At 70.4% G+C, this 115,343-nt stretch carries 94 protein-coding genes and 1 pseudogene (1 of these 95 cut by a window edge); 63 read left to right on the top strand and 32 right to left on the bottom strand.

Translation table 11 applies throughout. The annotated features are described in order from the left end of the window. On the top strand, positions 1 to 814 hold the 3' portion of the coding sequence (gene ppgK / locus GR130_RS34020; protein ID WP_159508264.1) for a polyphosphate--glucose phosphotransferase. Its footprint begins 71 nt before the window's first position; only the last 814 of its 885 coding nucleotides appear in the window; its start codon lies off the left edge, out of view; the stop codon is at positions 812 to 814. 61 nt (positions 815 to 875) lie between these two features. Here ppgK and GR130_RS41710 read toward each other — a convergent pair. After that, positions 876 to 1,166 (bottom strand): annotated as a pseudogene (locus GR130_RS41710) (DUF6542 domain-containing protein); the annotation flags it as partial. A 591-nt stretch (positions 1,167 to 1,757) separates the two neighbouring features. Between GR130_RS41710 and ychF the strand changes: the two are divergent. The 3 genes from ychF to GR130_RS34000 all read left to right on the top strand — a co-directional run bounded on the left by ychF (position 1,758) and on the right by GR130_RS34000 (position 5,144). Then, positions 1,758 to 2,846, top strand: coding sequence for a redox-regulated ATPase YchF (gene ychF / locus GR130_RS34010; protein ID WP_159508263.1), 1,089 nt, complete (start codon positions 1,758 to 1,760; stop codon positions 2,844 to 2,846). Positions 2,847 to 3,739: 893 nt separating this feature from the next. Further along, on the top strand, positions 3,740 to 3,922 hold the full coding sequence (locus GR130_RS34005) for a helix-turn-helix domain-containing protein (RefSeq protein ID WP_038521543.1): 183 nt from the start codon (positions 3,740 to 3,742) through the stop codon (positions 3,920 to 3,922). A gap of 40 nt (positions 3,923 to 3,962) precedes the next feature. Then, on the top strand, positions 3,963 to 5,144 hold the full coding sequence (locus GR130_RS34000) for a tyrosine-type recombinase/integrase (protein WP_159508262.1): 1,182 nt from the start codon (positions 3,963 to 3,965) through the stop codon (positions 5,142 to 5,144). Positions 5,145 to 6,928: 1,784 nt separating this feature from the next. Here GR130_RS34000 and GR130_RS33995 read toward each other — a convergent pair. Further along, the gene (locus GR130_RS33995) at positions 6,929 to 7,588 is read right to left on the bottom strand and encodes a DUF6308 family protein (RefSeq protein ID WP_159508261.1); all 660 of its coding nucleotides are present in this window, start codon (positions 7,586 to 7,588) and stop codon (positions 6,929 to 6,931) included. A 988-nt stretch (positions 7,589 to 8,576) separates the two neighbouring features. Next, positions 8,577 to 9,149, bottom strand: coding sequence for a hypothetical protein (locus tag GR130_RS33990; protein ID WP_159508260.1), 573 nt, complete (start codon positions 9,147 to 9,149; stop codon positions 8,577 to 8,579). A gap of 165 nt (positions 9,150 to 9,314) precedes the next feature. Between GR130_RS33990 and GR130_RS33985 the strand changes: the two genes are divergently transcribed. The 9 genes from GR130_RS33985 (at position 9,315) to GR130_RS33940 (ending at position 23,870) form a co-directional block, all read left to right on the top strand. After that, positions 9,315 to 11,048, top strand: a complete 1,734-nt coding sequence (locus tag GR130_RS33985; RefSeq protein WP_236573781.1) for an N-6 DNA methylase — start codon at positions 9,315 to 9,317, stop codon at positions 11,046 to 11,048. Then, positions 11,045 to 13,075, top strand: a complete 2,031-nt coding sequence (locus GR130_RS33980; RefSeq protein WP_159508259.1) for a type I restriction-modification system subunit M — start codon at positions 11,045 to 11,047, stop codon at positions 13,073 to 13,075. Before GR130_RS33985 ends, GR130_RS33980 begins: the two co-directional genes overlap by 4 nt. A gap of 5 nt (positions 13,076 to 13,080) precedes the next feature. Continuing rightward, on the top strand, positions 13,081 to 14,349 hold the full coding sequence (locus GR130_RS33975; protein WP_328707602.1) for a restriction endonuclease subunit S: 1,269 nt from the start codon (positions 13,081 to 13,083) through the stop codon (positions 14,347 to 14,349). Positions 14,350 to 14,360: 11 nt separating this feature from the next. Then, positions 14,361 to 17,582 carry a type I restriction endonuclease subunit R gene (locus GR130_RS33970; RefSeq protein WP_159508257.1) on the top strand — a complete coding sequence of 1,074 codons (3,222 nt, stop codon included), beginning with the start codon at positions 14,361 to 14,363 and terminating at the stop codon, positions 17,580 to 17,582. Between the two features lie 75 nt (positions 17,583 to 17,657). Beyond that, positions 17,658 to 19,301 (top strand): protein kinase domain-containing protein, encoded by a 1,644-nt coding sequence (locus GR130_RS33965; RefSeq protein ID WP_159508256.1) that lies wholly within the window; start codon positions 17,658 to 17,660, stop codon positions 19,299 to 19,301. Positions 19,302 to 20,402: 1,101 nt separating this feature from the next. Then, positions 20,403 to 20,672: a hypothetical protein gene (locus tag GR130_RS33955; protein ID WP_159508254.1), complete on the top strand. Its 270-nt coding sequence runs from the start codon at positions 20,403 to 20,405 to the stop codon at positions 20,670 to 20,672. Then, on the top strand, positions 20,665 to 21,273 hold the full coding sequence (locus GR130_RS33950; protein WP_159508253.1) for a DUF6879 family protein: 609 nt from the start codon (positions 20,665 to 20,667) through the stop codon (positions 21,271 to 21,273). Before GR130_RS33955 ends, GR130_RS33950 begins: the two co-directional genes overlap by 8 nt. 39 nt (positions 21,274 to 21,312) lie before the next feature. Further along, on the top strand, positions 21,313 to 21,708 hold the full coding sequence (locus GR130_RS33945; RefSeq protein ID WP_159508252.1) for a hypothetical protein: 396 nt from the start codon (positions 21,313 to 21,315) through the stop codon (positions 21,706 to 21,708). After that, positions 21,705 to 23,870, top strand: a complete 2,166-nt coding sequence (locus GR130_RS33940; protein ID WP_159508251.1) for a tetratricopeptide repeat protein — start codon at positions 21,705 to 21,707, stop codon at positions 23,868 to 23,870. The genes GR130_RS33945 and GR130_RS33940 overlap by 4 nt, the downstream gene beginning before the upstream one ends. Positions 23,871 to 24,082: 212 nt before the next feature. On the opposite strand, the gene GR130_RS33935 is transcribed toward GR130_RS33940, so the two are convergent. Further along, positions 24,083 to 24,301: a hypothetical protein gene (locus GR130_RS33935; RefSeq protein ID WP_159508250.1), complete on the bottom strand. Its 219-nt coding sequence runs from the start codon at positions 24,299 to 24,301 to the stop codon at positions 24,083 to 24,085. Then, positions 24,298 to 24,555, bottom strand: coding sequence for a hypothetical protein (locus GR130_RS33930; RefSeq protein ID WP_159508249.1), 258 nt, complete (start codon positions 24,553 to 24,555; stop codon positions 24,298 to 24,300). The genes GR130_RS33935 and GR130_RS33930 overlap by 4 nt, the downstream gene beginning before the upstream one ends. 225 nt (positions 24,556 to 24,780) lie before the next feature. Between GR130_RS33930 and GR130_RS33925 the strand changes: the two genes are divergently transcribed. Together GR130_RS33925 and GR130_RS33920 are read left to right on the top strand one after the other, a co-directional pair. Beyond that, positions 24,781 to 26,046, top strand: coding sequence for an XRE family transcriptional regulator (locus tag GR130_RS33925; protein ID WP_159508248.1), 1,266 nt, complete (start codon positions 24,781 to 24,783; stop codon positions 26,044 to 26,046). Next, positions 26,013 to 26,567, top strand: a complete 555-nt coding sequence (locus GR130_RS33920; protein WP_159508247.1) for a GNAT family N-acetyltransferase — start codon at positions 26,013 to 26,015, stop codon at positions 26,565 to 26,567. The genes GR130_RS33925 and GR130_RS33920 overlap by 34 nt, the downstream gene beginning before the upstream one ends. 432 nt (positions 26,568 to 26,999) lie before the next feature. Here the strand turns inward: GR130_RS33920 and GR130_RS33915 are convergent, their stop codons facing one another. Both GR130_RS33915 and GR130_RS33910 read right to left on the bottom strand, forming a co-directional pair. Continuing rightward, complete coding sequence (locus GR130_RS33915) at positions 27,000 to 27,365, bottom strand: hypothetical protein (protein WP_159508246.1); 366 nt, start codon at positions 27,363 to 27,365, stop codon at positions 27,000 to 27,002. 635 nt (positions 27,366 to 28,000) lie between these two features. Next, a complete protein-coding gene (locus GR130_RS33910) occupies positions 28,001 to 29,647 on the bottom strand; it encodes a sigma-70 family RNA polymerase sigma factor (protein ID WP_159508245.1) in 1,647 nt (548 codons plus the stop codon). Positions 29,648 to 30,434: 787 nt separating this feature from the next. On the opposite strand from GR130_RS33910, the gene GR130_RS33905 reads away from it, so the two are divergent. Then, positions 30,435 to 31,418, top strand: coding sequence for a C1 family peptidase (locus tag GR130_RS33905; protein WP_159508244.1), 984 nt, complete (start codon positions 30,435 to 30,437; stop codon positions 31,416 to 31,418). Between the two features lie 209 nt (positions 31,419 to 31,627). Here GR130_RS33905 and GR130_RS33900 read toward each other — a convergent pair whose 3' ends face one another. Both GR130_RS33900 and GR130_RS33895 read right to left on the bottom strand, forming a co-directional pair. Continuing rightward, positions 31,628 to 32,302, bottom strand: a complete 675-nt coding sequence (locus GR130_RS33900; protein WP_159508243.1) for a response regulator — start codon at positions 32,300 to 32,302, stop codon at positions 31,628 to 31,630. After that, positions 32,299 to 33,567 carry a sensor histidine kinase gene (locus tag GR130_RS33895; RefSeq protein ID WP_159508242.1) on the bottom strand — a complete coding sequence of 423 codons (1,269 nt, stop codon included), beginning with the start codon at positions 33,565 to 33,567 and terminating at the stop codon, positions 32,299 to 32,301. Before GR130_RS33895 ends, GR130_RS33900 begins: the two co-directional genes overlap by 4 nt. A gap of 194 nt (positions 33,568 to 33,761) precedes the next feature. Here GR130_RS33895 and GR130_RS33890 point away from each other — a divergent pair, with 194 nt between their 5' ends. The 15 genes from GR130_RS33890 to GR130_RS33820 all read left to right on the top strand — a co-directional run bounded on the left by GR130_RS33890 (position 33,762) and on the right by GR130_RS33820 (position 53,463). After that, on the top strand, positions 33,762 to 34,322 hold the full coding sequence (locus GR130_RS33890; RefSeq protein WP_159508241.1) for a hypothetical protein: 561 nt from the start codon (positions 33,762 to 33,764) through the stop codon (positions 34,320 to 34,322). A 423-nt stretch (positions 34,323 to 34,745) separates the two neighbouring features. Next, positions 34,746 to 36,422, top strand: coding sequence for an SWIM zinc finger family protein (locus tag GR130_RS33885; protein WP_159508240.1), 1,677 nt, complete (start codon positions 34,746 to 34,748; stop codon positions 36,420 to 36,422). A 596-nt stretch (positions 36,423 to 37,018) separates the two neighbouring features. Next, positions 37,019 to 39,298: an AfsR/SARP family transcriptional regulator gene (locus GR130_RS33880; protein ID WP_159508239.1), complete on the top strand. Its 2,280-nt coding sequence runs from the start codon at positions 37,019 to 37,021 to the stop codon at positions 39,296 to 39,298. Positions 39,299 to 39,470: 172 nt separating this feature from the next. After that, positions 39,471 to 40,190, top strand: a complete 720-nt coding sequence (locus GR130_RS33875) for a TenA family transcriptional regulator (RefSeq protein ID WP_159508238.1) — start codon at positions 39,471 to 39,473, stop codon at positions 40,188 to 40,190. Between the two features lie 285 nt (positions 40,191 to 40,475). Beyond that, positions 40,476 to 41,675, top strand: a complete 1,200-nt coding sequence (locus GR130_RS33870; RefSeq protein WP_159508237.1) for an O-succinylhomoserine sulfhydrylase — start codon at positions 40,476 to 40,478, stop codon at positions 41,673 to 41,675. A gap of 11 nt (positions 41,676 to 41,686) precedes the next feature. Beyond that, positions 41,687 to 42,613 (top strand): homoserine O-acetyltransferase/O-succinyltransferase family protein, encoded by a 927-nt coding sequence (locus GR130_RS33865; protein ID WP_159508236.1) that lies wholly within the window; start codon positions 41,687 to 41,689, stop codon positions 42,611 to 42,613. Positions 42,614 to 42,712: 99 nt separating this feature from the next. Then, positions 42,713 to 43,300: an N-acetyltransferase gene (locus GR130_RS33860; RefSeq protein WP_159508235.1), complete on the top strand. Its 588-nt coding sequence runs from the start codon at positions 42,713 to 42,715 to the stop codon at positions 43,298 to 43,300. A 183-nt stretch (positions 43,301 to 43,483) separates the two neighbouring features. Further along, on the top strand, positions 43,484 to 44,725 hold the full coding sequence (locus GR130_RS33855) for an MFS transporter (RefSeq protein ID WP_159508234.1): 1,242 nt from the start codon (positions 43,484 to 43,486) through the stop codon (positions 44,723 to 44,725). Continuing rightward, on the top strand, positions 44,718 to 45,923 hold the full coding sequence (locus tag GR130_RS33850; protein ID WP_159508233.1) for a M20 metallopeptidase family protein: 1,206 nt from the start codon (positions 44,718 to 44,720) through the stop codon (positions 45,921 to 45,923). Before GR130_RS33855 ends, GR130_RS33850 begins: the two co-directional genes overlap by 8 nt. Before the next feature lie 298 nt (positions 45,924 to 46,221). Further along, positions 46,222 to 46,971, top strand: a complete 750-nt coding sequence (locus GR130_RS33845; RefSeq protein ID WP_159508232.1) for a GntR family transcriptional regulator — start codon at positions 46,222 to 46,224, stop codon at positions 46,969 to 46,971. A gap of 357 nt (positions 46,972 to 47,328) precedes the next feature. Beyond that, the gene (locus tag GR130_RS33840) at positions 47,329 to 49,008 is read left to right on the top strand and encodes an APC family permease (RefSeq protein WP_159508231.1); all 1,680 of its coding nucleotides are present in this window, start codon (positions 47,329 to 47,331) and stop codon (positions 49,006 to 49,008) included. Between the two features lie 219 nt (positions 49,009 to 49,227). After that, the gene (locus tag GR130_RS33835; protein WP_159508230.1) at positions 49,228 to 49,407 is read left to right on the top strand and encodes an SPOR domain-containing protein; all 180 of its coding nucleotides are present in this window, start codon (positions 49,228 to 49,230) and stop codon (positions 49,405 to 49,407) included. Between the two features lie 51 nt (positions 49,408 to 49,458). After that, on the top strand, positions 49,459 to 49,887 hold the full coding sequence (locus tag GR130_RS33830; protein WP_201305073.1) for a (deoxy)nucleoside triphosphate pyrophosphohydrolase: 429 nt from the start codon (positions 49,459 to 49,461) through the stop codon (positions 49,885 to 49,887). Between the two features lie 255 nt (positions 49,888 to 50,142). Continuing rightward, a complete protein-coding gene (locus GR130_RS33825; protein ID WP_159508229.1) occupies positions 50,143 to 50,604 on the top strand; it encodes an ATP-binding protein in 462 nt (153 codons plus the stop codon). Between the two features lie 279 nt (positions 50,605 to 50,883). Then, on the top strand, positions 50,884 to 53,463 hold the full coding sequence (locus tag GR130_RS33820) for a SpoIIE family protein phosphatase (protein ID WP_159508228.1): 2,580 nt from the start codon (positions 50,884 to 50,886) through the stop codon (positions 53,461 to 53,463). A 74-nt stretch (positions 53,464 to 53,537) separates the two neighbouring features. On the opposite strand, the gene GR130_RS33815 is transcribed toward GR130_RS33820, so the two are convergent. The 5 genes from GR130_RS33815 to GR130_RS33795 form a co-directional block, all read right to left on the bottom strand. Further along, positions 53,538 to 54,950 (bottom strand): amidohydrolase family protein, encoded by a 1,413-nt coding sequence (locus GR130_RS33815; protein ID WP_159508227.1) that lies wholly within the window; start codon positions 54,948 to 54,950, stop codon positions 53,538 to 53,540. 104 nt (positions 54,951 to 55,054) lie between these two features. Further along, positions 55,055 to 55,852, bottom strand: a complete 798-nt coding sequence (locus GR130_RS33810) for a succinate dehydrogenase/fumarate reductase iron-sulfur subunit (protein WP_159508226.1) — start codon at positions 55,850 to 55,852, stop codon at positions 55,055 to 55,057. Further along, on the bottom strand, positions 55,849 to 57,786 hold the full coding sequence (locus GR130_RS33805) for a fumarate reductase/succinate dehydrogenase flavoprotein subunit (RefSeq protein ID WP_159508225.1): 1,938 nt from the start codon (positions 57,784 to 57,786) through the stop codon (positions 55,849 to 55,851). Before GR130_RS33805 ends, GR130_RS33810 begins: the two co-directional genes overlap by 4 nt. Positions 57,787 to 57,847: 61 nt before the next feature. Then, complete coding sequence (locus GR130_RS33800) at positions 57,848 to 58,675, bottom strand: hypothetical protein (RefSeq protein WP_159508224.1); 828 nt, start codon at positions 58,673 to 58,675, stop codon at positions 57,848 to 57,850. Between the two features lie 15 nt (positions 58,676 to 58,690). After that, positions 58,691 to 58,990 carry a hypothetical protein gene (locus tag GR130_RS33795; RefSeq protein WP_159508223.1) on the bottom strand — a complete coding sequence of 100 codons (300 nt, stop codon included), beginning with the start codon at positions 58,988 to 58,990 and terminating at the stop codon, positions 58,691 to 58,693. 388 nt (positions 58,991 to 59,378) lie between these two features. Between GR130_RS33795 and GR130_RS33790 the strand changes: the two genes are divergently transcribed. From GR130_RS33790 to GR130_RS33760, 7 genes are all read left to right on the top strand, one after another. After that, positions 59,379 to 61,727 (top strand): ABC transporter family substrate-binding protein, encoded by a 2,349-nt coding sequence (locus GR130_RS33790; RefSeq protein WP_159508222.1) that lies wholly within the window; start codon positions 59,379 to 59,381, stop codon positions 61,725 to 61,727. 183 nt (positions 61,728 to 61,910) lie between these two features. Further along, a complete protein-coding gene (gene typA, locus GR130_RS33785) occupies positions 61,911 to 63,824 on the top strand; it encodes a translational GTPase TypA (protein WP_159508221.1) in 1,914 nt (637 codons plus the stop codon). Positions 63,825 to 64,021: 197 nt separating this feature from the next. Continuing rightward, on the top strand, positions 64,022 to 65,644 hold the full coding sequence (locus GR130_RS33780; protein ID WP_159508220.1) for a peptide ABC transporter substrate-binding protein: 1,623 nt from the start codon (positions 64,022 to 64,024) through the stop codon (positions 65,642 to 65,644). 28 nt (positions 65,645 to 65,672) lie between these two features. Next, on the top strand, positions 65,673 to 66,596 hold the full coding sequence (locus tag GR130_RS33775) for an ABC transporter permease (RefSeq protein WP_159508219.1): 924 nt from the start codon (positions 65,673 to 65,675) through the stop codon (positions 66,594 to 66,596). After that, a complete protein-coding gene (locus tag GR130_RS33770; RefSeq protein WP_159508218.1) occupies positions 66,589 to 67,569 on the top strand; it encodes an ABC transporter permease in 981 nt (326 codons plus the stop codon). The genes GR130_RS33775 and GR130_RS33770 overlap by 8 nt, the downstream gene beginning before the upstream one ends. Before the next feature lie 11 nt (positions 67,570 to 67,580). Continuing rightward, on the top strand, positions 67,581 to 68,612 hold the full coding sequence (locus GR130_RS33765) for an ABC transporter ATP-binding protein (RefSeq protein ID WP_159508217.1): 1,032 nt from the start codon (positions 67,581 to 67,583) through the stop codon (positions 68,610 to 68,612). Beyond that, positions 68,599 to 69,657, top strand: coding sequence for an ABC transporter ATP-binding protein (locus GR130_RS33760; protein WP_159508216.1), 1,059 nt, complete (start codon positions 68,599 to 68,601; stop codon positions 69,655 to 69,657). Before GR130_RS33765 ends, GR130_RS33760 begins: the two co-directional genes overlap by 14 nt. Positions 69,658 to 69,729: 72 nt before the next feature. Here the strand turns inward: GR130_RS33760 and GR130_RS33755 are convergent, their stop codons facing one another. From GR130_RS33755 to GR130_RS33735, 5 genes are all read right to left on the bottom strand, one after another. Next, positions 69,730 to 70,872 carry an ABC transporter ATP-binding protein gene (locus GR130_RS33755; protein ID WP_159508215.1) on the bottom strand — a complete coding sequence of 381 codons (1,143 nt, stop codon included), beginning with the start codon at positions 70,870 to 70,872 and terminating at the stop codon, positions 69,730 to 69,732. A gap of 12 nt (positions 70,873 to 70,884) precedes the next feature. Further along, the gene (locus tag GR130_RS33750) at positions 70,885 to 71,952 is read right to left on the bottom strand and encodes an ABC transporter ATP-binding protein (protein ID WP_159508214.1); all 1,068 of its coding nucleotides are present in this window, start codon (positions 71,950 to 71,952) and stop codon (positions 70,885 to 70,887) included. Between the two features lie 11 nt (positions 71,953 to 71,963). Then, on the bottom strand, positions 71,964 to 72,935 hold the full coding sequence (locus GR130_RS33745; protein WP_159508213.1) for an ABC transporter permease: 972 nt from the start codon (positions 72,933 to 72,935) through the stop codon (positions 71,964 to 71,966). A 120-nt stretch (positions 72,936 to 73,055) separates the two neighbouring features. Next, a complete protein-coding gene (locus GR130_RS33740; protein WP_201305072.1) occupies positions 73,056 to 74,855 on the bottom strand; it encodes an ABC transporter substrate-binding protein in 1,800 nt (599 codons plus the stop codon). Positions 74,856 to 74,962: 107 nt separating this feature from the next. Further along, entirely contained in the window at positions 74,963 to 75,997 is a 1,035-nt protein-coding gene (locus tag GR130_RS33735) for an ABC transporter permease (protein WP_159508212.1), read from the bottom strand. Positions 75,998 to 76,486: 489 nt separating this feature from the next. On the opposite strand from GR130_RS33735, the gene GR130_RS41455 reads away from it, so the two are divergent. Continuing rightward, positions 76,487 to 77,563: a hypothetical protein gene (locus tag GR130_RS41455; protein WP_268977945.1), complete on the top strand. Its 1,077-nt coding sequence runs from the start codon at positions 76,487 to 76,489 to the stop codon at positions 77,561 to 77,563. Positions 77,564 to 77,577: 14 nt separating this feature from the next. Here GR130_RS41455 and GR130_RS33725 read toward each other — a convergent pair whose 3' ends face one another. Continuing rightward, positions 77,578 to 79,737 carry a S9 family peptidase gene (locus GR130_RS33725; RefSeq protein ID WP_159508211.1) on the bottom strand — a complete coding sequence of 720 codons (2,160 nt, stop codon included), beginning with the start codon at positions 79,735 to 79,737 and terminating at the stop codon, positions 77,578 to 77,580. Positions 79,738 to 79,969: 232 nt separating this feature from the next. On the opposite strand from GR130_RS33725, the gene GR130_RS33720 reads away from it, so the two are divergent. From GR130_RS33720 to GR130_RS33680, 9 genes are all read left to right on the top strand, one after another. Further along, entirely contained in the window at positions 79,970 to 80,164 is a 195-nt protein-coding gene (locus GR130_RS33720) for a hypothetical protein (RefSeq protein WP_159508210.1), read from the top strand. A 110-nt stretch (positions 80,165 to 80,274) separates the two neighbouring features. Beyond that, the gene (gene mshB / locus GR130_RS33715) at positions 80,275 to 81,264 is read left to right on the top strand and encodes an N-acetyl-1-D-myo-inositol-2-amino-2-deoxy-alpha-D-glucopyranoside deacetylase (RefSeq protein WP_159508209.1); all 990 of its coding nucleotides are present in this window, start codon (positions 80,275 to 80,277) and stop codon (positions 81,262 to 81,264) included. Then, positions 81,261 to 81,890 carry a DUF6113 family protein gene (locus tag GR130_RS33710; RefSeq protein ID WP_159508208.1) on the top strand — a complete coding sequence of 210 codons (630 nt, stop codon included), beginning with the start codon at positions 81,261 to 81,263 and terminating at the stop codon, positions 81,888 to 81,890. The genes mshB and GR130_RS33710 overlap by 4 nt, the downstream gene beginning before the upstream one ends. A 215-nt stretch (positions 81,891 to 82,105) precedes the next feature. After that, positions 82,106 to 84,364, top strand: a complete 2,259-nt coding sequence (locus GR130_RS33705; RefSeq protein ID WP_159508207.1) for a hypothetical protein — start codon at positions 82,106 to 82,108, stop codon at positions 84,362 to 84,364. A 220-nt stretch (positions 84,365 to 84,584) separates the two neighbouring features. Further along, positions 84,585 to 85,556: an ABC transporter ATP-binding protein gene (locus tag GR130_RS33700; RefSeq protein WP_201305071.1), complete on the top strand. Its 972-nt coding sequence runs from the start codon at positions 84,585 to 84,587 to the stop codon at positions 85,554 to 85,556. Then, positions 85,553 to 86,290: an ABC transporter permease gene (locus tag GR130_RS33695; RefSeq protein WP_159508206.1), complete on the top strand. Its 738-nt coding sequence runs from the start codon at positions 85,553 to 85,555 to the stop codon at positions 86,288 to 86,290. Before GR130_RS33700 ends, GR130_RS33695 begins: the two co-directional genes overlap by 4 nt. Beyond that, the gene (locus GR130_RS33690; protein WP_159508205.1) at positions 86,287 to 87,552 is read left to right on the top strand and encodes an ATP-binding protein; all 1,266 of its coding nucleotides are present in this window, start codon (positions 86,287 to 86,289) and stop codon (positions 87,550 to 87,552) included. Before GR130_RS33695 ends, GR130_RS33690 begins: the two co-directional genes overlap by 4 nt. A 77-nt stretch (positions 87,553 to 87,629) precedes the next feature. After that, positions 87,630 to 88,235 carry a response regulator transcription factor gene (locus tag GR130_RS33685; RefSeq protein ID WP_159508204.1) on the top strand — a complete coding sequence of 202 codons (606 nt, stop codon included), beginning with the start codon at positions 87,630 to 87,632 and terminating at the stop codon, positions 88,233 to 88,235. A 136-nt stretch (positions 88,236 to 88,371) separates the two neighbouring features. Then, positions 88,372 to 89,493, top strand: a complete 1,122-nt coding sequence (locus tag GR130_RS33680) for a PP2C family protein-serine/threonine phosphatase (RefSeq protein WP_159508203.1) — start codon at positions 88,372 to 88,374, stop codon at positions 89,491 to 89,493. A 44-nt stretch (positions 89,494 to 89,537) separates the two neighbouring features. On the opposite strand, the gene GR130_RS33675 is transcribed toward GR130_RS33680, so the two are convergent. After that, positions 89,538 to 90,416 (bottom strand): transglutaminase-like domain-containing protein, encoded by an 879-nt coding sequence (locus tag GR130_RS33675; RefSeq protein ID WP_159508202.1) that lies wholly within the window; start codon positions 90,414 to 90,416, stop codon positions 89,538 to 89,540. 17 nt (positions 90,417 to 90,433) lie between these two features. Further along, positions 90,434 to 91,534 carry a GNAT family N-acetyltransferase gene (locus GR130_RS33670; protein WP_159508201.1) on the bottom strand — a complete coding sequence of 367 codons (1,101 nt, stop codon included), beginning with the start codon at positions 91,532 to 91,534 and terminating at the stop codon, positions 90,434 to 90,436. Positions 91,535 to 91,677: 143 nt separating this feature from the next. Here GR130_RS33670 and fdxA point away from each other — a divergent pair, with 143 nt between their 5' ends. Beyond that, positions 91,678 to 91,998, top strand: coding sequence for a ferredoxin (gene fdxA / locus GR130_RS33665; RefSeq protein WP_018089397.1), 321 nt, complete (start codon positions 91,678 to 91,680; stop codon positions 91,996 to 91,998). 187 nt (positions 91,999 to 92,185) lie between these two features. Then, positions 92,186 to 93,313 (top strand): succinyldiaminopimelate transaminase, encoded by a 1,128-nt coding sequence (dapC, locus tag GR130_RS33660; RefSeq protein ID WP_159508200.1) that lies wholly within the window; start codon positions 92,186 to 92,188, stop codon positions 93,311 to 93,313. Between the two features lie 83 nt (positions 93,314 to 93,396). On the opposite strand, the gene GR130_RS33655 is transcribed toward dapC, so the two are convergent. Further along, positions 93,397 to 93,852: an ATP-binding protein gene (locus GR130_RS33655; RefSeq protein ID WP_159508199.1), complete on the bottom strand. Its 456-nt coding sequence runs from the start codon at positions 93,850 to 93,852 to the stop codon at positions 93,397 to 93,399. Between the two features lie 304 nt (positions 93,853 to 94,156). Next, positions 94,157 to 95,095, bottom strand: coding sequence for a heavy metal transporter (locus GR130_RS33650; RefSeq protein ID WP_159508198.1), 939 nt, complete (start codon positions 95,093 to 95,095; stop codon positions 94,157 to 94,159). 41 nt (positions 95,096 to 95,136) lie between these two features. On the opposite strand from GR130_RS33650, the gene dapE reads away from it, so the two are divergent. Continuing rightward, positions 95,137 to 96,240 carry a succinyl-diaminopimelate desuccinylase gene (gene dapE / locus GR130_RS33645; protein ID WP_159508197.1) on the top strand — a complete coding sequence of 368 codons (1,104 nt, stop codon included), beginning with the start codon at positions 95,137 to 95,139 and terminating at the stop codon, positions 96,238 to 96,240. 147 nt (positions 96,241 to 96,387) lie between these two features. Further along, a complete protein-coding gene (locus tag GR130_RS33640; RefSeq protein WP_159508196.1) occupies positions 96,388 to 97,137 on the top strand; it encodes a TIGR00730 family Rossman fold protein in 750 nt (249 codons plus the stop codon). A 219-nt stretch (positions 97,138 to 97,356) separates the two neighbouring features. On the opposite strand, the gene folP is transcribed toward GR130_RS33640, so the two are convergent. Then, positions 97,357 to 98,217, bottom strand: a complete 861-nt coding sequence (gene folP, locus GR130_RS33635) for a dihydropteroate synthase (RefSeq protein WP_159508195.1) — start codon at positions 98,215 to 98,217, stop codon at positions 97,357 to 97,359. A gap of 93 nt (positions 98,218 to 98,310) precedes the next feature. Here folP and GR130_RS41125 point away from each other — a divergent pair, with 93 nt between their 5' ends. Both GR130_RS41125 and GR130_RS33625 read left to right on the top strand, forming a co-directional pair. After that, positions 98,311 to 98,838 carry a DivIVA domain-containing protein gene (locus tag GR130_RS41125; protein ID WP_236573779.1) on the top strand — a complete coding sequence of 176 codons (528 nt, stop codon included), beginning with the start codon at positions 98,311 to 98,313 and terminating at the stop codon, positions 98,836 to 98,838. Next, entirely contained in the window at positions 98,835 to 99,440 is a 606-nt protein-coding gene (locus GR130_RS33625) for a DNA-3-methyladenine glycosylase I (RefSeq protein WP_159508194.1), read from the top strand. The genes GR130_RS41125 and GR130_RS33625 overlap by 4 nt, the downstream gene beginning before the upstream one ends. Positions 99,441 to 99,459: 19 nt before the next feature. Here GR130_RS33625 and GR130_RS33620 read toward each other — a convergent pair whose 3' ends face one another. Beyond that, a complete protein-coding gene (locus tag GR130_RS33620; protein ID WP_159508193.1) occupies positions 99,460 to 100,260 on the bottom strand; it encodes an enoyl-CoA hydratase/isomerase family protein in 801 nt (266 codons plus the stop codon). A gap of 324 nt (positions 100,261 to 100,584) precedes the next feature. Between GR130_RS33620 and GR130_RS33615 the strand changes: the two genes are divergently transcribed. Continuing rightward, positions 100,585 to 100,752 carry a DUF3117 domain-containing protein gene (locus GR130_RS33615; RefSeq protein ID WP_003985072.1) on the top strand — a complete coding sequence of 56 codons (168 nt, stop codon included), beginning with the start codon at positions 100,585 to 100,587 and terminating at the stop codon, positions 100,750 to 100,752. 203 nt (positions 100,753 to 100,955) lie between these two features. On the opposite strand, the gene GR130_RS33610 is transcribed toward GR130_RS33615, so the two are convergent. Further along, positions 100,956 to 101,639 carry an O-methyltransferase gene (locus GR130_RS33610; RefSeq protein WP_159508192.1) on the bottom strand — a complete coding sequence of 228 codons (684 nt, stop codon included), beginning with the start codon at positions 101,637 to 101,639 and terminating at the stop codon, positions 100,956 to 100,958. 299 nt (positions 101,640 to 101,938) lie between these two features. Between GR130_RS33610 and sigE the strand changes: the two genes are divergently transcribed. The 5 genes from sigE to GR130_RS33585 all read left to right on the top strand — a co-directional run bounded on the left by sigE (position 101,939) and on the right by GR130_RS33585 (position 107,190). Continuing rightward, on the top strand, positions 101,939 to 102,628 hold the full coding sequence (sigE, locus tag GR130_RS33605; protein ID WP_443043712.1) for an RNA polymerase sigma factor SigE: 690 nt from the start codon (positions 101,939 to 101,941) through the stop codon (positions 102,626 to 102,628). Then, complete coding sequence (locus tag GR130_RS33600; RefSeq protein WP_159508191.1) at positions 102,625 to 103,563, top strand: zf-HC2 domain-containing protein; 939 nt, start codon at positions 102,625 to 102,627, stop codon at positions 103,561 to 103,563. Before sigE ends, GR130_RS33600 begins: the two co-directional genes overlap by 4 nt. A gap of 148 nt (positions 103,564 to 103,711) precedes the next feature. Continuing rightward, positions 103,712 to 105,805: a trypsin-like peptidase domain-containing protein gene (locus GR130_RS33595; protein WP_159508190.1), complete on the top strand. Its 2,094-nt coding sequence runs from the start codon at positions 103,712 to 103,714 to the stop codon at positions 105,803 to 105,805. 116 nt (positions 105,806 to 105,921) lie between these two features. Beyond that, positions 105,922 to 106,425, top strand: a complete 504-nt coding sequence (locus GR130_RS33590) for a sec-independent translocase (RefSeq protein WP_159508189.1) — start codon at positions 105,922 to 105,924, stop codon at positions 106,423 to 106,425. 117 nt (positions 106,426 to 106,542) lie between these two features. Next, positions 106,543 to 107,190 carry a hypothetical protein gene (locus tag GR130_RS33585; protein ID WP_159508188.1) on the top strand — a complete coding sequence of 216 codons (648 nt, stop codon included), beginning with the start codon at positions 106,543 to 106,545 and terminating at the stop codon, positions 107,188 to 107,190. Between the two features lie 109 nt (positions 107,191 to 107,299). On the opposite strand, the gene GR130_RS33580 is transcribed toward GR130_RS33585, so the two are convergent. The 3 genes from GR130_RS33580 to GR130_RS33570 are packed head-to-tail and all read right to left on the bottom strand — an operon-like array spanning position 107,300 to position 110,397. Further along, the gene (locus GR130_RS33580; protein WP_159508187.1) at positions 107,300 to 108,463 is read right to left on the bottom strand and encodes an Mrp/NBP35 family ATP-binding protein; all 1,164 of its coding nucleotides are present in this window, start codon (positions 108,461 to 108,463) and stop codon (positions 107,300 to 107,302) included. A gap of 43 nt (positions 108,464 to 108,506) precedes the next feature. Beyond that, complete coding sequence (locus GR130_RS33575; RefSeq protein ID WP_159508186.1) at positions 108,507 to 109,100, bottom strand: DUF1003 domain-containing protein; 594 nt, start codon at positions 109,098 to 109,100, stop codon at positions 108,507 to 108,509. Then, positions 109,090 to 110,397 (bottom strand): magnesium transporter MgtE N-terminal domain-containing protein, encoded by a 1,308-nt coding sequence (locus tag GR130_RS33570; protein ID WP_159508185.1) that lies wholly within the window; start codon positions 110,395 to 110,397, stop codon positions 109,090 to 109,092. Before GR130_RS33570 ends, GR130_RS33575 begins: the two co-directional genes overlap by 11 nt. A 241-nt stretch (positions 110,398 to 110,638) precedes the next feature. Between GR130_RS33570 and GR130_RS33565 the strand changes: the two genes are divergently transcribed. Beyond that, positions 110,639 to 111,415, top strand: a complete 777-nt coding sequence (locus tag GR130_RS33565) for a hypothetical protein (RefSeq protein ID WP_236573778.1) — start codon at positions 110,639 to 110,641, stop codon at positions 111,413 to 111,415. Positions 111,416 to 111,435: 20 nt separating this feature from the next. On the opposite strand, the gene GR130_RS33560 is transcribed toward GR130_RS33565, so the two are convergent. Together GR130_RS33560 and GR130_RS33555 are read right to left on the bottom strand one after the other, a co-directional pair. Continuing rightward, complete coding sequence (locus GR130_RS33560; RefSeq protein WP_159508184.1) at positions 111,436 to 111,975, bottom strand: hypothetical protein; 540 nt, start codon at positions 111,973 to 111,975, stop codon at positions 111,436 to 111,438. Between the two features lie 146 nt (positions 111,976 to 112,121). Further along, positions 112,122 to 113,240 carry a magnesium and cobalt transport protein CorA gene (locus GR130_RS33555; RefSeq protein WP_159508183.1) on the bottom strand — a complete coding sequence of 373 codons (1,119 nt, stop codon included), beginning with the start codon at positions 113,238 to 113,240 and terminating at the stop codon, positions 112,122 to 112,124. A gap of 518 nt (positions 113,241 to 113,758) precedes the next feature. On the opposite strand from GR130_RS33555, the gene GR130_RS33550 reads away from it, so the two are divergent. Together GR130_RS33550 and GR130_RS33545 are read left to right on the top strand one after the other, a co-directional pair. Further along, positions 113,759 to 114,397 carry a suppressor of fused domain protein gene (locus tag GR130_RS33550; RefSeq protein ID WP_159508182.1) on the top strand — a complete coding sequence of 213 codons (639 nt, stop codon included), beginning with the start codon at positions 113,759 to 113,761 and terminating at the stop codon, positions 114,395 to 114,397. Positions 114,398 to 114,611: 214 nt separating this feature from the next. Next, positions 114,612 to 115,250, top strand: a complete 639-nt coding sequence (locus tag GR130_RS33545; RefSeq protein WP_159508181.1) for a DUF6758 family protein — start codon at positions 114,612 to 114,614, stop codon at positions 115,248 to 115,250. Positions 115,251 to 115,343 lie beyond the last annotated feature (93 nt).

The raw sequence follows: 115,343 nt of genomic DNA, 5'->3' as shown, positions 1-115,343 counted from the left end.
CCTGGCGGACGAGCGCTACAAGGTCCTGACCCCGCATCCGGCCACCCCCGAGGGGGTCGCGGACTGCGTCAAGCAGGTCGTGGACCACTTCGGCTGGTCGGGCCCGGTCGGTGCCACCTTCCCCGGCGTGGTCACCGGCGGCACGACCCGTACGGCCGCCAACGTCGACAAGGGCTGGATCGACATGGACGCCGCCGCGCTGCTCACCGAGCGGCTCGGCGGCGAGGCCGGCGGCAGTCCGGTCACGCTCCTCAACGACGCGGACGCGGCGGGCCTGGCCGAGATGCAGTTCGGCGCCGGCCGCGGTCGGGGCGGCACGGTCATCGTCCTCACGTTCGGCACCGGCATCGGCAGCGCCGTCTTCACCGACGGCCGCCTGGTCCCCAACACCGAACTCGGCCACCTGGAACTCCACGGCCACGACGCCGAGAAGCGCGCCTCCGGCAAGGTCAAGGAGGACGAGGAGCTGAGCTGGCAGCAGTGGGCGCACCGGGTCCAGAAGTACCTCGCGCATGTGGAGGCGCTGTTCTCGCCCGGACTGTTCGTGATCGGCGGCGGGGTGAGCCGCAAGGCGGAGAAGTTCCTGCCGCTGATCGAGGGGATCAGGGCCGAGATCGTACCGGCGCAGCTTCAGAACAACGCGGGGATCGTGGGTGCCGCGATGGCGGCGCATGCCGCTCGGGCTGGCGGGCCACCTGAGAGGGGCGGTTCCCCGGCCGTTTCCGCGGCGACGGCTCGTCCTGCCGCGGGCCGTCCGGCCGCTGCCCGGTCCGCTGTCGCGTCACCGGTCGGCTGGCCCGACGCCGGGCGCTGAGCCGCGCCCTGCGGACGAGCACCACCAGCCCGCAGGCCAGCGTGCCCGCGTAGAGCCAGCCCGCGTTCAGCGCGAGGACGGTGAAGATGCCCATCAGCAGCCCGGGGAACCCCGCCGGGCCGTGCTGGATCGGCAGCGCGCCGGCCGTGAACGCGATCGGCAGCGCCACCGGCGCGGCGACCAGGTCGTACGGCCGCACCCACGCCCCCGCGCACACGCTCACCAGCAGGAAGAACACCCCGTACGCGGTCTGCGTCCCGTGGAAGAGCAGCTGGTCCAGGTACGCGAACGACAGCAGCGCGAGCGTGGCCAGCAGTCCGCAGCCGAGTCCGGTGAGCTTGGCGGCCGGCATCCGGCCCAGCAGGCCGGTGACCGGGGCGGGGGCGGGCCGCTGCGGCCGGGCCTGGTAGACGGTCGCGGTCTCGTCGCCGTCCGTGGTGGACGGGCCTACCGGCTCGGGCAGCGGCGACGGGCGGACCGGGTTGCGGTACTCGTCGACCGTCGGCGCGTAACCACGAGCCGTGACCGTGGTGCCCGAGGGGACCGACGCGTACCCGGAGGCCCGCATCGCGGAGAGGAAGTCGTCGTCGGGATCGGGGACCACCGCCTCGGCAGGGCGCGGGAGCCGGGCATCCTGGCCCGTCGCCGGACCGCCGCTCAGCGGAGGGCTGTAAGGGGTCGTGTGCGCTTCGTGTTGCTCCACTCGGCAACGGTAGGCCGCTAAGTGGGATTAATAGGTCGCAGGACACGCACTTTGACCTGTCTTGGGGGCTTCGTTCGATGCCGTGCGCCCTCACGGGGGCCTCGCCCGGTCCCCCCGGCCAGGTGCGCCGGGCCCAGTAGACTGGGGGATCGGCCGCCCCGGCCCCGCTCGGTCCCGACCGGCCGGGCCCCCGGAGCCGGCCGCCCGTCACCCACCTCCACGCCCCGGGAAGTCGCCACCGTGTCGCTCACGATCGGAATCGTCGGTCTGCCGAATGTCGGCAAGTCGACCATGTTCAACGCCCTGACCAAGAACGACGTGCTGGCGGCCAACTACCCGTTCGCCACCATCGAGCCGAACGTCGGCGTGGTCGGCGTCCCCGACCCCCGCCTGACCAAGCTGGCGGAGATCTTCTCCTCCCAGAAGATCCTCCCCGCCACGGTCGACTTCGTCGACATCGCGGGCATCGTCCGCGGCGCCTCCGAGGGCGAGGGGCTGGGCAACAAGTTCCTCGCGAACATCCGCGAGTCCGACGCGATCTGCCAGGTCATCCGCGCCTTCAAGGACGAGAACGTCGTCCACGTCGACGGCAAGGTCTCGCCCAAGAACGACATCGAGACCATCAACACCGAGCTGATCCTCGCCGACCTCCAGACCATCGAGAAGGTGCTGCCGCGCCTCCAGAAGGAGTCGCGCATCAAGAAGGACGTCGCCCCGAAGGTCAAGGCCGTCGAGGAGGCCAAGGCCATCCTGGAGGAGGGCCGCACCCTCTTCGCCGCCGGCTACGTCCAGGGCACGGAGAAGACCGAGCTGCTGCACGACCTCCACCTCCTCACCACCAAGCCCTTCCTCTACGTCTTCAACGTCGACGAGGAAGAGCTCTCCGACGAGGACTTCAAGAACGAGCAGCGCGCCCTGGTCGCCCCCGCCGAGGCCATCTTCCTCAACGCCAAGCTGGAGGCCGACCTCGCCGAGCTCGACGACGACGAGGCCCTCGAACTCCTCCAGTCCGTCGGCCAGAACGAGCCCGGCCTGGCCACCCTCGCCCACGTCGGCTTCGACACCCTTGGCCTGCAGACGTACCTGACGGCCGGCCCCAAGGAAACCCGCGCCTGGACCATCAAGAAGGGCGCCACCGCCCCCGAGGCCGCCGGTGTCATCCACACCGACTTCCAGAAGGGCTTCATCAAGGCCGAGGTCATCTCCTTCGCCGACCTCGTCGAAACCGGCTCCGTGGCCGAGGCCCGCGCCGCCGGCAAGGCCCGCATGGAGGGCAAGGAGTACGTGATGCAGGACGGGGACGTGGTGGAGTTTCGGTTCAACGTCTGAGCGGCGCCATAGCGTTGATGTAGCGATCTGGCAAATGTGCAGGTCAGGCGGGGTCGGTCCCATCCGGGGTCGGCCCCGTTGTCGTGCCCGGTGCTGGATCCGTGCTGGATGGGCTGACGTCTCGTCACCTGTCGTCATCCCTGGTTATCCGAACCGCCGCTGGATCGGAGCTGGATGTGGCTGACGGTCTGTCGGCTGGATCAGGCCGTGCTCGGCTGCGGATCCGTCGCGGACAGGGTGTGCTGCGCGAGATGTGGTCGGAGCTCTGTGCCGCAACGTAGCTGCTGCCGCTACGCCATTCGGTATCGAACAAAGAAAATTCTGCTCCACCGCACATCCGGCGAACAGGGCGGTGGCTCGTTGGCGACTCTCATCTGCATGAGCTGCGGCAACACGGCCGCATGAACAGGTCTGCCTGGGACGGCGGCCGCGTTCTCCCCGCGTCGTCGTATGCCGAACATCCGTGATGGCGATGACAATTCCGGCCGCCGGTTTCCCTATTACTTCACGTCAGCACCAGACGGATCCGACCCACTCCCGGGCGCCACCTGCCGATGTCCGCCGCTCAGCCCTACCCCTTGCCAGCCAAGCCACCTCGTACCTCCATCCCTCGAGATCTGCACCAGCCGACCGAGCCATGCACGGACGCCCACCCCTACCTCTACCTTCGCGATCCCGACTACCAGCGGCACCCATGGGGCGAGGCGAGTGATGACCGCCCCCCTCCCGCGCGACTTCACCCCGCAAGATCGCGGGCTTGACGCCATGGCCGAGATGGAGCGTCCATCGTCCATGCCCGGTGCGGTAGCCGGGCCGCCACCGCGCCATGCACCGCTGGCCCAAGACCCGAGCACAAGGGAGATCACCATGGATCCGGACGGGGCGGTGGGCGCATGACGCGAGGTGGGAGCAACCGGCTGCTGACCGTGGAAGAGGTCGCGGCGTGGCTGAGGGTCAGTGAGGTCACTGTCAGGAACAAGTACCGCGCCTGGGGGATCAAACCCCAGAAGGTCGGGCGTCTCCTGCGGTTCCGCGAGCGCGACATCGCCAACTACCTGGAGGAGCACTACGGGTGAGACCGGGTACCCGAAGCGAGCGAGCAAGGAGTCAGGCGCGATGGCCACCGTCTACCAGAGGTGCAAGAGCGACAAACGCAACGTCAACTACCCGTGCACAAAGCCCCGGTGCGGACATCCGTGGACGGTCCGCTACCGCGAACCGGCCGGCGCTGAACGGCAGCCGAGCTTCGAAAAGAAGTCCCAAGCCGACGCTTTCGCCGACAGGCTGCAACACGACAAGTACGAGGGCCTCTACCTCGACCCCAAACGCGGTGAGGTCACCCTGCGCGCCTACGCCGCGGAGTGGCTGGAGCGCCAGGTCATCAGCGACTCCACCTACCGCAACTACGAGAGCTTCCTGCGGATCCATCTACTCCCTCGCCTGGGTGGCAAGACGATCGCGGGGGTGGAGAGCAAGGACGTCGAGGCTTTCGTCGCTGCGCTGGGGAAGAACCTCGCCTCGAGTACGGTGTGCGATCGCATGAAGATGGTCACCAGCCTCTTCCAGACCGCGATCAAAGAGAAGAGAAGGGCGGATGACCCCACTGAGGGCATCAAACTGCCCCGTAGCGCGACGCACGCGGTCGACGAGGACGAGATCCCCACCCTGTACGAGGTCGATCTCATCGCCAAGCAGATCTCACCCCAGTACCGCCTGACCGTGTACCTGCAGGCCGGGGCGGGCCTGCGCATCAGCGAGACCCTGGCATTCACCACCGACTGTGTCCGCTCCGACTTCCTGCGCGTGCGCCGGCAGGTCAGCGCGAAGGCGCACCGCGACGACTGCAAGACCCGCTTCATCCCGCTCAAGCACCGAGCCGAGGGGGAGTACCGGGACGTTCCCCTGCCCGCCTTCCTCGCCGAGGAGATCGACGCGCACCTGTGGGAGTGGGGAACGGTGCCGACGGCCGGTATGGAGGTGCTGTTCGCGCCGCGCGACCGGGGCAAGGGCATCATGCCCACGGCGAACACCTACGCCTACCACTTCAGGAAGGCACTCAAGGCCGCGGGCATCGTCAAGCCGGACGGGAACGCGAAGTACACCCCGCACGGCCTGCGCCACTTCTTCGCCTCCACCGCCCTCGCCCACGGCATCCCTATCCACGAGGTCTCCCGCTGGCTGGGGCACAAATCGATCAAAACCACCGTCGACGTCTACGGCCACCTCGTCCCCGCCTCATGGGACCGCTGCCGAACAGTGATGCAGACCGCACTGCGCCCCGGATCGCACACGACCTAATCGGGCAGGAACGGTGTCGGTCGCGGGCTGGCTAGGACGCGGGATCATGCCCGAATCGGACGATCACCGCAGGTGATAGCGGAGTCGTCGATGTTTTCCGGTTCACCGAGACGCAGAACCTGACGCATGGGGTGGCCGCAGGTTCGAGCCCCCAACCAGCCACAATACGAAAACCGAGGTGCTCATCGAGGCCGCGTCACTGAGCCTGCTCCCGGCGCACGCGAAGGTCCGCCGGGACGGGTACCGGGGAGAAACGGGGCCGACCAGCACGGCGTAGGAGATGACTTGCCAGTGCCCGCGTCCTTCCTTGGGGGCGGGCGCTCGGGTGCTGCTGGTTGGCCCATTAGCTAGAGCCAGTACCCCATCTCCGAAGTGGGGTTCCTGGTTTGCTGCCGGCAGCCTGACCGGCGCATGATGGAAGAGGCACTAAAGGAAAATGGGGTTGTTCACTCTTGGTGAGCAGCGTGTGTGTCGTTGGCCGGTGTGCCAACTGACACTCCCAAGAGCTTCTTCTTGCATTGCTTGTATTTGCGAGCGCATCATGATGTTTGAAGATCTACAAGCAGCTGCATATGCCGCGACAACGCTAGGTGGCGCGCTGGTTATAAGTAGGCCCACATACGCCCGACTTAAAAAGTTGCGAAGCGATGTTAAATTCGTGGCGGGGTCAAGAGAAGCGTTGACTATCGGAACCTTGCAGCTACGTGAGACTGGATACAAGCAGCAATCTGCGCACCCGCTATTCTCCTCGGGCGACGCGATCCATCCGGACAATGCAACAGCCCTGCATGCAGTGCTGAGCGGTGAGCAACGTCGCAAAGCGAAGGTGGTGCCGGAGGTATGGGAACGTATAAGCGACAGCCAAATTCTGCTTGGGAGCCCTACCTCCGAGGGGCTCTCTCGTCTCATCTTCGGGTACGTGGAGGCGTCCAATCGTCCAGATTGCCTCTTTAAGGCAGGGCTGGCGTCCCATCTGCCATTTAGCTGGAACCTTGATAGCGAGCAGATAAAGGCGAGGGCCAAGCGTTGGGTGCTGGGGCTAGGTGAGCCGACAGCTCGGCCTAACTGGAGCATCCAGGGGCCGGGGAATCGCTACTATCCAGATCTTTGGACTGACGACTTCCTTAGGACCGATTACCTCCTAATGACTAAGATTCCTAACGTACTCGTGGACGAAGATAGGGGGTCGGGTCACTTTATCGTCAGTATTGCGGGTGCTCACGGAACGGGTACAAGGTCCATTGAGCGCGTCTTGTCGAGTCAGGCGGTATTGCGCAGGATCGTTGATGATCTTCGTATAGACTTGGATAATCCTGCTAGTTGGCCAGATGCATACCAGGTCTTGGTTCGGGCGGGCGATATCGAGCATGATCCGCAGCGCGGCTCTATCTCGCGAGACGTGATATATATTGATTCTCGGCGCATCTCGGAATCAACTGAATGGTGGAATTCCTGGAGAAAACACCTTGCGCCTGCGATGGCGAAGCTGAAGTCGGAAAGCAGTTCTCAGGTCGGCAGGCAGGGCGGGTGGACAACGGCGTCGTAGTTATCGGTTGAAACGGTAGGCAGTCGGCGCTTGGCTGCAGCTTGGAGTCCTTGGCAGGAGCCCGCATTCAAGGGCTGGACCGGCGTTTCGGCCGGGACGCGGTCTCGCCACGCTGCGGTGTCGCTCTGCCCTGCGGGCAAGCAGTCCAGCCGCCGTCGCCGGCAAACAGAGGATCTGCGTCGACCAGAGAGGAGCCCAATGCGCGTGGCCATGGCACTCAGGTCGCTGCCGCCTGACTCTACCCGCCTTGGTGCATCCAGGCGATGACGTCGAATATGCGCAGGACGCCTATGTCCTCGCCGATACCTGCCTTGTTACGAAGATGGACCAGCTGGTCGTAGAAGGTGCCGTTGTCCGCCCGGAGGGCCGCTGCCAGCGCGGCCCAGAAGGAGTGATCGTTCTTCGGCCGTTGGAAGAGCTGTTTTATGCGGATGTCGTAGATCGGGATCAGGTGGGGACGCTTGCGGGCCAGTAGCTTGCCTGCGATGACCGGGCCGCTGCCGTCGGGCTTGTTCGAGTGTTTCTTGTCAGCCAGGCGTTCCCACAACTCCCATGCGGGCCCGCCCTCTGCTATGAGGGCATCGCTTCCAGGATCCTCCAAGCGGGCGTCGCGAGGGATGAGCGACAGCAGTCGTGCCCAGTGCCCGTCGGGATCGGTCAGCAAGTTGATCGCTCCGTGCGGCTCAAGGGAAACGCTGAGCATGGTGATGGCCACCAAGTCGTTGGTGTCGAAGCGGTCGGCGACGTGCTTGGCGTCACCGCCCCCGCCCAGGCGCTCGAAGTGCGCGCCGGAGTAGAACAGATCGCCGGTCGAGCGTCGGCTGGTGAAGTACTCGACCAGCAGGTGTATGGCGCTCTCGTCGTCCCAGTAGATCTCCGGGATCTTCAGTTCGGTCACCGCGCGCCCCCAAGCTCCCTGCCATTGGTGATGTGTGCGGTGCACGGTACGTCGGCGGAGACCATGCGTGGCTGTCAGTTACCATCCCTGCTCAGCCGCTGGGACCGTGTGCGCGCGGATTTCAGGATGGCCGCACAGCCGCCCCGCTCCTGCGTTTCAGATGCTCGTTGATTTGTTGCAGGCGTTGCCAGGCGACAGAGTCGGGTGCCTTCGCCGAGGGGGTAGTGCAGGACGGGGCCTATGTAGCTCATCGACGAGCATGGCTCGTGAATGCTGCGGATGTGCTGAATCTAGTCCGTTACGACTGGCCCGTGACGGGGCCTTTCGGTCGTGATACGAGCGCGTCGATGCCGTTCAGCCTGGTCGCAGCTCCCGTCTACGGTGCCACAGCCGTAATGGCCTCAAGGAACCGGCTGTAAACCTCGCGCCGCCCCTGGCGTCGCCACTGTGAGTGCTGGCTGCGCCCTTGAGTTGGTCCGGTCAGCGCAGCCGCGCCGATGGTCCCGCCCGCGCCGAGGAGACCTCCCACTGCCGCACCGAGAAGGGCGGCCACTCCAGCATCTATCTCAACACCCTCGCACCTTCATCAAGTTGATCTGGGGCGATCTCAGGTCACCGGCCCCGTCGACCTCTTCCCGACCCCGCCCATGGCCGCGGCTCCTCCGAGCCTGCGTCGCCGGCGCGCGTCGAATGGAACGGTTGCATCTGGGACGTGGTCGGCGAACCACGCAGCTACAACGGATCACCCGCTACCCGCCATATTGGCGATCTGATTAGCGCAGAGCCCCAGGCGCTCCGGCAGGCAGTCCACAGATCCGCTTACAGGAGCAGTGCTGTTCCTCCCCGCGCTCAGGAAGGTCTTCACGGCCTGCAGGTATTCCGGTGGATACCCTGTGCATCGTGCCTTGTCTGGGGCTTCTCGCTACTCTCGGCCAACGTGGACGCTTCGGGTCGCGCCGTCCTCACCCCCCTGCCTGGTGATGTGCAGCTATCGGTCGAGCGATACCCAGATGTCGAAGGCTCGTTGGGCTTCTGTGGTCAACTCGGCGAGCTTGGGGAATTCGTCGTCGATCATCTCCCAGTCACAGATCGAGCAGCCGTCGATGAGTGCCGTCCAAGCGGTGACGAAATGGTCGAGGCAGTGACGGATGTGTTCTTGGTAGGCGAGCACATGTCGACCCTGGCGTTCGTAGCGCTCAGCTTCGGTCTTGGCCTGATCTTCGGGCATCCGTCGCACAAACGGTGACGGGATGGGCTGGGGTCCGCGGTCCGGATTGAGGATCTCGGTACCACGGTGGTGCAGTTCTGTGGTTCGGAAGATCAAGCTCTCGAAGTTGCTTCTGTTGGCGGTTGCGGCTTCTCGCGCGAACGCTTTCATGATCCATTCCCAGTCGGCCGCGCGTCGCGGTTCTGACCCGTGCCACGGCGTCATGCGCGCGTGGAGGGCACGGACCTCGTCACCAGTTCTGCGCAGCCGAAAGACCAGGCGCTCCCAGTCACGGCAGAGACTGTCGATGCTCTCGCGGCTGTCCTCTTCGTCGTGCTGGTGATCAGTGGCCATGATCGATTCCCCTCACTCGACCCCCAGCGGGCTGGAAGCGACTTGGGCGTGTGTGGCGTGGGCGTCCGCATTGCCGGGCGCTTGACGACAAGCTCCCATTACTCGGTTGACGATGTCAACGTGATGTAACTTGGGGCGATGCTGACTCTAGTGTACGGTCGTGCCATGGCCACAGAAAACGAGGCGCCTGGTGCCGCGGTGACCGCTGCGGAGATCGCACGGTTGGCGGGAGTGACGCGCGCTGCGGTTTCCAACTGGCGCAGGCGCCGTTCGGACTTCCCCTCGCCCGTCGGCGGTACCTCGGTAAGTCCACTGTTCTCACTTGCCCAGGTGCAGCAGTGGCTGCAGGATCAGCGAGAAGGCCGCGAGGTCAGCGGGGAGGTTCGGCTCTGGCAGGCACTGCGTGGCACCTACGGCGAGAACATGGCCATTGCGCTGGCTGCGGTTGGGGACTATCTCCTCGGCGGCCGCGGTGAGTTGACCGACCGGGCTGCACGCGGGGCGGTCGACGGGCTGGTCGCGCAGCGGACGCCCACGGAAGTGATGGACGGACTCTGTGGCCGTCTGCTGGAGTCCACTGCGCGCGCTGCGTTGGACGGGGCCTCGACACCGCGGCTGGCTCGCGCTGTCCGGGAATTCGCTGGTGAAACCTCTGGCACCGTCTTCGACCCCGCATGCGGCATCGGCTCGCTTCTCGTTGCGGTGGGCGGCGGTGCGGTCCAGTGCAGGCTGGGACAGGACACACACGTAGACGCGACGCGCGTGGCTCAGGTGCGCGCGGCCTTGGCCGCCACCGGGACGGCGGCGCCGGTTCAGGTCGTGGCGGGCGACTCGTTGCGGGCTGACGCGTTCCCCGATCTCCGGGCGGACCTGGTCGTGTGCGAGCCGCCGACCGCCGTTGCCGACTGGGGCCGGGAGCAGCTGCTCATCGATGCGCGCTGGGGGGCGGGTGTGCCCTCACGCGGGGAGAGCGAACTCGCCTGGCTTCAGCATTGCTACTACCACACGGCACCTGGCGGGCGAGCTGTGGTGGTCCTGCCAGCATCGGTCGCCCATCGCCGCTCCGGTCGCAGAATCCGGGCGGAGTTGGTGCGACGCGGTGGCGTCGCCGCAGTGGTAGCTCTACCGCAGGGCCTCGCTGCCAGCCACGCACTTCCTCTACACCTGTGGCTGCTGAGCCGCCCCCCCGCCCCTGGGCGGGCAACGGGGACCGTACGCATGGTGGATCTCAGCGCCAATAGCCCCGACGGACCGTGGGAGCCTCAGTCGCACCAAGAGGCGGAGGTGCCGCTGATCGATCTGCTCGACGACGAGGTGGACCTCACGCCCAGCCGCTACGTACGTGAGCCGGAACCCGACTACGCGGTGGAGTATGCCAAGCTGCGCGAAGATCTTGACACGCGCCTGAGCCGCATGCGGGCGCTGCTTCCCGAGCTGCCGCCACGTGGCCAGGCCGACGGTCTGGACGATGGCGTCCCAGTGGCTGTGAGCGACCTGCTGGCCGCCGGCCTGGTCAGCCTGGACGGTGATGAGCTCATCTCCGTCAGCGACCAGTTGGACCCCGACTATGTGCGCGGATTCGCCGGTAGCGCGGCGAATGCCCGCCGTAGCACGTCCTCCTCGGGTACGTTCCGAGCGGACCTGCAGGCGGCGCGTCTACCCCGCATGGACGTTGAGCGACAGCACCGCTATGGCGACGCCTTTCGCTCGTTGGGTGCGTTCGAGCGCGAACTTGCCGAACTCGCCAGGCTGGGCGACCGGGCTGCGCGGCTCGCACGTGACGGTCTCACCGGCGGCGCACTCGATCCGCCGCCGAACCGTGACGGCGGCAACGCTGAACACCAAAGCACGACGACCGACGGATACGCCGCAGTGGGGCGAGAGGACAGGACGCTTTGAGCAAGAACCAGGAACTGGCCGACTTCATCTGGTCGGTGGCCGACCTGCTGCGCGGTGACTACAAGCGCTCGGAGTACGGCAAGGTCATCCTGCCGCTGACGGTGCTGCGCAGGCTGGACTGCGTCATGGCCCCGACCCGCCAGGCAGTCTGGGACCGGGCGGCCTCCTACACGGGAGAGAACAAGGATGGACTGCTGCTGGCAGCCTCCAAGCTCAAGTTCTACAACCTCTCCGAGCAGACCTTCGACACGATCAGCAGCGACGCGGCCAACGTGGCGAAGAACCTCAAGGACTACATCCGGGGGTTCTCGTCGGAGGCCACCGAGATCATCAACCGCTACGAGTTCCACCTCCAGATCGACCGCCTGGACAACGCCGACCTGCTCTATCAGGTGGTGCGGAAGTTCGCCGGCCTGGATCTGAGCTTCGAGGCCGTGGACAACCACGACATGGGTTACGTGTTCGAGGAGCTGATCCGCAAGTTCGCCGACGCCTCCAACGAGACGGCCGGTGAGCACTTCACCCCGCGGGAGGTCATCGAGCTGATGGTCGAGCTGCTGCTCGCCCCGGACGACGATCGCCTGAACGGAGAGGGCCAGGTCGTCAATATCCTCGACCCGGCCTGCGGCACGGGCGGCATGCTCTCGGCAGCTGAGGAGCACATCCGCAAGCTGAACCCGCGAGTGCGCGTCAACCTGTTCGGGCAGGAGCTGAACGCCGAGTCGTATGCGATCTGCCGCTCCGACATGCTGCTGAAGGGCCACACCGCCAAGAACATCCGCTTCGGCAACTCCTTCAGCCAGGACGGACATGACGGCGAGACTTTCAACTACATGCTTGCCAACCCGCCCTTCGGCGTGGAATGGAAGAAGGTTGAGAAGATCGTCCGCCAGGAGCACGAGGACCGAGGGTACGACGGCCGCTTCGGTGCTGGCCTGCCCCGGATCAATGACGGCTCGTTGCTGTTCCTGCAGCACATGATGAGCAAGATGCAGCCACTGAAGAAGGACGAGGCGGGCGACGAGGTCGGTGGCACCCGGCTGGCCGTCGTCTTCAACGGCTCCCCGCTGTTCACCGGCGGTGCGGGGGCCGGAGAGTCGGAAATCCGAAGGTGGATCATCGAGCACGACTATCTGGAGGCGATCGTCGCCCTCCCGGACCAGCTCTTCTACAACACCGGCATCTCCACGTACTTCTGGATCGTCACGAACCGCAAGCCCGCCGACCGCAAGGGCCGCGTGATCCTGCTCGATGCCCGCGACCAGTGGACCAAGATGCCCAAGGGCCTCGGTGAAAAGCGCAAAAAGATCACCCGGGCCCAGATCGGACGCATCTGCGCGCTCTACCGCGACGCGCTCACCATCGCCGGCGACGAGACCCATCAGGACCACGGGCGGGTGAAGGTCTTCGCCAACCACGACTTCGGCTACCAGCGCATCACAGTAGACCGGCCGCTCAAGCTCCGCTTCGAACTGGCCGAGGACAGTCTCGCCCAGCTCGGCGCATCGGCCGCGGTGAAGAAGACGGTTGGGGGCGACGCGGCGGTCGAATCGCTGCTCACCGCGCTCAAACCGCTGCTCGGATCGCGGTGGTCGACGAAGGCGGAGGCATGGGATGCCCTGCGGACGGCGATGGTGGCCGGGGGCGTGTTGTGGCCGTCTGGTGCACCGTTCCAGAAGGTCATGCGCGACGCGGTGGGCGTGGCCGACCCGGACGGGGAGGTCCAGTTCATCAAGGGCAAACCCGAGCCTGACCCCGATCTGCGCGACAACGAGAACGTCCCACTCGGCGAGGACATCGACGAGTACTTCACTCGCGAGATCCTGCCGCACGTCGCGGATGCCTGGATCGCAGAGACTCGCAACCCGAAGACGAAGGAGATGGAGCGGTTCAAGCTGGGGTATGAGATCCCCTTCACCCGCCACTTCTACGTCTACGCGCCGCCGAGGCCGCTGCCGGAGATCAGTGCGGAGCTGAAGTCGTTGGAGGCCGAGATCCAGGAGCTGCTCGGGAAGGTGGCGGGGTGAATCCGATGCGGACTGATCGGTCGGTTCTTTCCTCGGTTGCCTGGCCCTCGGACTGGCGAACAGTTCCCCTGTGGGCGATGTTCGACCGAGTCAAAGACTTGGGGCATCCGAATGAGGAATTGCTCAGTGTATACCGAGAGTACGGGGTGGTGAAGCGAGCTGGAAGGGGTGATAATTTCAATAAAGCGGCACCCGACCGCAATATTTACCAGCTGGTCGATCCAGGATGGCTCGTTGTCAATCGCATGAAGGCTTGGCAAGGGTCGGTTGGGATTTCCCCGTATCGTGGCATCGTCTCTGGGCACTACATCTGCTTTCGCCCGAGCCATCAAGAAGAAGAGCGCTTCCTGAACTGGCTTCTCCGTTCAGACATCTATGCAACCGAATTTGCATCGCTGTCTCGAGGTGTGCGTCCAGGCCAAGTGGAAATCGACAATGACTTTTTGCGAGTGCTTCCAGTAAAGCTGCCTTCCGTGGTTGAGCAGCGCCGCATTGCTGACTTCCTCGACACCGAAATCACCTGGATTGACGCGCTCCTCAACGCCCGCGAACGTCAACTCGACATACTCAAAGAGCTATGGGCGGCACGGCTGGCTGCCAGGGTCGAGGATATGATCTCATCCCACGGCATCATTCCTCTTCGGAGGGTGATCCGCTCCGTCGAACAAGGATGGAGCCCGCAGTGCGAAGATGCGCTGGCCGAGGCAGATGAGTGGGCAGTTCTGAAGACGAGCGCCGTGAGCACGGGCGTCTTCCGTCCTCTGGAGCACAAGAAGCTCCCCCATAGCCTGCAACCCGATGTGCGCTACCGAATCGTGGACGGCGATCTCCTGATGACGCGGGGAAGCGGATCGGCGGAACATGTGGGGGTGTCAACCGTAGCTCGCACGGAGGGGCGCAATCTCCTTCTTAGTGACCTCCTTTACCGTGTTCGCGTAGACCGTGGATGGAACCCCGATTTCCTTTCTTTGATGTTGCGCAGCCGTCCAGTGAGGGGGTTTATGTCCCTGCTGATGCGAGGGCAATCGGGTCAGACAATCAAGCTGAGATCGGAGGATATTAAGGGTATCCGTGTCCCTTCTGTGCCCGTCGAACAACAAGCGCGACTTGCGATTGATCTTGCAGAGGAGGAACGGAGTATCGAGGACGCCAGGGCTGCCATTGAACGGTCTTCGAAATTGCTCGCCGAGCGCCGGCAGGCGCTGATCACCGCAGCCGTCACCGGCCAGCTCGACGTCACGACCGCCCGCCCCGCGCACGACCGCGATCTCTGAGGGGGATTCAGATGAATGACGCCCGCGTGTACACCGAGAAGGCATTCGAGAATGCCGTGGAAGCGGCGCTGTTGTGCAGCGGCTGGCAGCGCGGGCTGTCGGACACCTATGACCGCGCTCTCGGTATCGACACCTCCGAGCTGCGCGAGTTTCTGCGTGCGTCGCAGAAGGGCGCATGGCTGGCGCTCCAGGCTGCCTACGACGAGGACGAAGAGCAGGCCATCGGGCGGTTCGCCAAGCGGGTGGCGCGGGAGATCGACTCTCGAGGGCTGCTAGACGTGCTGCGTCGGGGCGTGAATGACCGCAACGTGAAGGTTCAGCTTGCGTACTTCCGTCCCGCGCACACTCTCGCTGCCGATGCCTTGGTCGAGTACGACGCTAACCGGCTCACCTTCGTGCGCCAGTTCCACTACTCGGCCTCGCGCCCGGCCGACAGCCTCGACATGGCGTTCCTTCTCAACGGACTCCCCGTTGCCTCCGTGGAGTTGAAGAATGGGCTGACCGGCCAGACCGTCGAGGACGCCAAGCGGCAGTACCGACGCGACCGCGACCCGAAGGAACCGTTCTTCGCAAAGCGCAGTCTGGTCCACTTCGCGGTCGATCCGACGCTGGCATTCCTGACGACCCGCCTGGCCGCCGATGCCACCCGCTTCCTCCCCTTCAACACCGGTTCCGGTGGTCCTGGCGAGGTCGGCGGCGCGGGCAACGAGCCGGCGTCGACTGATGGGAAGTACCCCACCTCATACCTCTTCGGCGAGGTGTGGGCCCGGGACAACTGGCTGGAGCTGCTGCAGCGGTTCCTGCATGTAGAGGACGCCGCTGCGAAGGCCGGCCGGGCGCCGTCGCACAAGCCGGGTAGCGCGCACACGCAGCCGTTGATCTTCCCCCGTTTCCATCAGTGGGACGCGGTACGCAAGCTCATCTCGCACGCCGCCCGACACGGCGCGGGGGAGAACTACCTGATCCAGCACTCCGCCGGCTCGGGCAAGTCCAACACCATCGCCTGGCTCGCGCACCACCTGTCCAGCCTGCACACCTCCCACGACCCGGGGCAGATCGCGCCCGCCGCGCTCGCCTCTGGTCTGGGGGCGAACAAGCTGGTCTTCGACAAGGTCATCGTCATCACCGACCGGCGGGTACTGGACAAGCAGCTCCAGGACACCATCTACCAGTTCGACCACAAGGCCGGCGTGGTCGTGCGGATCGACGAGAATTCTCAGCAGCTCGCGGATGCGCTGACCGGGCCGACGGCCCGGATCGTGATCACCACGGTGCAGAAGTTCCCGTTCGTCCTGGACAAGGTCGCGGGGCTGGGCGGGCAGCGCTACGCAGTGATTATCGACGAGGCGCACTCCTCGCAGGGCGGTGAGAGCGCGGCGGCACTGAAGAAGGCGCTGGGACGTCTCGGCTCGGACGCGGTGGACGAGGACGGCGACCCGCTGACGGCCGCAGCCCTGGCGCGCGGCAAGCAGCCGAACCTGTCCTTCTTCGCGTTCACGGCCACCCCCAAGGCGAAGACGATCGACCTCTTCGGCACCGCTTACGCCAATCCCAGCTCGGGGGAGCAGGAGAAGGGACCGTTCCACGTCTACTCGATGCGGCAGGCCATCGAGGAGGGCTTCATCCTGGACGTGCTCGGCAACTACATCACCTACGCCACCTACTTCAGGCTCCAGGAAGCCGCTGCCGACGAGGCGGAGCAGCAGGTGGACCCGCGTAAGGCCCGCTCGAAGCTGGTGAGGGCCGCGCTGATGTCGGAGGCGTCGATGGCCTCCCGCGCGAAGATCATCGTCGACCACTTCCGCTCGCACTCAAGCCCGCGCCTCGGCGGCCGGGCCAAGGCGATGGTGGTTACCTCCGGCCGTGACCACGCCGTACGGCTGTACCAGGCCATGCGGGCCTACATCGACCAGCGGGGCTTCACCGACTGCGGCACCCTGGTCGCGTTCTCCGGTGCACTGACCCTCGACGGGATCGAGTACACCGAAGCCAAGCTCAACGGCTTTCCCGAACGCGAACTGCCGGCGCGTTTCGGCTACACCCGCGCGGACGACCCGAACCCGCCTTCCGTGCCGAAGCCCGAACATCGCATCCTCGTCGTCGCCGAGAAGTACCAGACCGGCTTCGACCAGCCGCTGCTCACCACCATGTACGTGGACAAGATCCTCGTGAAGCTGGCCGCGGTGCAGACTCTTTCCCGGCTCAACCGCACCCACCGGCTCAAGACCACTGAGGACCTGTTCATCCTCGACTTCGCCAACCGGCCCGAGGACATCGAGCAGGCTTTCCAGCAATACTACGAGGCATCGGTCAGCGAGCCCACCGACCCCAACCTGCTGTTCGACCGCGAACGCGAGGTCATGGCCTACCAGCTCCTGGTGGAAGCGGAGATGGATGCCTTCGTCACCGCGTACTTCGCCGCCTTCCAGGGCGGAACGGCGACCGATACCGCCGTCATGAAGGCACACGCGCGGCTCTACGGCTACCTCCAGCCAGCCCTGGACCGCTTCAACGCCCTCAACGCCACCGAACCCGACACCGCTGCCGAGTTCCGCCGTGCCCTGGACTCCTACACCAAGGCGTACGGCTGGCTCTCCCACGTCATCGGCTTCGAGAACCTCGAACTGGAACGCCTCTACCAGTACGGGCGCTTCCTGCTGCGCCGCCTGCCCGCGCCCGTGCACAGCGCCGGTGCAGACATAGGTGCCGCGGTCCCGAGCCACATGCGCATCACGCAGACTGGCACCCCTGAACTGCACCTGGAGGCAGCCGGGGCGCAGGTGCTGCCGGGCTTGGTGCCCGAAGCGGGCGGCGTAGTGGCGGAAGCGGAGGAGATGTCGCTGGCCGAGGTGATCCAGTCCGTCAACGAGGAATACGGAACAGGGATGTCCACCACCGACCAGATCCTGCTCGGTCAGCTCGTGGTCGCCGTCAGCGAAGACCCGGAACTGCGGGCCATCGCACTGCACCAGGACCAGGACGTCTTCGGCGGGGAACTGGAGAAGGACCTCGACCGGATCGTCATCGACCAGGCAGCCTCCAACGATGCCCTCATGGTCCGCTACTTCGACGACACCAACGTCAACCGTCTTTTCAAACAGGTCGCGACCCAACAGGCGTACCAGCTCATCCGTCGCCCGGTCCGGCGCGAAGCTGAGCGCCGGGCGACTGAACAGCGAGCCGCCGAACTCAAGTCCACCGGAAGCCATCGGGCGGAGCCACCGACCGCGTAGCCTTTGCCCGACAGTACGTCATATAACTGGCCCGGCGGGGTGGTTGCGCTCCGCCCATGCAGAGAGGCACCGCGCATGGTGCACGGCACGCCGACCTCCGACTCTGGAGTACCAGCCCGCATCATCGCGGGCCGGTACCGGCTGTACACGCCTATCGGCGCGGGTGGCATGGGCGAGGTCTGGCAGGCGTACGACGAACGCCTGGACCGCCGGGTCGCAGTGAAGATGATGCTGGCCGAAAGCCCGGTTCCGCCCGGATTCCAGGGCGCGGCCTTCCAGGAGACCCTGCAGACCCGCCGAGCCCGCTTCTTTCGCGAGGTCCAGACCACCGCCGGCATCGAACACCTTGGTGTTCCCGCTGTCTACGACACGGGTACTGATGAGGCCAGCGGACGCCTGTTCGTCGTCATGCAGCTCCTGCAGGGTCGCGAGTTGCAGACCTTCATCGACGAAACCGACTACGAAAACGAGACCGTCTCCGTCTCTTGGGCAGCGGCCGTCGGCGCCCAGATCGCCTCCGTCCTCGACACCGTGCACCACCACGACGTCGTCCACCGCGACGTCAAACCCTCCAACCTGATGATCACCCCCGGAGGGGTAGTGAAGGTCCTCGACTTCGGCGTCGCCGCCCTGCGCGGAGTCGGCACCCTGCCCCGACTCACCCAGGTCGGCATGACCGTCGGCACCCCGCCCTACATGTCACCCGAGCAAAGCCTGGCCAACGCCGTCGGCCCTGCCGCCGACGTATACGCCCTCGCCTGTGTGCTCCATGAACTCTTGACCGGAAAGCCACCCTTCACCCCCGACGACAGCCGCTCCTACATGTGGCACCACGTCCACACCCTGCCCCCTCCCATCCGCTCCCTGCGCCCGGATGTGCCGGCCGACATCGAGAAGCTGCTGTTGGTGATGCTCACCAAGGAATCCGAGCAGCGCATGGGCGCGATGGAGGTCTACGACGCTCTCCTGCCCTTCATCCATGCCACCGCCGGCAGGCTTGCCGCGACTGGCGACGGTGTCCTCGACCCCCGGCTGCCGTTCCTGCGCCCCTTCGGCGGTCGGGCGCGCGGCACCGGCGTCGCTGCCTTCTACACACCCACCGTGGTGGTTCCCTCGCCACTGGAAGTCCCGCCGGCAGCGGCGCAGTCAGGCGCCGCTGCCGGACTGACCGAGCAGGAAGCGGACGCGATTTCGGGCCGGGCAGCTCGGCTGGCTCAGGAGGGCCAGTTCACCCAGGCCGCCGATGCTTTGGACGAGGCCATCGCGAGAGCCACGGATCCAGAGCTCAGGGAGGGTATGCAGTTCAGCCTCGCCCAAGTGAAGTTCCTGGCCGGAAGCCACCGCGAGGCCCTCGCCTTGTTCGAGCCACTCGCCCAGGAATATACCAACCGCTACGGCGACGATGACGAGCAAGCACAGCTGTGCTGGTACTACGCTGCGCAGTGCCGGATGGAACTTGGTGAAGCGAGCGCCGCCATCCGGGCCTTCGATCACGTCGCGGAGATCACGCCTGCTCCCGACGACGAGGACGCTGTCAATCGTCACCTGGATACCCTCGCACGACTCATGGGCCTGTATGCAGCAGTGGAAAACCTCCCTCAGGCACTGGAGGTCGGTGACCGCCTCCGGTCGGAAACCTTCCATCTGCGGGGGAGCGACTGGCCGGGGCTGGCGCAGATCGATGCCTATCTCAGCCGCCTCCGCCAAGACCTCGGCTGATCAGATGAGGACGAATCCATGGCTAACGCGGGCTCCTTCGGTGCCGGGGTCGGGTGGGTTGGCATGGTGTTGGCTTCGGCCGGGGTGCGATAACCCGAGGCGAAGCCGACGAGCTGGTCCGTGATTCCTATCGCTAGGTGGCGTGCTTCTTCGCGAAGTTGCCGGAACAGCGGCCTGCTGCGTGAGCGATGCGTGAGCGGACGGGGTGGCACAGGGTGGATTGGGCGGTACCTGTGTCGAGGGACGCAGGCTCTTGACCTGGGGAAACGGGATTCTGCGGCATCAGCCAGCACCACACAAGACGATCCCGCACCCCCTCGTAATGCGTAGGTCTCGGGTTCGAATCCCGAAGGCGACGGCGCCAGCGGCTGTGCAGACGAGTTGACGGAGGGCGGCGGGGTTGGTGGTCCAGCGGGGCGGTAGGTAGACGTCGTCCGTGCTCGGTTCCTGTGTGACGGCGGTCGGTGCGGGGGTGCCGGGCGGGATGAAGCTGACCAGGCCGCGGGTGCGCTTGTCCGAGTCGGGGTCCGCCACCAGCGACAGCCGCTGTCGGCCCTTGGCATTCCACCTCACCCCAGGACAGGCCGGGGACGCGCCCGCCTTCATGCAGGTCATGGCCCGCCTGCGGATTCCGCGGCCGATCGGACGGTCCGGTACTGGTACTGCGCCAGACATGGTCCTGGCGGACAAGGCGCACTCCTCGCGTGCCTTTCGCGAGCACCTGCGGCGGCGCATCCGGGCGGCGATCCCGCAGCCCGCGGACCAGACAGCCCACGGCAAGCGCGCCGCGGGCGGGCCGGAGGCAGACCGCCCGCCTTCGACCGCGACGCCGACAAGCAGGGCAACACCGCGGAGCGCTACATCAACCGCATGAAGCTATGGCGTGATCTGGCCACCCGCTACGAAAAACCACCGCCATCTGCTTCACCGCACTCCACTTCGCACCCATCTTCATCTGGTCAGCGACATGATCCAGAAGAAACGGACTAGCCGCACGACCTCGCGGCCTTCACTCGATCAGGCCAAACCCCCTACTATGTAAGGCACTTGATGGCCTGTCACTGCTACGTTGAAGTAACAAGGCGGCAGAGGGGTGGCATCATGAGCAGGCCCTGGGAAGCGGACCCGGGAACGAACTTCAAGAGGCGTCTGGGCAAATCGGCTCTGGAGTTGGGCGTGACCAACTCCGGCCCTGAATGCCCAGACATCTGGGAGCTGGAGAACGGCGACATCGCCGTGGTCGGACGTGATCTCACCACCTCCCTCGGCACCCGCCTGCCGGACGGAGTCTCAATCAGCCCGGACGAACGCCTCGTGGTCATCCCCCGCAGTATGCTCATCGCGGCGAAGACGGACATTCCCAGTGTTTGAGTGCTTCCGCGCCGGCGCCGGCGAGGTCCTCAAGAGGCCGGACTACCTCGATGACTTCGGTCGGTTCTACGAGAGCGACATCCATCTTCTTGCCAAGGTCGAGCGCGGCCAGACGTTCAAGGAGCAGGGCTCGCCGAGCTGGGACGCATTCGCCTCCGGAGACTGGGCGGGCGCGTTGCGTTTGATCGAAGCCGAGCGGGCTTCCGTTGCCGCGTACTTCGAGGACGCCGCTCGACGCGGCCTGGCGTTCCGGAGGCTTCGTATCGTCGAATTCCCCGTGACTCCATACCTCCAGTGGGAGATGAACTCCTTCCGGCTCCGGTCGGAGCTGGGCGAGGAGATCCGGGTACTGGACGCCCGGGAGATCGCCGACCTGGAGCGCGATGGGCCGCTGCCCGAGGTGGTCGTCCTCGGGAATTCGGTGATGTACGCCGTGATCTACGATGAGGAACTGAAGGGTGCAGGCGCGCGCCGGTTTATCGATCCCGAGCAGATCGCGACGACGGTCACCGAATTCGAGTCTCTGTACCGCAAGGGCGAGGAGTTCTCGGAGTTCTTCGAGCGGGAGATCGCCCCGCTCGGGCCGCCCACCGTCCGCTGATACGCCAACCAGTGCGCAGCAGCGTGAGGAGCGTGCGACATGGATCCGGAGCTGACCACGCTCGCGCAGAATGCGAGCCTGACCCTCGTCACACTGATGGCGACGGACGCCTGGGAGCGCACCAGGGACGGGGTCGTCGCCCTCTGGCGGCGGGCCTGGCCCGAGCGGGCCGATGCGGTAGCCGCTGAGCTGGACAGCACTCGAGAGGACCTGGCCGCGGACCGGGCCACCGAGGACGAACTGGCAGCCGAGTGGCAGGGCCGGATCAGGCGGATGCTGGTCGACCGGCCCGAGGCCGCGTTGGAGCTGCGGAGCCTGCTGGACGAACTCGCACCCGAGGCGGAACACGCCCCGGCCGTCTCACAGCGCGCCACCGCCTCCGGCGACTCCCGGATCTACCAGGCCGGACGCGACCTGCGCATCACTGAGCGATGAGTGGGTCGACCGAGGGCCGGGCGGAGGGCAATGGCCGGGTCTACCAGTCCGGTGGGGACCAGCACATCACCGAGCACCACCACCACGGTGATGCCTGGACCGCCGTGTCAGGGACGGCGCCGGACTCCGTACGGCGACCGGCGATAGGACGCTCTCCGGTGGTCCTGCGTGACCGGGTGGAAGTGATGGCGCGGCTGCGGACCGCCCTCGAAGACGGCAGGGCTCATCAGGTCTACGTGCTGTACGGCCTAGGCGGCTGCGGCAAGACTGCCGTTGCCTCCGAGATCTTCCGTTCCGCGACCGCCGAGGGCGGTCGGATCGGACTGTGGGTCAACGCCTCCGACCTGACCTCGCTACGCGCTGGAATGCTTGCCGTCGCCGCGGACCGCGGGGCGGGCGAAGGCGAGCTCACCGCCGCGCGCAGCGGGCTGCGGGCCGCCGCGGACCTGGTGTGGGACCGGCTGGACCGGTCCGACCAGCCGTGGCTGTTGGTGATCGACAACGCCGACGACCCGGCTATCCTCCGCGACGGCGGCTGGCTGCGCACCAGCCCGCGCGGCACCACCCTGGTCACCACCCGGCAGGTTGCCGCGCATTGGTGGCCTGGTGCCGAGCTGCATCACGTGGGTGTGCTGCCGAGGGAGGACGCGGCACGGGTGCTGTGCGATCTGGCTCCGGAGAGCGGGACAGTGGAGGAGGCGGCCGAGATCGCGGACCGGCTCGGGCGGCTGCCGCTGGCGCTCACCCTCGCGGGCGGCTACCTAGCGCACCAGGTGATTGATCCGTGGAGCATGGCGGAGTATGGGCGGGCCCTCGACCGGGGATCCGAGGTGGACGCCATCGAACTGCTGGACCAAGGGGCCGAGTACGGCAGCGGCCACGACTCGCGCCATCTCGCCAGTAGCACCTGGGAACTGTCCCTGGACGCACTGCGCACCCACGGGCTGCCCGAGGCCACGACCTTGATCCAGTTACTCGCGTGCTGGTCCCACGACCCGCTGCCGCTCCACCTGCTGGCCGGTACAGGCATCGGTGCGGTGCTGCCCCGCGCCCGGGTGGAGATGGCGCTCCGCGGACTGCTCGACCATTCACTCACCCGCCTCGTACCCGGTCCGCCCCGCTGTGTGCGCACCCACGGGGTACTACTCGACAGCATCGCCCGGAGCACCCCGGCAGATCATCGAGACCCGCTTGTCGGCGCTGCCGCCGAGATGCTTGGCACGGTACTGCCCGAGGTGACGCAGCCGTGGGCGCGAGAGGACCCGCCGCTCGCTCCGTTCGCGCCGCACACCCGGGCGTTGCTGCGTCGGGCGGGCCAATGGACCGAGGTCGGTCCGACGACCATGGCGCGCGTGCTGGACTGCGCGTTGCGGCTCGTGGTAGCCCTGCACCGGGCGGGCGACTACGCGTCCGCGCTGTCGGTGGCGCAGGACGCGGTCGCGCGCGGGACGCGGTTGCTGGACGCGAGCCACCCTGCGGTGATCGCGATCCGCCAACGGGTCGGGCGGGCCCTCTACAGGCTCGGACGGTATGAGGAAGCAGAGGCGGCCCATCGCCTCGTCCTCGCGGACTGCACCGACGCGTTCGGCGCGGATGCCGTCGAAACACTGGAGAGTTGTGTGGGGCTGTCCTCGGTGCTGTTCTGGGGGCTCGATCAGAAGGCGGAGGCAGTGTCGCTGTTGCGACAGGCCGTCGAGGGCCGGACCGCCGCGCTGGGCACGGCCCATCCGTCGACGCTCATCGCGCGGACATACCTGCTGGAGTTCACGGTCGGCACAGAGCTGGACCCGGTCACCGGACCCGAGCTGCTGGCGGACTGCCGCAGCGTGGTCGGCCCCGGGCACCCGATCACCTTGGCCGCCGAGCTCAACTACGGCTTCGCCTTGATCGTCAGCGGTCATCAGCGCCGGGCCTTGCCCCTCGTCCGTGGCGCGGTTGCAGCCTTCGAGCGTACCTACGGACCGGACCACCCCAAGACCCTCGCCGCCCGCTCCTTGCTGAGCCGAGTCCTCGGTGAGCTCGGTCTGCTCGAAGAAGCGGTGGCGCAGGCCGAGCTGGTGGCCGATGCGCGGGCGAGTGTGCTCGGCCCCGAACACCCGTGGACCGCGTGGTCGCTGGAGCGCCTCGCGGAGCGGCGGCGGGCGGCCGGACAACACACCTAGGGGGCTGCAGGGGCCACAGCGGCAGGACTGTACGGGCCTGGTGTGCGGCATCGTGGTGCCCTGCGGGAGAGTGTCGGAGACGCTGGCCGCAGCGAGGGCTGAGTGGGCGTCCAGGGTGCCGCTGACGACTGCGGCGGGAGGTCCGAGCAGGAGGGTCAGCTGGCGCCACAGTTCGTCGTCGGCCGGCTGCGGCGGCCGGGCGTGGGCGCCACTCACGGTTGGCCCCATTCGCCTCGGCGAGCTTCGACGGTGTACGACACGATGTCGCGGTGGTCGACGCGCCGGTATTGCTTGCTGGCACCTCCGTGGAGCGGGCGCAGCAGCCATACCGGGCGATCAGTTTTGGCGTTGTGGATGTCCGTGCAGATCCACTTGCCGTTGGTCATGACCTGGACGACGAGGTCGCCGACTTCGGGCCGCCTGATGGTCACCGGCCCACTCCCTTGGAGAGTGCGGCCTCGATTTCTTCGGGGGCCGCGGTGCGCAGGGAGCCGGGCTCGGCCTGCCATGCCGGGGCGCTGCCGACGAGGGGGATGACCAGGGCGCAGTCGCAGCCGATGTAGTCGGCCGGGTAGGCGGCAGGGGCAGCGACTCTGCCGACGTCCTGGGCGACGATGTCGTAGACGATCGTGCCTGGCGGGTAAGGGCTGTCGGCGGTGCGGCGGTGCACGGTGTTCGCGGTCATAGCGGGCCTTTTTGTGGTCTTGGTGGCCGACGGTCCCCCTCAGGAGGTGTAGGGACTGGCGGCCCGTCAACAGTCCTCGCGCGGGGGCGGACGACCGGTACCTAGACAACTGCGGTATCGGCTATGGGGGTTAGGTGATGCACGAGGTTTTCCGCTCGCATCCCCTAGGAGGTTTTGACCATTCGATTACCTCGGTGCCGGCGCCGTTTCCCCTACCGTGCGGATATGGACAGCACGCGGAACACCGTGCTTGATGGGTGGATGACTGAGCACGGCTACAGCTCCAACGCCCTGGCTCGTGACTTAAATGCGGCTATCGAAAGGTTCACCGGCCGACCAGGACGATTCGACGGCCGCACCGTTCGCGACTGGAAGTCGGGTCGAGTTAGGTGGCCGAATGCGGCCACCCGCCAAGCCCTCAAGGACGTCACCGGCCTGGACGCCGAAGCCCTAGGGTTCGTGCGACGGGAACGCGTCCCGACCATCACCCTCTCAGCACCATCGGAGGACGAAGTGATCCGTCGTAAATTCCTTGCCGGCGCATCCGGTGCCGCCCTCGCCGCCGCCACGCCAGCCACCGCGGCACCCAAGCGGATCGGCTTCACCGACGTGCAGCGCCTACACGGCAAACTCGGCGGGCTCGTAGCCGACGATAACCGTGACGGTGGAACTCCGGACATGGAACGCCGGGCCTCCGGCCTGGCCGACCATGCCATGGACCTCCAGCAGAACGGCAGTGCCGGTCAGCGTGTGCGCTCCCAGCTCTACGCCGTCGCCGCATCGTTCGCCGACATGGCTATGTGGGCAGCTGTGGACGACCACCGCCCCCAAGACGCACAACGGCACCTCAACCGCGCTATCGCCCTCGCCGGGCTCGCCAACGACCCGGAGGTGCAGTTTCGGGTGTGGCGGCATGCCGGGGGCCTGTATGCCCAGGCCGGTCGCCAAGTCGATGCGCTGGCCGCCCTGGAGAAAGCCCGGTCGTTCTCCATCGCACGCCGAGACCCGCTCCACGCCTCTCTCGGCCATGCCATGACCGCGCTGCAACTGGCAACGATGGGCCGTACCCGCGAGATGGACCGCTCCCTGCACCATGCTGGAGAATCCCTGGAGAAGGCCGTCCTCGACGCCCCGCGAAGCCCGTTCATGGACTTCTACGACCGCGCCGAGCTGGAAGGGCTGACCCAGTCCATTTATCTCACCGTTGGCCGCTATGAGGAAGCCGAGGCATGTGGCTACCGATCGCTGGCCCTTCTACGGCCGGAGCTTGTCAGGAACCGGGCGCTCGCCCTTGCAGATCTCGCCATGGCACAGCTTCACCAGGGAGAGGCGGAGCAGGCCGTCGCTACGGCATGCACCGTGCCGATACGTGGTCGCAGCGGGCGCGTTGTCGGCCGTCTGAATACCTTTGGGCGGCAACTACGTCTCGTGGCCCCTGGGGCAGCTGTGACGCTGCAATGGGAATCCCGTTTTTCGGAGGCGGCTTCTTGATTACCGAACTACGCCACTTCACCACCGACGACGCCGGCGGCATCCGCACGATGTTGCTCGACATCCACGACGACTGCTACGCCGACCAGCAGGACGACCCCTTCCACACCCGTGACCGCTTCAGTTGGTTCGTGGACAATTGGTCAGCCCATCCCGGATTCGCCTGTGTCGTCGGCTACGACGACGGCGAAGCGGTCGGCTTCGCGTACGGCGCCCCTGCCGCTGAGGGGCAGGAGTGGTGGCGCGACTCCATCAACCCACCGCCGACCGATCCACGGACGTTCGCACTGTCTGAGTTGATGGTCCGGCCGAAGTGGCGCAAGACGGGGGTGTCCGAGAAACTACACCAAGCGCTCCTGGGCGAGCGCCCGGAAGCCCTGGCCGTGCTCCTGGTGGACTCCGAGCACCGCAAGGTCCAACGCCTCTACGAATCGTGGCAGTACGAGAAAGTCGGCGAACAGCAGCCCTTCCCGGACTCTCCCCGCTTCGCGGTCATGCTCCGGGCCGTCCGCACCACGTAACCCCACATACGAATGGGGGCTGCTCTCTGGCGCCCGCAGCCTGACCCGCGATAAGGCGGCCCGCATTCAATCCGAGTGCGGGCCGCTGGCGTCTCCGATCTGGTGCGGAGCACTGATTGTGGTGGCTGCTGCCCCTCGGCGCAGGCCAGCTGTTTGAGGCCGTACCTGGCACGCCTGTGCCTGAGTCGGGGTGGCTGCTGAAGGCTCCGCTGCCCGGAAGCTATCGCGCCGATCGAGGCTGGCATCTTTCCTGAAGACGTCCGACAGCTCACAGAGCCGACGGCGCTGCGTCAGGCCATGAAGGCGGTTACGGCTGGTGCTGCCCGTTAGGGACAGTTCCTGGTCGAGACAACACGCCTCATTTCCTCCTCTACGGCCTTCTCCAGCGTGGTCAGGGCCTGCTCGCCCACGACCATCCCGCCGGAGTTTCGTCTACCGGTGAATGATCATGCAGGCCATCCCAGGCAGAGTGCGCCCCGACAGGTCTTTCCACTCGGTGCACAGTCGCGATCCGTTGGGGAAGTTCTCGTTGATGCTCCAGCTGGTGTGGTCGGTGTTGCCGGTGGTGTCGGCCGTCGTCCAGCCTCGGAGGTTTCGCTTCCACTTTCCGTTCTCCCGAAGCGTCAGGAAGGCTTGAGCGTGGATCCGGTGGGGTGTCCGGGCTGTGGTGACGCTGTCCACGTGCAATCCGCTTCCGTAGACGGTGATCCGGTTCCCCAGCCGGATGGCAGTGCCTGTGGCCTCCGCCGATTGCGCGGCGCCCAGAGCAGCAAGTACGGCAATCGCCGCTGAAATCATGATGTTTCAACGTGTGACGGCCGCCGTGGCATTGATGTAGCGATCTGGCAAACATGCAGGTCAAACGGGGTCGTCCCCATCCGGGGTCGTCCCCATCCGGGGTCGTCCCCATCCGGGGTCAGCCCCGTTCGCGTCCCCGTTGCTGGATCCGTGCTGGATCGTCTGACGTCCCGCCATCTGTCGTCTTCCCTGGTTGTCCGTACCGCTGCCGGATCGGTGCTGGATGAGCTGACGGGGCGTCTGCGGGATCGGGCGGGGGCCGGCTGCGGATGTCGTCGCCACGGGGCGGGCAGGAGGCGTTTCCGAGGGGTGGTGGCGGGTGGCGCCGGATTCCTCGGGGTAACGGGGAAACGGCCGGACACGGGCCTATGGGTGCGTGGGGGTAGCTGCGCGGGCGATGGTGGGTGGGTTTCGCTGCCCGGTCGCCGGGTGCGAACCTCGGACGGGTGCTCGTCTACGGGCTCTGCGCTACTTCGTTGGGCAGCTGGCGTGGCGCGAGTGCTCCTCCAGATCGGTCTTCCGTGCGTCGTGCTCAACAGTAGGAGAGTTCGCGGAAGGCGTTGCGGACGTCGGCCAGGGGTTGGCGGTCCCGGTGCAGTAGGGGGACGTTCAGGGACGTTCCCTCTCGGCGGTGTTCAGTCGGAGAAGTCTTGGGTGAGCCAGACGGTGCCGTTGGCGTTGGCGTTGCGGTGGATGGCGATGCCGATGTGGGTGAAGGTGCTGCTGAGGATGTTCTGGCGGTGGCCGTCGTTGGGTGGCTTCTCGTCGAGCATGGCTTGGGTGAGGTTGACGGCGGCGGTGGCGATCTGTCGGGGCTCCGGTCCCGCGCAGGCTCGGCCTGTGTTCTCTCCCGCGGATCCCCAGTGGACGCCTGCGGCGGTTTCTCTGTCTCCCAGAGGAGCTTCGCCGGGGCATTGGTGGGACAGGCCGCATCCGCCGGCCATCGTGGTGTTGTGCGCGGTCGCGCTGCGGGTGAGGCCGGTGGTGAGGGTGTAGGGCGGCAGGCCGTGGGTGGCTCGTGCCTGGTTGATCACGTCGAGGACCTGCTCGACCGCGTCGGGGACGGCGGCTGTCTGCGGGGTCGGGGTGTTCGAGGGGGTGGGGGCCGGGTGGGCCGGTGACGGTTCGACGGTCGGTGTCCGGCTGGGGGAGGCCGTGGGCGGGTGGGAAGGAGTATGGGGTGGCGGGCTGGATATCGGTGCCGCCTTCACCTGTACCGGCCGGTTGGGGACCGCGGGGTCGGTCTTCGGGGCGCTGTCCGGTGAGCCGAGCATGACAGATATCGCCGTGGCTGCTGCTGTGGCGGCGGCGCCGGCGAGTACGTGCGCGCGTCGGGGCCGGAACCGCGGACGGTGGTGGCCGCCGATCGGTCCGCGAGCCAGGCTGTGCGGTGGGGGCGCCGCGTGCCGTGCCGTCGTCAGGGGCGTGGAATTGGCGTTGGTCACGCTCGAACCGGCCAGCCCGGCTGCGGGGTTGAGGGCCGCGGCGCCGGGGCCTGCTTGGGTCGCGTACCAGGCCAGAGAGGCGGTCGGTGGGATCAGGGCGATGCCGGCGAGGAGGCTTTGCGCCGGTACCAGGCCGCTGCCTCGGCCCGAGCAGTCCCGGCAGTCACGGACGTGGCGGTATATGCGTTTGCGCCACAGGGCAGAGGGCGTACCGTCCCAGCGCGCCACGACGGGCTCCAGCCGCGGGCAACGGGGCGTCGCCGACAGCGCGCGCACCACCAGCCGGGCGGCTTCCAGCTGAGCCTTCATCCGCTGCACCCGGACCGCGACGTACGGCGACGGCAGCTTGAGGGCGGCGGCCATCTCGGGCCGGGTCAGCTCGCCCGCGGCCTCCTGCCACCACAGCGCCAGCAGCGCGCGATCGTCCTCGTCCAGCCAGCGGGTCGCTTCGGCGACCTCGCGGCGCTGGCCCGAGAGCCCCAGCCGGATGATGGTCAGATCGACGAAGTCCGCACCGGGATCGGCCAGTTCGGTCACTTCGTCGATCCCGGTATCGGACGCGGATGCCTGTTTGCCGCGCCAGTGCCGGCGTATCTCGTTCATGGTCACGGCCACCAGCCAGGAGCGGAACCGGTGGGGTTTGCGCAGGTCGGCCAGTCCGTCGAGCGCGCGGAGCATGGTTTCCTGCACCACGTCGTCGACGTCGGCGTGACCGTGCAGTGCGCGTCCGACGATGTTGTAGACCAGCGGCAGATATGCGGCGACCAGCTCGTCCTGCGCGCGCTGGTCCCCTGCCTGCGCGGTCGCGACGACCGCGGTTCCATGTTCTGGGCTCATGTCCTTCCTCGCTCCCTGTCGCTGACGTGTCTGCATGCCTTCGATACCTGGGAGACCCTGTCAGGGCAGGTCGGATAACAGAAACTCGGAGAATTTTTTCTGAGCTCCTCCAGGCCCTTCGTCGAGTTCCGACATTCCGCCACATCGGCGCCACATTGACGTCGTTGTGTAGACATTTGGGTCATCGGGGGGTTTGCTGAGCGGATTTCCGCAAAGCCCTCAACTGTCAAAAGCGGTCATAGTGCGGCGAGTTTGTCGGCGGTATCCCCGCGCCCTTACCAGCGCCTCGTCGCGGGGCGCAGCGCGGACTGCCGTGGACTGGCACACGGCATGTGACCTGTGCCGATGTGAGGCGGTTCACTGCATTTCCCCATGGCGTGGAGAGGCACGAGAGGGTGCCGTGAGGCTGTGGAGCCGCATGCTGCGCCGGGCCCCTTATGCCCTCCGGTTCGACGACGAATTGGTGATCACTGGCACTCGGGACTTGCTTCGGTGTGCATGGTTCGGCTAGCTTCCGTTGCTCGTTGGACATGCCTTCGAAAGCGTCCAGAAAACGAGAGCTGCGGTAGCCGTCAATTCTTCGATCGGCGCCAGAGATTCCCGCAGCCGACCAAAGCTCAGGAATCCCGTTTCCGGTCCGCAGACGCGTAACGCGCCTACAGGAGACGGGTCTTGCGACACGCAACCCGGCACTAGGGCATCCGTCCTGACCGGCTCACCCGGGGTCTCAGGGAGTGCCGTCCAACTCCCTCCATCTGTCAGGCCCCTGACAATGCAAAGGACATTCATGACTCGCGCATCCCACAAGTGGAAGGCCGTCAGCGGCAAGTCCCGCACCGCCATCGCACTCGGCACGGCAGGAGTGGTCGCAGCCGTGACCGTCGGGGTCTCCACGGCGAGCCCCGCCGTGCCCGGTCACGGCCAAGCACCCAGCCGGTCGTCACAGGCTCTCGGCGGAAAGAAGCACCCGTTCGGCCTCGGCGCCGTGCCGTCGAAGTCGGCGTGGCGCCGGTCCGTGCTGCGCAAGTCGGTTCAGCCGAGGCTGGCGGCCACCGCTCTCCGCCCGACGTCCGTCGCCGCCAAGCCGAACACGACGAGTCTCCAGACCCTTCCTGCCGGCGTCGACCTGACCAAGTTCGCGGCCAAGCCCGGCAATCAGGGCCGGGTCGGTGCCTGTGTCGCGTGGGCCATCGACTACTCCGCCTACAGCGTCCTGGAGAACGAGCAGGGGATCAAGGGCGGACCCCAGGCGCCCATGTACACCTACGCCCAGATCGTCAAGGGACGGAACATGGGCACCTCGGCGGAGCAGCACTTCAAGATAGCCACCTCACAAGGCGTCGACTCCAAGTCCGACTACGCGCAGGGGGACTTCGACTACACCACCCAGCCGACCGCCCACGAGAGAGCCAACGCGGCGAAGTGGAAGCTGTCCGGCTACACCCCGCTGCACACCGGCAACCAGATCAAGAACGACGTGAAGGCCGCTCTGGCCCAGGGCGAGCCGGTCGTCATCGCGATTCCGGTGTACAACAGCTTCTTCCGTCTGACCCCGCAGCAGGCCGCCTCTTACACGTACTCCCCGGCCGCCGGCGAGCAGCTCGCGGGCGGACACGCGATCACCATCGTCGGCTACAACAGCAAGGGCGTGCGGGTCGAGAACTCCTGGGGCACCGGCTGGGGCGACCACGGATACATCAACTTCTCCTGGAACTACCTCGCCAACCAGGTGCGGGAAGCCAACGCCGTCGGCAAGCTCGTCAAGCGGTAAAACCCAACGGGGCAGCTGACCGGCCGTGTCGTTCGGGACGACCTGACCAGGTCTCGCCGAACGACACGGCTCCGTCCACGGCCCACCGCACAGGGGCGGGCCAGGCTGCCCCGCAGGGAAAGAGCCGTGGAGAGCCAGGGAGAAGAGGGGTGACGCCGGCTCAGGGGTCCCGTGCGCGTCTGCGGGGGTGGACGGCCACTGCGCGCCGATCAAACGGTGTTTCCCGGGGCGTAGCCGTGGCTGTGGGCCCAGGCGACCGCTTCGGCGCGGGTGGTGACGCCAAGTTTGCCGAACAGGTGGTTGACGTGCGTTTTGACCGTGGCCTGGCCGATGAGCAGGCGGCGGCCGATCGCGGCGTTCGACAGTCCGGTGGCCAGCAGCCGCAGCACGTCTTCCTCGCGGGGCGTCAGCTGGGCGGCGAAGGGCGGTGTGCGCCGTGGTGTGCTTTCCCCTGCTTGCCGGCCGCGGACGGCTGCGGTGAGCAGCTGACGCTGGACCTCGGGGTCGAGGGTGACCTGCCGGGAGACCGCCGCCTGGATGGCGCGGGCGATCTCGGCCTTGCCGGCGTCCTTGGTGAGGTAGCCCAGGGCGCCCGCCTGCAACGCGTCGATGATCTTCGCCTCGTCGGCCAGGGTGGTCAGGACCACCACGGCCACGTCGGGCAGGTCCGCGGTGATCCGGCGGGTCGCCTCCACGCCGTCGAGGACGGGCATCACGAGGTCCATGAGCACGGCATCCGGGTGCAGTTCGGCCGCGCGGGCGATGGCCTCCTCGCCGTTGGCGGCGCCGCCGACCACGTCGATCCCGGGCACCATGTCGAGCAGGGTCATCAGCCCTTCGCGGACCACCGCCTGGTCGTCCGCGACCACCACCCGTACCGTCATGCCGCCACCTCTGCCATCACGCGCCAGCCCTGCGGGCAGGGGCCGACGGTCAGCTCCCCGCCCACCAGGAGCAGGCGCTCGCGCATCCCGGCCAACCCGTAGCCCCCGGACATACCTCCCACGGTAGGGGGCTGGGCCGCGTCCGGCGTCGGCGGAGCCGGTGCTCCCACAGGGCCGTGCGAGACGACGGTGAGCCGAACCCGCTGCTCGGCGTACTCCAAGGTCATGCGCACCGGCCGACCAGGGGCGTGCTTGGCCGCGTTCGCCAGTGCCTCCTGCGCCACGCGCAGCAGCGCCAGACTGGCTTCCGCCTCCAGCGGGCGCGGGGTGCCGTGCACTTGGAACTCCGCGGCGCCGCCTGCGGCCGAGTGGTGGCCTGCGGCCAGGGAGGCCAGGGCTTCGGGCAGGGGCGGGGTGTCGGTGCGGAGCGCGGCGATGGCCCGGCGGGTCTCGGTGAGCCCGTCTTTCGCGATCTGTCGGGCGCCTCCGGCCCGTTCCGCCGCCTGCGCCACGTCAGCGGGGTCGGCGGCCAGCAGCGACTCGATCACCTCGAGCTGGATGACGAGCGCGCCGAGGGAGTGGGCCAGCACGTCGTGGATTTCCCGGGCGAGGCGGGCGCGCTCGGCCAGTGCCGCCGCGCGCTGGCGCTCCTCCTGCGCCTCCTGGGTCTCCGCGAGGAGACGGCGGGACTGCAGGTGCTGGACGCGGATGCTGCGGCGGGTCACCCCGCCCAGATAGGCGGCCAGCAGGACCGCGCTCCACACCTCCAGGACTTCGGTGTGCGCCGGCTGCGGGCCGAGGGCTGTACCCGCGGCCAGGGCGAGCGCACCGCAGGCCAGCACTCCGACACTGATCACCATCGGCAGGTCGGCGCCCGCCGCGATCACCGCCAGTACGACCAGCACGGCGATCGGCTCGGCGCCGGGTGCCGCGGCCAGCAGCACGCTGCCGGACAGCACGGCCGGCGCCAGCAGCACAGCTGCGGTGCGCCGGGGAACCAGTTCGAGGGCGAATGCCGCACGCGCGGCCAGCACGGACCACACCAGCCAGACCACGGCGAGCAGCACGAACCCGGCCAGGTGGGCCGCGCTCCACCGGAACCGGTGCTGCGCCACGAGCACGGCGACGACGGCGGCCAGCGCGACCGGTCGGAGCAGGACCATCGCCCATACCTCGGCGTGCGCTCCGGGCAGGTGCCGGGAGGCGGAGCCGGTCGAGGCCGGGCGGTTGCGTGCGGTGGGCTCGGGTCGGGAGTCAGACGGCATGTGGTCACGCTAAGCGGGCCGGTGCCTGCCGCGTCTCCACCTACGGGTGGACAACGGCGGAGGTCACCAGGTCAACCCTGCTCGCCCGGTCGGCTGAGGCTCGGGGCGGCCGGGCGGACACAGACTGATCAGCGTTCACCGGATCACCGGTGTGCCGACCCTCTCCTTCCTCCCTCGTTCCGTAAGGAGCCTCCGTGTCTGCTTTCGAACAGGCGCTGCTGGTCAACGCAGCCGTCCTGGCCACCACGCTGCTGGCCGACCTCGGCCTGAAGAAGGTCACCCGCAAGCGTCTGATCCGGCCGCTGATCATCGCCGCCGCCATCGTGCCGATCTTTGTGACCACACTGTTCACCACCGGCATCGGCCTGACCATCGAGGTGGTCGGCGCGGCAGCAGGCGTCCTGCTCGGTGTGGTGGCCGCCAGCCGGCTGACGATCACGCGGCAGACTCCCGACGGTGCCATGGCCACGATCGGCGGCTGGGACTACGCAGCCATCTGGATCGCCGTCTCCGCGGCACGGACGCTCTTCTCCTACGGCGCCTCCTACTGGTTCACCGAAAGCCTGGGTCGCTGGTTCGTCCAGCACGGCGCACTGCCCACCCAGGTCAACGCGATCGTCACCGACGGACTGGTGCTGATGGCCGTAGCCGCGGTGATCACCCGCACCGTCGCCCTGCGCGTCCGCACCCGCAACGCGCCGGCCACCGAACCCGTCATCTCTCATCCGCTCGGGGTCCCCCGCGGTTCGCGGTGAGCAAGGAGTCGGGCTCGATGGCCACCGCCCGTCAGAGATGCAGGAGCGATGAGCGGAGCGTCAACTCCCCCTGCGAAAAGCCTCGGTGCGGACACGCGTGGACGGTCCGGCATCGGGGACCGGGTGGCGCCGAACGTCAGCCGCGTCCTGAGAAGAAGTCTCAAGCAGCAGCTTTCGCCGCGAAGTTGCGGCGCGACAAGTACGAGGGCCGCTGGCTCGCGTTCGTAGCGGCGCTGGGCAGAAAGCGTGCCGCGAGTACCGTGTGCGATCGCATGAAGACGGTCACCAGCCTCTGAAGATGGTCACCAGCCTCTTTAGGACCGCGATCAAGTGGACTTTCCCTTGGACCGACGGATCGGCCTGTCCGGCAGTCATAAGCTGGCGGCCGTAACGGACGGGACCAGGGGCAGGGTGAAAGAGACCATGCGCGGCTTCACCGAGGCGAAGCTCAGGACGTTGGCCGGTGTCCGTTCCTTCGAGCGTGGGCGCGGGTACGTGGATGCGGTGTCCGGGGTCGAGGTCGGTGACGGATGGATCACCGCCAGCGTCCACGGCACGGAACGGTACGAGGTGGAGCTGACCCTGGACGGGCCCGGCGGGCTGTCCGGGGAGTGCGACTGCCCGTATGGCCTTGAGGGCAACTTCTGCAAGCACCTGGTCGCCCTCGGCCTGACGTTGCTCGCCCGGCCGGAGAGCCTGCCGCGGCAGCGGAAGGCGGCGCGGAACCGGGCAGCGGACCTCGACACATGGCTGTCCGCCCAGTCCAAGGAGGAGTTGCTCACGCTGCTGCGGGAACAGATCGGCGAGGACCGGCAGTTGCGGCGCCGCCTGGAGGTGCGGGCGGCGAGCGCCCGTGGGGACATCTCCTCGGTCCGGGCCCGTATCCGCGAACTGCTCGACATCGGCCCGTTCGCACAGTACGGGTACGTCGAGTATGCCGATGCCCGCGCCTACGCGGACCAGGCCGGGCAGGCGGTGGCCGCGATCGGCGCGCTCACCGGCTCCGGACGGGCAGCCGACGCGATCACCTTGGCCGGGGAGGCGATGAAGCTGCTGGCCCAGGCGGTGGAGAGCGTCGACGACTCCGACGGATGGCTCGGTCAGGTGGGCACCGGCCTCGCCGACGTCCATCTCGACGCGTGCCGCGCGGCGCGCCCCGACCCGGGGGAACTCGCGCGCTGGCTGGTCGGCCATGCGCTCGGCGAGTTGGACGACGGCATCACCGACATCGATCCGCTCGACTACGAGGACGTTCTCGGGGAGGAGGGGATGGCCGTCCTGCGGCGGCTGGCGGTCGAGGCGTGGCAGGACAACCGCCGCGGCTGGGCGGAGAAGTACCTGATGGAGCGCCTGGCCAAGGCGGGCGGTGATGTTGACGCGGTGATCGCCGTGCATGCTGCCGACCTCGCGTCGAACGGCCATACTCACCTGGTGATCGCCCGCGAGCTGGACACCGCCCGGCGCTCCGACGAGGCTCTGCGCTGGGCCGAACGCGGCGTCCGGGAGGCCCGGGACCTCGCCGCCGTCGACACCGCCCTCGTCGACTACCTCTGCGACCGCTATGCGCAGGCGGACCGGCTCGCCGACGCCGTCGCCCTGCGCCGCGACCACTTCGGCGCCCGCCGCACGCTGCTCGCATACCAGCAGCTGCGTGCCGCCGCCCGGGCCGCGGACCGCTGGCCGGCCGAGCGCGAGGGCGCGCTGGCCGTGCTGCGGGCCGACGCGGGGCGGCGGCAAGGGGGCTGGTACGGCGGTCCCGTCCTGGTCGACGCCCTGCTCGACGACAAGGACGTCGACGCCGCCTGGCAGGCTGCCACCGATTCCGGTGCCGATGACCGGCAGTGGCTCACCCTCGCCGACCAGGCCCGCGCCACCCGCCCCGCCGACGCGCTCGGCGTCTACCTGCGCCTGGTGGAGCCGCTGACCGAGCAGACCGGCAACGCGGTCTACGAGCAACTCGTCAGCCTGCTGCTGAGCATCCGGGACAGCCACCGCCGCCTGGGGTCGGCCGAGGAGTTCACCGAGTACGTCACCGCCCTGCGCACCGCCCAGAAGCGGAAGCGGAACCTGATGCGCTTGATGGACGAGCACCGTCTGTGAGCCGGGCGACGCCTCGCAGGTCACCCCGCGCCGCACGTCCCCGTTGCTGTGCCGGTTGCCGGTTGCCGGTTGCCGGTTGCCGGATCGGTCCGGGACGCTCTGACGGTTCGTCGCCTGCCGCTGCCTGAGCGCATGTCATGAGGTGCGTAGCTCTGGACAGTCGCCCCGACTTCGGGTCTTCGCCGCCTCCGGTGGCATGTCCGGCAACCGCACCGTCTGCGGCTCCGCAAACCTCCCATTCGGCCGGTGATGCCCATCTCGCATTCTGGGACGAACCCTTGATGCACCACCCGCAGCCTGCATTAATACCGGTAAGGATCTTGCTGTTCGGGGGCCGGGCGCAACCGCCGGCGCATGATGTCCTGGTCATGGCTCACCTCGCTGCCACGACGTTCCTGCCGTGACGTCGCTGCCGCCAAGGGAGTGCCGCGCGCCCCTGCAGTGAACGCCGGTTCAGCAGGCGCGCGGGGGCGTGGGGCCGCGCCGGTGAGAAGTGCTCATAAGGGGGAGTTTCCGTGGCCGCATCGACGAGCAGCCTCTTGGAGTGCCGGTTACTGGGGCCGCTGGATAGCGAAGTGGGCGGCCGGCGGCTTCAGATGACGGCCCCGCGACTGCAGTCCGTACTGGGTACGCTGCTGTTGCGCGCGGGCGAGACGGTTCCGGTCCAGCGTCTGGTGGACTGTATATGGGAGGACCGGCCACCCGCCGACCCCAGCAACCAGGTCGCCGTGTGCGTCTCCCTCCTGCGGCGCAAGCTGGCACAGGCCGGCGCCGCGCGCGACCTGATCGTGACCGAGGCGCCGGGGTACCGCCTGCGGACCCACGCCGTCCGGCTCGACACGCGCCGGGTGACGCAGCTCGGGAAGGAGGCCGCCGAGCGTCGCGCCGCCGGCGAGAACGAAGCGGCGGTCGGACTTCTCGGGGAGGCCCTTTCGCTGTGGCGAGGCCCGCTGCTCGCGGGCATCTCACGCCAGTTGTGGCAATCGGATGTCCGCGCGTGGGAAGAGAAGCGGGTGGCGCTGCGGGACATGCGTACCCGGATCCAGCTGGAACTGGGGCAGTACGAGCACCTCATCTCCGAACTGTCCGGCTTCGTTCAGGAACACCCCCTGTTCGAACGCCCCCGGGCCCAGCTGATGACCGCGCTCTACCACTCCGGGCGGCAGGCCGACGCGCTGCGCGTCTTCCGGGAGACCCGCGACCTGCTGAAGGGCGAACTCGCGGTGGCTCCAGGAGCCGAACTCCGGCAGCTGCACCGTGACATCCTGCACGGCGCCCTCCCGCCGGTGCGCCCGAACGCCGCCCGGCAGGAGGGCGCGGCGACGCCGCAGCGGTCCGCCGCGCCCACGCCCTTCCCCGTGTCCGGTCCGGCCGTCCCGGGCGCTCCGGGCGTTCGGACCGCTCCGCGCGCCGCGGCCGCCCCGGCACGCGCCGCGGAAGCTTCCACCGCGCCGACCGCCGTCACGCCGCCGGCCAGCCCCTGCCTACTCCCCGGCGACACCGGGGAGTTCGTCGGAAGGGAAGCCGAAATCGCTGCCATTCAGCGCAGCCTGGCGCCGGGTACCGGCCCGGTGCCGGTCGTCGGCGTGGTGGGCGCCGGAGGGACCGGCAAGTCGACGCTGGCCGTCCACGTGGCGCACCGGCTGCGCCCGGCCTTCACCAGCGGCCAGCTCTACATCGATCTGCGGGGAACGGCCGCCCGCCCCGTACCGCCCGGGGAGGCGCTGGCGCGGCTGCTGCGCGAACTGGGCCTGCCCGCCTCGTCGATCCCCGACGGGGTGGAGCAGCGCGCCGAGCGCTACCGCGCGTTACTGGCGGACCGCCGCGTACTGGTCGTTCTCGACGACGTCGCGGGCACCGAGCAGATCCGTCCGCTGCTCCCCGGGACGGGCAGCTGCGGGGTGCTGATCACCAGCCGCGCCAGGGTCGGCGTGGTGCCCACGGCGAACGTCGTCGAACTCGGCATGTTCTCCGAGGGGCAGGCGGTCGAACTGCTCACGCGCCTTGCGGGCGCCGGACGCACGGGGGCCGAGCCGGAGGCCGCGAAGGAGTTGGTCGGGCGCTGCGGCCGACTGCCGCTGGCGGTCGGCATCGTCGGTGCCAAGCTCGCGGCCAAGCCGCACTGGTCGCTGGCCCGGGCGGTGGCGCGGCTGGCCGACGAGCGGCGGCGGCTGGACGAACTGTCCCACGACAAGCTCGCCGTCCGCGCCAGCTTCAGGCCGTCGTACGAGGGCGTCGGCCCCGCCGCCCGGCTGCTGCTGCGCGAGCTGGCCCTGCTGGCCCTGTCCGAATCCGCGGAGTGGGTGGCCGCACCCATCCTCGGCCTGCCCTCCGCCAGGACGGAGAACCTGCTGGAGGAGCTGGTGGACGCCCGGCTCATCGAGCTGATGGACACCGATCGGTTCGGTCAACTCCGTTACCGTATGCATGATTTGGTCCGCCTGTACGCAGTGGAGCAGGGCCGGGTGGAGGGGTCCGGGGCCGGGTCCGGAGCCGGAGCCGCGGGGGTTGCCATGGGCGCCCTGGCGTCCGCCCCCGGCGCACTCCACAGTGCGGGCCACCCCGCGGCCGGGCGCCGAGCGGTCGCAGCCGCCGTCGCCCGCGCGCCCCTGACGTCTGCCGTGCGCGCATATCACGCGGCGTGCCGTGGCGAGTTCACCGCCGCCCGCGGTGGCGCCGGCCTGTCGCGCGGTACCGGGCCGGCCGCGATGGCGAACGGCGCACCGTCGCTGCGCCGCTACGAGACGGAGCGCGTGAGGCCGACCGCTCGGTCCGTACCGCCCGCCGAGTCCGGCGTGGATCTCTACCCCCTGGAGCCGGCCGCCGCCTGCCCGTGCCTGGTCGGCGTGCGCGGCCACCCCGACCACGGTGACTGAGGGCCGGCCGGTGCAAGTGTTCCGGCGGCGTTCCGCACACCGCATGCGTGCGGCCGCGGCATGCCCGTTCCGCGATGACATCGGCGTAACAGGGTTTTGAAATGGGCTTCATCTAGCCTTTCGAACGACTAGCCGCCGTTGATTACGGAAATTCAGGTAGAGGGGCCCAGACATGCTGATGGAGCGAGACGCATTCCGCGAAGAGCTTGAGCGTACCCTGCACAAGAAGCTCACGCTCTCCCACCCCATGTTCGACATTCTCTTCGACCCGGAGAATCCGGACCGGCACACGCTGCAGAAGGTGGCGCTGCAGGGCTACCAGCTGACGAAGCACTTCCTGGACTACATAGAGACGCTTTTCTACTACTGCCCGAAGGGGGACGGAAAGCACAAGCGCCGGCTCCTCTTCAACCTCTACGAGGAGGAGACCGGGCGTATCTCCAAGACCAAGAACCACGTGCAGCTGATGGAGGACTTCCTGCGTGCCATCGGCATCGACGACGCCACGCGGGACGCGGAGACGGCACTGCCGGCCACCCAGGAACTCATCGACTACCGCATGACCGCCGTGAAGAACCCCGAGACCTACCACATCGGCGCGGCGGCGGTGATGATCGCGAGCGAGGGCCAGAACCTGGAGACCCGCGGCGCGGACGCCCGCGATGTCCTCTTCAAGCGGGTCTACGGCCTCAACGACGACGACCTGCTGTTCTTCTCGGTGCACCAGGAGGAGGACGTCCACCACGTCCGGCACGGCCTGGATCTGGTCGCGGACATCTGCACCACCGAAGAGCAGCAGTCCGAGGCGCTCTACGCGGTCGGACACACCTGCGACCTCTTCTACAACATGTACGAGGGTATCCACCAGGAGTACAAGGCCGGCCGGCTCTGAGGCCCGCCCGCCCGGTCCGGGGAAACGGGGCCCGTGCGGTGCCCCGTTGCCCTGCCCTGTTCCGTGGCGATTCCCCGCACCGTGTTTCGACGTGCCATGTTTCTCCGCGCCGCGGGACGCCCATGGAACAACCACTGAATTATCTCCTGAGGCGACCTGACGAGGTGGCCCGCTGCAACCTGCTGACATTCGCGTCGATTCCCTGCGCGCCGGGGTGAGTGGCGCACACCGGCGCCGCTGTCCGGTATCCGGCGCAGCTGGACGGATCAAGGAGCGCAATTCACCGTGACCCAGCCCCTCACATCCGACTCCTTCGCCACCCGCGCCATACGGGCGGGCCAGTACCAGGACCTCTCGGACTCCCACAGCGAGGGCCTGGCCCTCACCGCGAGCTATGTCTTCGACGATGCCGAGGACGCCGCGGAGAAGTTCGCCGGGCGGCGTCCCGGAAACGTGTATGTGCGCTTCAGCAACCCCACCGTGGCCGCCTTCGAACAGCGCATGGCGGCGCTGGAGCAGGCGGAGTCCGCCGTCGCCGTGGCGTCCGGCATGGCCGCGTATCTGGGAATCGCCCTCGGCCTGCTGAAGGCCGGTGACCATGTGGTGCTGGCCGACGGGATGTTCGGCACCACCACACGGCTCTTCCAGACGTATCTGAAGAAGTTCCAGGTGGCCTCCAGCATCGCCGACGTGCGGGACGTAGGGGAGTGGCGCCGCCAGGTCCGGCCGAACACCGTGATGTTCGTCCTGGAGACCCCGACCAACCCCCTGATGCACGTGGCGGATCTGCGCGGGCTGTCCGCCCTCGCCGCCGAGCACGGAATTCTGACGGTGGTGGACAACACCCTGTGCACGCCCGCTCTGCAGAATCCCGTTCCGCTCGGCGCCGACCTCGTCGTCCACTCGGCGGCCAAGTACATCGACGGACAGGGCAGGTGCGGGGGCGGCGTCGTGGTGGGCCGCGACGACCTCGTCCAGGAGATCGTCGGCGTGCTCCGTACCGCGGGCCCCGGCCTGAGCCCGTTCAACGCCTGGGTTTTCCTGAAGAGTCTGGAGACCCTGGAGATCCGTATGCGGGAGCACTCCCGCAACGGCCGGATCCTGGCGGAGTGGCTGGAACGGCATCCGGCCGTGGAGCAGGTCTTCTTCACCGGTCTGCGGTCGCACCCGCAACGCGAGCTGATCGACAGTCAGCAGTCCGGTCCGGGCGGCCTGTTGAGCTTCACGATCCGTGGCGACCAGGAAGCCGCCTGGCGGGTCGCCGACAACCTCTCACTGATCTCCCTGACGACCAACATCGGCGACACGAAGTCCATGGTCACGCATCCCGCGTCGACCACCCACGGCCGGCTGTCCCCCGAGGCCCGGAAGCGCTGCGGAATCACCGGGAACATGCTGCGGATCTCCATCGGCCTGGAGCACGTCGACGACCTCGTCACGGACCTGGACAAGGCGCTCGACAACGTGACCATTTCGCCCGAGTGAACGGATACGGTATGCCGCACACCCGCCACGGCGCCGAACGAGGAGCGCTGCGGATCGGGTTGGTCGACCTCATGTCGGCCGTCCCGAACAGACCGGCACAGAAGATGTTCCGCTCCGCAGTCGAGTCCGCGGCCGCAGAAGCCGGACTGCCCGTCGCCTTCGACTACCACGCCGTCGACCCGTTCTGCTCGCCCGAGCACTGCGGCATCGACTGGCGGCTACTCGTCGCGGCGGACGCCCTGATCGTCACCGGAAGCGAACCGACCCGGCTGGACATCGAGTCGGAGCCGGCGCTGGCCGTGGTGCGCCGCATCATCGAGGAGACCGCGGACCGGGTGCCGTCCACCCTCTTCTCGTGCCAGTCGGCCCACGCCGCGCTGTACGTGCGGTACGGACTGCGGCGCCGACGGCTGCCCGACAAGTACACGGGTGTGGCCGAACACCGCGTGAGCGTACCGGGCCACCCGCTCACCGCCGGACTGCCGGACAGCGTGCCCGTACCGCACTCCCGCTGGAACAACGTGCCGACGGCGGAACTCCACCGGGCGGGGGTCGTCCCCCTCCTGGAGGCCGACGGCGGCGACTGGCATCTCGCGGCGAGCGCCGACGGACTGCGTCAGCTCTTCTGCCAGGGGCACCCCGAATACCGCCGGGACACCCTGCTGCGCGAATACCAGCGCGACCTGCGACGGCACCTGGCCGGGGAGACCGACGACTTCCCGGAACTTCCGGAACCCTATCTGGACGGGGCGGCGAGGGAACTGGTCCTCCGCTACGCCGAGAAGTTGCGGGAGCAGCGGGACGCCGCCCTGCTGTCGAGTTTCCCGGCCGAGTCGGCGGCGGCGGGAATCCTGGCCGACTGGCAGCCGGACACCCGCGGCTTCTTCGGGAACTGGCTGCGCGCCGTCGCACGGTCCTCGGCACGGCCGACGACGTGAACACGGCACGCACAACGCCGTGAACAGGGCACCCGCAACGCCGTGCACACGGCACGTGCCGCACACCTCCACGAGAAGAAACCCGGGTAAGTGAACGCGATGACCACTGAACTGCGCTGGCACTGGGCCGCCGATCTGCACGACTACTCCAAGGACGTGGCCGGAATGCTGGCCGCGAGCGTCGCCGACGAAGGCATCCTCGGATACGCGGCCCAGCCGACCGAGGACCAACTCACCGGCTTCGTCGACGGGCTGAACGAACTGCGGGCGAAGGGAACGGGCCATGTCCTGGTCGGCGAGGACGCCGAAGGTACCGTGGCCATGTGTGTGATGAAGACCCGGTCGATGCCCAACTCCCGCCACATAGCGGAGGTTGAGAAGGCGTACCTCTCGCCACGGGTACGCGGCACCACCGCGGTCTACCAGCTGGCCCGGCACGTCTGCCGGAAGGCGACGGAACTCGGTACCGAACTGCTGCTCATCGACGTCCGGGAGGGTTCCAAGGCCCACAGGGTGTGGACCCGCCTCGGATTCACCACGTACGGAGTCCTGGACGACTACGTCCGCGTCGACGGGCAGCGGTACCGCGGGCACTACATGCGGCACCAGGTGGCGGATCTGGCCGCCACGGTCACCGGCCGACTCGCGGAGCCGGGCGAGCGCGCGGAGCCGACGCCGGGAACCTGAGCCCCGAGCGCCGGGGCGGATCGGTCCGAACCGCTCCGGGCCGCTCCGCGCCGAACGACAACCAAGGCAAGGCAAGCGACAGAGGAAGACATGCCGACCAACGAGACAGAGCCCGACACGCAGGTGCGGACCGGCCCGGACTCCCCGCCGACGGCGAAAGGGGCACGCACAAAATCCGTCGTCGTGGCGGCAGTTGCCCTGGGTTTCGTCATCGCCCTGATGTCGTCGGCCATCAAGAACACGGTCAGCGTGTTCTACGTGTCGATGTCGCAGGACTTCTCGGTCAGCCGTGGCACCTTCGCCATCGCCCCGTCGGTGTTCATGCTGACCTACGCGATAGCCTCCCCCGCCCTGGGTTTCGCCGCCGACCGGATGGGCGCCCGCCGCTCACTGGCCGGCGGGCTGGTACTGGGCGGCGCGATGTTCCTGGCCGGCGGGGTCGTCAGCTCCTTCGCGCTGTTCTCGGTGGTGTACGGAGTAGGGCTGGCCATCGCGTACACCGCGGTCTCCTACGTTCCGCTGGGCGTGCTGGTCGACGAGCTGTTCCCGCCGCACCGCCGCGGCCTGACCTACGCCATCCTCATGAACGGCACGGCCGTCGGCTTCATCGCGCTGGTCCCCCTGTGGATCTACGTCGAGCACAGCACCTCCTGGCGCACGGTGTTCATCGTTCTGGGCGTCGTCATGGTCGCCCTCATGCTGCTGTCCCTCCTGCTCCTGCCGGGAGAGAAAAGGGCGCCGGAAGAGACGGCGCGGGCAGCGGAACAGGCAGGGCGGGCAACGGGGGAGGGGCAGACGACCGGCGGGGCCGGCGCCCCGGCCCGGGGCGGTATGTTCGGCGCCGTACTGCGCTCCCCGGTGTTCTGGACCGTCAGCCTCGCCTTCGTCGGCTGCGGCGTGACCATGTCCTTCGTCGACGTACACCTGGTGGCGAGCCTCGACAGCCACGGTCTGGGCGGCGGCACCGCGAGCACCACCATGGCGATCCTGGGCGCCGCGGAGATCGTCGGTTCGCTCATCGCCGGGTATCTGTGCGACCGCGGCCACGGCCTGAAGGTGCTGGCGGGCTGCTATCTGATCCGGGCCCTGTCACTGGTGGTGATGGCGGTGGCCCCCACCGTCCTGACCGCCTGGGTGTTCGGTCTGCTCTTCGGCATCAGCTACATGGGCACGGTGGTGGCGGGATCGATGTACCTGCTCAACTCGCTGGACCCGCGCGCCAAGGGCCTCGCCCTGGGAATGATGTGGTGTCTCCACCAGATCGGCGCCTTCGTGGCCAGCGAGGCCGGCGGCCTCAGCTTCGACGCCCTGCACTCCTACGACCCCGTCGTCATCGGAGCGGCCGCCTGCGCCGGCCTCTCCTTCCTGATCGTCGTCACCGCCCTGCCCAAGGCTCTGCGAAAGGCGAACCCCACCCATGCCTGACGCCCCGCGCACCGACCTGCTCGACCGCGCCGCACGGCAGCTCCCCCAACTCGTCCGCTGGCGCCGCGACCTGCACGCCCACCCGGAGACGGGAGTCGACAACCCGCGCACCCAGCAGGCCGTCCTCCAGGCCCTCGAAGGGCTGGATCTGGAACTCACCCGGGGCCGCACCTGCAGCTCCGTGACCGCGACCCTGCGCGGCGGCCGCCCCGGCCCCACCGTGCTGCTGCGGGCCGACACCGACGCGCTGCCCATGGCGGAGGACACCGGCCTGGAGTTCGCCAGCGAGAACCCCGGTGCCGCCCACGCCTGCGGCCACGACGTGCACACCGCGATGCTGCTGGGCGCCGCCACCCTCCTGGCCACCGACCTGCGCGAGGAGGTCGCCGGCACCGTGAAGTTCGTCTTCCAGCCCGGCGAGGAGGGCTGCGGAGGCGCGGAACGGATGCTGGAGGACGGCCTCCTGGACGAACCGGTGGACGCGGCATTCGCCCTGCACGTCAACCCCAACCTCCCCTCCGGCGTCATCGCCACCAAGCCCGGCCCTTTCTTCGCCTCCTGCGACGAGTTCGAGATCACCCTCACCGGCCGGGGCGGCCACGCGTCCATGCCGCACACCTGCAACGACCCCGTCCCGGCCCTGCTGGCCCTGGGCACGAGCCTGCTGACCACGGTCTCCAGGAACTTCGACCCGGCCGACCCGGTCCTGGTGGGCCTCGGCTCGGTGACGGCCGGCACCACCTCCAGCGTCACCCCGGAATCCGGCTGCCTCAAGGGCACACTGCGCGCCTACACCTCCGCTTCACGGGCCCAGGCATGGGCCCGCATCACCCGGCTCGCCGAATCCACCGCCGAGGGCCACGGCCTCACCTGCCGCATCACCCACCGCTACGGCTGCGCCCCCACCGTCAACACCCCGGAAGAGGCCCACCGGATCCTCCACCTGGCCGCCGAACTACTCGGCCCGGAACGCTCCGTCGAACTGGCCTCTCCCGTCATGGCCGCCGAGGACTTCGGCTACGTCCTGGAACGCGCCCCCGGCGCACTCGTCCTCCTGGGCGCCTGCCCACCCGGTACTCCCCCCGGCGAAGCCGCCCCCTGCCACTCCAACCGGATGACCCTCGACGAACAGGCCATGATCACCGGCACCGCCCTCCACCTGGCCATCGCCCTGACCCCGCACCACCCCACCCCCTGACCCCACCCCCTGACCCCGCCCCGGCCACCCGGCTCCGGAGCCCGGACCGCTCCCGGGCTTCCTTGTGCAGGTCGGACGGGTGCCCGAGGGGCGGTCGCCCTGTGCCGAGCCGGTGGGCGCGGGCGCGGCGGGCGTTGCCGGGGCCGCGCCGGAGGGGAGGGTTTCCGGGCCGGTGGATGGGCTGCTGGAGGGGCTGAGCTGGGGGTAATTACTTTGAGCGAATCTCTGCCGTGAGCTTGCGATCGGCAACGCGCGGTTGTCACGCTGTTGCTGACTGTCAAGCTGTTGGGAGGGGCCTGTGCCTTTCGGTGAGCAGCCCGCGTACCTCCGCGTCGCCGGTGACCTGCGTCAGAAGATCGTCGACGGGGTGCTGGCCCCGCACACCCGTCTCCCTTCCCAGGCCCGTATCCGAGAGCAGTACGGCGTCTCGGACACCGTCGCGCTGGAGGCGCGCAAGGTCCTGATGGCCGAGGGCCTGGTGGAGGGCCGCTCGGGGTCGGGGACGTATGTCCGCGAGCAGCCCGTGCCGCGCCGTATCGCCCGCGCCGGCTATCACTCCGGGGGCTGCACGCCGTTCCGGCAGGAGCAGACGGACGAGCGGGTGCGCGGCACCTGGGAGTCCAACAGCGAGCAGGAGGCGGCCAGTTCGGTGGTGGCGGCGCGGCTGCGGATCCCGGTGGGGGCCAGGGTGATGCGGACGCGCTATGTGTTCCGCGCGGAGGGTGAGCCGTCGATGCTCTCCACCTCCTGGGAGCCGCTGGCCGTCACCGGGCGGACACCGGTGATGCTGCCGGAGGAGGGCCCGCTGGCCGGGCGCGGGGTGGTCGAGCGGATGGCCGCGATCGACGTGGTGGTGGACAACGTCATCGAGGAGGTCGGGGCGCGGCCGGGTTTGGCGGAGGAGGCGATGGCGCTGGGCGGCGTGCCGGGGCACGCGGTGCTGGTGATCTCGCGGACGTATTTCGCGGGCGGCCGGCCGGTCGAGACCGCCGACGTGATCACGCTCGCGGCCCGCCATCGCGTGGCGTACCACCTGCCGGTGAAGTAGCGGGCGCGGGCGTGGTAGCGGACCGGGCACGCAGGGTGTCCGGTCGCCGGTGCGGTGTGCCGGACGGTTCGCGGGGCCCGCCGCGGACCCCCGGTGGACTCCTGGTGGACTCCCCGTGTTTGCCAAGTAGACGCCCAGTACGGGAATCGCAGGTCCGCTGACCGCGATTTTCAGCCGAGTTTGGTGTCCCTTTTGCGGTCATTTGGACCCCAGTGTCGTCCGTTTACCGGTGTTGGAAACCTCACAGAGGCTCAACTGGGCGGGATTTTTTGCTCGGTGTGGGAACCGGATCTACGGATTCGCTCATACGATGGCGAAGTTTGTGCACGGCACGGGGGAAGACCAGGAGACCAGCACGTGAGCACGACGAAGACAGCGAGTGCGGAGCAGGGCTCGCACTCGAACTACCGTCGGTCCCTCGGGACCATTGCCCTGACCGCCACTGGTCTCGGGTCCATCATCGGTTCCGGTTGGCTCTTCGGAGCCGCGCGGGCCTCGGCCATCGCCGGACCGGCCGCCATCCTGGCCTGGGTCATCGGCGCCGTCGTCGCGCTCACCATCGCGCTCACGTACACCGAACTCGGCTCGATGTTCCCGAAGGCCGGCGGCATGGTCCGCTACGGCCAGTACTCGCACGGCTCGCTGGCCGGGTACCTCGCGGCCTGGGCGAACTGGATCGCCATCGTCTCGGTGATCCCGGGTGAGGCCACCGCCTCCGTCCAGTACATGAGCAGCTGGAAGTTCGGCTGGGCGCAGGCGCTGTACGACGGCAAGGAGCTGACCGGCACCGGCGTCGGGCTGGCCAGCATCCTGCTGATCTTCTACTTCTTCCTCAACTGGTTCGCGATCACGCTGTTCGCCAAGACCAACACCGCGATCACGGTCTTCAAGGTCGTCGTCCCGGTACTGACCGCGAGCGCGCTGATGATGGCGCACTTCGACACCAGCAACATCACCCACCACGGCGGGTTCACCCCCAACGGCTGGAGCTCGGTCTTCACCGCGGTCGCCGTCTCCGGCATCGTCTGGGCGTACAACGGCTTCCAGTCCCCGCTGAACATGGCCGGGGAGGCCCGCAACCCGGGCAAGTCGCTGCCCAAGGCCGTGATCTCGTCGATCCTGATCGCCCTGGTCATCTACGTGGCCCTCCAGATCGCGTTCCTGATGGGCGTGCCCGGCGACAAGCTCGCCGCCCACGGATGGGCGGGCCTCGGCTTCAACTCCCCGCTCGCCGACCTCGCGGTGGCCTGGGGTCTGAACTGGCTCGCGATGCTGCTGTACGCGGACGCGTTCATCTCGCCGTCCGGCACGGGCATGATCTACGCCGCCACCACCTCGCGCATGATCCACGGTGTGCAGGAGAACGGCCATCTGCCCGGCGTCTTCGGCAAGGTGGACAAGAAGACCGGTGTGCCGCGGCCGGCGCTGCTGCTCAACCTCGCGATCGCCTTCCTGTTCCTCGCGGTGTTCCGCGGCTGGGGCTCGCTCGCCGAGATCGTCTCGGTCGCCACGGTCATCTCGTACATCACCGGACCGGTCGCGGTGATGTCGCTGCGCCGGATCTCGCCGGACCTCAAGCGCCCGGTGCGGCTGCGGATCATGCCGGTGATCGCGCCGGTCGCGATGATCTTCGGTTCGCTGGTGCTGTACTGGGGCCGCTGGCCGCTCACCGGCAAGGTCATCCTGATCATGGCCGTCGGTCTGCCGGTCTGGGCCTGGTACGAGATCGGCAAGCCGCTGACCCAGGGCCGCAAGCCGTGGGCCGAGCTGATGCCGCACCTCAAGGCGGGCGCCTGGATGGTGGCGTACCTGCTCGTCATGGCCGCCATCTCGTACATGGGCGGCAAGGAGTTCGGCGGTAAGGGCTATCTGCCGGTCGGCTGGGACGTGGTCCTGGTCGCGCTGGTCGCCCTGGCCTTCTACTTCTGGGGCGTGCACAGCGCCTGGCGCAACCCCTCGCTGGTGCAGGCCGAGGCCGAGATGAACGCGGCCGAGACCGTCGGCACCGAGGAGGCGAAGGCCCCGGCCGGGGCCTGACCCTGTTCTTCCCTGCCCGGTAAACGGGCAGAACCGGCCACTCGCAGGCCGCTCTTGGCGATCCAGGGCCTGCGGGTGGCCGGTTCGGTATCTCTTTGTGTAAATCCATATCCGGTGAGTAAAGGTCGGGCGTAGGCTCGGGCATATGCGGATTGCGATTTCGGCATCAGCGCAGGAGGGGCGCGTCATGGCGCGCTGCCGGGCGGACGGAGGGGCGCAGTGACTGACCATGGGGCCGTGCTGCCCTGGCTCGTCATCCGCCAGGACGAAGGCGGCAACCGCTATCGCGTCGGCCGCTATGCCACCCGAGCGGAGGCGGAGCGGGTGGCGGACCGCCTCGACACCCGCGGCAGCCGCCAGCTCTACGTGGTCGAGCGGGTGGGGCGCGGGACGGTGTGAGGGGGACGGGGCGGGAAGCGGGACGCGAGCGGGGGACGTAGGCTGCCGCGCATGACGACCGTGCGCGTAGTGGTCGGCGGAGCGGTGTGCGCGCGAGGGCGGCTGCTGGCCGCCCGGCGCAGCGCGCCGCCCGCGCTGGCCGGCCGCTGGGAGCTGCCAGGCGGCAAGGTGGAGGACGGCGAGTCACCCGAGCAGGCGCTGGTGCGGGAGCTGCGCGAGGAGCTGGGTGTGGAGGCCGCGGCCGAGGAGCGGATCCCGGGCGAGTGGGTGCTGCGGCCCGGCTATGTGCTCCAGGTGTGGACGGCCCGGCTGGTGTCCGGTCAGCCGCGTCCGCTGGAGGATCATGACGAGCTGCGCTGGCTGCTGCCCGGTGAGGAGCGGCAGGTCGACTGGCTGGACCAGGACCGCCCGGCCGTCGCCGAGGCGATGCGGCGGCTGGCGGCGCGGGCCGCGACGGGGATTCCCGGCGCGCGGCTTTAGGGGGCCGGGGTTTGCGGCTGCCGCGGCACGCCGGCCCGCCGGCGCCCTCGGTACGCTCGCGCGCGGACACCGCCTGCGATGGCTCGGGTATCCGCCCGCTCGCCGGGTGCGCGCCACGGTGCCGTTTCACCGCAGGATGTTCCATTTATGCAACAGTGCGCGATTGCGGGCGATATTTGGGGTTCGATATCGGGTATGTCCTGATTGACCCCTTTCGGTGCGCGTGATGCGCCAGGGGAACCCTCGGTCTGGGAAGTGATCGGCGTGAGCGACGGCGCAGCGGCAGAGGTCCCGGAGCCCGTCTCCGTCGATGGCCGCAAGCGCGGCAGGGTTTCCGGCGCACCGAGCGCGGAATGGAGCTTCCCGGCCGACCCCGGCGCGGTCCGCACCGCGCGCACCATGGTCCGTCAGGTGCTCGACGACTGGGGGCTGAACGGCGCCGCCGATGTCGCGGTGCTGCTGGTCAGCGAACTCGTCACCAACTCCCTGCGCTACGCCAGCGGGCCCATCGGCGTGCGGATGGTGCTGCTCGGCGCCGGGGGGCTGCTCGTCGAGGTCTCCGATCCGCTGCCCGATCCGCCGCGGGAGCGCACCACCACCCCGGATGACGAGGGGGGGCGCGGTCTCCAGCTGGTGGCGTGCAGTGCGCGGCGCTGGGGGACCCGGCGGGGAAAGACCGGTAAGACAGTGTGGTTCGAGCTGTCGGTGGCTGGTTAGGAGTCAGGAGGGGGCCTGATCGTTGCCATTTCATCGACATTTTGTGGATGGGCTGCGATCGAGACTGTGCTGTGATCGTGAAGACCGTGTTCCGGATAGTCGAGGTGCTGGAATACTCGGCAGGTCCGGTCCGGGCACGATGAGCTGGAGGGGACGGGGCTCGTGAGTGAGAAGTCTTCTGGCGGGGCGGAACCCGCGCAGACCGATGGTCGGGGCGGTGCGGACGTCCCGGGTGACCCAGGCGGCCGTCGCCGTGCGCGGGAGCCGCAGGGCCCGCCCGTGTGGCAGAGCAGCCGGCCCGGATCGATCTACGACTACATCAGAGTCGCCTCCTTCTCACTGGGCCCCGACGGGCGCATCGACCAGTGGAGCGAGCGGGCCGCGCAGATGCTGGGCATCCCCGCCCGGTACGCCATCGGCAAGGACCCCGTAGCGGCTTTCGTACCCGGCGAGTTGCGGGAGACCGGGCGCCGGAAGGTGGCCGAGATCCTCGACGGGCGGGAGTGGACCGGCCTGGTCCCCTACCGCCGGGACGCCGACGGCGACGGGGACGCCGACGGGCTCGCCGAGATCTATGTGATGCCCGCCGAGAACGAGCACGGGGAGCGTGGCGCGGTCTGCCTGGTCGTCGACGTACGGGCGCTGCGCGGCATCGAGACCGACCTGGCCGCCGCGCAGGCGGTGTTCGGCCAATCCCCCATGGGCTTCACCCTGTTCGGCACGGACCTGAAGCTGCTGCGGGTCAACGAGCGCTTCGCCACCGTCTTCGGCGGCCCGGCCGCCAAGTACCGCGGCTGCACCCCGCACGACTTCCTGCCGCGCCCCGAGGCCGAGCGGATGACCGCGGCGCTGCGCCGCGTCCTTGCGACCGGGGAGCCGGTCACCGAGATGCAACTGGTGGGCGTGGTGCCCGGAGAGCCGGGAGAGGACGCCCGCCGCCGTTGGTCGGTGTCGCTCTACCGGCTGCACGGCGCCAGCGGCCGCCCCATCGGCGTCGCCGGGCTCGCCTCCGACGTCACCGGCCGCCGCCGCGCCGAACGCGAGGCCGCCAACGCGCGCCGCAACCTCGCCCTGCTCAACGAAGCCGGCGCCCGGATAGGCAACTCGCTCGACCTGGAGACCACCGCCCGCACCCTGCTGGACGTCGCCGTACCGCAGTTCTGCGATCTGGCGTCGGTGGACCTCTACCAGGGGCTGCTGGCCGGCGACGAGGCGCCGCCAGGGATGAGCGACGGCAGCGCGGAGTTGCGCCGGGTCGCCTTCGCCAGCGCGGTGTCCGACGCCCCGCTCGCCTCCACCACCTGCTGCGTCCCCGAGGACGGGCCCGGACCGGTCGCCGTCGGCGCGGTCCACCGCTACCCCTTCAACTCGCCCTGCGCGGGCGCCCTGCGGACCGCCCAGGCGCAGATCATCCCCGGCCGGGAGAGCGACGACGGCCCGGAGCTCGGCGCGGTGGTGCACTCCACCCTCGCCGTCCCGATGGTCGCCCGGGACACCATCGTCGGGCTGGTGCAGTTCTCCCGTACGAAGGGCAGCGAGCCGTTCGGCGAGCGCGACACCGCGCTGGCCGTCGAACTGGCCGCGCGCGCCGCGGTCTGCATCGACAACGCCCGCCTCTACCGCCGCGAACACGAGCGCGCGCTGATCCTCCAGCGCAGCCTGCTGCCGCCCGGCGACCCGGAGGCGGCCGGCCTCGACATCGCCTGCCGCTACCTCCCCGGCACCACCGCCACCGAGGTCGGCGGCGACTGGTTCGACGTCATCGAACTCCCCGGCCACCGCACGGCGCTGGTCGTCGGCGACGTGATGGGGCGGGGGCTGCGCGCCGCCGTCGCGATGGGCGAACTCCGCACGGCCGTCCGGACGCTGGCGCTGCTGGACCTGGAGCCGGCCGAGGTGCTGGGGGCGCTGGACGAGATCGCCCGGGGGCTCGGCGGCAGCGGCGACGGGCGGTCCGCGGCGGCGGCCCGCGGCCGCTCGGGCGCCGCGCCCGGCGGGAGCGGGCCCGGCCGCCCGGCCGCCACCGCCGACCTCTCCGAGGTCTACCTCGCCACCTGCGTCTACGCCGTCTACGACCCGATCACCCGGACCTGCACCTTCGCCAACGCCGGGCATCTGCCGCCCGTACTGGTCGAGGAGGGCGAGGACGCGCTGCTGCTCGACGTACCGCCGGGGATGCCCCTCGGGGTCGGCGGCGAGCCGTTCGAGGAGATCGAGGTCGAAGTCCCCGACGGCGCGCTGCTGGCGCTGTACACGGACGGCCTGGTGGAGTCCCGGGACCACCCGCTGGACGAGGGGCTGCAGGCGTTCCGGACGGCGCTCTCGGAGTCCGGCCGCCCGCTGGAGGACGTCTGCGACCACGTGCTGAGCGCACTGGACACCCAGCACGGCGAGGACGACATCGCGCTGCTGATGGCCCGGGTGCACGGGCTGCCGAAGGACGCGGTGGGCGACTGGAGCCTGGCGCCGGAGGCCCGTTCGGTCGCCCGGGCCCGTGAGCTGGCCCGCGACCAGCTCACGGACTGGGGGCTGCAGGCCCTGGTCGACACCACGGAGCTGCTGGTCAGCGAGCTGGTGACCAACGCCCTGCGGCACGGCCACGGTGAGATCCGGCTGCGGCTGCTGCTGGACCGCACCCTGGTCTGCGAGGTGTGGGACGCGGATCTCGCCCAGCCGCGGCGCCGCCGGGCCCGGGACACCGACGAGGGCGGTCGCGGCCTCCAGCTCGTCGGCCTGCTGAGCCAGGGCTGGGGCAGCCGCCGCACCCCGCGCGGCAAGACCGTGTGGTTCGAACTGGCCCTGCCGGACGGCGAGTCGAAACCGGTGGACCCGGCGGAGGCGCTGCTGAGCCTGTTCTGATCCGGGACGGTGCCGGGCCGGGCCGGTGGTGATGCGGGGCGGTGGGACCCGCCGGGCGCGCGGGCGTTCGGCGGTCAGGTGGTGCGGAGCCGCGACGCCGCCAACTCCGCCTCGTGGACGACGCGTTCGGTGTCGACGTGGACCAGCTCGCCCCGGTGCTTGCGCAGGTGGCCGTCGACGAAGACCTCGCTGACGTTCGGCGGCTGGCCGTTGAGGACGATCTGGCTGGTCCAGTCGTAGCGCGGGGCGAAGTTGAGCGTGCCGGGGTCGAGGACGACGACATCGGCGCGCTTGCCCGGTGTCAGCGACCCGACCCGGTCCGCCATGCCGATGCACTCCGCGCCGCCCAGGGTCGCCATCCGCAGTACGGCCGGGATGGTGGGGTGGATCCCGGCGTCCTCGTGGCGGGCTCGCTGGAGGCCGACGGCCGCCTTCATGACGTTGAACATGTCCGAGGTGTCGTTGGTCCCGCCGTCGTGGCCCAGCCCGGCCCGCACCCGGTGCGCGTGCAGCGCGGGCAGCGGGCAGATGCCGGACGCCAGCCGCATGTTGCTCAGCGGGCAGTGGGCGACCCGGACGTCGTGCTCGCCGGTCAGCGCGATCTCCGCGTCGGTGAGGTGGATCGCGTGGTTCATCAGCAGGTCCGGTCCGAAGGCGCCGATCTCCCGGAGCGCGCGGATCGGGTCGTCCCCGCGGTCGTCGCGGTTCTCCAGGACGTGGGAGTTGAGCATCACGCCGAGCTCGCGGGCGAGTTCGTGGAGCGTCCGCAGGTCGGTGAGCTGCGACATCCCGGCGTGCGCCGCCACCTGGACGGAGGCCAGCGGCAGCCGGTCCAGGAAGTCCTTCTTGATCCTGGGGATGAGACGGGCGTCGGCGGCGCGCTGCGTCGAGGCGTAGACGAAGCGCAGCCCGGCGTCGTCCAGCGCCCGGATGTAGCGCCCGCTGGTGTCGTACGGGATCGGGTGCACCCAGTCGACGACCGTGGTGACGCCCGCCTGGAGGGCGTCGAGGGCGGCCAGGTGGACGAACCGGTACATGTCCTGGGGGTCGATCTTCGGCAGGACGGTGCGGTTGCAGTCGGACATCCAGCCGTAGAGGTCCTCGTTGGAGCAGCCGCCGCGGATGCTGGACTGCCACAGGTGGTTGTGCAGATCGACGAAGCCCGGCAGGACGATCCTGCCGCGGGCGTCCAGGACGCGGGCGCCGTCCGGGGCGTCGAGCCGCTGGCCGACGGCCGCGATGACACCGTCCCGCAGCAGCAGGTCGACATCGTTGTCCAGCCGGCCGAGGGGGCCGGTGCCCAGCTTCGGGTCCATGGTGAGCACGAGGTCGGCGCCGCGCAGCAGGGTGGTCCGGCTGCGTCCGGGGGCCTCCACCGGTCTCGCGGAGGGGGCCCGGTCGAGATCGGGGAAGCCGGCCGCGGCGGCCAGCGGGACGGTGCCGAGGCCGGCCAGCACCCGTCGCCGGCTCATTTCTGGAAGATTCATTTCGTTTTTATACCGCGCCTGTTCGAACTCGCCGTAAGAACGTTTCCGGCCATGTGACGCGACATCAGAAATGATACGTCCGGGGGCACTTGGGTGCCCGTCGGTCATTCCGTCCGGCGGCGGATCCTGTTCCCGAGCCACACCAGAGGGTCGTACTTACGGCCGGCGGCACGCTCCTTCAGCGGGATCAGCGCATTGTCGGTGATCTTGATGTTCTCCGGGCAGACCTCGGTGCAGCACTTGGTGATGTTGCAGTAGCCCAGCCCGTGTTCGTCCTGCGCGGTGCTCTTGCGGTCCAGCCCGGCCGCCGGCGCCCCGTCCAGCGGGTGCATGTCGAGTTCGGCGATCCGCATCAGGAAGCGCGGCCCGGCGAAGACCGTCTTGTTCTCCTCGTGGTCGCGCACGACATGGCAGGTGTTCTGGCACAGGAAGCACTCGATGCACTTGCGGAACTCCTGCGACCGGTTCACGTCCTCCTGCTGCATCCGGTACTCGCCGGGGCCCAGGTCCGCCGGCGGGACGAACGCCGGGATCTCCCGCGCCTTGGTGTAGTTGAACGAGACGTCGGTGACCAGGTCGCGCAGGACCGGGAAGGTCCGCATCGGGGTGACGGTCACGGTCTCCGTACGGGAGAAGACCGACATCCGGGTCATGCACAACAGTCGCGGGCGCCCGTTGATCTCCGCGCTGCACGAACCGCACTTGCCCGCCTTGCAGTTCCAGCGGACGGCGAGATCGGGCGCCTGGGTCGCCTGGAGGCGGTGGATGATGTCCAGCACCACCTCGCCCTCGTGCACCTCCACCTCGTAGTCCGTCAGCCCGCCGCCGTCCGCGTCGCCCCGCCACACCCGGAAGTGCGCCGGGTACGCGCCGGCCCGCTGGTTCGCCTGCCGCTCGCTCACCGGCTCATCTCCTCGTCCGTCAGATACTTCACCAGCTCGTCCTTGTCGAAGAGTTCGAGGAGATCGCGGCGGATCGGCGGGGTCTCCCGGCGGGAGAGCCGGATCTGGCCGAGCGCCGGGTCCGCCTCCCCCGACTCGGCCCGGGTGTCGGCGAGTTCGCAGACCAGATTGACGTTGCGCCAGCGCCGGTCCATCTCCGGATGGTCGTCCCGGGTGTGCCCGCCGCGGCTCTCCGTACGCTCCAGCGCCGCCCGGGCCACGCACTCGCTGACCAGCAGCATGTTCCGCAGGTCGATGGCCAGGTGCCAGCCCGGGTTGTACTGCCGGTGCCCCTCGACGCCGGCCCGCCGGGCGCGCACCCGCAGCTCGGCCAGCCGCTCCAGCGCCTCGGCCATCTCGCCCTCCCGGCGGATGATGCCGACCAGGTCGTTCATCGACTGCTGGAGCTCCTGGTGGACGGTGTACGGGTTCTCCGCCGGGCCACGGTCGGCCTGCCGCACACCGCCCTCGGCGCTGAACGGGCGCAGTGCCTCCGCCTCGGCCGTGTCGATGTCCCGCGGGTCGGCCTCCGGCCGGTCGCCCAGCGCCGCCGCGTACTCGGCCGCGTGGAGCCCCGCCCGGCGGCCGAAGACCAGCAGGTCGGACAGGGAGTTGCCGCCCAGCCGGTTGGAGCCGTGCATCCCGCCGGCCACCTCGCCGGCCGCGAACAGCCCCGGCACCCCGGTCGCCGCCGCGGTGTCCGGGTCCACCTCCACCCCGCCCATCACGTAGTGGCAGGTCGGGCCGACCTCCATCGGCTCGGCGGTGATGTCCACGTCCGCCAGCTCCTTGAACTGGTGGTGCATGGACGGCAGCCGGCGCTTGATCACCTCGGCCGGCATACGCGTCGACACGTCCAGGAAGACCCCGCCGTGCGGGGAGCCGCGGCCCGCCTTGACCTCGGCGTTGATGGCGCGCGCCACCTCGTCCCGGGGCAGCAGTTCGGGCGGCCGGCGGTTGTGGTCGGGGTCCTCGTACCAGCGGTCGCCCTCGGCCTCGGTCTGCGCGTACTTCTCCTTGAAGACGTCCGGGATGTAGTCGAACATGAAACGCTTGCCGTCGCTGTTGCGCAGCACGCCGCCGTCGCCGCGGACGGACTCGGTGACGAGGATGCCCTTGACGGACGGCGGCCAGACCATCCCGGTGGGATGGAACTGCACGAACTCCATGTTGATCAGCGGGGCGCCGGCCAGCAGCGCCAGCGCGTGCCCGTCCCCGGTGTACTCCCAGGAGTTCGACGTCACCTTGAAGGACTTGCCGATGCCGCCGGTGGCCAGCACCACCGCCGGCGCCTCCAGGACGAAGAAGCGGCCGGACTCCCGCTGGTAGCAGAAGACGCCCGAGACCCTGCCGTCGCTCTTGAGGACCCGGGTGACGGTGCACTCCTGGAAGACCTTCAGCCCGGCGTCGTACGAGCCGGAGGCGCGCTCGTCCTCCTGCTGGAGCGAGACGATCTTCTGCTGCAGGGTGCGGATCAGCTCCAGGCCGGTGCGGTCGCCGACGTGCGCCAGTCGCGGGTACTCGTGGCCGCCGAAGTTGCGCTGCGAGATCCGGCCGTCCGCCGTGCGGTCGAAGAGCGCGCCCCAGGTCTCCAACTCCCATACCCGGTCCGGGGCTTCGCGGGCGTGCAGCTCGGCCATCCGCCAGTGGTTGAGGAACTTCCCGCCGCGCATGGTGTCCCGGAAGTGGACCTGCCAGTTGTCGTTCTCGTTGGCGTTGCCCATGCTGGCCGCGATACCGCCCTCGGCCATCACCGTATGGGCCTTGCCGAACAGGGACTTGCAGATCACCGCCGTCCGCAGTCCGGCCTCGCGGGCCTCGATGGCGGCGCGCAGTCCGGCGCCGCCCGCGCCCACCACGACCACGTCCCAGGTCTGCCGGTCCACATGCGCCATCAGCGGGCACACCTTTCCTTGGGGTTCTTGGAGTTGTCTTCCGTCGTCCGCGGAGCGTGCCTCAGAAGAAGCGCGGATCCTCGAACGCGCCGCTGGCCAGCAGGAACACGTAGAAGTCCGCCACCGCCACGCTGATCAGCGAGGACCAGGCGAGCAGCATGTGGCGCTCGTTGAGCTTGCTGACCCAGCCCCACAGCCGGTAGCGCACCGGGTGCTTGGAGAAGTGCCGCAGCCGGCCGCCGACGATGTGCCGGCAGGAGTGGCAGGAGAGGGTGTACGCCCAGATCAGCACGATGTTGGCGAGGAAGACGAGCGAGCCCAGGCCCATGTGGCCCCAGGCGTAGTGCGCGTCGCGGAAGGTCAGCGCCGTGTCGTAGGTGAGCACGCCGGCGACCAGCACCGCGAAGTAGAAGAAGTAGCGGTGGATGTTCTGGAGGATCAGCGGGAAGCGGGTCTCACCGGTGTACTTGGCGTGCGGCTCGGCGACCGCGCAGGCCGGCGGCGAGGCCCAGAAGCCGCGGTAGTACGCCTTGCGGTAGTAGTAGCAGGTCAGCCGGAAGCCCAGCGGGAAGATCAGGATCAGCAGCGCCGGGGACAGGCCCCACCAGCTGCCGAAGATGTCCCAGTTGGGGCCGCCGCGCATGGTGTGGCAGTTCTGCGCCAGGCACGGCGAGTAGAACGGCGAGACGTACGGGGCGTGGTAGTAGTCGGCGTTCGCGAAGGCCCGCCAGGTCGAGTAGACGACGAACGCGAGCAGTCCGGCGGCGGTGCCGGCCGGCGCCAGCCACCAGCGGTCGGTGCGCAGATGGCGGGCGGGGATGGCGGCGCGCGAGGTGTGGCGGACGCCGATCGGGTCCGTTTGCGGTGGGGGTTCGATATCAGTGGCCAACGTCGGTCTCCGTCCTCAGGGCGCGTGCCGGTCCTTGGCGCCCAGGCCCTCGTCCTCGGCGTCCTTCCACAGCGCGGAGTTGTAGGGGGTGTCGGAGACCGGCACCATCTCGTCCTCGGCCTTGTCGGGGCGGCCCGGGGGTCCGGCGGCCACGCCCTGCCGCAACAGCGCCAGACTCTCGCGCAGATGGTCCGTGTCGCTGCGCACCCGACGGATGTCCAGCCCGCCGCCGATCCGCGTCTCCAGCTTTCCGACCGCCTGGACGAGTCCGTCCAGGCTGCGTTCAACCGCCGTCAGGTCGTCCTGAAGGGACATAACGTGCCCTCACTTTTGCAGGTGTGGTGGGCGATCTCATGCGCCCGAGAGTGTCGCGCGTCACAGTAGGGCTTGGGAAGGGGTCAGGCGCGACTACGACTCGAACCGGTGCGTTTCGGCGAACACACGCTGTATTGCGTGTCGAACTCCCGTGCGTACGCGGGCGTGTGACGGTGTGTCCGACGAGCTGCACCGGCCCCCCTCCGGCACCTGGCGGAGCCTTTGTTGGGCCGGGCGGGTGGCCTTGCGGGCGGCCGTCGCCGTGTCGGGCGCTGGGGGGCGTGTCGTTCACCTTCAGTAGGGGGCCCATAGATGTGATGAGCCGCAAAGTCGGCCGGACGTGTTGCTGCGGCTCGGCGCGGCGCGGGCGAGCCCGGAGGTAACAGTCATGACCGACCACGTCAGCTCAGGCCGTGCGGCGTGCCGGCGGCGCCGCTGTGCCGCGCTCATCGCGGCGGGAGTGCTGCTGCCGATGCCGGCGCTGGCCGGTTGCAGCGAGAAGGACACCGCGGCGTCCGTCGCCGAGTCCCAGGACATCGCGCCTGCCCCGCGCGGGGAGCTGAAGGACGGCGGCACCGTGCGCTGGGCGATCGACGCGGTGCCCGGCACCTTCAACGCCTTCCAGAGCGACGCCGACGCCACCACCGCCCGCATCACCGGAGCCGTCCTGCCCAGCCTGTTCACCGTCGACGCCAACGGCCGGCCGCAGCGCAACGCCGACTACCTCGACGCCGCGGACGTCAGCGCCCGCGAGCCCAAGCAGGTCGTCACCTACCAGCTGAACCCCAAGGCGCGGTGGAGCGACGGGCGGCCCGTCGAGGCCGCCGACTTCCTTGCCCAGTGGAACGCGCTGCGCGGCAAGGACAACGCGTACTGGACCGCCCGCAACGCCGGGTACGACCGGATCGCCAAGGTCGAGGCGGGCGCCAGGCCGCACCAGGTCAAGGTCACCTTCGCCCGGCCGTACGCCGACTGGCAGTCGCTCTTCACGCCGCTCTACCCGAAGGGCGTGATGGGCAGCCCGCACGCCTTCAACGACAAGTCGCGGAGCCAACTCGCGGTCGGCGCAGGCCCGTTCAGCGTCCAGCAGCGGGACGCCGACCGCGGCACCGTCACGCTCGTACGGAACCCGAAGTGGTGGGGCGACGCGGCCCGGCTCGACCGGCTGGTGCTCGCGGCGCTGCCCCGCGACAAGCGGGTGGCGGCGCTGTCCGCCGGGACCGTCGACGTCGCCGCGGTCGACCCGGCCGGCGCCCGGCGGATCACCGACGCCGGCGGCAGCGGTGACGCCAAGGCGGCCGACGCCAAGGCCGCGGCCCCGGACCGGGCCGCCGGGCTGCGCGGCTACACCGTCCGCAAGGCCCTGGAGCCCGCCTACACCCAGCTCGCCCTCAACGGCGGCGCCGGACCGCTCTCCGACGACCGGGTGCGCCGCGCGGTGGCCCGCGCCCTCGACCGGCAGGCGCTCGCCGACACCGTCCTCAAGCCGCTGGACCTGCCGTCCCGGCCGCTCGGCAGCCATCTGCTGATGGCCGGGCAGCACGGCTACGAGGACCACAGTGACGCGCTCGGCGACGCGGACCCGGAGGCGGCCAGGAAGCTGCTCGCCGACGCCGGCTGGAAGCCGGCGGGCGGCAGCGGTTCGGGGGAGGCGGGGGAGAAGGCCGGCGCCGGGCGGGCGGTGCCGCCGGACGTGGCGGACGACCAGGGCGACGAGGGCTACCGCAAGGAGTCCAGGACGGACCGGTCCGGCAACGGGACCTCCGCCGACCAGTCCGGCGACGCCCGGTCGGACGGCCGCAACCCGGCGCACGCCGCCCGCGCCGGCCACCTCGGCACCGCCGCCGGGCACGACGACCAGGAGGACGGCACCCGCCCGGGCCCGGCGGACGCCCCGCTGTCCTTCGCCGGGGCGGTCGGCTCCGAGGTCCAGCAGGCCGCGCTGCTGCGGCAGAGCGCCGTGTTCTACAAGGCCGGGGCGGCCGACGAGAAGGCGGCGGCTGCCGGGGACACCGGCTCCGCGGCGTACGCCAAGTACCGGCGGTACAAGAAGCGGGCCGCGCAGGCGCTGGGCGCCGCCGAGCTGATCGAGACCGGGCAGGCGCCGCACCTGCCGGGCTCCGCCGACCACGCGGCGGCCCGGCAGACGCGCGCCGAGCGGTCCCCGGAGGCGGCGGCAGCGGACCGGCCGGGCCGGGCGCCGGTGCTGCGCAAGGACGGCAAGCCGCTGGCGCTGCGCTTCGTGCTGCCCGACGGGGCCGGGTCCGAGCAGCTGCGCGCGGTGGGCCGGCGGATCACCGGGATGCTCAACAAGATCGGCGTGCGGACCTCGATCCAGCGGGTCCCGGACGCCAGCTACTTCCAGGACCACATCGCCTCCGGCGACTACGACCTGGCGCTCTACTCCTGGCCCGGCACCGCCTTCCCGGCGACCGACGCCCGGCCGATCTTCGCCAAGCCGCAGCCGGCGCCGGACGGTTCGCTGACCGTCGAGCAGAACTACACCCGGGTCGGCACCGACCACATCGACCAGCTCTTCGACCAGGCCGCCTCCGAGCTGGACCCGGACGCCGCGCGCACCCTGGTCGAGCAGGCGGACGCCCGGATCTGGGCCGCCGCCGGATCGATTCCGCTGTACCAGCGGCCGGAACTGGTGGCCACCAGGAAGTCGCTCGCCAACATCGGCGCGTACGGCTTCGCCTCCCCCCGCTTCCAGGACATCGGCTACAAGAAGTAAGGGCCACACCAGAGGTAATAATCGGTAAGAAAGCGCAGGTCAGAGGCGCTGTGTACGGGCTGGGGCGGCCTTTTCCGCCGCAGCCCCGTACCATGGGATAGGCCGTGGCGTCGATATGCCCGGCGGGCGCGCGTACCGGACCGTACGCGCCGCCATCCACGATTCCGGGAGAAGCGCCGCACTATGGCCGTGTCCGCAACACGTCACGACATCCGTAACGTCGCCATCGTCGCCCACGTCGACCATGGCAAGACCACCATCGTCGACGCCATGCTCAAGCAGGCCGGCGCCTTCGCCGCGCACCAGCTCGACTCCGTCGACGACCGCGTCATGGACTCGAACGACCTGGAGCGTGAGAAGGGCATCACGATCCTCGCCAAGAACACCGCGGTGAAGTATCACCCGAAGGACGGCGGGGAGCCCATCACGATCAACATCATCGACACCCCCGGCCACGCCGACTTCGGCGGCGAGGTCGAGCGCGGTCTGTCGATGGTCGACGGCGTCGTCCTCCTCGTGGACGCCTCCGAGGGCCCGCTGCCGCAGACCCGCTTCGTGCTGCGCAAGGCCCTCGCCGCCCGGATGCCGGTCATCCTGTGCATCAACAAGACCGACCGCCCGGACTCCCGGATCGACGAGGTCGTCAACGAGACCTACGACCTCTTCCTCGACCTCGACGCCGACGAGGACCAGATCGAGTTCCCGATCGTCTACGCCTGCGGCCGTGACGGCATCGCCTCGCTGACCAAGCCGGACGACGGCACCGTCCCGGCCGACTCCACCAGCCTGGAGCCGTTCTTCTCCACGATCCTGGAGCACATCCCGGCCCCCACCTACGACGAGGAGGCCCCGCTCCAGGCGCACGTCACCAACCTGGACGCGGACAACTTCCTCGGCCGTATCGCGCTGCTCCGCGTCGAGCAGGGCGAGCTGCGCAAGGGCCAGACGGTCGCGTGGATGAAGCGCGACGGCTCCGTGCAGAGCGTCCGCATCACCGAGCTGATGATGACCGAGGCGCTCACCCGCAAGCCCGCCGAGGTGGCCGGGCCCGGCGACATCTGCGCCGTCGCCGGCATCCCCGAGATCATGATCGGTGAGACGCTCGCCGACCCGGAGAACCCGGTCGCGCTCCCCCTGATCACGGTCGACGAGCCCGCCATCTCCATGACGATCGGTACGAACACCTCGCCGCTCGTCGGCCGCGGCGGCACCGGCAAGGGTGCCGACGCCAAGGGCGCCGTCAAGGACCGCAAGGTCACCGCGCGCCAGGTCAAGGACCGGCTGGAGCGCGAGCTGATCGGTAACGTCTCGCTCCGCGTCCTGGACACCGAGCGGCCCGACGCCTGGGAGGTGCAGGGCCGCGGTGAGCTGGCGCTCGCGATCCTCGTCGAGCAGATGCGCCGTGAGGGCTTCGAGATGACCATCGGCAAGCCGCAGGTGGTCACCAAGGACGTCGACGGCAAGACGTACGAGCCCGTCGAGCGCATGACGATCGACGTGCCCGAGGAGCACATGGGCGCCGTCACGCAGCTCATGGGTGTCCGCAAGGGCCGCATGGACAACATGTCGAACCACGGCTCCGGCTGGGTCCGCATGGAGTTCGTCGTCCCGTCGCGCGGCCTGATCGGCTTCCGTACGGAGTTCCTGACCAACACCCGCGGCACGGGCATCGCGCACTCCATCCACGAGGGCCACGAGCCGTGGTTCGGCCAGCTGCAGACGCGCAACAACGGCTCGCTCGTCGCCGACCGCTCCGGTGCCGTCACCGCCTTCGCGATGACCAACCTCCAGGAGCGCGGCGTGCTGTTCACCGACCCCGGCACCGAGGTGTACGAGGGCATGATCGTCGGCGAGAACTCGCGTTCCGACGACATGGACGTGAACATCACCAAGGAGAAGAAGCTCACGAACATGCGCTCCGCCTCCGCCGACTCCTTCGAGGCGATCGTCCCGCCGCGCAAGCTCTCCCTGGAGCAGTCGCTGGAGTTCTGCCGCGACGACGAGTGCGTCGAGGTCACCCCGGAGGCGGTCCGCATCCGCAAGGTCGTCCTCGACCAGAAGGAGCGCGGCCGCGCGGCGTCCCGCGCCAAGCGGTAACCGCCACTGACGCGTTGAAGCGCCCCGCCGGACTGATGTCCGGCGGGGCGCTTCCGTCATCCGGGCGGTTTCTCGGGATTTCGGAGCAGTGGCGGTCGACTCCGGAGTGCGACACGTGCTGGTTTGGGCTCTGATGTGGGCTACGTGTGGTCGCTGCGGCTACGTGTGAACCCGGAGTCCGGACCAAAGGAGGCGCCATGCGCGGAGCCGTGCGCACGAAGTGGGCCGTATGCGCTGGAGCCGTCGCGCTGGCGGCCACGGCCTGCGGGGGCGGAGGCGGTGGTACGGACACGTCCGGGGTGGTGAGCTCCTCCTGGGGGGACCCGCAGAACCCGCTGGAGCCGGCGAACACCAACGAGGTGCAGGGCGGCAAGGTCCTGGAAATGCTGATGCGCGGGCTCAAGCGCTACGACCCGAAGACCGGGGCCGCGGAGAACGTCCTCGCCGACCGGATCGAGACGGCGGACGCGCAGAACTACACGGTGACGCTGAAGCCCGGCTGGACGTTCAGCAACGGGGAGAAGGTCACCGCGAAGTCGTTCGTGGACGCCTGGAATTACGGCGCGCTGCTGGACAACAAGCAGAAGAACGCGGCCTTCTTCCAGTACATCGACGGCTACGACCGGGTCCATCCGGACCATGGCGCGGCCACCGCCAAGACCCTCTCCGGGCTCCAGGTGAAGGACGAGCGGACCTTCACCGTCAAGCTCAACCAGAAGTTCTCCAGCTGGCCCGACACCCTGGGCTATTCGGCGTTCATGCCGCTGCCGCAGGCGTTCTTCCAGCAGCACGACGCCTGGCTGAAGAAGCCGATCGGCAACGGCCCGTACGTGGTGGACTCGTACACCAAGGGCACCGTGCTGAAGATGCGGAAGTGGCAGAAGTACCCGGGTTCGGACCCGGCGCGGAACGGCGGGATCGATCTGCGGGTCTACACCGACAACAACACCGCCTACACCGATCTCCAGGCAGGAAATCTCGACCTGGTGGACGACATTCCCGCCGCGCAGCTCAAGAACGTGAAGAAGGACCTGGGGAACCGGTACATCAACCAGCCGGCCGGGATCATCCAGACCATCACCTTCCCCATGTACGACCCCAAATGGGGCGCGCCGGGAAGGGAGAAGGTGCGCCGCGGCATCTCGATGGCGATCGACCGGCAGCAGATCACCAAGGAGATCTTCCAGAACACCCGGACGCCGGCGACCGACTGGACCTCGCCGGTGCTGGGCGCCGCCGGCGGCTTCAAGGAAGGGCTGTGCGGCGACGCCTGCGTGTTCGACGCGGCCAAGGCCCGGCAGCTCATCCAGGAGGGCGGCGGCCTGCCCGGCGGCCGGATGACCATCACGTACAACGCGGACACCGGCTCGCACAAGGACTGGGTGGACGCGGTCTGCAACAGCATCAACAAGACGCTGGGGAACGACAAGGCGTGCGTCGGGGACCCGGTCGGGACCTTCGCGGACTTCCGGAACAAGATCAGCGCGAGAGCGCTGACCGGGCCGTTCCGGGCCGGCTGGCAGATGGACTATCCACTGATCCAGAACTTCCTGCAGCCGCTGTATTACACCAATGCCTCGTCCAACGACGGAAAGTTCAGCAACCCCGCCTTCGACAAACTCGTCGACAAGGCCAACGCCGCGCCGGACACCCGCCAGGCGGTGGCCACGTTCCAGGAAGCGGAGAGGATCCTGGCCGAGCAGATGCCGGCCATTCCGCTGTGGTACCAGAACGGCAGCGGCGGCTATTCGGAGCGCATCAGCAATGTGTCGCTGAACCCCTTCAGCGTGCCGGTCTACAACGAGATCAAGGTCGGCTGACCGGCTGACCGTGAAGTGAGGCTCGTTCATGGGACGTTATGTGATCCGCCGGCTGCTCCAGATGATCCCGGTCTTCGTCGGCAGTACGTTTCTGATCTTCTTCATGGTCTACGCGCTGGGCGATCCTGTCGCCGCGATGTTCGGCGACCGGGCGCCGGACCCGGCCACGGCCGCGCAGATCCGCCACGACCTCTTTCTCGACCAGCCGCTGTGGAAGCAGTATCCGCACTACATGGGGCAGATCTTCCAGGGGAACTTCGGCACCGCGTTCAACGGCCAGTCGGTCACCGAGCTGATGTCCACGGCCTTTCCGGTCACCCTCCGGCTGACCATCGTCGCGATCGCCATCGAGATGGTGGTGGGCATCGTGCTGGGGGTGTTCAGCGGGCTGCGGCGCGGCCGGGGGGTGGACACCACGGTGCTGGTCCTCACCCTCGTCGTCGTCTCGATCCCGACGTTCGTCAGCGGCTATCTGCTGCAGTTCGTGTTCGGCGTGAAGTGGGAATGGGCCGCGCCGACCGTCGCGACCGAGGCGCCGCTCGGCCAACTCCTGCTTCCCGGGCTGGTCCTGGCGCTGGTCTCGCTCGCCTACGTCACCCGGCTGACCCGCACCTCGATCGCGGAGAACGCCCGCGCCGACTACGTCCGCACGGCCGTCGCCAAGGGCCTGCCCCGGCACCGGGTCATCACCCGCCATCTGCTGCGGAACTCACTGATCCCGGTCGTCACCTTCATCGGCACCGACATCGGCGCGCTGATGGGCGGCGCCATCGTCACCGAGCGCATCTTCAACATCCACGGCGTCGGCTACCAGCTCTACCAGGGCATCCTCCGGCAGAACTCGCCGACCGTGGTGGGCTTCGTGACGATCCTGGTCCTGGTGTTCCTGATCGCCAACCTGCTGGTCGACCTGCTGTACGCCGTCCTCGACCCGAGGATCCGCTATGCCTGAGAGCTACGTCCCCAAGGAAGCCATCGGCCACGGCGACGGCGGCACCGCCGCCCTGGCCATCGGCGAGGCCGAGTCGCTGGAGCGGGCGCCCGCCGCCGGCCCGCCGCCCGGCGGCGAGCCCACCGGCAAACCCCGCAGCCTGTGGAGCGACGCCTGGCACGACCTGCGCCGCAACCCGGTCTTCGTGGTCTGTGCGCTGGTGATCGTCTTCCTCGTGGTCATCGCGATCTGGCCGCAGCTGATCGCCACCGGCAACCCCTACCGCGCCGACCTGTCCAAGGCCCAGGAGGGCGCCGCGCCCGGCCACCCCTTCGGCTACGACACCCAGGGCCGGGACGTCTACACCCGGGTCGTCTACGGCGCCCGCGCCTCCATCACCGTCGGCACCTGCGCCACCGCCGGCGCCGCCCTGCTGGGCAGCCTGCTCGGCGGGCTGGCCGGCTTCTTCGGCGGCTGGTGGGACACCCTGCTCTCCCGCCTCGCCGACATCTTCTTCGGCATCCCGGTGCTGCTCGGCGGCCTGGTCTTCCTGTCCGTCGTCACCAGCACCACCGTCTGGCCGGTGGTCGGCTTCATCGTCCTGCTGGGCTGGCCGCAGATCGCCCGGATCGCCCGCGGCTCCGTCGTCACCGCCAGGCACAACGACTACGTCCAGGCCGCGCGGGCACTGGGCGCGGGCAACGGGCGGATGCTGCTGCGGCACATCGCGCCGAACGCCGTCGCCCCGGTGATCGTCGTCGCCACCATCGCGCTCGGCACGTACATCGCGCTGGAGGCGACGCTGTCGTATCTGGGCGCCGGACTGAAACCCCCCACCGTCTCCTGGGGCATCGACATCTCCACCGCCTCGACCTACATCCGCAACGCACCGCACATGCTGCTGTGGCCCGCGGGCGCGCTGAGCATCACGGTGCTGGCGTTCATCATGCTCGGCGACGCGGTCCGCGACGCCCTCGACCCCAAGTTGCGCTGAGGAGGCGGCAGATGACGAACGGCGGCGAGCGGCACGGGGAGCCCCTGCTCGAAGTCCGGGACCTGCGGGTGGAGTTCCGTACCCGGGACGGGGTGGCCAGGGCCGTCAACGGCGTCAGCTACACCGTGGCCGCCGGGCGGACGCTGGCGGTGCTCGGCGAGTCCGGCTCCGGGAAGTCCGTCACCGCCCAGGCCGTGATGGGCATCCTCGACTCGCCGCCGGGCTTCGTGACCGGCGGCGAGATCCTCTTCCAGGGGCGCGATCTGCTCACACTGGGCAAGGAGGAGCGGCGCAGGGTCCGCGGCGCCAGGATGGCGATGATCTTCCAGGACGCGCTCTCCTCGCTGAACCCGGTGCTCAGCGTCGGCGCGCAGCTGGGGGAGATGTTCGAGGTCCACGAGGGGATGTCCCGCAAGAAAGCCCGCGGCCGGGCCGTGGAGCTGATGGAGCGGGTCGGCATCCCGGCGGCCCGGGAGCGGGTGGGGGACTATCCGCACCAGTTCTCCGGCGGGATGCGCCAGCGCATCATGATCGCGATGGCGCTGGCGCTGCGCCCCGACCTGATCATCGCCGACGAGCCGACCACGGCGCTGGACGTCACCGTCCAGGCGCAGGTGATGGACCTGCTCGCCGAGCTCCAGCGGGAGTTCACCATGGGGCTCATCCTGATCACCCACGACCTCGGCGTGGTCGCCGACGTCGCCGACACCATCGCCGTGATGTACGCCGGCCGGATCGTCGAGACCGCCCCCGTCCACCAGCTCTACAAGGCGCCCGCCCACCCGTACACCCGCGGCCTGCTGGAGTCCATCCCGCGCCTCGGCCACAAGGGCCGGGAACTCTACGCGATCAAGGGCCTGCCCCCGAACCTCACCGCCATCCCGCCGGGCTGCGCCTTCCACCCCCGCTGCCCGCTGGCCCGCGACATCTGCCGTACGGATCCGCCGCCGCTCTATGAGGCCGGCCCGGAGCGGGCCAGCGCCTGCCACTTCTGGAGAGAGACCCTCGACGGCGGAAAGGAGATCTTCGATGGCGCCCGGTGACCCCGCGTCCGCTCCCGCACCCGAACCCCTCCTCGAAGTCCGGGACCTGGTCAAGCACTTCCCGCTCACCCAGGGCGTGCTCTTCAAGAAGCAGGTGGGCGCCGTCAAGGCCGTCGACGGGATCTCCTTCGACCTCCACCCGGGCGAAACCCTCGGCATCGTCGGCGAATCGGGCTGCGGCAAGTCGACCGTCGCCAGGATGCTGGTGGGACTGGAACGGCCGACGGCGGGTCGGATCCGCTACCGGGGAACGGACATCACGCGGCTGTCGGGGCGGGCGCTGAAGTCCGTGCGCCGCAACATCCAGATGGTGTTCCAGGACCCCTACACCTCCCTGAACCCCCGGATGACGGTCGGCGACATCATCGGCGAACCGTACGAGATCCATCCCGAGGTCGCGCCCAAGGGGGACCGCCGCCGCAAGGTCCAGGAACTCCTCGAAGTCGTCGGGCTCAACCCCGAGTTCATCAACCGCTATCCGCACCAGTTCTCCGGCGGCCAGCGCCAGCGCATCGGCATCGCCCGCGGCCTGGCCCTCCGCCCGGAGATCATCGTCGCCGACGAGCCGGTCTCCGCCCTCGACGTCTCCGTACAGGCCCAGGTCGTCAACCTCCTGGCGCGCCTGCAGAGCGACTTCGACCTCTCGTACGTCTTCATCGCGCACGACCTCTCCGTCGTCCGCCACATCTCCGACCGGGTCGCCGTGATGTACCTGGGCCGGATCGCCGAGATCGGCACCGGCGAGCAGATCTACGACCACCCGACCCACCCCTACACCCAGGCGCTGCTCTCCGCCGTCCCGGTCCCCGACCCCGAGGCCCGCGAGCACCGCGAGCGCATCCTGCTGGCCGGCGACGTCCCCTCCCCGGCGAACCCGCCCTCCGGATGCCGCTTCCGCACCCGCTGCTGGAAGGCCCAGGAGCTGTGCGCACAGATCGAGCCGCCGCTCGAAGTCCCCACGGAATTCCGGGAGTCGACGGGACCGGCGCGCCATCCCTCGGCCTGCCACTTCGCGGAGGAGCGGCGGGTGGTGCCGGGCGGGTAGCGAGCCGGGAACGCCGCGGAGCCCGCCTCCCCGACGGGGAAGCGGGCTCCGGTACGCGCGGGCGCGGCGGGCTCAGTCCTCGGCGCCGTCCTCCGCGGCCGGTGCCGTTCCCTCCTCGATCGCCGCCAGCGCCGGGTCCAGGACGATGTCCTCGCCCCGGGACGCGGTCGTCGGCTCCTCCGGGAAGTGGCAGGCGGTCAGGTGACCGTCCGCGTTGCCGCCGATCTGCACCAGCGGCGGCTCCTCGGTGGCGCACTTCTCCTGCGCCTTCCAGCAGCGCGTACGGAAGCGGCAGCCGGACGGCGGGTTGACGGGGGAGGGGACGTCGCCGGCGAGCCGGATCCGCTCGCGCTCCTCCTCGCCCTCCTCCGCGAGCTTCGCCTCGGGAACGGCCGAGAGCAGCGCGTGGGTGTACGGGTGGCGCGGCCGGTTGTAGATCTCGTCGCGGGTGCCCACCTCGACGATCTTGCCGAGGTACATCACCGCGACCCGCTCGCTGAAGTGCCGCACGATCGCCAGGTCGTGGGCGATGAACACGAACGCGATGCCCAGCTCGCGCTGGAGGTCCTGGAGCAGGTTGACGACCTGCGCCTGGATGGAGACGTCCAGGGCGGAGACCGGCTCGTCCGCGACGATCAGCTTGGGCTCCAGGGCGAGCGCCCGGGCCACGCCGATGCGCTGCCGCTGGCCGCCGGAGAACTCGTGCGGGAAGCGGTTGTAGTGCTCCGGGTTGAGGCCGACGGTTTCCAGGAGTTCGCGGATCCGCTTCTCCCGGCCGCCGGTCGGATTGATCCCGTTGATCTCCATCGGGCCGCCGATGATGGTGCCGACCGTCTGCCGCGGATTGAGCGAGGCGTACGGGTCCTGGAAGATCATCTGGATCTCGGAGCGGATCGGCGCCAGTTCCTTGCGGTTGGCGCGCGTGATGTCCCGTCCCTGGTACGTGATCTTGCCGGCGGTGGGCTCCATCAGCCGGGTCAGCAGCCGCCCGGTCGTCGACTTGCCGCAGCCGGACTCGCCGACCAGGCCGAAGCTCTCGCCGGCGTGCACGGTGAGGTCGACCCCGTCGACCGCCTGGACGGCCCCGACCTTCCGCTTGAACGGGAAGCCGCCGTAGATCGGGAAGTGCATGGTGAGGCCCTCGGCGGTGAGCAGCGGCTCGCCGGAGGTGGGCTCGGCGGCGCGGGGCGCGGGGAGGGTGTCGTTCTTGGACATGGTGGTGGCTCCCTAGCCCAGCCGGGGCTTGATCTGCTCGGTGAAGAGGGTCTGCTTCTGCTCGGTGCCGAGGTGGCACGCGGCGGCCCGGCCCGGCGCGAGCGCCGGCCGTTCCTCGCCGCAGCGGGTGCCGCCGACCTCGCCGGTGAAGCCGCAACGAGGGTTGAACGCGCAGCCCGAGGGCGGGTTGAGCAGGCTCGGCGGGGAGCCCGGGATCGGGTGCAGGGCCTCGTTGACGTCCGAGGAGAGCCGCGGCATGGAACTCAACAGGCCCCAGGTGTACGGGTGCTGGGGCTCGGTCAGGATCTCCTTGACCGAACCGCGCTCCACCGCCCGGCCCGCGTACATCACCAGCAGGTCGTCCGCGGTGTTGGCGACCACGCCGAGGTCGTGGGTGATCAGGATGATCGCGGAGCCGAACTCCTGCTGGAGGTCCTTGAGGAGGTCGAGGATCTGCGCCTGGACGGTGACGTCCAGGGCGGTGGTCGGCTCGTCGGCGATCAGCAGCTCCGGGTTGCAGACCAGCGCCATGGCGATCATGGCGCGCTGGCGCATACCGCCGGAGAACTGGTGCGGGTAGTCGTCCACCCGCAGACTCGGCTGCGGAATGCCGACCTTGGTGAGCATCTCGATCGCGCGCTGCCGGCCCTCGCGCTTGCTCGCGCCGGTGTGCTTGATGAACGGCTCGGCGATCTGCCGGCCGACGGTGTAGTACGGCGACAGGGCGGTCAGCGCGTCCTGGAAGATCATCGCCATCTTGTTGCCCCGGAGCTTCTCCAGGGTCTTCTCCTTGGCGCCGGTCAGCTCCTGGCCTTCCAGGTGGATCTCACCGGTGATCTCGGTGGACTTGGGGTTGTGCAGCCCCAGCACCGCGAGGTTGGTGACGGACTTGCCGGAGCCGGACTCACCGACGATGCCCAGGGTCTGGCCGCGCTCCAGGTCGAAGGAGAGACCGTCGACCGCCTTGACGATGCCGTCCTCGGTGGAGAACCGGATGTGCAGGTCGCGGACGGAGAGGAAGGGGGCCGAACCGGATCCGCTCGGGGCCGGCTTCTCCTCGGTCTTGGGGGGTGTGGTCACGTCAGGCTCTCCTAGGACAGGCGCACGCGCGGGTCGATGAACGCGTACGTCGCATCCACGATGATGTTGAAGATGAGGATCATGGCCGCGCTGAACAGCATCACGCCCATCACCATGGGCAGGTCGAGGGTGGTGACGGAGTCGACCGCCAGCCGGCCCAGCCCCGCCAGCTGGAAGGTGAACTCGGTGATCATCGCGCCGCCCAGCAGCGAACCCAGGTCCACACCGAGGATGGTGACGATCGGGATCAGGGAGCCGCGCCAGGCGTACCGCAGGAAGACGTAGCGCCCGGTCATGCCCTTCGCCTTGGCGGTGCGGACGTGCTCCTCCTGGAGCTGCTCGATCATCGTCGAGCGCGCCATACGCGTGTACTGCGCGGTGTAGATCGTCGACAGCACCAGCCAGGGGATCAGCAGACCCATGAACCAGCCGGCCGGATCGCTGGTGAAGTTCACGTACTGGGGCGCGCCCATGATGCCGCTGTAGACGAAGATGCCCAGCACGATCGGGCCGAGGATGTAGATCTGCACCGAGCTGAGGACCATCGAGACGCCGGTGACCGTCTTGTCCAGCAGCGAGCCCTTCTTCCAGGCGGCGAGCAGGCCGGCGCCCAGGCCGATCAGCAGGAAGACCACCGTGGCGCCTGCGGCCAGCGACACGGTGAGGGGCAGCCGGTCCATCATCGTCGACCAGATGTCCTGCTTGGTGGCGAAGGAGTATCCGAAGCAGGGGGCGTTGCAGTGGCCGAGGGTGAAGTCACGGCCCGCGAAGATGCCGACCAGGAAGTGCCAGTACTGCACCGGTACGGGCTGGTCGAGGCCCAGGTTCTTGTGGATCAGGGCGACGTTGTCGGCAGTGCAGTTCTTTCCGCAGGCCATCAACGCCGGGTCGCCCACGGAGAAGAAGACGAAGAAGGTGAAGGCGCTCAGGAGGACGAGGATGACGACCGCGCCGATCGTCCGGCGAAGTAGAAAGGGAAGCATGACAGTTCGCTGCTCTCAGGACGGCGGCTGCGGTGTGGGGTGGAGTGGTGGGAAGGCCCCGGAGACGCGCGCCCCGCCGTGCGCGCGCTCCGGAGTGCCTTCGACCGTCGCTTGCTGCTGCTACTTCTTGATGAACAGGGTGTTCACGTCGAGGTAGTTGGTGTCCGTGTTGTAGCGGATGCCGCCGATCTTCGAGCCGTACAGCTGGAGCGACTTGACGAAGAACACCGGGACGGCCGGGTTGACCTTCTCCACGATGTAGTGGTGGAGCTTCGTCCACTCCGCGGTCTGCTGCTGCACGTCCGGGATCTTCTTGATCCGGTCGATCTCGTCGCTGATGTGCTGGTCGCGGACGTGCGAGTAGTTGGAGGCGCCGTCCTGGATGGTGCGGCCGTCGTAGGACGGCGGGATCACCGTGGAGGCGTCCGGCCAGTCCTGGCCCCAGCCGGTCAGGTAGATGTCGAAGCCGTTGTCGACCTTGCCCATCTGCTGGTACCAGGAGGCCGAGTCGACCTCCTTCTTCTGCACGTTGAAGCCGGCCTTGGTGAGCCCGTCGGCGATGGCGACGGCCTCGTTCTGCCGGATCTCGGTGTTGGCGTAGGCGTAGACGAGCTTCATGCCCACCTTGCCGGCTTCCTTCAGGAGCTGCTTGGCCTTCTCCGGGTCGCCGCCGGGCTTCTTCAGCTTGCCGTAGGGGTCGTAGCCCTTCTCGTAGCCCGCGACGGTCGGGGAGAGCAGACCGCCGGCGATCTCACCGCCGTAGCTGCCGCCCTCGACCCGGACGACCTGCTGGCTCGGCATGGCATAGGTGATCGCATCGCGGATCTTCTTGTCCTTGATGCGGTCCATGTTCATGTTCAGCTGCCAGACGTACGGCTGGTAGCCCTGCACCAGGCGCTTGCTGGCGCTGGGGTCGCCCAGCACCTGCCGGGTCAGCGTCGGCTCCACGGAGTTGGTGAAGCTGATGGCGGTCTTGTCGTCGCCCTGGTCGGCCATCAGCCGCTTGGTGGAGTCGGAGAACTGGTGGTTGAAGGAGATGTTGTAGCCGTCGACGTACTGGTGGCGCGCCGGGTCGGTCTTGGGGTCCCAGTTGGTGTTCTTCACCAGCTGCATGGACTTGCCGGCCTTGAAGTCCGCGATCTTGTACGGGCCGGAGGAGACCGGCGCGACGTCGTACTTGTCCTGGGTGTCCTTGGCGCTGTCCGGGACGGCGCTGTAGCCCGCCATCGCCAGCGCGTAGGGCAGCTGCGTCTGCGGGTCCTTGAAGTGGAAGACGACGGTCTTGTCGTCCGGGGTGTCCAGGACGGACTTGGGGAGGTGGTCGCCCTTGTACGGGCCGTCCGGCAGCGCCTTGCGGTAGGTCGTACCCTCGCCCGACAGCCACTGCTGGACGTAGGTCGGGCCCTCGGTGATGAACGAGGCGTACATGCGCTCTATGGAGTGCCGGATGTCCTTCGAGGTGATCGGCTGGCCGTCCTCGAACTTGATGCCGTCCTTGAGCGTGTACTTCCAGGTCTTGCCGCCGTCGGACATCTGGCCCGCGTCGGTGGCGAGGTCGCCGACGAGCGTCTTGTTGCCCTTGTCGTCCTGCGTGTAGGTGGTCAGACCGCGGGAGACCAGCTTGGCCAGGTCGCCCACGTCGCTGACGTACTGCTGAGCCGGGTCCAGGTGGTTGAAGCTGTCCCGCTGGTAGACGGTGATGGTGCCGCCGTTCTGCGCACCGGCCACCGCGGCCGCGGGGCCCTTGGACTGGGCGGCGTTGCCGAGCGGCACGACCTTCGACTGGGCCGCCGCGTCCTTGTCCGTCTGCGCCTTGTCCTTGCTCGCCTTGCCGCCGCCGCTGCAACCGGTCAGCGCGAGCGAACCGGCCGCCAGGGCCACGATCACCGCGCGGGCTCTACGCGTGGAGAGTGTATTCATGAGGATCCAAGCACCTACCTGTCAGTCGTTGTCCAGATGTGCTGTCGGACGCATCCGGTGCGAACCGGGCGCAGTGGGGGTGACAGCAGGCCCCCTCACATGGACGATCAGCGCCCGGACTTGGGGTCGAACGCGTCCCGGACCGAGTCTCCGAGCAGGTTGAAGCAGAGAACGAAGATCACCATCGCGGCGCCCGGGAAGAGAAGGAACGTCGGGTCGTTCTCGTAAACCTGGCCGGCCGTGTGGAAGAGCCGTCCCCAGTCGGGGGTCGGCTCCATGATGCCGACGCCCAGGAAGGACAGGCCGGCCTCCGCCGTGACGAACAGCGGGAGCATGTAGGTGGTTTGCACGAGGATCGGGGTCACCACATTGGGGAGCAGTTCCTTGGTGATGATCCGCCAGGGGGAGGCGCCGGTGATCTTCGCGGCCTCGACGAAATCCCGCTCCCGTAGCGACATCACCTGGCCGCGCAGCAGACGGGCCAGCGCCATCCAGCCCAGCGCCCACTGCACGACGATCAGCGCGATCACCCGGATATAGGTGGGGGTTTGGTCGCCCGGCGCCACGAAGAGCGCGACCACCACGGGCATGAACGCCACGAAGGTCAGCTGGCTCGGGAAGGCGAGCAGGAAGTCGATGACCCGGCCGACCCAGTAGTCGGTCTTCCCGCCCAGGTAGCCCGCCGCGATGCCGACGAGGGTGCCGGTGAGGACCACCAGGACGGTGACCGCCAGCGAGATGCCGAGCGAGGTCCGCATGCCGTACAGCAGCTGGGTGAAGAGATCGCGACCCAGGCGCGGTTCGATACCGAACCAGAAATCGCCGGAGATTCCGCCGTTGGCGCCCGCCGGATAACTGAACTCGTCCAGGAGATCGGGATTATCGCTGCCGTACAGCGTGTACGGATTCTTCCCGTACAGCGAAGCGATCACCGGCGCCAGTGCCGCGATGACGAAGAAGGCGAGCACGATGATCCCGCAGATCACGCCGGTGCGGTCGCGCCGGAAGCGCGCCCACATGAGCTGGCCGGGGGAACGGCCGACCAACTCACCGCCCTTGCCCTTCTTTTCCTTCTTCAGACCTTTGGGCGCCAGTTCCGGGGTGTCGGACGTGGCCGCCGAGGTCTGGGATGGACTAGTCATCGCGAAGTGCCCCCGCGCCGAGTTCTCTTGGAACGTGAAGCGGCACCGATTGCACCGCTGGATGAGCGCGACTTTCGCAAGTTGTTTACGGCGCAGTCAAGGGCATGCGGTGTGCTTCTGCCCAGGACGTCCGCTTCTTGAGCGAAGATTGCGCAGATTGACGCTAAGGCGTGCTTGACATGCGGCCGTCACGGGCGGCATACAGGGGCAAATAGCCCACCACCACTTAACGTGGTGGCAACTTGACTGTCGCAACACCGATATACGGACGCGTCATGCTGAACGACGTACGGCCGTGCGGGTGCCGTAGGCCGGCCGGGGGCGTCGACGGCTCCCCTGGCCGGTCGCTGCTCCGGGTGTCTTTCGAGTACCGCTTCCTCCGTGCCTGTTGTCCGTTCGCCGAGCCTGCAGTAGACCTGCGCCAGTGCCTTCACGTAGGTGAGGGCGCCGTGGGCGGAGCGGGGCTTGAGGCGGACGGAGGTACGGGCCGTGTCCACAGTGCGGGAACGCCGCCTCACCCGCGGTGCGCGCGATGCCGGTGGTCTGGTCTGCCTGGTGCTCGCGCTGCTCGGCGCGGTCTGGATCGCGCGGGACGCCGCCGTCGCCCGGCGCCCCGCGGAGCTGTGGTGGGGCTGGCTGGGCGCACCGCCCGCCCCGCACGCGGCCGCGATCCCGGTGACGTCGCTGTACGACCCGCTGCTGGTCCTCGGCGGGTCGGCCGTGGCGATCGCCGTACGGCGCCGCGCGGTTGCCGCCCCGGGGGCGCTGCTGGCGCTGGCCGCCGCCACCGTGCTGCTGCGGATCCCGCAGCTCTGGATCCCGCTGCTCCGGCCGCCGGGCGCGCGGTCGTCCCAGGGGGTGGACGGAGCGCTCGCGGACTGGGCCGAGGGCGTGGCGATCGCCCAACTGGTGCTGGCGGCCGCACTGTTCGCCGTGGTCGCGGCCGGCCGCCGGCCGGTCCGGGGCGAGCTGTCCGCGGTGGTGCCGGCCGCGTACGGAGTGGTCCACGAGGCACCGCCCTACGGGGCGGAGACCGGTGCGGCGGGCCGCCCGCGCCCGGGGCCCGCCCGCGTCGCCGCCGTCTCGCTGGGCGCCGCCGCGCTCGCCCTCATCGCGGGGCAGCTCTACCGGTGGCGCCAACTGGGCTGGGACGCCTATCGCGAGGGGCTGCTCGGCGGTGCCCTCGACGGCCGGGCGCTGCTGGAGCCGCCGCCGCACTGGCAGGCGGCGGCACTCGCCCTGCTCGCCCTGGGGGCCGCGGTCGCCATGCTGCGCCGGGCGCGCTGGGCCCGGCCCGCGGCGCTGGCGGCCGGGACGCTGCTGCTGGTCCGCTCGGCCGCGGTGCTCGCCCTCGCCGTACGGGCCGGGGAGGTGGCGCGCTGGGCCGAGCTCTGCGGTGCGGCGGTGGTGGCCCTGCTGGGGCTCGCCGCGGTGTACGCGGCGGCCCGGCCCGGTGTGCGGGACGCCGCCGCGGACCGGCCCGGCCCGGTCGCGTACGGCGGCGACGGCACGGCGCGCCCCCGCCGCGCCCCGCCGCCGCCCTCGACGCTCCCGCCGGGCTGGTGACCCCGCGGCGCCGCTCAGGCCATCCCCAACGACCGCTTGAGGAAGTCCACTTGGAGAAGCAGCAGGTTTTCGGCCACCTGCTCCTGGGACGCCATGTGCGTCACCCCCGACAGCGGCAGTACCTCGTGCGGGCGGCCGGCCGCGAGCAGCGCCGAGGACAGCCGCAGCGAGTGCGCCACCACGACGTTGTCGTCCGCCAGGCCGTGCACGATCAGCATCGGGCGGTGCGGCTCCACCGCCCCGGACAGCCCGTCGTCCGTGATCAGCGAGTTGGCGGCGTAGACCGCCGGCTCCTCGTCGGGGTGGCCGAGGTAGCGCTCCTGGTAATGCGTGTCGTACAGGCGCAGATCGGTCACCGGCGCCCCCACCACGGCGGCGTGGAAGACATCGGGCCGGCGCAGCGCGGCGAGCCCCGCGAGGTAGCCGCCGAACGACCAGCCGCGGATCGCCACCCGGTCCAGATCGAGCGGAAAGGACCCGGCCAGCGCGTGCAGCGCGTGCACCTGGTCGTCCAGCGCGATCTCCGCGATCCTCCGGGACACCGCCTTCTCCCACGCGGGGGAGCGGCCCGGGGTTCCCCGGCCGTCCGCGACGATCACCGCGAACCCCTGGTCGGCGAACCACTGGGAGGTCAGATGGGCGTTGTGCGCGGCGACCACCCGCTGGCCGTGCGGACCGCCGTACGGATCGAGCAGCACCGGCAGCGGACCGTCGCCGTCCCGGTAGCCCTCCGGCAGCAGCACCGCGCACGGAATCTCCCGCTCGCCGGCGAGCACCAGCCGCGGGCGGGCGGTGAGCCCCGGCCGCTCGGCGTACGACCCGATGGCGGCGAGCACCTTCTCGCCGCCGTCCGGATCCAGCCGCACCACCTCCACCTGCGCCCCCGGCCGCTCCAGCGACGCCTGGGACAGCACGGTCACCGCACCGCCGCGCACGGCCGACGACACCGTCGGATACGGCCGCTCGCCGACCCGCTCCCAGCCGCCCTGGTCCCCGCTGCCGCGGAACCACGCGCGGTAGACGCCGATGTCGTGCACGTCCGGCCCGCTGGCGGAGAACAGGACGTCGTCGGCGCCGATGTCCAGCACCGCCCGGACGTGCAGCGGCGCCCCCGTCAGCGGCCGGGCGCCGACGAACAGCTTCCGGACCCCGCCCTCGTCGGCGATCCGCACCAGCCGCCCGTCCGGCGTCCAGGCCGGCGCCCCGGGGAACGGCTCGACCCACGTCTCGTCCTCGTCCTCGTGCACCGTGGTGGTCGCACCGGTCCGGGTGTCCACGGTCAGATAGCGCTGGTCGCGCTGGTCCCGGGCCTGGACGAGCAGCAGCGGCGGCCCGGCCGCCGACCAGTGGACGCGCGCCAGATACGGATAGCGCTCGGTGTCCCAGCCGACCTCCGTCCGCGTCCCGTCCAGCCCGAGCAGGCTCAGCGTGACGCGGGCGTTGCGGCTGCCGGCCACCGGATACGCGACCTGCGCCGGCTCCCGGTCCGGGTGCGCGGGGTCGGAGATCCACCAGCGTGTCACCGGCGCCTCGTCGACCCGGGCGGCCAGGATCCGGTCGCTGTCCGGGGACCACCAGAAGCCCCGGTGGCGGTCCATCTCCTCGGCCGCGATGAACTCGGCCAGCCCCCAGGTGACATCGGGCCCGTCCGGTTCCGCCAGCGCGCGGTCCGCACCGGCCCCGCCGTCCCCTCCGCCGTCCGCCGCGACCACCCGCAGCGCGCCGCCGGCGACATAGGCGACATGGCGGCCGTCGGGCGCCGGCCGGGGATCCACCACCGGCCCCGCCGCGGGGAGTTCACGGGTGGTCCCGGCGCGCAGCTCCGAGACGAACAGCCGCCCCGAGAGCGCGAAGGCGGCCAACTCCACGGCGGCGTCCACGGCATAGCCGACGACGCCCGCCGACCCCTCGCGGCTGCGCTCGCGCCGCGCCCGCTCCTCCGGCGGGAGCTGCTCGTCGGCGCCGGCCAGTATCGCGTGCGGGTCGGCGGCGGTGAACTCCCGTCCGTCCGCCAGGTCGAGGACCCAGAGCCGCTGGCTGCGGTCGGTGCCGCTGGGGGAGCGGAGGAAGGTGACGCGCGTGCCGTCGGGGGCGATGGCGAAGTCGCGCGGCGCGCCCAGGGTGAAGCGCTGGGTGCGCGCGTAGTGCCGGGGGAAGGGCGGCTGTCCGGTCATACGGCCGAGCCTACGGGGGAACCGGCTCACTGGGGCCGGGCTTGCGAAGATGGCGTGCGCCCCCGCCGTGCTCCGGTGCACCGACTTATGCGCAAGGACGGAAAGTTATGATCCCTTGCGCGTAGTGGGTACGGGGTAAAGAGCCCTTGGCATACCCGGTGCGTGGGACCGACCCGTCGGTTTGCGCGCCATCAACTCTGTCCGGACCGTGTGTACTTGGAGGTGAGCCGCCGTGGCACTCTCGATTTCGGCGGTGGTGCTGCTGGCGATCATCGTCTTCTTGCTGATCAGGAAGTCCGGGCTGAAGGCCGTGCATGCGCTCGTCTGCATGCTGCTGGGCTTCTATCTGGCCAGCTCGTCCATCGCCCCGACGATCAAGACCCTGACGACCAATGTCGCGGGGATGCTGGGGGGCATCAAGTTCTGACCCGTCCCCGGCCGGGTACGGCCGCCCCGCCTCCGGTGCCCTGCGGGGCGCGGCGGCGGCCACCGGGATCACCTTCGGCCGGCGGGCCGGCCGGCTCGTAGGCTGTCCGCATGACCGCCCAGCCTTCCCCCGCCACCGCTGGGGGGTACCCCCAGCCGCCCGCCGCCCCCGCCCGCCGTCTCCTGCTGGTGCACGCGCACCCGGACGACGAGTCGATCAACAACGGCGTGACCATGGCCAAGTACGCGGCCGAAGGCGCGCAGGTCACGCTGGTGACCTGCACCCGCGGGGAAGAGGGCGAGGTCATCCCGTCCGAGCTGGCCCACCTCGCGCCGGACCGCGACGACACCCTGGGGCCGCACCGCGTCGGCGAGCTGGCCGACGCGATGGCCGTGCTCGGGGTCGCCGACCACCGCTTCCTCGGCGGCGCGGGCCGCTACCGCGACTCCGGGATGATGGGCGCGCCCCAGAACGACCGGCCGGACGCCTTCTGGCGGGCCCCCGTGGACGAGGCCGCCGCCCACCTGGTCGCCGTCATCCGCGAGGTCCGCCCCCAGGTGCTGGTCACCTATGACCCGAACGGCGGATACGGCCACCCCGACCACATCCAGGCCCACCGCGTGGCGATGCGCGGCGCCGAGCTGGCCGCGCGGGCGGACTTCCGGCCGGACCTCGGCGGCGCATACGCGATCGGGAAGATTTACTGGAACTGCAACCCCCGCTCGGTGGTCGAGGCGGGCTTCGCGCGGCTGCGCGCGGCCGGCCACAGCTTCCCGGGGGTCGCCGCCGTGGACGACGTACCGGGAGTGGTGCCGGACACCGAGGTCACGGCGGCGATCGCGGGCGCGGTCGGCTACGCGAACGCGAAGTCCGCGGCCATGCGCGCGCACCGCACCCAGATCGCGGTCGACGGGCCGTTCTTCGCGCTCTCCAACGACCTCGGCCAGCCGCTCCTCGGCACCGAGTACTACCGCCTGGTGCACGGGGAGTCCGGCGCCGCGGACGGGGAACGTGAGGACGATCTCTTCGCGGGAGTGGAGGAATTGGACGGTTTGGCGGGTATGGAGGCTAGTGCCCGGATTGAGGAGGCGGCGGAATGACTACGTCCAAGGGCGGCGGATCCGCGGGCAAGGGCGGCGCCGGCGGTGGCAGGGCCAACGGCACGGCCGGTGGCAGGGCCAAGGGTAAAAACAGTGCCAACGGTGGCCCCAAGGGGGGTGACGCCCGGGCGGCCGCCGGCAACGGGCGCGCGGGTGCGCCCCAGGGGCAGCGGTCCCGGGCGGCCGGCGGTGCGGCCGGGCCCCGGCCCGGAGGGCCCGTGGCGCCGGGCGCCGGTGCCGCGCCGGTCGCTCCGCTGACGCCCGGCAGGGTGGGCATATACGTACTCCTGCTCGTCACGGGCGTGCTGATGGCGCTCGCCGGAACGCTTCTCCAAGCGGCCTGGTTCCCGGGCGGGTTGGCGCTGGCGCTGGCCGGTCTCGGCGGCCTCTTCTACGGGGGCGCGCGGGCGACCGGCACCACGGCCGGTGTGCTGGTGCCCGGCGCCGCCTGGCTCGTGACGGTGTTCCTGTTGCTCAGCGACACCCGTCCGGAGGGTGACTTCCTCTTCGGCCCCGGGCTCGGTTCGTACATCTTCCTGTTGGGCGGCATCGCGATCGCTGTGATCTGCGCCACCGGTGCCCAGATGCGCGCGATGACCGCACCGCGGGGCCGAGTTGGCGGATGACGCGGTCCATACCAGGACGGAAGCCGCGGGGTTGCGGGTGACCGGCCCCGGTTCGGGGGCGTCGCCCGGCGCGGCGGTGATACCGCGCACCTCGGGTGCCGGCCGGCGGCGGACAGTATGGTGGTGCGCGCCGCCGCGACGCCCTGGGGGCACCCTCCGGCCCGAGGCCGGGGATCATCTCTGACGAGCGGCGGAGCCAACCGGGAGAACCTGCTTTGAGTCGTGAATCTGACAGTTCGTCCTCCGGCCCTCAGGGTCGTGGCGGAGCCGCGTACCCCTCGGGGACACCGCCGTACGGCTCGCCCAGGGGAGAAGCCGGCGAGGCGCTGGCGCCCGGTGCCGCGGCCCAGCCGGAGGAGCCCAAGACCGAGACCACGCTGACGACGCGGATCAAGATCAATATTCCGGGGTCCCGCCCCATCCCGCCGGTCGTCGTGCGCAAGCCCGTCGGTGAGGAGTCCGGCATGAACGCATCGGCCGCATCCGGCGGTTCCGCCGGCCCGTCCGGGCCCCCGGGCGGGTCGCGCCCGGCCTTCGGCGGCGAGCGGAACGCGGAGCGTACGGCGAACACCCCGCGCCCGGACGCGGCGGACAAGGCTCCCGGCGGCGCTCCCGCGGACAAGACCAGCGACTGGTTCGCGCCGCGCAAGCCGCAGGCCGGGCCCGGCGGGCAGTCGTCGACCACCGGCACGCACGCCGCACCGCCGGCACCGGAGACCCCGGCAGCCCCGGGCGGCGCGTCCGGCGCCCACGCGGCATCCGGCGCCAAGTCGGCGCAGCGGCCGGATCTTCCGTACTTCTCCGATGCGCCGGCCGCCGCGGGCGGCGGCTCGCCGTTCGACGGCGGCCGGGAGCGCGGCGGCCCGTCGTACGAGGCCGACCCGCTCGGCGGCAACCCGCTCGGCACCGACCCCTTGGGCGGTGACCCGCTGCGCGGTGACCCCCTCGGGAGCACCCCCCTGGGCAGCGACCCGCTGGGCGGCGGCTCCCCGTTCGACGGCGGGCCGCGCGGCGGGGCCTCCCCGTTCGACGGCGGCTCGCCGTTCGACGCCCCGGCGAAGCCCGCGCGCGACCGCAACCCGTTCGACGCCCCGCCGGGCGGTCCCGCGGGCCCCAACGGCCCGACGACCGGCCCGGCGCGCGGCGACTCGGCGTTCAACCTCCCGCCCGGCTTCAGCGACCCCAGCGCCGGCAAGAGCGCCGCCGCCCCCCTGCCCGACGACACCGCCGAACTGACCCCGCAGCCCCCGGCTCCGCTCGCCGGACCCGGCAGCGGCCTCGGCGTCACCGGTGGTGTCGCGGGCGGCCGGCCCGGCGGCCCGAAGGGCAAGGGCCCCAAGGGCGGTCCGCAGGGCGGCGGTGCCGGCGGCCGGGTGTCCGGCGACACCCTGGTCAGCGGCGTCCCGAAGGTGCCCGGCGGGCAGGGCCCGAAGGCGCCCTCGCCGTTCGCGGCGGGTGCGGCGGCCGGCGAGGACGAGAGCGCCGGCCCGAAGCCGCGGCCCAAGATCCCCGAGCCGATCAACCCCAAGAAGGGCCGCAGCAAGCTGGTGCTGGCGGGCGCCGGCGTCGTCGTCCTGGCCGCCGTCGCCTACGGTGCCGGTCTGCTGCTGGACCACGCCGACGTGCCCAACAACACCACCGCGCTCGGCGTCGACATCGGCGGCACCAGCAAGGAAGACGCCCTCAAGCGACTGGAGTCGGGGCTCAAGGACCGCCGGACCGCGCCGCTCAAGCTCACCGTCGACGGCAAGCCGCAGACCCTGCTGCCCTCGACGGCGGGTCTGGACATCGACCTCCAGGCGACCGTCCGCAACGCCGCCGGCCGCGACTACAACCCGGTCTCGGTGATCGGCTCCCTCTTCGGCGTCAAGCGCACCGCGCAGCCGGCGATGATCACCGACAAGGAGAAGCTCCAGGTCGCGCTGGCGAACGTGGCGGGGCCCGCGGACGCCGCCAAGGACGGCGGGATCACCTTCGAGAACGGCAAGGCGGTGCCGCACTACGGCGCGCCCTACAAGGCGATCGACGTCGCGACCTCGCAGGACAAGATCGTCAATGCCTATCTCGACCGGGCCGCGACCGGCACCGACACCCCCGTGGTGCTCGCCGCGACCACCCAGCAGCCCAAGGTCGGCAAGGCCGCGGTGGACCAGGCGTTGAAGGAGTTCGCCGAGCCGGCGATGTCCGGACTGGTCACGATCCGGGTGGACGGGCACGCGGTCTCCTTCAGCCCGCAGAAGTCCATCCCGAAGTTCCTCTCCTTCAAGATCGTCAACGGTCAGCTGGTGCCCTACTACGACCGGCCGGCCCTCAAGGAGCTCTACGGCAACACCTTCGACGGCGTCCTGGTGGCCAAGGGCGACGGCACCAAGCACCCGGTCAGCGTCGAGGAGGTGGCGGCCGCGGTGGGCAAGGCGCTGGTCGGCAAGACCCCGGCCGAGCGGGTGCAGACCATCGCGACGAACGGCTCCTGACGCCATGACCGGTGTCACCCGGCGGGTGTGACGCACGGCGGCCGACGCACCGTCAGCCGCCGTCGGCCGATCGCCGTATGGCACGGAACCGCAGGTCACAGGCCCCCGCGGGCGAGTCCTCAGGGATTCCCCTAGGGGGCCTCCCCCATGACATATGTCATGCCGCCCCGGGTACAGCCGACACTGCCGGGCGGTCGGCGGATCCGCGAAGCTTGAGGGCATGAAGACGACAACTACGACCGCGGCCCGCGCCGAGCGGCGCGCGGCACGGACACCGGTGGTCAGCTTCCAGGGGGTCAGCAAGAGCTATGGCGCGGTGCGCGCGGTGGCCGATCTGCACCTGGAGCTGCACCCCGGCGAGACCGTCGCCCTCCTCGGGCCCAACGGCGCCGGCAAGTCCTCCACCCTGGACCTGCTCCTCGGCCTGCGCTCCGCCGACACCGGGACGGTGAGCCTCTTCGGGACCACCCCGCAGCGCGCCATAGAGCAGGGCAAGGTCGGCGCCATGCTCCAGAGCGGCGGCCTGATGGAAGGCGTCAAGGTCAAGGAGTTGGTCGGGCTCGCCCGCGACCTGCACCCGCGCGGCTATCCCGTGGACCAGATCCTGGCCACCGCCGGTATCACGGAGATCGCCGACCGGATGGTCGGCAAGCTCTCCGGCGGCCAGGAGCAGCGGGTGCGGTTCGCCCTCGCCACCGCCGGCGCCAACGACCTGATCGTGCTGGACGAGCCCACGACCGGGATGGACGTCTCGGCCCGCCAGACCTTCTGGGGCGCCATGCGCCGCCAGGCCCAGGAGGGCCGTACGGTCCTCTTCGCGACGCACTACCTCGAAGAGGCCGACGAGATCGCCGACCGGGTCATCGTGCTGCACCGCGGCCGGGTGCTGGCCGACGGCACCTCCGCCGAGATCAAGGCCCGCGCCGGCGCCCGCCGGGTCACCTTCGACCTGGACGAGCCGATCGACCGCGGCGCGCTGGAGGCCCTGCCGTTCCTCACCGCCCTAGAGGTCTCGGGGCGCACGGTCCGCATCCAGTCCCAGGACGCCGACGCGACCGTGCACGCGCTCTACGGCCTCGGCCTCTACCCGCGCAACCTCGAAGTCTCCGGCCTCGGCCTGGAGCAGGCATTCATCGCCATCACCACGGCGTCCGACGCGACCCCCGCCACCGCCGAGGAGACGGCACGATGACCACCCTGATCAAGCTGGAGATCGTCCGCGCGCTGCGGAACAAGAAGTTCATGTTCTTCTCGGTGATCTATCCGCCTGCGCTGTACCTGATCATCGCGGGCGGCGCGGACAGCAAGCCGATCCCCGGGATGAAGCTCGACATGGGCCTGTACTACATGGTCTCCATGGCAGCATTCGGTGCCATGACCGCCGTCCTGCTGGGCAACAGCGAGCGCATCGCCAAGGAGCGCGAGCAGGGCTGGGTGCGCCAGCTGCGGCTGACCGCACTGCCCGGCCGGGGCTACGTCGCCGCCAAGATAGGCGCCGCAGCGACCGTCAGCCTGCCCTCGATCCTGCTGGTCATGATCGTCGCCGCGGCCGTCAAGGGCGTCCGCCTCGAAGCCTGGCAGTGGCTCGCCATCGCCGCCGGCACCTGGCTCGGCAGCTTCGTCTTCGCCGCCCTGGGCGTCGCCATCGGCTACCTGGCCACCGGTGACGCGGTCCGCCCGATCGCGATGCTGTGCTTCTTCGCGCTGGCCTTCCTCGGCGGCCTGTGGATGCCGCTGACGATCCTCCCGCAGTGGGTGCAGAACATCGCCGAGTGGCTCCCGACGCACGCGTACGCGGCGCTCGGCACCGCCGTCGAGGGCGGCGGCGCCCCGCACGTCAAGGACATGGGCATCCTGCTCGGCTACCTCGTCCTCTTCGCGGGCGGCGCGGCCTGGCTGTATCGCAAGGACACCCGGAAGGCATGAGACCGGTGGAGACGAAGAGCGCATCCGACGACCGGAACCCGGTGATGATCGGCCAGCCGCCGCGCACCCGCCGCCAGGCGGTCACCAAGACGATGTGGATCGGCCTGTGGCTGTTCTACCTCGCCGGCCCGGCCGGCTCGCTGCTCAACCCCGGGACCTCCACCGCCGCGCGCCTGTGGGGAGCGGGCGGCCTGGCGCTCTTCGTCCTCGCCTACTTCTACCTGGTCTTCCGTCACATGTGGCGGGAGACCACCCGCCACATGAGGTACGGCGTCCTGGCCCTCATGCTGGCGCTGTCCGTCGCCCTCACCTGGACCCTCGGCTTCGAGTGGCTGGTGCTGTTCATCTTCGTCAGCGTCGGCTCCGCCGTAGTCCTGCCCGCGCAGCAGTCCCGCTGGACCATCCCGCTGATCACCGCGGTGCTGCTCGCCGTCGGCGCGCGCTATCCGGAGGTCCGCGACTACTACGTCTTCGCCTATGCCCTGCCCGCCCTGGGCAGCGGCTTCATGATGATCGGCGTGCAGTACCTGATCCGTACGACCCAGGAACTGCGCGCGGCCAGAGAGGAGGTCGCCCGGCTCGCCGCCAACGACGAGCGGCTGCGACTGGCCCGCGATCTGCACGACCTCCTGGGGCACTCCCTCTCCCTGATCACCCTCAAGAGCGAACTGGCCGGACGGATGCTGCCCGGCAGCCCCGAGGACGCCGCGCAGCAGGTCGCCGACATCGAGCGGGTCAGCCGCCAGGCGCTGGTCGACGTCCGCGAGGCGGTCACCGGCTACCGGCGCCCCCGCCTGGCCGTCGAACTGGCCGGTGCCCGCTCCGCGCTCCGTACCGCCGGCGTGGAACTCACCGTCGCCCCCGCCCTGGAGAGCGAGCACCCGGCGCTGACCGCCGACACGGAAGGCGCGCTGGCCTGGGCGCTGCGCGAGGCCACCACCAACGTGGTCCGCCACAGCGGCGCCCACCGCTGCGAGATGCAGCTCACCGAGGAGTGGGAGTCCGACGACCGCCACTACCTCTGCCTGGCCGTCGTCGACGACGGCGGCGGCCCGCCGCGCGGCCGGCACGACGGCAACGGCCTCACCGGCCTCCGCGAACGCCTCGCCCTGACCGACGGCCGTCTGGAAACCGGCCCGGCCCCCCGCGGCCACGGCTTCGCCCTGCGCGCCTATGTCCCCATGAGCACCCCGGCCGCCGCAACCGGCGCCGCCGTACCGATGCCGGACACCTCACCGGAGCCGGCGCCCGGCCCGGTGTAGCGGCCCCGCTCTTCGGCCGCTGCCCGATGCGTGACGGGCGGCGTCCGGGCCCGCACCCAGGCTCTAAGCTGGCCCGCATGATCAGACTGCTGCTGGCGGAGGACCAGTCGATGGTCCGCGAGGCGCTGGCGGCGCTGCTCTCGCTGGAGGACGACCTGGAGGTCGTGGCCCAGGCCGCGCGCGGCGACGACGTGCTCGCGGCGGCGCGGGCGCACGAGGTCGACGTCGCACTGCTGGACATCGAGATGCCGGGCATGAGCGGACTGGACGCCGCGGCCGTGCTGCGCGACGAGCTGCCCGGGGTGAAGGTCGTCATCCTCACCACCTTCGGACGCCCCGGCTATCTGCGCCGGGCGATGGAGGCCGGGGCGCAGGCGTTCCTGGTCAAGGACGCCCCGGCGGCCCGGCTCGCGGACGCGGTGCGCCGGGTGCTGGCCGGTGAGCGGGTCATCGACCCGGCTCTGGCCGCCGCGGCGCTCGCCGACGGCGCCAGCCCGCTGACCGAGCGCGAGCGCGAGGTGCTCCAGGCGGCGGCCGGCGGCGCCACCAACGCCGAGATCGCCGCGGCGCTGCACCTGTCCCAGGGCACCGTCCGCAACTACCTCTCCCTCGCCATCCAGAAGACCGGCGCCCGCAACCGCGCCGAGGCGGTCCGCACCGCCCGCGACAAGGGCTGGCTCTGACCCCTGGCCCGTTGCACGGGCCCTGATCCGCCGCCCCCGCCCCCGGCCCCGTCCGCTCCCAGGACCTTGGCCGTGCCGCGCGCCGGACCTTCGCCCCTGTGCGCGGCCGCGGGACGTCCCGCAGGCTTGAAGTGTCATGCCTGCCCACCGCCCGCCGGAGGACGGCCCGCTCACTCCGGTGCTGCTGATCCTCGCCATCCTCGTCGTCGCGACGGTGGATGCGACGACCGGCCCGGAGCTGCACATCTCGGCCTTCATGGGGATCGCCCCGCTGGTCGCCGCACTGCGCTGCTCGTACCACCGAACGCTGCTGGTGGCGGTCGTCTACGTCGTCTGCCTCACCTACGTCGATCTGCTGACGGTGCCGGACTGGGCCCCGGCCAGCCGGGTCGTCGGCGTCTTCGGGGCCTTCCTGGTGGGCGTCTTCGCCCTGGTGCTGTGCCGTACCCGCCTGGAGCGCGAGGCGCTGCACGCCCGCACCAGCCTCGTCGCCGACACCGTGCAGCGGGCGATGCTGCGCGAGCTGCCGCTGCGCGCCGGCTCCCTGGAGGCGTACGGCTTCTACGTTTCCGCCCAGGAGGGCGCCCGGGTCGGCGGCGACATCTACGAGGCCGTCGACACCCCGCACGGGATGCGGCTGATGATCGGCGACGTCCAGGGCAAGGGCATGCCGGCGATCGGCGCGGGCCTGGAGGTGCTGGCGTCGTTCCGCGAGGCGGCGCAGTACCAGGAGTCGCTGGAGGGGGTCGCCGACCGCATGGAGCAGGCGCTGACCCGCTACAACGCCCGCTCCGCCGAGGAGGGCACCGACGAGCGCTTCGTCACCGCCCTGCTGGTGGAGGTGCGCGGCACGGACCGGGCCCGGGTGCTGTCGTGCGGCCACATCCCGTACTACCTGGTGCGCGGCGGCCGGGTCCACGAGCGCCGCGACGGCGAGGGCGGGCTGCCCCTGGGCCTGGGCACGCTCGGCGGCGAGCCCCGGCGAAGCGTCCGCGTCCACCGGGAGCCCGGCGACTGGGCGGTGCTGTGCACGGACGGCGTCACCGAGGCCCGCGGCACCGGCGGCGACTTCTACCCGCTGGCCGACCGCCTCGCCCGCTGGACCCACCTGGCGCCCGCCGATCTGGCCCGTACGCTCCGCACGGACCTGGAGGAGTTCACCGGCGGCGACCTGAAGGACGACGCGACGGTGCTGGTCGTCCGCCGGACCTCGGCGCAGGAGGCGCGGCAGGCGGTGCCCCGGTCCGCGGCGGCCTGACCGCCCGGCCGCGGCCGTACGGCGCCGCGCGGCGCCGGCGCCCCTCAGTTGAGCCGGGCCCGGGCCGCCGCCGCCTCCCGCCGCAGCGCCGTCGCGGCGGCCGGCTGCACCGGCTCCACCACCCGCGCGTACTCCTCCAGCTCGGCCGCACCGGCCAGGAACTCGCCCCGCTGGACGAGGAGTTGCGCACGCTCGTGGCGCAGCCGCGCCGGATGGGCGGGCAGCAGCAGGGACAGGTCCAGCGCCCACAGCTGGACCGCGCTGTGCTCCGGCCGGGCCTGGGCCCAGGCCTGGATGTTGTTGAGGATGCGCTGGACGATCTCCAGCGGGCCGGCCGGGCTGAGCATCGCCGGCGACAGCGCCTCGCCGGTCGCCCCCGCGACGATCATGGCCGCGTCCTGGTCGGCGAGCGGCCGCCCGCCCTCGAACGGGTCGGCGAGGACGTGCCGGCCGCCCGGGTCCCCGAAGCCGACGACGAAGTGGCCGGGCAGCGCCACCCCGTACACCGGTGCCCCGGCCCGCCGCGCGACCTCCGTCCACACCACGGACAGCAGGATCGGCAGCCCTCGGCGCCGCCGCAGCACCTCGTGGAGCAGCGACGACTCCAGCCGCCGGTAGTCGCCGGCCGAGCCGCCGAAGCCGTGCCGGGTGCCGAGCAGCTCGCCGACGTTGCGGGCCCAGGCTCCGGGGCCGCCGGCCGGTTGGTAGGGGAGCAGGCCGGCCAGCCGGTCCAGCTCGATCTGCGCGGCGTCGATGCCCGCCTGGTCCAGCGACGGATCTGCCTCGGCGGCGATCAGCAGGCACAGCAGCGCGAGGTCGGGCCGCTCCTCGCGCGCCGCCGCCGCGAACTGCCGCCGCCGCTCCTCGCGCGCCGCCTCCCGCCCGGGCTCCGGCTCCCGGCCCCGCTCCGCTTGCTCACCCATACGGGACGGACACCTCCTCAGCCGGCGTCGGCCGCCGGGCCGCGCCGGTAGTGGTAGCGGTGGTGCTCGGTGAACCCGAGCCCGTCGTACAGCGCGAGGGCGTCCGCGTTGTCCGCCTCGACCTGGAGGTACGCCGCCGACGCACCCTCCTGGAGGGCGCGTTCGGCGAGCGCCGCCATCACCAGTGTGGCCAGCCCCCCGCGCCGCTGCGCGGGCGCCACCTCCACGGCGGCGAAGCCCGCCCAACGGCCGTCGACCACCAGCCGCCCGATCGCCGCCGTGCCGCCGTCCGCGGCGGGCACGCTCGCGAACCACACCGACGGCCCGCCGGTGAGCACCCGCAGCGCCACCGCCGAGGGCTCCCCGGTCCGGTTGTAGAGCCCGAGCCACCCGGCGTCCGGCTCCCGGGAGAGGACCACCCGCGAGGTGTCCGCCCCGGTGTCCGCGAGCGGTGCCAGCGCCGAGATCCGTACGGAGGTGTGCGCCTCGTCCCGCCAGCCGCGTGCGGCCAGCTCCGCGGCCAGCGGGTCGCCGGCGTCGGGCCGGCCGGTGGCGACGGCGATGACCGGGGGCAGCCCGCGCGCGCCGTACCACCGGGCGGTCCGGGCCAGCGCCTCGTCCAGGGGGACACCGGGGCTGCCGAGCGCCAGTACGGAGTTGGCCCGGCGGGTGAAGCCCACCCGTCGCCCGGCCACCACCCCTCCAGGACGTGCTTCGCACGGCACCTCCTGCACTGAAGGCACCTCCTGCACTGAAGGCACCTCCTGCACTGAAGCCCGCAGTGTCCACTCACCGAGATGTTCTGTCTCGACGGCCGGCCAACCCCGGGCGGCGACCTCCTGGAGCTCCCGTACCCGGGCAGCCGGGACCTTTCTGCGGGCCGGTGCCGCGGGCACGACCTTGGCCGCTACCAGCGAGGACTCCTCGATCCGTACGCATTCGCCGTCGCGCCGTGTGATGCTCAGCACACCCTCGTCCCAGGATGTGAGAACGCCGACCGCGTCCGTGAACGCCGGCTCCCCCGCGCGGGCCCCGGTCAGGCGCCGCACGGATACCCTCTTTCCCACATCAGCCCGGGTGATCCGGACCTCCGCGCGACCACCGGCGAGGAATTCCATCGCTCTCCAACCGCCCCTCTTGTTCGTCTCCTGCCCGGGAACGGAGATACTAGGTGGCGGGCATCGACGACGCCGCGCTCCCGCGCGCCCAACGGCGGTCCTGACAATCCGGTCCGCCGGCCCTACCGAGGAGGAACGACAGCGTGACCTACGTCATCGCGCAGCCTTGTGTCGACGTCAAGGACAAGGCATGCATCGAGGAGTGCCCCGTCGACTGCATCTACGAGGGCTCCCGGTCTCTGTACATCCACCCGGACGAATGTGTCGACTGTGGTGCGTGTGAGCCGGTCTGCCCGGTGGAGGCGATCTTCTACGAGGACGACACTCCGGAAGAGTGGAAGGACTACTACAAGGCGAACGTCGAGTTCTTCGACGAGCTCGGCTCGCCCGGTGGTGCCAGCAAGCTCGGCCTGATCGAGCGCGACCACCCCTTCATCGCTGCGCTGCCGCCGCAGAACCAGTAACACCCGGGGGCCGAGGGGGAGCCTGCCCGCTCCCTCTTGCCCCCGAGGCCGCTGGGGCTGCCCCCAGCGCCGGCGGGGAAGGTCGCACGGCGCCGCGCGGTCCCGTACGGCCTGCCCGCCGTACGGGACCGAGGCGTTTTCGCGCGCCGACGTCCGCCGCGTCACCCCGTACGAGAAAGAGAGCACCGTGGGCGCAGTCTCATCCCGCCATCCGTCAGGGGAACCGCTCAGCGACCGCCTTCCGGTCTTCCCCTGGGACCGCCTGGAGCCCTACAAGGCCACCGCCGCCGCGCACGCCGACGGCATCGTGGACCTGTCCGTCGGCACCCCGGTCGACCCGGTGCCCGCGCTGGTCCGGCAGGCGCTGACCGACGCGGCCGACAGCCCCGGCTATCCGACGGTGTGGGGGACGGCCGCGCTCCGCGACGCGCTCACCGGCTGGGCCGCCGACCGCCTCGGCGCCCGCGGCCTGGCGCACACCAACGTGCTGCCGGTGGTCGGCTCCAAGGAACTGGTCGCCTGGCTGCCGACCCAGCTGGGCCTGGGTCCGGGCGACAAGGTGGCCTACCCGCGGCTGGCCTACCCGACGTACGAGGTCGGCGCCCGCCTGGCCGGCGCCGAGCCGGTCGTCTACGACGAGCCGACGGAGCTGGACCCGGCCGGCCTCAAGCTGCTCTGGCTCAACTCGCCCTCCAACCCCACCGGCCGGGTGCTGACCGCCGAGGAACTGCGGCGCACGGTGGCCTGGGCGCGCGAGCACGGCGTACTGCTCTTCAGCGACGAGTGCTACGTCGAACTGGGCTGGGAGGCCGACCCGGTCTCCGTCCTGCACCCGGACGTCTGCGGCGGCTCGTACGACGGCATCGTCGCCGTGCACTCCCTGTCCAAGCGCTCCAACCTCGCCGGCTACCGCTCCGCGTTCCTGGTGGGCGACGCGGCAGTCCTCGGCGATCTGCTCCAGATCCGCAAGCACGGCGGAATGATGGTCGCCGCGCCGATCCAGGCCGCCACCGTCGCCGCGCTCGGCGACACCGCCCACGTCGCCGAGCAGCGCGCGCGCTACGCCCGCCGCCGGACCGCGCTGCGCACCGCCTTCGAGGCCGCGGGCTTCCGCATCGAGCACAGCGAGGCGTCGCTCTACCTCTGGGCGACCCGCGACGAACCGTGCTGGGACACCGTCGGCGACCTCGCCAAGCGCGGCATCCTGGTCGCCCCCGGCGACTTCTACGGCGCGGCGGGGGAGCGGTTCGTACGGATCGCGTTCACCGCCACCGACGAGCGGGTCGAGGCCGCGGTACGCCGCCTCGCGGACTGACCGCGGACCGGACGCACACCGCGCGCGGGGGCCCGGGGAGAGCACGATCCCCGGGCCCCCGCGCGACGGTCGGCGCCGGTGGGTCAGTTGTTGTCGACCGGCACCCCGCCGATCAGGGTCTGGGCCGCCGGCACCACCAGGCGGCCGAGCAGGCCCCCGGCCTCCTCCGGCAGCGCCTGCTCGGTCGCGGCGCCCTTCTGCGCGATCGGACGGGCCATGCCCTCCGCCCTGTGGGCGGCGTCCTGGGCCACCGGGGTGGTCTCCACGACGGCCGGGGCCAGGGTCCTCACCAGCGCCGGCGCGAGGGTGCGCTCGGCCTCGTTGCCGGTCGCGTTGACCACCCCGACGCCCTTCTGCGCCTGCGAGTCCAGGGCCTTGCCGGTGCTCGCCGAGTCCAGCGTGCTCAGCCCGCCCATCTCGTTGCCTTGAGGGGGCAGGCTCACGGCGCTCGCGGAACCGGCCGCAGCGACCACGGGAGCGGCGCCCGCTGCGATCAGCAGGGCGGCTCGGGCGATCCGACGCGTAACGGGGAGGGACATGGTGCTCCTTTTACGGAGAAGGACTTCGTACTTCTGACAGATGTGCCATGTCCGCCGGGCGGACGCACTGACTACCGCGTCAAGTGCCCGCAGGTTGCGGTGAACTCCGGTAAAGAACTGGCAACGTGTCGCATAATCTGCTCTGGGTAAAGCTGAGCGATTTGCGTACGTCCCGAAGCCGCGCGGAAAGGTCACAGCCCCTTAAACGCAAGGCAATTGGCGGAGGATACGGCGGCAACCAGGTGAAATCCCGGACGGGAAAGGGAAATTGACGCCGCGCGCCCCTTCCGGGGGACTCGGTAACCTACTGCGCGGTGATGATACGAACGTCGCCCGCGGTTGTTTCGGGGCCGGACCCCCTGTGCTGCCAGCCCTTCCCGGAATCGGCCGCCGTCCACGTGCGGTCCGCGTAAGAGATCTGTTCGATGTGCAGCTCGGCCGAGTGGGCCAGCGCCCAGGTCGCCAACTGCCAGCCGCGCTGCCGGGCGTTGTCCGCGTTCGCCGTGCCGTACTGGTACCGCTCCACCGGTACCGTCAGCCCCCGCCCGCCGGCCGCGTCGCGCCCCGTGCCGCCGTTCGCGGGCGGCAGCACGTCGGAACCGAATTCCCGTACCAGCTTCTCCCGCACCTTCGATACGCCGTCCGGCCCGGCGCTGTCCACCGGGTGGCTGGCGGTGCAGCTCATCGCGTCGCCGTTGCGGCCGGTCAGCGCGCCGGTCAGCAGCGAGGCATTCGCCTCGTGCTTGGCGTACGCCTGCGGATAGCCGCTGCGCTGCACCTTCTGCGCGGCGACGGTCAGCGGCAGCCGGGAATAGCCGGGCACTTTCGCCAGATGCCGGTAGAACTCCCCGGCCGAATAGACCGGGTCCATGATCTGTTTCACGGTGCCCCAGTCCTGGGACGGCCGCTGCTGGAAAAGGCCGACCGAATCCCGGTCACCGAAATTGATGTTGCGCAACCCCGACTCCTGCATCGCGGTGGCCAGCGCGATGGTCACCGCCCGCTCCGGGAGCCCCCGCGAAGACGCCACCGCGGAGATCGTCGCGGCGTTCGCGGCCTGCTCCGGGGTCAGCTCGTACGGGTCGCCGTCTCCCTGGACGCGTACCGTGCAGCGCGGTGCCCCGGGGCCGCTGGTGACGTACTGCACCAGGAGATAGCCGGCCACCCCGAGGAGGACGGCGAAGGCCGCGAACGTACGCCACAGGCGCTTGCGGCGGGGGCGGGATACGGGCTGGACGGACACGAGGCCCAACGTACCGGAGGGCTGCCGATAGGGTCGGATCCATGGAGCGCTCCACACACCCCGGCCTCGACCTGTCGCTCGATTCGGCCGCGCTCACCGCGCAGCTGGTCGACTTCCCGTCCGAGAGCGGCAACGAGAAGGACCTCGCCGACGCCGTCGAGCAGGCCCTGCGCGCACTGCCGCACCTGACCGTCGACCGCCACGGCAACAACATCGTGGCCCGGACGAACCTGGGCCGCCCCGAGCGGGTGGTGCTCGCCGGGCACCTGGACACCGTGCCGATCGCGGACAACGTGCCCTCCCGGCTCGACGAGGACGGCGTCCTGTGGGGCTGCGGCACCTGCGACATGAAGTCCGGGGTCGCCGTCCAGCTGCGGATGGCCGCCACCGTCCCCGCCCCCAACCGCGACCTGACCTTCGTGTTCTACGACAACGAGGAGGTCGCCGCGCACCTCAACGGCCTCGGCAAGGTCGCCGACGCCCACCCCGACTGGCTCGCCGGCGACTTCGCCGTCCTGCTGGAGCCCTCCGACGGGCAGGTGGAGGGCGGCTGCCAGGGCACCCTGCGGGTGCTGCTGCGCACCAGCGGGGAGCGCGCGCACTCCGCGCGCAGCTGGATGGGCGCCAACGCGATCCACGCCGCCGCCCCCATCCTGGCCAAGCTCGCCGCCTACGAGCCGCGCCGCCCGGTCATCGACGGCCTGGAATACCGCGAGGGCCTCAACGCGGTACGGATCGAGGGCGGGGTGGCCAACAACGTCATCCCGGACGCCTGCACCGTCACCGTCAACTTCCGCTACGCGCCCGACCGCAGCCCCGAGGAGGCGGTGGCGCACGTCCGCGAGGTCTTCGCCGACTGCCCCGTGGACGAGTTCGTCGTGGACGACCACTCCCCGGGCGCGCTGCCCGGCCTGGCCCACCCGGCCGCCAAGGCGTTCATGGAGGCCGTCGGCGGCACCGCGATGCCCAAGTTCGGCTGGACCGACGTCTCCCGCTTCAGCGCGCTGGGCGTCCCGGCCGTCAACTACGGCCCCGGCTACTCCCTTCTCGCGCACAAGAAGGACGAGCGGGTCGAGGTCGCCCGGATCCTGCACTGCGAGGAGCGGCTGCGCGCCTGGCTGACCGACCGGCCGTCGGGGGACTGACCGCCGGCGCCCCTCCGCGCCGGACCGGCCGACGCCGACCTGGCGGACCGGCGGCCGACCGATCGCATACCGGCGGAATTCCCCTGCGCTTCACGCGGGCGGATCTACGCTGAAGTGGCAAACGATCGCCAGCGGAGGGAGCACGTCATGGCCAACCCCGAGGGAGCACCCGTCCCGGAGGAGCAGCGGCTGGGCCCTGTACTGCGCCGTCACGACCAGGTGCAGACCGGCACGACGGACCAGCGGCTGCTGGATTCCGAAGGCCCCTCCGAGTGGGTGCACACCGACCCCTGGCGCGTGATGCGCATCCAGTCGGAGTTCGTGGAGGGCTTCGGCGCGCTGGCCGAGCTGGGCCCGGCCGTGAGCGTCTTCGGCTCGGCCCGTACGCCGCGCGGTTCGACGGAGTACGACGCCGCGGTGCGTATCGGCGCGGCGCTGGTGAAGGCCGGCTTCTCGGTGATCACCGGCGGCGGTCCGGGCGCCATGGAGGCCGCCAACAAGGGCGCCAGTGAGGCCGGCGGGACCTCCGTCGGGCTCGGCATCGAGCTCCCCTTCGAGCAGGGGATGAACGACTACGTGAACCTCGGGGTCGACTTCCGCTACTTCTTCGTCCGCAAGACCTGCTTCGTCAAGTACGCGCGCGGGTTCGTCGTCCTCCCCGGCGGGCTCGGCACCCTGGACGAGCTCTTCGAGGCGCTGACCCTCGTCCAGACCCGCAAGGTCACCCGCTTCCCGATCGTGCTGTTCGGCACGGACTACTGGAGCGGTCTGGTCGCCTGGTTGCGCGAGACCCTCGTCGCCCAGGGGAAGGCGTCTGCGCGCGACCTGGAGCTGTTCCACATCAGCGACGACGTGGACGAGGCGATCGCGCTGGTGACCAAGGAGGTCGGCATCTAGTTCGGCATCTAGTACGGACCTGTCCGGCGGGTCGGGGGCGGGGGTGTGTCCGTGGCGTCCGATACGGATGTCTCGGACTTCCCGATACGAATGTCTCGGACTTCCTGATACGGACATCCCGGCCACGGGAATACCGCCCCCGCCCGCCCCTGTTGTGGCCCGCAGGGGGCGCGGGCATCCCCTACGGGATCTGTTCCCACGCCCCTGAAGGAGGTCCCCTCAGGCCAGTCCGCGGCGGGCGACCGCCGGGGGCCGGTGGCCGGCGATCGAGGCCACCATGTCGAGGACCTGCCGGGTCTCGGCGACCTCGTGGACGCGGTAGACCTGGGCGCCGAGCCAGGCGGACACCGCGGTGGTCGCCAGGGTGCCCAGCACCCGCTCCTTGACCGGCTTGTCGAGGGTCTCGCCGACGAAGTCCTTGTTGGACAGCGAGACCAGCACCGGCCACCCGGTGTCCGCCATCTCGCCCAGTCGCCGGGTCGCCTCCAGGCTGTGCCGGGTGTTCTTCCCGAAGTCGTGCCCCGGGTCGATCATGATCCCGTCCCGCCGTACGCCCAACTCCCGTGCCCGCTCGGCCAGTCCGAGCGTCACCCGCAGGATGTCGGCCATCACGTCGTCGTACGTCACCCGGTGCGGCCGGGTCCGCGGTTCGGCACCGCCGGCGTGGGTGCACACCAGGCCGGCGCCGTACCGGGCGGCGACCTCGGCGAGCCGCGGATCGACGCCGCCCCAGGCGTCGTTGAGCAGATCCGCGCCGGCCTCGCAGACCGCCTCGCCGACCTCGTGCCGCCAGGTGTCGACGCTGATCACCACATCGGGGTGGCGGCGGCGCACCTCGGCGACGAAACCGACCGTACGGCGGACCTCCTCCTCGGCGCTCACCTCCTCGCCGGGGCCGGCCTTGACGCCGCCGATGTCGATGATCGCGGCGCCCTCGGTGATCGCCTGTTCCACGCGGTCCAGCGCGGGTTCGTCGCGGAAGGTCGCGCCCTGGTCGTAGAAGGAGTCCGGGGTCCTGTTGACGATGGCCATGATCACCGGCTCATGCGCCCCGAACTCGCGTTTTCCCAGCCGCAGCATTCCGTTGACTCCCTCTCCGTGGTCCGGGAGCGACCCTAACTGTCAGACCCGCATGGCACGATCGGAGGAGACACAGAGTCCGGGGAGTTGGTCGTGTTCTGGTTCATGCTGATCGCGATGGTCGTGGTGGTCGCCGCGGTCACGCTTGTCGTCGTCGGCGGCGGTGACGCCGGAGGGGACGGCGGCGGACTGCGGGACACCGAACCGGACCGGCTGCACGACCCGCTGCCGCAGGACCGCCCGGTGGCCCGCGCCGATGTGGACGCCGTCCGGCTGCCGGTGGTCGTGCGCGGCTACCGCATGGACGACGTCGACGACGTCCTGGACCGCCTCGGCGCCGAGCTGGCCGAGCGGGACGCCAGGATCGCCGAGCTGGAGGCGGCGCTGGCGGGTGCGCATGCCGCGGCCATGGGCGGCTCCGGCCTGATCCAGGACACCGGCGCGCAGCACGCCCCGGCGCCCGAGGGCCCGGCCCGGCCGGCCCCGGCGCAGGACACCCGGCCCGCGAGCGGACCGGCCGGGAGGGACGAGCGGCCCGGGACCCCGGACGCGCCCGGCGGGCCGGCGGCCCCGGGCGGCCCGGTGGCCGGTGGCGAAGGAGAAGGGGAGGGGCAGGCATGAGTGGTGTGGTGACGGCTCCCGACGGCGTTCCGCGCTGCCCGTGGGGCATGGAGTCCGAGCAGATGGCGGACTACCGCGCGTACCACGACACGGAGTGGGGCCGGCCGGTCCACGGCGACGACGCGCTCTTCGAGCGTATGAGCCTGGAGGCGTTCCAGTCCGGGCTGTCCTGGATCACGATCCTGCGGCGCCGCACCGGATTCCGCGCCGCGTTCGCCGACTTCAGGATCGCGGCGGTGGCGCGGTTCACGGACGCGGACGCCGAGCGGCTGCTCGCCGACCCCGGGATCATCCGCAATCGCGCCAAGATCGCCGCGACGATCAACAACGCCAGGATCGCCGCCGAGCTGGCCCCCGGCGAGCTCGACACCCTCATCTGGTCCTACGCCCCCGACCGGGCCGGTCGCCCCGCGCCGCGCACCGTGGGCGACGTGCAGCCCACCACCCCCGAGTCGATCGCGCTCGCAAAGGATCTGAAGAAGCGCGGGTTCCGCTTCGTCGGCCCCACCACCGCGTACGCCATGATGCAGGCGTGCGGCCTGGTCAACGACCATCTCGTGGACTGCCATGCGCGCGCGGTGGTGGAGGCGGCGGCCGGCTGAACCGCCGGGCCGTCCGGGGTCAGCGCCCCAGGAAGGTCGGCCTCTCCTTCTTCACGAACGCCTCGACCGCGATGTGGTGGTCCTCCGACGCCCCGGCGCGGACCTGGAGTTCGTCCTCCTTGCCCAGGGTCTCGGCGAGCGAGTGCGCGGCGCCGAAGGCCAGCGATTCCTTGATCGCGGCATAGGCGGCGGTCGGCCCCTGGGCCAGCCGGCGGGCGACGGCCGCGGCCTCGTCGGCGAGTCCGTCCGCCGGGACGACCTTGTTGGCGATGCCCAGCTCGTGCGCCTCTTGGGCGCCGACCGTGCGCGGGAAGAGCAGCAGATCGGCGGCTCGGCCGTGGCCGATCAGCCGCGGCAGCGTCCAGGACATCCCGGAGTCGGCGGTCAGCGCGACGCCCGCGAACGAGGTGTTGAAGGAGGCGGTGTCGGCGACGACGCGGTAGTCGGCGGCGAGCGCGAAGCCCGCGCCGGCGCCCGCGGCGACCCCGTTGACGCCCGCCACCACCGGCTTGGGCATCTCGGTCAACGCCGTGACGATGGGGTTGTAGTGGTCACGCACGGTGTTCATGGTGGCGCCCGTGCCGGTGGCCCGGTCCTCGGCCAGCAGGCCGATGTGCTCCTTGAGGTCCTGCCCGACGCAGAAGGCGCGGCCGGTGGCGGTCAGCAGCACCGCCCGTACGGCCCCGTCGGCGGCGGCCTCCTGGAGGATGTCCCGGAGCAGGACCTTCGCCTCCGTGTTCATCGCGTTCATCGCGTCGGGGCGGTTGAGGGTGACCGTCGCGAGTCCGTCGGTCACGTCGTAGAGCACGGTGTCGGCCATAGTGGGAGTCCCCTCCGTCGCGGCTCTGGACTGCCCGGTAGCGGCAGCCAGCGCTCAGGATGCCGGAGATCATCCGCCGTCGGCGTGTGACGTACGTCAAAGATTGCGGGCGCGTCGGGTGGTGAGGAGTGGCGAAGTATGGCAGCCCCCTCCCCGAATTGGGTGGGTTTGCGGGAGCGCGTTGCAAAAGGGATGCCCCCTGATGTTGGTCATCGGGTCGTTCGATGCGGGATAATGGCCTGGAAGCAATGTGTTCGATGCCGGTGACACGCGCCTATCAAGGCCGTCGGCTGAGATGAGCTGGTTTCAGGAAGGGGAACGAGCATGGCGGCCATGAAGCCGCGGACGGGCGACGGCCCGCTCGAGGTGACCAAGGAGGGGCGGGGCATCGTCATGCGCGTTCCGCTCGAAGGCGGCGGTCGGCTCGTCGTCGAGCTGACCCCCGATGAGGCCAAGGCCCTCGGTGAGGCCCTGGAGAAGGTCACCGTCTGACGAGGGCGGAGAAACCGCTGCGGTTTTTCGGGGGCTGACCCCCGGTACCTCCAGCCGAATACCCCGGCCCCGGCAGGCGGCGCGCCACACCGGCGTGCCGCCTGCCGGGGCCGATTCGTCTCCGTGGTCCGTGCGGTCCGCTGTTCTTCGTGGCCGTCTCTTCGTGGCCGTCCTTCGCGGTCGTCCCGGTGGTCCGCCGCGGTTCAGCCGCGCTTGACCGCGCAGAGCAGCCCGTCGCCCACCGGCAGCAGGGCCGGTACCAGCACGGTGCTCTCCCGTATGGCCCGCAGCAGCTCGCGCAGCCGCAGCACCTCCGTCGGCTGCTCCGCGGAATCGACGGTACGGCCGTCCGCGAAGACGCCCTGGAAGCACACCAGGCCGCCGGGGCGCAGCAGCCGCAACGATTCAGCGAGGTATTCGAGGCACTCCATGAGGTCGCCGTCGCAGAAGACGAGGTCGTAGCCGCCGTCCGCGAGGCGCGGCAGGACGTCGAGGGCCCGGCCGGGGATGAAGCGGGCGCGGTTCCCGGCGAAGCCCGCCGCGCGGAAAGCCTGCTTGGCGAACGCCTGCCGCTCCGGTTCGAGGTCCACGGTGGTCAGCACGCCGTCGGGGCGCATGCCGTGCAGGAGATAGATGCCGGACACCCCCGTGCCGGTGCCGATCTCGGCGACCGCCTTGGCGTCCGCGGTGGCGGCGAGCAGCCGCAGGGCCGCGCCGGTGCCGGTCGTCACCGCGCGGATCCCGGCCTCCCGGGCGCGGGCGCGGGACCAGCGCAGAGCGTCGTCGGCGGCCTCGTCGATGGTCCCGGCGCCGTACGCCTCGGCGAATGCCAAGTTCGTCTGCCGGTTGCCGGTAATGGCCCTCTCCTGTCCCCGTAGTTGACGCAACCGTGACTGTATCCGCTGTGTGCGGGAACCCGCAGATGGGACCGGGCGTTAGGAAAGGGCAGGGGGAGAGACGGGGGGACGCACCGGTGAATACCGCGCAAGACACCAGGCGAGAAACACCGCAGGAACAGAAGCAGCACCAAATGCTGGTCAAAACTGCTTATCCGGAGCTAACGGGCGAGGTGGATATGGTAGGGGCTCTACTGGACACCACCAGAGCCACCAGGGGAGGTGCGGCTGCGGCGGGTGACCGAAGAGTGCACAGGCGCTTGCGACGGTCGTTCGCCGAGCCGAAATCCGTGACCAACACCGCTGACCGCTTCCGCCCTCACGGCCCCAAGGCCATGGGAGGGGCCCCCATCGCCGACGCACGCACCGCGACCTTCGCCGACACCTCGGATGCCCAGGCGTGGACCCCGCCCACGTGGGAGGAGATCGTCAGCACCCACAGCGCCCGGGTCTACCGCCTCGCGTACCGCCTCACCGGCAATCAGCACGACGCCGAGGACCTGACCCAGGAGGTGTTCGTCCGCGTCTTCCGCTCGCTGTCGACGTACACCCCCGGCACGTTCGAGGGCTGGCTGCACCGCATCACCACCAACCTCTTCCTCGACATGGTCCGCCGCCGCCAGCGCATCCGCTTCGACGCGCTCGGTGACGACGCCGCCGAGCGGCTCCCCAGCCGCGAGCCCTCACCGCAGCAGCACTTCAACGACACCCACTTCGACGCCGACGTGCAGCAGGCGCTGGACACCCTCGCGCCCGAGTTCCGCGCCGCCGTGGTGCTCTGCGACATCGAGGGCCTGTCGTACGAGGAGATCGCCGCGACCCTCGGTGTCAAGCTCGGCACGGTCCGCAGCCGCATCCACCGAGGCCGGTCCCACCTGCGCAAGGCGCTCAAGCACCGCTCCCCGGCGGCGCGCGCCGAAGAGCGCGAGGAACAGCGGTCGCTGGCCGTGGTACCCACAAGGGAGGTCGGAATCGCGTGAGCGGCAGTGGCGGTCCGTCCCCCGCCGAGCAGCATCTCGGCGACCGCCTCGCGGCCCTGGTCGACGGCGAACTGGGGCACGACGCGCGCGAGCGGGTGCTGGCGCACCTCGCGACGTGCGGTAAGTGCAAGGCGGAGGCCGACGCCCAGCGTCGGCTGAAGAACGTATTCGCGCAGACCGCGCCCCCCGGCCCGTCCGAGGGGCTGCTGGCGCGCCTTCAGCAGCTGCCCGGTGGCGACGCCGGCGGCCCCGGCAGCCGGCTCGGCACCGGCACGTTCGGGCGCAGTGAATTCGCTCGCGGCGGCGGCTCGTTCCGCTATGTCCCGTCGGAGAACCACCTCGGCCCGGCCATGGCCGCCGTCCCCCCGCAGCCGCGGACGCGCGGCTTCCGGGTGCAGGAGCCGGAGCGCGGCGCACCGCAGCGCCGCCGGTTCGCCTTCGCGGCGGCCGGCGCGGTCTCGCTGGCGGCCTTCGCGCTCGGCGGCGCCCTCCCGTTGGAGGCGGCCGTCGACGCCCCCGGCCCCCGTGCCGAGGGCAGCGGCAGCGCCGTCACCCCGCTCAGCGCCAGCCCCGCGGCCGGTGCCGTCCCGCTGTCCCGCGACGAGTTCCTGACGACCCGGGATCCGCGTCCCGGCGCCTGGCCCGCGGTGGGCGACCCGACCATCGCCCCGGCCCCCAGCGCCATGGCGCTGTACGCCCCGGGCGAGAACCGCCCGTCGGACGGCGTCCCGGTGGCCGGCCCGGCGCCCGGACGCTTCGGCCTCGCACCTCTGATAGCCGCCACCGGTCCGGCGTCGGCGTACGGCTTCGCACCGCTGACCGTCACGACCGGTACCGCCTTCGCCGGCCGAAACCCGCTCCCGCCGCTGGAGCCGATGCGGCCCCTGCTCGGCTCGGCGCCCTCCGCCGGACCCCTCGCCCGCGGTTCGCACTGACCGGGATCTGCGCAGTTGCGCGCGGAGCTGGTTGAATCCCTGTCGGGCGGCGCGCTCTTGTGCGGGCGCGTGCCCCCGGGGCACGTCGCCGGACGGCCCCGGGTGGCGTTGGCCCGCGCGTGACCGCGGGCGAATTGTTGGGGAGAGCATGGACGACGCTGGGGCCGCCGGCCCGAAGCTGAAGTGGTGGAGCCGGCCGGGGCACACCCCGAGCCCGCAACCGCCCGCCGAGGCCGACCGGCCCGAGGCGCAGCGGAGCGCCGGCCCCGCGGCCGGAGCGGCTGCGGCGGCGGCCGCGGCGGCCCCGGCGGGCACCGCCGCAGCGGCCGAACAGGCTTCTGAGGCACCGGAGTTGACCGCCGCGCCGGGGGCGATACCGGGCCCGGCGGCGGACCCGGCACCGGCCGCGGCGGGTCCGGAGCAGGGGGCCGCGGCGCCCCGTGCGGAGCGCGAGGCCGCCACCGTGACGCTCGGTCAGGTGCCCGTGGGAGCCCCGGACGAGGCGCAGCCGCACCCGCCGACGGAGCCCGCACCGCGCGGCGCCGCCGACCCGCAGCCCCAGCCCACCGTTCCCGCCGAGGCCGCCGGCGGTGCGCCCCGGCGCCCGCAGCCGCTGCACCCCGAGGACCCGTACGGCACGCCCCCGTACGGCGGTCCCGGGCCATGGGCGCCCGCGCCGCTGGTGCAGCGGCCGATGGCGACCCCCGCACACGGCACCGCGCTCCCGCCGGAGGCGGGGACCGCGGCCGCCGACGCCCCGCACCCCCGCCCGGCCGCGCCCGGGCCGCAGCTCCTGAAGGCCGGCGGCCCCGTACCGGCCCCCGCCGCCCCGCAGGACGCCGTACCGCACCCCGGCGGCCCGCACCCGCCCGCCCCGGCAGCCCCGGCCGCGCCCGCGTCCGCGCCCTCCGGCCCGCAGCTGACGCACGAGCCCGCGGAGGGCGCCTTCGTCCCGCACCCCGGCGACGGCGGCCCCCGCCCCGTGCCCGTGCCCCCGGCCGCCCCGTACGCCGCCGCGCCCCCGCCGCTCCGGCCGTCGGCCGTCCCGGGTGCCTGGCAGCAGTACGACCCCTGGAGCGCGCCCCTGCACGGCGGCCCGGCCGCCGTACCGCCGCGGGCCCGGCGCGGCCGACGCGTCCCGATGGCGGTCGGCGCCGTGGTGCTCGCGCTGCTGGCGGGCGGGGCCGGCGGCGGCGTCGGCGCGTACATCGAGCGGAACGGCGGGATCGACGACATCAAGCTGCCGCAGGCGACGGGCGAGCGGGGCAGCCGCAGCCCGCAGAGCGTCGCCGGGATCGCGCGGGCGGCGCTGCCCGGCGTGGTGACGCTGCACGTCCGCGGCAACGCCGAGCAGGGCACCGGCACCGGGTTCGTCCTCGACCGGCAGGGCCACATCCTGACCAACAACCACGTTGTCGAAGCGGCCGGATCGGGTGGCGCGATATCGGTGACGTTCAGCGGCGGGCAGACCGCCAAGGCCCGGGTCGTCGGAAGGGATGGCGGCTACGACCTCGCCGTCGTGCAGGTGGACGGCGTCACCGGGCTGCGTCCGCTGACGCTGGGCGACTCGGACGCGGCGCAGGTCGGTGATCCGGTGGTGGCGATCGGGGCGCCCTACGACCTCGCCAACACCGTCACCTCCGGGATCATCAGCGCCAAGCAGCGGCCGATCACCGCCGGCGGGCAGAAGGGCGACGGAAGCGACGTGTCGTACGTCGACGCGCTGCAGACCGACGCACCCATCAACCCGGGTAATTCGGGCGGTCCGCTGGTCGACGGCGAGGCCCGGGTGATCGGCATCAACAGCGCGATCCGGGCCGCGGACAGCGGCACCGGCGGGCCGGACGGCGCCGGCGGCCAGGGCGGCAGCATCGGCCTGGGCTTCGCCATACCCATCAATCAGGCCAAGCGGGTGGCCGAGGAGCTGATCAACACCGGCCGGGCCACCCACCCGGTGATCGGGGTCACGCTGGAGATGGAGTACGCCGGGGACGGCGCCCGGGTCAGCGACCGCACCAAGGACGGCAAGCCGCCGGTCGTCCCCGGCGGGCCGGGCGCGAAGGCCGGGATCAAGGTGGGGGACGTGATCACGCAGGTGGACGGTGTGCCGGTACACAGCGGACAGGAGCTGATCGTCAAGATCCGCAGCCACCGGCCCGGTGACATGCTCACTCTGACGCTTCAGCGGGGCGGCAGCGAGCGGTCCGTTCGGCTCACACTGGGTTCCTCAAGCCAGGGCTGATCGTTTGTACGGTGTTGGTGCGGGCGACTCCCGCCCGACGTATCGGGCCAGGTACCGTGAGAGGTGGCCAGGCCCATAGGCCCTCGAAGGCCGCGGATTACCCAAGGAGTCGCAAGGTGTTCTTCGACATAGGACCCCTGGAGCTGATTGCGATCGTGGTCCTCGCGGTGCTCATCTTCGGGCCGGACAAGCTGCCCAAGGTCATCCAGGACGTGACCGGGTTCATCCGCAAGGTCCGGGCGTTCTCCGACAGCGCCAAGGAGGACATCCGCAGCGAGCTGGGCCCGGAGTTCAAGGACTTCGAGTTCGAGGACCTCAAGCCCAGGAACTTCGTGCGCAAGCACGTCCTGGAGAAGGACGAGTACGGCCTCAAGGAGCTCCAGGAGCTGCGCAGCGGCCTCGACCTGAAGAAGGAGATGGCCGAGGTCACCGACGCCGTCCGGGAGTCCACGTCGGTCTCCGCGGCGGCCTCGACGGCTTCGTCCGCTCCCTCCAACGGCTCCCGTCCGCACCTCTCCGAGGAGTCGCCGGCCGGTGCCGCCGGCCGCCCCGACCTGCTCAAGAAGGGCGCGGACCCGGCCCACCGCGAGTCTCCGCCGTTCGACGCCGACGCCACCTGATACTTCTGTATGCCCGGCTGTGTTGACCGCACTGGCTATGCTCCCGGAGTCCGGGGTGAGGTCGCCTGAGGGGGGCGGGCCGCCCACGACGAAGGGCAACAAGGAGGCTCCGCGCAGATGGAGACGACGAGTCGGACAGTCACCCAAGAGGTGTCCGCCGATGCCGGCCGGAAGGCCGACGGCTATCTGCTGGCCGCATTCCCGTGGTACGGCCTCGACGAGGCGTACACCGGGCCACGGTGGCTGATGCAGGTCGGCTCGGCCGCGGACGGCACCGTCGAGCACGGTGCGACGGGGCACGGCGGGGAGCCGACCATCAAGGTGGAGACCCCGGAGTCGGAGCGGTTCGCGGTGGTGGTGACGGTCGCCAGCCGGCCCGTACGGCGCAGCGCCGACGGCACCGGTGTCCTGGAGGCCACCTCCGTCTCCACCGCCGCCTGGCTCGCCGGGGCCGGGCTGCTCGCGCACACCTGGCCGACCCAGATGGACCGGTCGCTGCGCCAGGACTGGCTGGACCAGCAGACGATGATCGCCTGGGAGCTGGCCGACGACCTCGAAGGCGAGAGCTGGAGCGAGCTGATGCTCCCGGTGGACGGGGAGCCGACGCCGTTCTGCTACCGGGAGTCCGAGTACGGCTGGGTGCTGGCCGGCACGTCCGGCGTGGACGGAGGCGAGGGCGTGCACCTCGGCGCGTACGGGCGGGGGATGAGCGCGTACGGCCTCGGCTTCTCGGTGATCAAGGACCTGAGCGCGTACGCGGGCTGAGCCGGAGGCAAGGGAAAGGGCGGACCCGCCGGCGGGTCCGCCCTTTCCGCGGTCTACAGAGTCCTGCGGAGTCGTACGGGAGGGAGCGCGGTGGCCGGCTCCCCGGCCGTCAGAACTTGTTGCGCGGGGTGATCCCCAGGGACATGCCGGCCAGGCCGCGCTGCCGGCCGCCCAGCTTGCCGGCGATGGCGCGGATCGCGGAGCCGGCGGGGGAGTCGGGGTCGGTGAGCACCACGGGCTTGCCCTCGTCGCCGCCCTCGCGCAGCCGGACGTCGATCGGGATGGAGCCGAGCACCGGCACCTGGGCGCCGGTCGTCTTCGTCAGGCCCTCGGCCACCCGCTCGCCGCCTCCGGTGCCGAAGACGTCGACCATCTCGTCGCAGTGCGGGCAGGGCAGCCCGGACATGTTCTCCACGACGCCGACGATCTTCTGGTGGGTCTGCACGGCGATCGAACCGGCCCGCTCGGCGACCTCGGCGGCGGCCTGCTGCGGGGTGGTGACCACCAGGATCTCGGCGTTCGGCACCAGCTGGGCCACCGAGATGGCGATGTCGCCGGTGCCCGGGGGCAGGTCCAGCAGGAGGACGTCCAGGTCGCCCCAGTACACGTCGGCGAGGAACTGCTGGAGGGCGCGGTGCAGCATCGGGCCGCGCCAGACGACGGGGGCGTTGCCGGGGGTGAACATGCCGATCGAGATGACCTTCACGCCGTTCGCCGACGGGGGCATGATCATGTTCTCGACCTGGGTGGGCCGCCCGTCGGCGCCCAGCATCCGGGGCACGGAGTGGCCGTAGATGTCGGCGTCCACGACACCGACCTTGAGCCCGTCGGCGGCCATCGCCGCGGCGAGGTTGACGGTCACCGAGGACTTGCCGACGCCGCCCTTGCCGGAGGCCACCGCGTAGACCCGGGTCAGCGAGCCGGGCTGGGCGAAGGGCACCTCGCGCTCGGCGGTGCCGCCGCGCAGCGAGGCCGCCAGCTCGCGCCGCTGCTCGTCGCTCATCACCTCCAGCTCGACGCCCGCGCTGGTGACACCGGGCACCCGCTCGACGGCCTCGCGCACGCTGCTGATGATCGTCTCGCGCATCGGGCAGCCGGAGACCGTGAGGTAGACCACGACCGCCACCGCGCCGTCCGCCGCGATGTCCACCGATTTGACCATCCCCAGCTCGGTGATGGGGCGGTGGATCTCGGGGTCGTTCACCGTCGCGAGCGCGTCGCGGATCGCGTCCTCGCTCGGTGCGCCGGCGGTGGGGGCAGTGTCGTTGGCCATGCCCCGATGGTACGGCGCCCGAGGGGGCCTCCGGAAAGCCCCGTCAGCGGTCGCGTTCGTCACTCTCCGCGTCGATCATCTGCCGCAGTTCCAGCTCCCGCAGCAGGTCCTCCAGTTCGGAGCGGATCCAGTCGCGGGTGGCGACCTCGCCCAGGCCCAGCCGGAGTGCCGCGATCTCCCGGGTCAGGTACTCGGTGTCGGCGATGGAGCGCTCGTTCTGCTTGCGGTCCTGCTCGTGGGTGACCCGGTCGCGGTTGTCCTGCCGGTTCTGCGCCAGCAGGATCAGCGGCGCCGCGTACGACGCCTGGAGGGACAGCGCCAGGGTCAGGAAGATGAACGGGTAGTTGTCGAACCGCAGATGGCCCGGCACGGCGACGTTCCAGCCGATCCACAGGATGATGGCGACCGTCATCCAGACGATGAAGCGGCCGGTCCCCAGGAAGCGGGCGATCTTCTCCGACATCCGCCCGAACGCCTCCGGGTCGTACTCCGGGAAGAGCGTGCGGCGCGGCACCCGTGGCAGGTCCAGGCGCACCCGGCGGCGCTCCGGGGGCCGCTCGCCGGCGCCGCCCCGGCGCAGCGCCGAGGCGCCGTTCGCCCGCCGCTCGCGGGATCCCTCCCGCTCCTCAGCGCCCATCGCCGGCCTCCCCGTGCGCCCTCACGCCGGTCAGCCCGGCCGGCGGGGCGCGGTGCAGCTCGGCCTCCCGCCAGTCCTCCGGCAGCAGGTGGTCCAGGACGTCGTCGACGGTGACCGCGCCCAGCAGCGCCCCGCTCTCGTCCACCACCGGCGCCGCGACCATGTTGTACGCGGCGAGGTAGCTGGTCACCTCGGGCAGCGGGGTGTCCGGCGGCAGCGCCGGCAGATCGGTGTCCACGATGGAGCTGACGAGGGTGAACGGCGGGTCGCGCAGCAGCCGTTGGAAGTGCACCAGGCCCAGGTACTTGCCGGTGGGCGTCTCGTCCGGCGGCCGGCAGACGTACACCTGGGCGGCGAGCGCCGGGGAGAGGTCCGGGTCGCGCACCCGGGCCAGTGCGTCCGCGACGGTCGCGTCCGGTCGCAGCACGATCGGCTCGGTGGTCATCAGACCGCCCGCGGTGCGCTCCTCATAGGCCATCAGCCGCCGGACGTCCGCCGCCTCCTCCGGGCGCATCAGGGTCAGCAGCCGCTCCTTCTCCTCCTCGGGCAGCTCGGAGAGCAGGTCGGCGGCGTCGTCGGGGTCCATCGCCTCCAGGACGTCGGCGGCCCGCTCGTCCTTCAGCTTGCCGATGATCTCGACCTGGTCGTCCTCCGGCAGCTCCTCCAGGACGTCGGCCAGCCGGTCGTCGTCGAGCGCGGCGGCGACCTCGGCGCGCCGCTTGGGGGAGAGGTGGTGCAGCACGCCGGCCAGGTCGGCGGGGCGCAGCTGCTCGAAGGTGGCCAGCAGGTTCTCCGCGCCCTGCCCGTGCTCCTCCCGCGAGAACCCGGTCACCGCCGACCACTCGACGGTCAGCGTCTCTCCCTTGCGGCGCAGCGGCCCGCCCTTCCCGCGCCGTACGAAGACCTTGTCGATCTCCCAGTCGCGGCGGGCCGGCAGCTGGGTGATGCCGATGTCGAGGACGGTGACGTCCTCGCCGGTGTCGACCAGCCGCACCCGCCGGTCCAGCAGCTCGCCGAACACCAGCGTCTCGGACGCCCGCTGCTCGAAGCGCCGCATGTTGACGACACCGGTGGTGATGACCTGGCCGGACTCGACGCCGGTCACCCGGGTCATGGGCAGGAAGATCCGGCGCCGGCTGATCACCTCGACGACGAGCCCGAGCAGCCGCGGCGGCCGGGCGCCGACCCGGAGCAGCGCGACCAGGTCCCGCAGCCGGCCGACCTGGTCGCCGTTGGGGTCGAACACGGCGATGCCGGAGAGATGGGAGACGAAGACCCGGGGGGTGACCACCGCCATGCAGAGCGCCGCCCTTCTCCCTTTCGTTCCGTCCGTCCAGTCCGTGCACACGCTTCGGAACGAGCCGCTGTCGACCCGTGATGCCGCATGGGTTCGGGTTCAGGCTAACGCGCACCGGTTGCCCCCGGCCCGGCGGAAACGGCCGTATGGTGGCCGCCACGCATCCGGCGGAAACGCGTGTACGGCCCAGGTACGCTGCGGTCTGCTGTCGAGGTCACCCGCATCAGGAGGCAGAGCCGACGTGACTGCAATCCCCCCGGCCACCCGTCCCCGGCCGCCGGCCGCACCCCCGCGTACGGGGCGGGCGGCGCGGGTGGCGGCGGTGTGCGCGGCACTGGCCGCGGTGCTGGCGGGGTGCGGCGCGGAGGATCCGGACGCCGGCACCAACGGGGTGGGCAAGCTGCCGGCCGCGACCATCGAGTCCAAGGCGCAGGCCGCGGCCAAGGGCGCGGACTCGGTCCACCTCTCCGGGAACGTCGTCAGCCAGGGCGGCACCTACAAGTTGGACATGCGCCTGGCGAAGAACGGCGCGCGCGGCGAGCTGTCCACCAAGGCCGCCGGCTTCCAGCTGCTGCGGGTCGGCGACGCGCTCTACCTGAAGGCGGACGCGGCGTTCTGGGCCGGCGAGAAGAGCGGTTCGGGGCCCGCGTCCGCGACCGCCGCCAAGCTCGGCGGCAAGTACGTCAAGGTGCCCGCCACAGACCCCGTCTACCAGCGCTTCAGCGGTTTCACCGACAAGGACACCCTGCTCGCCGGCCTCCTCGGGCTGCACGGCGCACTGGCCGTCGGCGAACACGGCAGCCTCGACGGCGTCCGCACCGTCCGGCTCACCGCCGGCTCCGGCTCCGGCGGCACCCTGGACGTCTCCCTGGAAGGCACCCCGTACCCGCTGCGGCTGCGGCGCGCGGGCGGCGCCGGTGAGGTCCGGCTCGACGACTGGGGCAAGAGCGTGGACCTGAAGACCCCCGACGCCGGTCAGACCGTCGACCTCGGCAAACAGATCTCCGGGACCGGCTGACCCGGCGGCGGGCCGCCGGGTCAGCCCCTGCGGCCCCGGCGCAGCAGCTTCGGCAGCGCGGCGGGAAGCGGCCGCCGGGTGGTCGCGGGCGACGCCAGCGGCGGCGCGGCCTGCGCGTCGTCGGGCATCAGCCCGGGGCGCTGTACCGCCCCGCCGGCCGGCTCCAGCCGCAGCACCCGGCACTCGCGCGCCCAGCGCTCGGTGAGGGTGTCCGCGTCCGGCGCGTTGAGCCGCTTGCCCCTCAACTCCTCGACGGCGGCCAGCCACGCCTCGCTCCGCGGCGCCGGTTCGTGGACCCGGGCCTGCCAGGCGACCAGCCGGCCGCCCTTGTCCTTGCTGCGTACGGTGACCGTCGCCGTTCCGCCGTCGGCGAGGCCCAGACCGTCCAGCGGCTGCTCGCCGCTGCCGCCGCCGACGAGGCAGGCGGCCCCGTCGTGCCACACGTGCCACAGCGCCCGCGCCGGCCCGGTCGTGCCGCGCACCCAGATGAGGCCGGACTTCTTCGTGGCCTCTTCGATGAGCGCCCGATCCTGCAGGGCCTGCGACACGGTCTCCGTCATACGGCTCAGCCTAACCGGCGGTCCGCCGGCCGTCCGGCGGCGCCCAGCGGGTGGGACGCCGCCGCCTCACAGCCACCCGTTCCTCTTGCGGCGTCCCCCGGGGGCAACCCCCGGACCCCCGGCCGCCGGTGCGACCGCCCGCCGCCTCACAGCCACCCGTTCCTCTTGAACCCGCGGTGGATTCCGGTGCAGATGGCGACCGTGACCAGCATCATCGCCGGGTACCCGTACTTCCAGTGCAGCTCCGGCATGTACTGGAAGTTCATGCCGTAGATACCGGCGATCATCGTCGGTACGGCGAAGATCGCGGCCCAGGCGGTGATCTTGCGCATGTCCTCGTTCTGCGCGACCGCGGCCTGCGCCAGGTTGGCCTGGAGGATGGAGTTGAGCAGGTCGTCGAAGGACAGCACCTGCTCGTTGACCCGCGCCAGGTGGTCGGCGACGTCCCGGAAGTACTTCTGGATGTCGGCGTCGACCAGCCGCATCGGGCGCTCGCTCAGCAGCTGCATCGGCCGCAGCAGCGGCGACACCGCGCGCTTGAACTCCAGCACCTCGCGCTTGAGTTGGTAGATCCGCCCGGCGTCGCCGCCCCGGGTGGCGGAGCCCTTGCCGCCCGCGCCCCTGCCGGTGGTGGCCGAGCTGAAGACGTCGATCTCGACCTCGTCGATGTCGTCCTGCACCGCGCCGGCCACCGCGATGTAGCCGTCGACGACCTGGTCGGCGATGGCGTGCAGCACGGCGGACGGGCCCTTGGCGAGGAGTTCGGGGTCGTCCTGGAGCCGGTGCCGCAGCGCCCGCAGCGAGCCCTGGCCGCCGTGCCGCACGGTGACGATGAAGTCCCGCCCGATGAAGCACATCACCTCGCCGGTCTCCACGACCTCGCTGGTCGCGGTCAGCTCGGTGTGCTCGACGTAGTGGACCGTCTTGAAGACCGTGAACAGGGTGTCGTCGTAGCGCTCCAGCTTGGGCCGCTGGTGGGCGTGGACCGCGTCCTCGACGGCGAGCGGATGCAGGCCGAACTCCTGGGCGATACCGGCGAATTCGGCCTCGGTCGGCTCGTGCAGCCCGATCCACGTGAAGCCGCCGTCGGCCCGCACGCTGGCCATCGCCTCGGCCGGGGAGAGGTGCTCGCGCACCCGGTGGCCCTCGCGGTAGACGCCGCAGTCCACGATCGCGCTGTTGGCGCACGCCGGGGCGGCGGACTCGGAGTCCGCACGGCGCCGGGACGGGCGGACGGCGGCGCGCAGGTCGCGGATCATCGACATGGCAGGCTCCTTCGGGCCGACCGTCAGCGGCGGGCGCGGGGCGCAACGCTGCCCGGAACGTGGACGTACGAGGCGTCATCGGCCGTACGTCCGCAAAGCGGGCGGCGCTCCGTGCGGGGACTACTGACGGCAGTTCGCGGACATCACGGAAGTAAGAGTCGAAGGCGCTCTTCCGTCATCTGCATCCGGCGCAAAGGCACTTCACGGTTTCACCGCCGAACGGCGGGGTACGGAAGCTCTCGGACTCAGGAGATTCGCCGCGCGGGAGGGACGACGGGAGAACTATCGGTACTGCACGGTCGACTCGGATCCACCGCAGCCCCACCTCCTCCGGCCGGTCCCCGTTGGGGGACGACGTCATTCCCTGACCAGACGGCAAGGCTATCAGCCGCCCGCCGCGCCCCCGCTCGCCTTTGCGCGTTCCCTACAGGGGCGACGCCCGGGCCGCAACACCGCGGACCCCGCACATCCGTGACGCCGCCGAGGCCGTCGCGCGGGGCTGTGCCTATGCTCGCGGTATGTCTGACGTTCTTGAGCTGGTCGAGGCCCGGCTGCGTACGGCCCTGGGCGAACCGGACGCCCGCGCCGCCATCACCTTCCTCGGCACCGACCGCATCGAGGTGCTCCGCTTCGTGGACAGCGACGTGGTCCGCTACGCGACGCTCGGAATGTCCGCCCAGCCGATGGCCGATCCGGCCGGCCCCTCGCCAGACCACCACCCCTCGGCGAGCCGCTTCGCGGCGCCCCTGTCGGTTGTCGTCGCCGACCCCGTGCGCGGCCCCCGCGCCGAACTCCTACTGTCCGTACGGGCCGGCCGTGCCGACACCGACAAGGTGCTCCACCCGCTGGCCGTGCTCGCCGCGTCCCCGCAGGTCGAGGGCGTGGTCGTGGCACCGGGGGCCTCGCTGGACGTGGGCGATCCGCTGTGGCCGGGGGCGCCGTTCACTTCCGTCCTGGTGAGCGCGCCCGGCGGGCTGGTCGAGGATCTGGAGCTGGATGAGCCGATGGATCCGGTGCGGTTCCTGCCGCTGCTGCCGATGACACCGAACGAGGCCGCCTGGAAGCGGGTGCACGGCGCCGAGGCGCTGGAGGAGCGCTGGCTCCGGCAGGGGACGGATCTGCGGGATCCGCTGCGCCGAAGCGTGCCGCTGGACTGACCCGGGACCCGGTCGCCGACCACTTCCGGCGATCGTCGGCCTGTGCGCATACCTGCTTAGGCGCCCTAATGGATGCGAATGGCAACTGGTTTTGGGACGGTCGGGAGCGGGGTGGGGAATACGGCCAAGTGTGCGGCCGGGTACGCGATTCGGGGCACACCGGTCGAGTGATCGTCCTTGACGGGACGGCGGCCCAGGAGGACCGTTGGTCCTTATGAGGGGCGAACCCAGTTGCCCGAAGTGCGGAGGCCGGGTGCGGGCGCCCGGTCTCTTTTCCGACACCTGGCAGTGCGCCGCGCACGGCACCGTGCACCCGCTCCAGCCGGTCGTCCCGCCGAGTGTCGAGGCGCTCGGCGTTGTCGTGCACCGTGCGCAGGTGCCCGTCTGGATGCCCTGGCCGCTGCCCGTGGGCTGGCTGTTCACGGGCGTGGCCTGCGCGGGCGACGACCGCAGCGGCGGCCGGGCCACCGCCGTGGCCTGCTCGGGGCCCGGCCCGCTCGGCGGCCCCGGTGAACTCCTGCTGGTCGCCGAGGAACTGGGCGTCGGCCTCGGTGCCCGTTACGCCGGTATCGACGGCCCGGACCCCGGCGCCCACATGTGCGTGGAGAAGTCGCCGCACGCCAAGGTGCTGGCCGCCGGCCGGCCCACCCCGCTGTGGCACGTCGACGGCGCCCCCACGGACCGCGCGGTCTTCGCGGGCGAGGCGCGCGGGCTGTGGCTGTGGGCGATCGCCTGGCCCGAGCGGTCGGGGGTGCTGCTGTACGACGAGCTGGTGCTGACCGATCTGCGCGAGGCGGGCGCCGAAGTGGATCTGCTGCCGTGCGGGGCACTGTCGCCGCGCATCCTGAGCTGACCGGCGGCCCCGGGGCGCCGGATGATCGGCTGACGCGGGCATGTCCGGCCGCCCGGTATCCTTCTGTAGTCCCCGGTAGTCACGAGTAGTCCT

The organism is Streptomyces sp. GS7, assembly GCF_009834125.1.
Lineage (GTDB): Bacteria > Actinomycetota > Actinomycetes > Streptomycetales > Streptomycetaceae > Streptomyces.
The sequence above is the reverse complement of the archived record's forward strand: the minus strand, read 5'-3'. Positions and strand labels throughout refer to the sequence as shown.

Bases quoted from the DNA above. Each gene is read 5' to 3' on its own strand.
- GR130_RS33625 (WP_159508194.1), top strand. From the start codon at position 98,835: ATGAGTGGTGTGGTGACGGCTCCCGACGGCGTTCCGCGCTGCCCGTGG.
- GR130_RS33925 (WP_159508248.1), top strand. From the start codon at position 24,781: ATGGACAGCACGCGGAACACCGTGCTTGATGGGTGGATGACTGAGCAC.
- GR130_RS33815 (WP_159508227.1), bottom strand. From the start codon at position 54,950: ATGAATCTTCCAGAAATGAGCCGGCGACGGGTGCTGGCCGGCCTCGGC.
- mshB (WP_159508209.1), top strand. From the start codon at position 80,275: ATGACCGCCCAGCCTTCCCCCGCCACCGCTGGGGGGTACCCCCAGCCG.
- GR130_RS33965 (WP_159508256.1), top strand. From the start codon at position 17,658: ATGGTGCACGGCACGCCGACCTCCGACTCTGGAGTACCAGCCCGCATC.
- GR130_RS33685 (WP_159508204.1), top strand. From the start codon at position 87,630: ATGATCAGACTGCTGCTGGCGGAGGACCAGTCGATGGTCCGCGAGGCG.
- GR130_RS33775 (WP_159508219.1), top strand. From the start codon at position 65,673: ATGGGACGTTATGTGATCCGCCGGCTGCTCCAGATGATCCCGGTCTTC.
- GR130_RS33545 (WP_159508181.1), top strand. From the start codon at position 114,612: ATGAGGGGCGAACCCAGTTGCCCGAAGTGCGGAGGCCGGGTGCGGGCG.
- GR130_RS33860 (WP_159508235.1), top strand. From the start codon at position 42,713: ATGACCACTGAACTGCGCTGGCACTGGGCCGCCGATCTGCACGACTAC.
- GR130_RS33740 (WP_201305072.1), bottom strand. From the start codon at position 74,855: ATGAATACACTCTCCACGCGTAGAGCCCGCGCGGTGATCGTGGCCCTG.
- GR130_RS33805 (WP_159508225.1), bottom strand. From the start codon at position 57,786: ATGGCGCATGTGGACCGGCAGACCTGGGACGTGGTCGTGGTGGGCGCG.
- GR130_RS33620 (WP_159508193.1), bottom strand. From the start codon at position 100,260: ATGGCCGACACCGTGCTCTACGACGTGACCGACGGACTCGCGACGGTC.
- GR130_RS33555 (WP_159508183.1), bottom strand. From the start codon at position 113,240: ATGTCGATGATCCGCGACCTGCGCGCCGCCGTCCGCCCGTCCCGGCGC.
- GR130_RS33865 (WP_159508236.1), top strand. From the start codon at position 41,687: ATGCCGCACACCCGCCACGGCGCCGAACGAGGAGCGCTGCGGATCGGG.
- GR130_RS33940 (WP_159508251.1), top strand. From the start codon at position 21,705: ATGAGTGGGTCGACCGAGGGCCGGGCGGAGGGCAATGGCCGGGTCTAC.
- GR130_RS33770 (WP_159508218.1), top strand. From the start codon at position 66,589: ATGCCTGAGAGCTACGTCCCCAAGGAAGCCATCGGCCACGGCGACGGC.
- GR130_RS33850 (WP_159508233.1), top strand. From the start codon at position 44,718: ATGCCTGACGCCCCGCGCACCGACCTGCTCGACCGCGCCGCACGGCAG.
- GR130_RS33760 (WP_159508216.1), top strand. From the start codon at position 68,599: ATGGCGCCCGGTGACCCCGCGTCCGCTCCCGCACCCGAACCCCTCCTC.
- GR130_RS33585 (WP_159508188.1), top strand. From the start codon at position 106,543: ATGGAGACGACGAGTCGGACAGTCACCCAAGAGGTGTCCGCCGATGCC.
- dapE (WP_159508197.1), top strand. From the start codon at position 95,137: ATGGAGCGCTCCACACACCCCGGCCTCGACCTGTCGCTCGATTCGGCC.
- GR130_RS33780 (WP_159508220.1), top strand. From the start codon at position 64,022: ATGCGCGGAGCCGTGCGCACGAAGTGGGCCGTATGCGCTGGAGCCGTC.
- folP (WP_159508195.1), bottom strand. From the start codon at position 98,217: ATGCTGCGGCTGGGAAAACGCGAGTTCGGGGCGCATGAGCCGGTGATC.
- GR130_RS33700 (WP_201305071.1), top strand. From the start codon at position 84,585: ATGAAGACGACAACTACGACCGCGGCCCGCGCCGAGCGGCGCGCGGCA.
- GR130_RS33615 (WP_003985072.1), top strand. From the start codon at position 100,585: ATGGCGGCCATGAAGCCGCGGACGGGCGACGGCCCGCTCGAGGTGACC.
- GR130_RS33580 (WP_159508187.1), bottom strand. From the start codon at position 108,463: ATGGCCAACGACACTGCCCCCACCGCCGGCGCACCGAGCGAGGACGCG.
- GR130_RS33690 (WP_159508205.1), top strand. From the start codon at position 86,287: ATGAGACCGGTGGAGACGAAGAGCGCATCCGACGACCGGAACCCGGTG.
- GR130_RS33970 (WP_159508257.1), top strand. From the start codon at position 14,361: ATGAATGACGCCCGCGTGTACACCGAGAAGGCATTCGAGAATGCCGTG.
- GR130_RS33640 (WP_159508196.1), top strand. From the start codon at position 96,388: ATGGCCAACCCCGAGGGAGCACCCGTCCCGGAGGAGCAGCGGCTGGGC.
- GR130_RS33695 (WP_159508206.1), top strand. From the start codon at position 85,553: ATGACCACCCTGATCAAGCTGGAGATCGTCCGCGCGCTGCGGAACAAG.
- GR130_RS33985 (WP_236573781.1), top strand. From the start codon at position 9,315: ATGGCCACAGAAAACGAGGCGCCTGGTGCCGCGGTGACCGCTGCGGAG.
- GR130_RS33725 (WP_159508211.1), bottom strand. From the start codon at position 79,737: ATGACCGGACAGCCGCCCTTCCCCCGGCACTACGCGCGCACCCAGCGC.
- GR130_RS33880 (WP_159508239.1), top strand. From the start codon at position 37,019: ATGACGGCCCCGCGACTGCAGTCCGTACTGGGTACGCTGCTGTTGCGC.
- GR130_RS33930 (WP_159508249.1), bottom strand. From the start codon at position 24,555: ATGACCGCGAACACCGTGCACCGCCGCACCGCCGACAGCCCTTACCCG.
- GR130_RS33905 (WP_159508244.1), top strand. From the start codon at position 30,435: ATGACTCGCGCATCCCACAAGTGGAAGGCCGTCAGCGGCAAGTCCCGC.
- GR130_RS33990 (WP_159508260.1), bottom strand. From the start codon at position 9,149: ATGGCCACTGATCACCAGCACGACGAAGAGGACAGCCGCGAGAGCATC.
- GR130_RS33975 (WP_328707602.1), top strand. From the start codon at position 13,081: ATGCGGACTGATCGGTCGGTTCTTTCCTCGGTTGCCTGGCCCTCGGAC.
- GR130_RS33575 (WP_159508186.1), bottom strand. From the start codon at position 109,100: ATGGGCGCTGAGGAGCGGGAGGGATCCCGCGAGCGGCGGGCGAACGGC.
- GR130_RS33955 (WP_159508254.1), top strand. From the start codon at position 20,403: ATGAGCAGGCCCTGGGAAGCGGACCCGGGAACGAACTTCAAGAGGCGT.
- GR130_RS33830 (WP_201305073.1), top strand. From the start codon at position 49,459: ATGACGACCGTGCGCGTAGTGGTCGGCGGAGCGGTGTGCGCGCGAGGG.
- GR130_RS33920 (WP_159508247.1), top strand. From the start codon at position 26,013: ATGGGAATCCCGTTTTTCGGAGGCGGCTTCTTGATTACCGAACTACGC.
- GR130_RS33895 (WP_159508242.1), bottom strand. From the start codon at position 33,567: ATGCCGTCTGACTCCCGACCCGAGCCCACCGCACGCAACCGCCCGGCC.
- GR130_RS33570 (WP_159508185.1), bottom strand. From the start codon at position 110,397: ATGGCGGTGGTCACCCCCCGGGTCTTCGTCTCCCATCTCTCCGGCATC.
- GR130_RS33745 (WP_159508213.1), bottom strand. From the start codon at position 72,935: ATGCTTCCCTTTCTACTTCGCCGGACGATCGGCGCGGTCGTCATCCTC.
- GR130_RS33795 (WP_159508223.1), bottom strand. From the start codon at position 58,990: ATGTCCCTTCAGGACGACCTGACGGCGGTTGAACGCAGCCTGGACGGA.
- GR130_RS33675 (WP_159508202.1), bottom strand. From the start codon at position 90,416: ATGGGTGAGCAAGCGGAGCGGGGCCGGGAGCCGGAGCCCGGGCGGGAG.
- GR130_RS33755 (WP_159508215.1), bottom strand. From the start codon at position 70,872: ATGTCCAAGAACGACACCCTCCCCGCGCCCCGCGCCGCCGAGCCCACC.
- GR130_RS33765 (WP_159508217.1), top strand. From the start codon at position 67,581: ATGACGAACGGCGGCGAGCGGCACGGGGAGCCCCTGCTCGAAGTCCGG.
- GR130_RS33670 (WP_159508201.1), bottom strand. From the start codon at position 91,534: ATGGAATTCCTCGCCGGTGGTCGCGCGGAGGTCCGGATCACCCGGGCT.
- GR130_RS33550 (WP_159508182.1), top strand. From the start codon at position 113,759: ATGTCTGACGTTCTTGAGCTGGTCGAGGCCCGGCTGCGTACGGCCCTG.
- GR130_RS33560 (WP_159508184.1), bottom strand. From the start codon at position 111,975: ATGACGGAGACCGTGTCGCAGGCCCTGCAGGATCGGGCGCTCATCGAA.
- GR130_RS33790 (WP_159508222.1), top strand. From the start codon at position 59,379: ATGACCGACCACGTCAGCTCAGGCCGTGCGGCGTGCCGGCGGCGCCGC.
- typA (WP_159508221.1), top strand. From the start codon at position 61,911: ATGGCCGTGTCCGCAACACGTCACGACATCCGTAACGTCGCCATCGTC.
- GR130_RS33710 (WP_159508208.1), top strand. From the start codon at position 81,261: ATGACTACGTCCAAGGGCGGCGGATCCGCGGGCAAGGGCGGCGCCGGC.
- GR130_RS33945 (WP_159508252.1), top strand. From the start codon at position 21,313: ATGGATCCGGAGCTGACCACGCTCGCGCAGAATGCGAGCCTGACCCTC.
- GR130_RS33595 (WP_159508190.1), top strand. From the start codon at position 103,712: ATGGACGACGCTGGGGCCGCCGGCCCGAAGCTGAAGTGGTGGAGCCGG.
- GR130_RS34005 (WP_038521543.1), top strand. From the start codon at position 3,740: ATGACGCGAGGTGGGAGCAACCGGCTGCTGACCGTGGAAGAGGTCGCG.
- GR130_RS33910 (WP_159508245.1), bottom strand. From the start codon at position 29,647: ATGAGCCCAGAACATGGAACCGCGGTCGTCGCGACCGCGCAGGCAGGG.
- GR130_RS33655 (WP_159508199.1), bottom strand. From the start codon at position 93,852: ATGTCCCTCCCCGTTACGCGTCGGATCGCCCGAGCCGCCCTGCTGATC.
- GR130_RS33875 (WP_159508238.1), top strand. From the start codon at position 39,471: ATGCTGATGGAGCGAGACGCATTCCGCGAAGAGCTTGAGCGTACCCTG.
- GR130_RS33735 (WP_159508212.1), bottom strand. From the start codon at position 75,997: ATGACTAGTCCATCCCAGACCTCGGCGGCCACGTCCGACACCCCGGAA.
- GR130_RS33680 (WP_159508203.1), top strand. From the start codon at position 88,372: ATGCCTGCCCACCGCCCGCCGGAGGACGGCCCGCTCACTCCGGTGCTG.
- GR130_RS33885 (WP_159508240.1), top strand. From the start codon at position 34,746: ATGCGCGGCTTCACCGAGGCGAAGCTCAGGACGTTGGCCGGTGTCCGT.
- GR130_RS34000 (WP_159508262.1), top strand. From the start codon at position 3,963: ATGGCCACCGTCTACCAGAGGTGCAAGAGCGACAAACGCAACGTCAAC.
- GR130_RS33915 (WP_159508246.1), bottom strand. From the start codon at position 27,365: ATGATTTCAGCGGCGATTGCCGTACTTGCTGCTCTGGGCGCCGCGCAA.
- GR130_RS33900 (WP_159508243.1), bottom strand. From the start codon at position 32,302: ATGACGGTACGGGTGGTGGTCGCGGACGACCAGGCGGTGGTCCGCGAA.